Below are 115,343 nucleotides of genomic sequence, written 5' to 3'. Positions count from 1 at the left end.
AGTCTATATTCTTTTGGTCTTTTATTTTTAGAGTATGGCTTATTTTACCATCAGATTTGATTTGATATAATTCATTCTTATTGCCACTGTCCTGTAGTGCCCAGAATGACTTAGAAGTAGCATCATAGTATAGTCCTGATACCTCTTTAAGGTTATTCGGAAGTATAATATGATCTTTTGTGATATCACTCTTTTGTCCGCAACTTACTAAGGTCGCTAGAGAGAATAAGGATATTGTAAGTAATGATTTCATAGTGTATTCTTTTATGAATATAAAGTTACTAAATGTGTTTTTATAAAACATAGAATAGACTACTAAATCTAATGCAATAGATATTATAACCAATTTCTTTTAAATAAAGGGAGATTGTAAGACAGAAAAATAACTAAAAATTGAAACTTTAAAGTATATTTGCAAAATATAGGCTAGGTAGATTCTTTAATTAAAAGAATGTAAGAGCCTTAGAATCTAGATTATATGATTATTGAAAGTGGTTTCAATACTTCTAATGGGCATATAATCCAATAAACTTTGATATTACGAAGATGAAGAACATTAGAAACTTTTGTATTATTGCTCATATTGACCATGGTAAAAGTACGTTAGCAGATAGATTACTAGACGCTACACAGACTGTAACTGCTCGTGAGCAACAAGCTCAGCTTTTAGACAGTATGGACTTAGAGCGTGAAAGAGGTATTACTATTAAATCTCACGCTATCCAAATGGAATATACTCATAAAGGAGAGAAATATATACTTAACTTAATTGATACCCCAGGACACGTAGACTTTTCTTATGAAGTTTCTAGGTCTATTGCAGCGTGTGAAGGTGCGTTATTGATTGTTGATGCTGCTCAGAGTATCCAGGCTCAGACTATTTCTAACTTATATTTAGCATTAGAGAATGATCTAACAATTATTCCTGTATTAAATAAGATTGACTTACCAAGTGCTAATCCAGAAGAAGTAAGCGATGATATTGTTGATTTATTAGGTTGTGACTATGAAGAGATTATTCCTGCATCAGGTAAGACTGGTTTAGGAGTAGAGGATATCTTAGAAGCTATTATCGAGAGAGTTCCTGCACCTAAAGGAAATCCTGAGGAGCCATTACAAGCTTTAATATTTGACTCTGTATATAACCCATTCCGTGGAATTGAGGTAATCTTCCGTGTGGTTAACGGTACGATTAAGAAAGGTCAGAAGATTAAGTTCATGGCTACTAATAAAGAGTATTTCGCAGATGAGATTGGAACACTTAAATTAAACCAAGTAGCTAAACAAGAGATTAAAACAGGTGACGTAGGTTACTTAATCTCTGGTATTAAAGAAGCAAGAGAAGTAAAAGTAGGGGATACCATCACTGATGCAAAAGAACCTACTCAAAATATGATCGAAGGGTTTGAGAACGTAAAACCAATGGTATTTGCGGGTATCTATCCTGTAGACACAGAAGATTATGAAGAGTTGCGTAACTCTATGGAGAAGTTACAACTTAACGACGCTTCATTAGTATTCGCAGCAGAGAGTTCTGCCGCTTTAGGTTTTGGTTTCCGTTGTGGATTCTTAGGAATGTTACACATGGAGATCATACAAGAGCGCTTAGAGCGTGAGTTTAACATGACTGTTATTACTACTGTACCTAACGTTTCTTACTTAGCATATACTAAGAAAGAACCTGATACACCTATTATAGTAAATAACCCATCAGACTTACCAGAACCTTCTAAGTTAGAAAGAGTAGAAGAACCATATATTAAAGCGACTATTATTACTAAAGCTGACTTCGTTGGACAAGTAATGAGTCTTTGTATTGATAAGCGTGGTATTATCACTAACCAAACTTACCTTACAGAAGATAGAGTTGAGTTAATGTTTGATATGCCATTGGCAGAGATTGTATTTGACTTCTATGATAGATTGAAGACTGTATCTAAAGGATATGCTTCGTTCGATTATTCTCCTATCGGAATGCGTACTTCTAACTTAGTGAAAGTAGACGTAATGCTCAATGCTAACGTAGTGGATGCATTATCAGCATTAATGCACGCTGATAACGCTTATCATATCGGTAAGAAGATGTGTGAGAAATTAAAAGAACTTATCCCACGTCAGCAGTTCGATATTCCTATTCAGGCAGCTATCGGAGTAAAAGTAATTGCTCGTGAAACAGTAAAAGCTCTTCGTAAAGACGTAACAGCTAAGTGTTATGGAGGGGATATCTCTCGTAAACGTAAATTACTTGAAAAACAAAAAGCAGGTAAAAAGCGTATGCGTCAAGTAGGAAACGTAGAAATCCCACAAGAAGCATTTATGGCTGTATTAAAGTTAAATGACTAAATACAGCTTTTAAAATATTTAATGAAAAGACTATCAACATTGGTAGTCTTTTTTTTTGATTTAAAATGTAAAAATAACAGACCAATATACGATATGAAAAAAAACTTGTTCATATTCACACTACTTGCATTGGTAGGGTGTAAAGAAACAAAAGAGAAAGAAGTGATTCCTGAGGTTAAACCTTCTACAGAAGAAGTAGTAACTGCGACAGAAGAAGAAAAACCTGCTCTAACAATATATGGTAAGGAAGAAAACATCATTCTAGACATTCTTATTCCTAGATATTACGACAAGGATTTCCACCAAGAAGAATTCAATAAGGTCAATGATAAATGGTTAGCTTTTGAAGAAAAGAAAGGACTTTTTCAAGTTATTAAAGCAGATTATGCCATCAGTGAAGAGATGAATGAGTGTACAGAAAGTGAGCAACTAGGAATCTTCTCTACAGGCCCTGTGGAACCTATTTTTTTCTTAGGGCCAAATGCAATGATCAAGAAAGGCACTAAGACTGCTCTAAACATTAAAGAGCAACCTTTATGGCCTGATGCTCCACAAGAGTATCTATTTAATGGCAAACAGTATATTTTGAGAGCAGAAGGTAAGCAAGTAGATTCTTATGACTATACAGATGATAGTGGTAAGACTAAGAAATATAAGAAGTTTAAAGATTATAAGTTATACCTTACAGTCAATGGAGAGGCAGAACAATTAATCCTTGATGTCCCAAGCTTTAATGACACCTTTGTACAGCTGTTGTTTGTTGGGGATTTAGACGGAGATGGCAACTTAGATTTTGTGTTCGATGCTTCACCTGAATATGAAATACAGTCTGTAGAAGTATATTTATCTAAAGGAGCTCAACATTTTATCTACTTAGCAGGAGCTATATCTGTAGACTTTAGTTGTTAATAAATGGACTAGTGTATATAAATGTAAAAGCCGATTGAATACTCAATCGGCTTTTTATTTAAAGGCTATTTGCTTTATTTTTTAGTGAAATCACCAGCGTAAATTGTTGTGAATTTAGCAGGCTGTAAGTACTTTTTAGCAGCGTCATTTACTTGTTTAACAGTTAACTTTTCTATCTCAGCATTTAATTTGTCATGCTCTGTAAATGGAGTGTCGTATAACAAGAATAAAGAAGATAAATATATTAAGTATCCATCGCTACCTAGATTTGCTTGTTTTGCATTCTTCCATGAAGATTTGTTAGCAGTTAATTCCTCTTCAGTAATACCTGAAGCGATTAATTTATTAAACTCTTCATTCAAAGCTTTTTCTACATCAACGCGTTTAGTAGGGTTCATAAAAGCGTATATAGACCAAGAAGCATTCACGTTTTTAGGATCACTAGGTACACTTAATGAGGTACCTGCACCATAGCTAATTCCTTCTTTTTCGCGTAAGCGTTGAGGGATACGCGCAGTCATAAATCCACCTCCCATTACTTCGTTTGCAAATACTAATGCAGCATAGTCAGGATTTGATTGATTCATCTCAAAGTTTAGTTTACCTATAGCTACAGCATTTTCTTTGTCTGGAGTTTCGAATATTTCTTTTACTTGTTTACTGTCTATAAACTTAGGATATGCTTTTTCATATTTAGCTTTACTATTAAAGTTACCGAACGTGTTTTCTAATAGCTTATCCACAGCTTCTTTGTCTTTCATACCTATTACTGTAGCAATACCGTTATTGGCACCAAAGAAATTCTTGTGGAAGTCCTTAATTTCCTCTAGTTTAACTTTTTTAATACCATCAATGTTCTCTTGAGTTGATGGAGTATAGAAGATACTTCCTTTTTCTTCTTTCTCTGTTAATTGAGAGATTTTGTTGGAAGCGATAGCTTGAGGATCACTTAGTTGAGACTCTAAATTAGTAATATAGTCTATTTTTAATTTCTCTAATTCTGTTTCAGGGTAGATAGGGTTAGTCAATAAATCTTTAAGAATAACCATCGTTTCTTCTATACTACTTCTGTATGATGATACTCCTATGCTAATATTTTGACCATTAAATCTAACAGATATAGTTGACTTTAATTGATCTAACCTATCTTTTATCTGTTGTTTAGTCATAGTCTTAGTCCCAGCATTCAATAGGTTTGCTGCAAAAGAACCTATGTATTGTTTGTTTAATAAGTCTTTTTGATTACCTACTGGTAGTGTCATACTTATTTGTACTTTCTCTCCTTTGATATCTTTATCTATAATACCATATTTAAGCCCATTTCCAAGTTTAGCAGTAGAATATTTCTTCTGTAAATTAGCAATAGATGCTTCGAATGGTCTTAACTCTTCTGATGCTTCTTTTCCTTTATAGTTCTCTACTAGCGCCTTAATGTCTTTATCTAAGAACTCAGTTGGTTTCACTCTTATTTCATCCTTAGAAGGGATAAACATACCTACTGTACGGTTATTATCTTTAAAGTACTTTTTAGCTACCCTATTGATATCTTCTAGTTTTAAGTTCTCTACATTATCTCTGTACAAATTAGCCAGGCGATAGTCTCCAGCTCCGATAATCTCTGTTAAGTTAATAGCAGTTCGGATAGTATTGTTCTTTAAATCTTCTAGACCTTTTGAGATTCTTGTTTTAGCTCTATCTAAGTCTTCTTGTGTGTACTTGATAGTTTCTATTTTAGCTAAAGCAGTCTTGATATCTTTCAGTGTCTCATTTTGATCTTTATCAAGAGGAATATCAAAGTTAAATAAGATAAAGCTTGCATCTCTCACCGTAGGGCTAAAAGAGTATAATGATGACACCTTCTTAGTCTCTACTAAATCTTTATATAAATATCCAGAGGGGTCATTAGTCAGTATAGATTGTAGTGCTACAAGCGCCGCAAAGTCTTTATCTGCGTATGAAGCAGTGTGGTATAAGGTCTGTATATGCTTAGAATCACCTGCACGTCTTACTTCTACAAATTTCTCACCATCTTGAGCAGGTTCTACAGTTAATATTTCATCTAATACACGTTTAGGTTTAGGAATCACAGAGAAGTAATCCTCTACGTATTTTAATGCTTTAGCCTCATCAAACTTACCAGCTATAAGTAGAGTAGCATTGTCAGGTTGATAGTATTTTTCGTAGAATCGTTTTAGTTGTGGTGCTTTGACACGTTCGATATCCTCTTTTGATCCGATAGTACTAAGTCCATAATTATGCCATAAGTAAGCTGTATTAATAGTTCTTTCCATTAATACTCTACTTGGATTATTCTCTCCTATCTCAAACTCGTTTCGCACTACAGAGAACTCTTTGTCTAAATCGGATTGAAGTATAGTAGCATTGATCATACGATCTGCTTCCATCTCTAATGCCCATGCTAGATTCTCATCAGATGCTGCAAATATTTCATAGTAATTTGTACGGTCATACCAGGTAGTCCCTTGAGCTTGTCCTCCTTTGTCAGAGAGCATTTTTTTGATATCACCTAGTTTAGTAGTGCTTTTAAAAAGCATGTGCTCTAATAGGTGAGCCATACCTTTCTCACCGTATCCCTCATGTTTAGACCCTACATTGTACACGATATTAACTATCACATTATTCTGAGTAGCATCAGGAAGTAATAGAACTTTCAGTCCATTAGATAGCTTGTATTCTTTAATGTCTTCAACAGAAGTTACGAAGGCTGGTTTCTCCTTCTGTTGAGCATAAGCGTAATCTGCAGCACTTATTGTTAATGCAAACATAAGTGTATACACTATTTTTTTCATAAATCAGTAATTAAGGTTAATGGATATAAATATATAATATTAATTCTAATAAATTGAAAATCTGATAGGTAGTGAAGCTTTAATCTTTGAATAGTATTAGAAAAAATAAGGCTACTCTATCAAGAGTAGCCTTGTTTTAATAATTATGTTTATACTGATCGATATGACCTAGTAATGTCTGTTTATCCATATATCCAGACTGTTTCCACAGCAGTTTACCTTTTCTAAAAAGCATTAGTGTAGGTACACCTCTCATCTGGTATTGTGTGCTATACTGTGTGGTAAGAGCTGTATTCTTATCTACGTCTATTTTGATAATAGAGATATCATCTTGTAGCTCTTTTTTTACTTCTTCTAGCACAGGGGCTAGCATCTGACATGGACCACACCACGTAGCGAAGAAATCAACTAAAGTTAACTGATCTCTATCGATTAACTCTTGAAAATTACTCATTGTATTATTGTTTAGTTGTTGGACATGTCGCTGTACAGCTACCTCCTTCTTGTAATGGGATAGAGGTGTTCTTGATAGCACCAAAACCTCCGATTACATCGATCATATTGTGGTATCCTCTAGCTTTTAGGATAGAAGCAGCGATTAATGAACGGTACCCTCCTGCACAGTGGATAAAGAATTTACCTTCTGTTGGGAAGTCAGCGATATTATCATTGATATAATCTAATGGAGAATGAGTCAAGTTTTTATAGTTGATATGAGCAGAGTTGTATTCTCCTGGCTTACGTACATCTACTACCTTGATATCTTCATTCGCTATTTTATCAGCTAGTTCTTCTGCTGTTACTTGTTGTACTGTATCGTATTCAAATCCTTCTGTTTTCCAAGTAGAGAACCCTCCTTTTAAGTACCCTAGTGTATTGTCATACCCTACACGAGATAGGCGGATCACAGCTTCTTCTTCACGCCCTTCTGGAGTGATTAATAAGATAGGTTGTTTAATATCTGTGATTAATGCACCTACCCAAGGAGCGAATTGACCATCTAATCCGATAAAGATAGCTCCTGGTATATGTCCGCTAGCGAAGTCTGAAGCAGAGCGTACATCTAATAATAAGGCACCAGACTCTTCTGCTAAAGCTTGGAACTCTTTTGGAGTAAGGGCTTTGTTGTTACTGATGATCGTCTCTACATTCTCATATCCTTCTTTATTTAACTTCACATTTAGTGGGAAGTATGCAGGAGGAGGTAGTAGACCATCTGTTACTTCTTTTACGAACTCTGCTTCTGTCATATCAGCACGTAGTGCATAGTTCGTTTGTTTTTGATCCCCTAGGGTACCAACTGTTTCCTTGCTTAAGTTCTTTCCACAAGCAGACCCCGCACCATGCGCAGGATATACGATAACATCATCTGCTAACGTCATAATCTTCGTGCGTAAACTATTGTATAATGTAGCTGCTAATTGCTCTTGAGTCAAGTCAGCCGCTTTCTGAGCTAAGTCAGGACGACCTACATCACCTAAGAATAACGTATCTCCACTGAAGATAGCGTGATCTTTTCCATTCTCATCTTTTAGTAAGTACGTAGTACTCTCCATCGTATGCCCAGGAGTGTGTAATGCTGTGATCGTGATATTTCCTATTTTAAATACCTCTCCATCTGTAGCAATATGTGCCTTAAACGTTGGGTTAGCATTTGGTCCATATACGATAGGAGCATTTGTTTTCTCAGCTAATGTAACATGTCCACTCACGAAGTCTGCGTGGAAGTGTGTTTCGAAGATATATTTAATCGTCGCATTATCTTTAGCCGCTCTGTCTAAGTAAGGCTGTACCTCTCTTAGTGGATCGATGATAGCAACCTCTCCGTTGCTCTCTATATAGTAAGCTCCTTGAGCTAAACATCCTGTATAAATTTGTTCTATTTTCATATTGTAGTTTATTTCTTTGTTTGTAGTAAAAGTAAGAAGATGTTTTTAAAATGACAGTAACTTAGGTTACAAACTATAAAAACACTTCCTTAATTAGGATATAAATAGCCATGATTAGTACGAAATAACCAAAGCTCTTTTTTAAATTTTTGTCAGGAACGTACTTTGTTAAATAGATCCCGATGAAGATCCCTACCATAGATATTCCGCTAAAAGTAAGTAGCATCGCCCAGTCCATAGCGGTATGACCTAGATCACCTAAGAACCCTATTAAGGACTGTATAGCGATAATGCATAATGAGGTACCGACAGCTTGTCTCATAGGCATCTTGGCAAATAAGACTAAAGCAGGAATGATTAAGAATCCTCCTCCAGCACCTACTGTACCTGCTAGCAGTCCGATCAAGATACCTTGTAATACTAGCCCTGATAAGGCTGGCTTAGTATCTATTGCCTCTATTTCTTTTTTTGGTCTGATCATTTTAGTTGCCGAAGTGAACATCACTAAGGCAAATAAGACCATCAGCACAATATTCTTATCTATACTCCAGCTACCGATGGATATTACATCTGGTACAAGTGGGAGTAAGTAGGCTCTCGTGATATATACTGTGATGACAGAGGGTATCCCGAAGAGCAATACTGTTTTTAGATCTACTTTTTTGTCTATATAGTTTTTTATACCACCTACTAGAGAAGTAGATCCTACTATGAATAGTGAGTATGCTGTAGCTACGAAGGGCTCTACCTTCATGATATACACGAGGATAGGCACGGTGAGTATAGATCCACCACTACCGATAAGACCTAGTGATATCCCGATAAGTAAGGCTAGTGCATACCCTATTAATGCTGTATAATCCATATCTGTACTTAAGGCTTAAGTAGCTCGATATATTTTCTATTGAGCTGTATAATACCTTCGTTTTCTAAAGTTTTTAGTATTCTAGAGATCACTACTCTAGAGGTATTTAGTTCGTCAGCTAATTCTTGATGTGTATTGTTGATAAAGCGGCTGTTGTATATCTTCGCTTTACTTCTCAGTAAGTTACATAGACGCTCTTCCATATTCATAAAGGCAAGACTGTCTATAGCAGTTAGCATTTCGTTCATACGGTTGTTATAACTGTTGAGTACGAAGTTGCGCCAACTCTTATATTTTACCAGCCATTCATCCATTTTTCCTACAGGAACTAAGACTACACTACCATCTCGTTCTGCTATAGAGCGCACCTGACTCTTCGTCTCTCCTAAGCAGCAGGTCAGAGTCATCGCACAGGTATCACCTTCTTCTATATAGTATAGGACTATCTCTCCCTCTCGCTGATCTTCTCTGATGATTTTGATAGCACCTTCTAGGAGTAGAGGAATCTTCTTAATGTATTCTCCTATCTCCATCAACTTTTCTCCTTCTTTAAAGTCTTTTATAGTAGATACTTCTATGATTTCTTCTAATAACTTCTCCTCGAAGGTAGAGCGGTACTTGTTTCGTATGATATGTTCCATAAAAGAATAAACAAATGAATTAATGGTTCTAAGTTACTTTATCGTGACAATATATCAAAAGTATTAGTTCCTTTAATCCATATTGTTTATTAATGAGGAAGCCATCTTCTGATCAATCCATAGAACCAAGTTCCTAATAATGCTCCGATGATCGCAATCAGAATAGGTAAAAAACCTGCTCCAAATAAAGCAAACATTGGTCCAGGGCAAGCTCCTCCTAATGCCCATCCTAACCCGAAAAAGATTCCTCCTATCAGATAACGTGGTATGCTCTTCTCTTTTGGGGTGAACTCTATTGGGTTACCAGAGAAGTCTTTGATATTCTTTTTCTTGATAATATAGGTTGCGATAACAGCGATTGTTAACGCAGTTCCCATAATACCATACATGTGGAAGCTGTCGAATTGAAACATTTCATATATTCTGAACCACGATGCCGCGCCAGACTTAAACATCCCTATCCCGAAAAGCATTCCGACTAATAAATAGGCTAATTTTTTCATTGTATCTTATTGATATAAATATTGTTAATCACTTGTGTTAGAAAATAAAAGGGAACAGTAGGTGTACCATAATTAACCCTCCTATAAAGAAACCAATTACAGCTATCAAGGAAGGCAATTGTAGATTACTCAACCCACTGATTGCATGTCCTGAAGTACATCCTCCTGCATATCTAGAACCAAACCCTACGAAGAACCCTGCTAATAATAGTAGTCCGATAGATTTAATAGAACCGAATACTTCATTAGAGAATAGCTCTGTCGGTATATATGCCTTGCCAGCACTTTCTATACCTAGTGTATGTAGCTTCTCTATCGTCTGATCGGCTAGTGGTATCGCTGCTGGCTCTACACTCAAGAAGTGGTATGCGATGAACCCTCCTAGGATAGTACCTACTAAGAAAAGTAAGTTCCACGTCTGAGCTTTCCAGTTAAAGCAGAAGAAATCACAACTCTTACCTGCTCCCATCATCGAGCACATGGTGCGTAGATTAGAGGAAAACCCAAAAGATTTGCCCATTAATAAAAGTAATATAAGTGTAGTAGCGATGAATAAACCTCCTACATACCAAGGCCATGGGCCATATATCCATTCCATAACATTTAATTTAATAAGACAAAGTTCTCGATTAAAATCGAGAAGAAATGTAACCTAGGATACACAGCACTTCTTTTTTGTTAGTACACCATTTATATTGAAAGATGATTGGATATAGGAATGTAAGTGAAAATTAATACTACGTAATACTGTGATAAGAGGAGAATACTGGGTGTATAAAAGGTGTATTGTTGGAGAAAAGTGCTTCTATGTCCATCATTCTCGGGGTATTGTCCATGTATTGTCGAAGGAAATGCCTCTAAAGCCTTATTTTACTAAGTATAAGGGGAGTATTGTGATTGAGGTGGTATAGGGGTGTTTTAGGGTTATTGTATTGATAATTAGTGTATTGTTGTTTTTTTGGTGGTAAAAAAAGTAAATTGTTTTTTTAGAAAAATTGTTCTTATAGATGGTTTTTGAGGTAATTTTTTTAAAAAAGAAGGTGTTGAAAGAGAATTTTGGGTATAAATAGGAACTTATTTATGCTGAAAACAAAAAAAAGAAATTCCTTTTTTTGAAAGGATAGATTTAGATCTGAATAGAATTTTAAACAGAATAGTAGCAAAAGTTTGTGAGAGTTTATTAGTCGATATGAGTGGTTTTTAGTAGTTTTATAGAACTTAAAAAATAGAACCCAAAACTTAAAAATAGATATACTTATGAAAAATACAAAGCACAACGTTGTATTTCAATTAAACACAGACAACATTAACGAACAGAATGCACTAATGACTTATGTATCTAATGTTAGAAATCACTGGAAAGAGGATGTAACGATACAAGTAGTCGTGCATGGGCCTGGTATCGGAATGCTTAGAAAAAGCAAGACGATGGTAGGAGAACCTCTTAAGGCAGTGATGCAAAAAGGTATACAATTCTTTGCGTGTGAGAATACAATCAATGCTCGCAAAATAGATAAATCAGATATTATCGAGAATGTAGGATTCGTACCTTCAGGATTAGTTTATATTATCGAAAAACAAGAAGAAGGGTGGTCTTATATAAAATGTAATTTTTAAGATTTTATATAGATAGAGAGTGGTATGACTCTCTTTACCTTTGTGTATCAAATAAGGCAAAATAATGAAATTTAATACGGATGCGTTCTGTTCATTCATTGGAGCAGACATTATAGGAAACAGTAAGAGTGAATATGTAGATATTTCGAATATATCCGTAGACAGTAGGTCATTGCAGAATGATCAACACACTTTATTTTTTGCATTAAAAGGAGGTAATCATGATGGTCATGATTATATCGAAGAATTGGTAAATAAAGGAGTCAGATATATCGTCATCTCTGACCAGACTAAGGTACGTCCTATAGAAGGAGTACTTTTCTTTAAAGTAAATAATACATTAGCTGCACTTCAGGGTGCGGCTATTTTTCATAGAGATCGTTTTGATTTTCCAGTTATCGGAATTACAGGTAGTAAAGGAAAGACGGTAGTAAAAGAATGGCTTAACTATCTACTGAGCGAAGAGTATAAGATCATCAAGAGCCCTAAGAGTTATAATTCTCAGACGGGTGTGCCACTATCTGTATTTGGGATAGAGGAGAAGCACAACTTAGGTATCTTCGAAGTTGGAATATCTACTGTGGGTGAAATGGAGAGACTTGCTAAGGTGGTCAAGCCTACTATAGGTGTTTTTACAGCACTTACAGAAGAGCATGGAGAAGGTTTTCGCTCATTAGAAGAAAAAGTGAGTGAGAAAGCTAAACTATTCCAGGATGCTGAGGTAGTTATTTGTGAGCAGAATGAGTTGTTATTACAATATTTTAGTTCTGTTGCTTCTGTATATACTTGGAGTCTGACAGATACGTCAGCGAATGTCTATGGACAGCTTTATTCCTCTAGTCTTACTGTATCTATTGATCAAGGTGATTCGTACTCAGTAGAACTTCCATTCACAGATGATAGTTCTGTGCGTAATATAATGACTTGTATTAGTACGATGTCTTACTTAGGGTATGACTTAGAGAAGATAGCACAGCGTATCCAAGGACTCTATCCAGTAGAACTGCGTATGCAGGTAAAGAATGGTGTGAATAACTGTACGATAATAGATGATGCGTATAATGCAGATTATCAGTCACTATCTATCGCTCTTGACTTTCTAGAGAAGCATAAGGTGAGTGCGTCTAAGACTGTGATACTATCAGATATGTTTAAGAGTGGGTATGAGGAGGAGGAGATATATGGTCAGCTAAAAGAGCTGTTGTCTACACATCAGATAACTCGTGTGATCGGTATAGGAGAGCATATAAGTAAGTATCTAATCGGGACGACGAACACTTATCTATATAGAGACACTGAAGAGTTCTTACAGAAAGTATCTGTAGAGGATTTTAGTGATGAGAATATCTTAGTCAAAGGGGCTAGAGGATTCCGCTTTGACAGAATCGTCACGATGCTAGAGAAGAAAACGCATGAGACTGTACTAGAAGTTAATCTTACTGCGATGTGTCACAACCTTAATTTCTACCGTTCAAAGCTAAAGCCAGAGACTAAAGTGATGGTCATGGTGAAGGCATTCGGATATGGTAATGGTAGCTATGAAGTAGCGAAATTATTAGCTCATGAGAAGGTAGATTATCTAGGAGTAGCTTTTGCAGATGAGGGAATAGAATTGCGCAAGGCTGGTGTGAATACTAAGATTATCGTGATGAATCCTGAGATTAATGCATTCTCAGCGATGATAGCGTATGATCTAGAGCCAGAGGTGTACTCTGTACGTGAGCTTAATGCATTCTTAAAAGTAGCTAGAGAACGCAACTGCTATGAATATCCTATCCATATCAAGCTGGATACGGGTATGCATAGACATGGTTTTTTGACTGAAGATCTAGACGAGTTAATAGAAGTGCTTAGACATACTAATGTGGTCGAAGTCAAATCTATATTCTCACATCTATCATCAAGTGATATGCCTGAATATACAGACTTTACACTTGGACAGATAGAGATGTTTACAGATAACTCAGATAAACTAATACAAGAATTAGGGATTAACCCAATACGTCATATTCTGAATACATCCGGTATTTTTAACTTTTCGGAGCATCAGTTTGATATGGTTCGATTGGGAATAGGATTGTATGGAGTTGGTAATGATAGAGAAGAAATGCAACAATTGGCTAATGTTAGTACGCTTAAAACTCGCATTATGCAAATCAAAGAAATCAAAGATAAAGACAGTGTAGGATACGGTCGGAGATTTCGCGCAGAAGGTAAAACACGTATCGCCACTGTGCCCATAGGATATGCTGATGGAGTACATCGCTCATGGGGACCTGTGGGCTATGTCTTAGTAAATGGGCAAAAAGCAGAGATCACAGGATCTATCTGTATGGATATGTTAATGATCAATGTAACAGAAATAAAATGCCAAGAAAATGATGAGGTTGTTATTTTTGGTAAAGACCTGCCAGTCACTATTATAGCAGATAAAATAAAAACAATACCATATGAGATTTTAACGAGTATTGCACTTCGCGTTAAAAGAATTTTTTTTATAGAGTAAAAAAGTTATATTTTTAACTATTCAAAACTTAAACAATAAAGACTATGGGATTTGTAAAAGAATTTAAAGAATTCGCTGTCAAAGGCAATGTAATGGACCTAGCGGTAGGGGTAATCATCGGGGGAGCATTCGGTAAAATTGTAACGAGTGTTGTAAACGATGTTATTATGCCATTAGTATCTGCTATCATCGGAACACCTGATTTCACTAATATGTATGTAGTGTTAAAAGGAGATGCACCTGATGGGGCACCTCTAGCAGCAGCAAGAGGAATAGATGGTAATGTTGTATTTGCTTATGGTAGCTTTATTACAGAGGTAATCAACTTTACATTGTTAGCTCTATGTGTATTCCTTTTAGTAAAAGGAGTTAACTCATTAAGAAAGAAAGAGGAGGCTGCACCAGAAGCACCTGCAGGACCACCAGCACCAACTCAAGAGGATCTTTTAGCAGAAATCAGAGATTTGTTAAAGAAACAATAATATTATGACTGTGGTTTCTTAAAATCGCTTTGTGATAATAAAAAAGGGTATACTTTATGTATACCCTTTTTTATTGACCTTATCTGACATATTAGTTAATATAAATAAATTATAGTGTGTAATTTTTATTAAATATATTTAAAAGTTTATATTATTTAATAAATAGTGTATTATGATGATAATTTGATAAAAATCACATTACCTCTAGTTTTTGATAATATTATGTTATTTATTTGTTAATGATAAATTAATTAATAGTTAACAAGTATGAAGAAAGGTTTACTTAAATTCTTTTTCTTCTCATTAGCACTTACAGTTACTGGAAGTGTGTATGCGCAAGAAAAGGTAATTAAAGGAAGAGTTGTGGCTTCTGATGATGGTTCATCATTGCCTGGCGCTACTATATTTGTCAAAGGTACTAAAGAGGGAGTACAGACAGATATAGATGGAAATTACTCTATTAAGGTAAATGGTAAGGACGCCGTTCTTGTGTTTGAATTCATGGGATTCAATTCAGCAGAGAAGAAAGTCGGAGAGCTAGCAGTTATCAATGTTTCTTTAGGAGAAGCAACGGAGATGATTGACGAAGTAGTGATTAATACAGGGTATCAGACTATTACTAAACGTAAGGAGGCTGGAGCTGTAAGTCGTATCGAAGCGAAAGATCTTAAGGTAGATGGGGTAGCGGATGTGAGTAGAATGATCGAAGGTAAGGTAGCAGGGGTGACTATACAGAACCCTTCAGGTACTTTCGGAGCTGCTCCTAAAATTACTATTCGTGGAGCTTCTTCTATTATGGGAGATACTAAACCACTATGGGTTATTGACGGGGTGGTTCAAGAGGATATTATCAATGTATCTTTTGAACAATTGGCATCAGGTAACTCTGAATCTGTATTGAGTTCTGCTTTGTCTGGAATTAATGCAGATGATGTATTGAGTATAGATGTACTTAAAGACGCGTCTGCAACGGCTATCTACGGTTCTCGTGCTATGAATGGGGTAGTGGTGATCACTACTAAATCTGGTAGAAGAGAAACACCTATGAGTATCAGTTATAGTATGGAGAATACATTGCGTCCTATACCTCAGTATAGCCAATATGATGTGATGAACTCTCAAGATAATATGATGGTTTATCGAGAGCTTCAAAGCAAAGGGTATTTAGATTACTCTTCTATGTTATATGGGCGTAACAGTGGGGCTTATGGTATCATGTATCGCGCTATGAACCAATATGATCCTGTACATAATCAGTACGGAGTGTATAATAGTCAGGCTGCACAGAATAGCTTTCTACAAACACATGAAAAAGCAAATACAAATTGGTTTAAAGAATTGTTTAGACCATCTATTGTGCAACAGCATTCATTAAGTTTTAACGGAGGAGGAAAGAATAGTGCATATTTTGCTTCTGTTGGTTATTTAGCAGATTCGGGATGGTCTATTGCTGATAAAGTACATCGTTTAACAATGAACTTAAAAAATACATTCTTTGTTAATGACAAATTAAAAATTTCATTATCATCAATTGCTTCTGTACGTGATCAAAAAGCACCTGGAGCTTATGATGCTGAGAAAGATGTAGTAAATGGCTCTGTAAAACGTGATTTTGACATTAATCCATTTAGTTATGCTTTAAATACAACTAGAACATTGCGTCCTTATGATAATAAAGGTAATTATGAGTATTACAGAAGTAATTGGGCTCCATTCAATATCATGAATGAGTTAGACAATAACTATATGGATATTGATGTAAAAGATATTCGTTTCCAAGCAGATATTGATTATAAAATACTACCTAACTTAACGTATAATCTAAGTGGGTCAGCTCGTTATGCTACAACTAAACGTGTACATAACGTAACTCAAGATTCAAATGTAATAGCAGCGTATAATGCTGATGAGTCTACTGTAGAACGTGATCAAAATATATTCTTATATAAAGATCCTAATAATGCTGCATTACCTCCAACACCTATCATGACAAATTCAGGATTAAAGAGAACATATACGAATGATATGACTTCTTTCTTATTGAGAAATAGTTTTACTTACGATAACGTGTTTAACGATGTACATGAATTAGATGTATTCGGAGGAACAGAGATGAGAGTTGTAAATCGTAATAAGGATTATTTCTTAGCGCAAGGAGTTCAATTTGACAAAGGGATGACTACTTATCCAGAGTTATTGGCAATGCGTAAATTGTTAGAACAAGGAGGAGAGTATTTTAACTATGGAGAAGAGAGAGAGCGAACAGTTGCTTTTTTTGCTAGAGCGGCATATACTTATGATAGACGTTATACTGTGGCTCTAACAGGACGCTATGATGGATCAAATAGACAGGGGGATACAGGTTCTTCTAGATGGTTACCAACATGGACTGCTTCAGGAAAGTGGAATATCTCTAGTGAAAAGTTTATGGAGAACTCACATACGGTGAGTAATTTAGCTTTACGCGCTTCTTATGGTTTAACTGCAACATCAGGACCAGCTACGAATTCTTTAGCTATTTATAAACCTTATGTTACTCCTAGACCTAATTTAGGTAATATAGAGAATGGTATTAGTATTAAAGATCTTCAAAATACTGATTTAACTTGGGAGAAACAGCACGAATTAAACGTAGGTGTTGATTTAGGATTATGGAATAATAGAGTGCAATTAGTGGCAGATGTTTACGAGAGAAAAGCATTTGATTTAATTGATTATATCAGAACTTCAGGTATTGGAGGTCAGGAAATTAAACTCGGTAATAATGCAGATATGCGTACTAGAGGAGTTGAGTTTGGAATTACTACAACTAATATCAAAACTCCTGAGTTTAGTTGGTCAACTACAGTTAATGGTTCTTATTATGATCAAGAAGTTACTAGTTTACAAAATACTCCACGTGTACTTGATTTAGTTCAAGGATTTGGAGGTAACGTTGTAGGAAAACCTCGTAACTCTTTATATTCATACCAATTCACGGGACTGAATCACTTAGGATTACCAACATTTGCACAAGCACCTGGTGAAACAAACGTTATTGGGGGAGCAAATTTCCAAGATACAACTAATCCAACAGGATACTTAAAGTATGAAGGATCTATTGAGCCAAATAAAACTTTAGGGTTAACGAATACATTCACTTACAAAAACTGGAGCTTAAATTTCTTAATTGTTGCTTCAGGAGGAAATAAGATCAGATTATATCCATCTTATGCAAGTAGATACAATGATACGGATGTATTTGGTAAAACATTTGAAGACCGTTGGATTAACCCAGGAGATGAGAACTTTACAAATGTTCCTACAATTCCTGATTTAACAACAGCTAATACAGTAGGGGCTACATCAATTTTAAGAGGATATAATACGTATAATTATTCTTCAGAGCGTGTAGCTGATGGAGGTTTTGTGAGATTAAAGAATGTTTCTTTGACTTATGAATTCCCTGATCACTTTAAGCGATCTATGAAAATGTCTAATTTCTCATTGCGTTTTAATGCGACTAATCCATGGTTAATCTATGCTGATAAGAAGTTAAATGGAGAGGATCCAGAGTTCTACAGAACAGGAGGGGTAGCAATGCCACAAACAAGTCAATATACATTGACACTTAATGTTGGTTTTTAAATTATAGATTATTATGAAGAGAGTAAAGATATTAGTTGGTTTATTGTTCTTGGCTACAGCTACAGTAGGGTGTAGTGACTTTCTTTCGGAAGTACCAGACAATAGAACCCAAATAGATACACCTAAAAAAGTTAGTGAATTATTAGTAGGTGCTTACCCTTCTGCTACACATGTTGAGTTTGCAGAAGAGATGAGTGATAACGTTATTGACAACGGAAAACTAAATCAATCAACATTACAAAGCGAGCAGAACTTTACTTGGGTAGTGAATACGGAAGAAAGTTATGAAACACCAAAAGCGTTTTGGATGGCTTGTTATGAGGCAATTGCAAATGCAAATGCAGCATTAGATGCTTTATCTAGTATGGAAAAGGAATATGCAAATAAACCTTCTTTTAAATATGGATTAACTCATTTAAGAGCGGAGGCATTATTAGCTCGTGCTTATAATCACTTTATGTTAGTAAACTTATGGGCTAAGCACTATAATCCTGCTACAGCTGAAAGTGATCTAGGGATACCTTATGTTACTGAAGTAGAAAATGTACTTTTAAAAGAATATAAACGTCTTAGTGTTGCAGAGGTATATAAGTTAATTGAACAAGACTTACTTGAAGGACTTATTGGAATTAAAGGAGCTCAATATGAATCAGCAAATATAGCTAAGTATCATTTTACAGAAGCTTCTGCTAAGGCTTTTGCAGCTCGTTTTTATCTATATAAAGGAGAGTTTGCTAAGTCAATTGAATATTCTAATACGTTAGGAGATTTACCTATTGGTAAGCTAAGAGATGTTGCTGGTACTGCTGATTTTTCAACTGCTCAAAATGAAATTCACTTCTCGAGAACAGAGTTAGACACAAACCTGTTAGTAGTAACATCTCCTTCTAGAAAGAAGAGAACTACTTATGCATCTAGATTTGTACTTACTCAAGGAGAAGCAACTAAGGGAGATAAAGGATTGTTTAGTTCAAGTACTAATCCAGTTTCAGAAGTTATTAAGTCGCCAATGAATTGGAATTATCCTAATGCGAACTATAGTAATAATGACGCTTTTTATGTTCCTAAGTTTAATGAATATTTTAAGATTAATGACTTCACTAATATGACAGGTATTCCTCATGTTACTTTTGTACTATTTTCAAATGATATGTTGTATTTAGATCGTATGGAGGCTTTTGTGATGGAGAATAGAATTGATGAAGCAATTAAAATGTATACTTATTTAGTGTTATTAAGAACAGAGCTTCCTCCACAGTTTAAACCTGAAAGTTTAATAGGAATTTTACAGTATGAGGATATTGAAAAGTTGATTGGTTATGAGGAAGGAAAGTACTCGCCCATAACAAAAATTAATAGAGAACAGGCCGTTATGCTTGAGGCAATATCGGAAATGAGAAGAAGAGAAGGATTCCAAGAAGGATATCGTTGGTTTGATATTAGAAGATTTAATTTAGAGGTTAAACACAAACTAACGGGTGGTTCAGAACATATACTTCAAAAAGGTGATTTGAGGTATCAATTACAGTTACCACAGGTTGCTTTAGATAGAGGAATACCAGCTAATCCAAGATAAATACAATAAAATCAAGTAATTATGATAATTAAAAATATAGTTAAAGGAGCAAGTATTGTGTTTACTACGACGCTATTAATGACTGCTTGTTCTAAAGATGACTCATTGCGCAGTGAATCTATTTTTGATACAACAGAAAAGCCAAAAACAGAATTAGATCTGTGGATTGAAGCTAAATATACTAAACCTTATAATATTGCTGCTACCTATTTATGGGACGAAGCAATGGGTAAAGCTGATAAAACGCTATATCCTCCAAAGGTGTCTAGTGTTAAACCAGCTCTTCAAGTTATTAAGAAGATTTGGATTGATAGTTACTCTGAAATAGGAGGTGAAGATTTTGTAAAAAAGATAGCTCCTAGACAATTGCACTTAATAGGTAGTTATAACCTAAATCACAATGGTACAATTGTATTAGGTGATGCTGGGGGTGGTGCCAAAATCACATTGTATAATACTGATTTTTTAAACTTAAAAAACATAGATAATGTAAAACAGTTTGTACATACTATACAACACGAGTATATCCATATTTTAAACCAAACTAAGCCTTATGACTTAACAGCTTGGACTGATGTCGCAAAAGGTGGAGGGTATACTTCTTCTTGGTATAATCAAACTGCAAAAGCAAGTAACGCTCTTGGTTTTGTTACTCCTTATGCTCGTAACAACTATGATGAAGATTTTGCTGAGACTGCATCTTTTGTACTTGAAAAAAGTAAAACAGAATTGGCTGCATTTATGTTAACTGTACCAGAACCAGGTAGAGCTGTTATTCAACGTAAGATTGACATTGTAGAAAAGTACTTTAAAGAGCAATTCGATATGGACTTTTATGCTTTACGTGATGCTGCAGAGAGAAATACTAATGCTGTAGTATCGGGTGAGGTAGAAGAATAATATTATAAAGACTTTTAATTATGAAAAAATATATAGCAAAGGCTTTTTTAGCGACAATAATTCTTGCTGGAGTAGTTTCTTGTCAAAAAGAGGAAGATAGAGTTTTTGATAAATCTGTAGCAGAAAGACTTTCTGAACAAGAGAAAAAGCTAAAAGATCTATTACTTTCTTCTGAATATGGGTGGAGAGTAGTATATTTTACTGATACAGATGGACTAGGAGGATTTACATATTTAATGAGGTTTAAAGATGCTCGTAATGTCGAAATGGTATCTGATTTTGATCTTTCTGGACAAACAATTGAAAATAGTGAATACACTATTCAACAAAGAGCTACAACAAGTTTAATATTTACTACCCGTACAAAAATCCATGAATTGTCTGATCCAATAAATTCCCCTTATGAATCTGGTCAAGGTTACTATGGTGAATATCAATTTGGTTACTTTGGTAATACAGAGAATGAAATTCATTTTAGAACAGCGAAGAAGGATAGAGAAGTTGTTTTTGTAAAAGCGACTAAAGAAGATTGGGAGAATTTTAAATCGATTCCATCAATGATTGGAAAAATGTCTTCTTTAGATAAACCCTATTTTAGAACTTTACAAATTAAGACAACTGGCGAAGTGAAAGCATACGATTTAGCATATTCTCCTTCTGTTAGATTTATTGAGATCGAAGGGGGAGATAATGTAGTTGATGGCTCTGCTTTTGGTATTAGTTTTAACCCTCAAGGTATAAAAGTAGCACCTGCACTTAAAGTTGGAAGCGATTTGGTTACACAGTTTGATTATAATGCGAAAACAGGTGATTTTGAATATAATGCAAACGGAAATTTTGCATCTATTCAATATAGTTTTGCACCAATTAATACTTACTCAGACTATAAGAAAGTTTTGAATACGCCTGAGGTTAAGCAAGATAGGTTATTCCAGTTTCAAAGTAATACTTCATTAATTAACTCTAAAAGTAATTCTCCTCTATTTTTAAAGATGTTGAATGATTTAGGGAAAACTGCATTAGGAGGATATAATTTAGATTTGATTATATTTAACTTTAATGATAAAGAAGATAATGGAGAATCTAGTTACATCAGATATAGATATAAAGGAGTAAATTATTATTATGAGTTTAAGAATCTTGATGGAGATATAGCTGTTAAGGTTGCAGAAGGTAAATGGTATGGAGGAGCAGCAAGAGTTCCTCAAGAACTTCAGAAGTTTAATCATGGTTTAATGCAAGAGAATATTTTTGTTAAACAAGAGAACTTTAAAATCCAGTATTCTAATCCAGTCGTTACTTTTATTGGAAGTAAAGAAGGTATAGCATTCTCTACATGGGATGTAGGAGTGCCTAAGACTTTCTAAAAAAATATAAATTATTGATTAGTTAAAGCCGCTCATTCGAGCGGCTTTTTTTGTAGCTTATAAAAGCTGTATATACCATTGAGTAAAATGTTTCTTTAAGATTTTTTATTATTCAAGTATATTTGTCTGCGTAATTAAATAGATAAGATGCCTTTAGTAAAAGAAATCAAAGGAATAACCTACAAGGTGTTAGTTTGGAAAGTAGAAGAGAATCTCGAGGAACTGATGAACGGTGTTATGCTACAAGAGCGCTCTGCTGAGCGATTAAAAGGAATGAAATCTGAAGTGCACCAAAAGGGATTTATGGCAGTCAGACAGTTGCTGCACAATGGAGGATATAGTGATAACGACTTGTGTTATGATATAAACGGTAGACCTAGTCTTAGTGATGGTTCATTTATCTCTATTTCGCATTCATTTGAGTATGCTAGTATTATCATTGGTAAGGAGAATGTAGGTATAGATGTAGAGATGAAGCGCGATAAGATAAAGCGTATTGCAAATAAGTTTTGCAATGAAGAAGAACTAAACACAGCTTTCAATGCTTTGGATGAGATTGATACATTGACAGAGATATGGTGTGCGAAAGAAGCTATGTTTAAGATGTGTGAGTCACGTAGCCTAAGTTTTAAAAGTGATATGCAGGTAGAACTTAAAACGAAAGAATGTTTTGTTAATAATGAAGTTTTTAATCAAAAATTCGAATATAAAACAATAGAATTAGATAACTTTGTGTTGGTTTATGCATTAGAGTCTTAATGCTATTGTAATTTTAAAAAGATAATTAGTACTTTTGAGAAAAATATAGATGATGAAAAACAATTTTGAAAATGTTGATTACACGCTTCCTGTAGCTATGGAATCTGAAGTAGTAAGAGCACAGTTTTATAAAAAGACGTATGCTACTTTAGCAGCAGGAGTATTAGCTTTTATTGTATTAGAGGCTATTATGTTGAACACTCCTTTCATTGTAGAAGGGATGTTTACTATTATTGGGATGGGTAAGTTCTCATGGTTGATCGTGCTAGGTGCCTTTATGGGGATCACTTGGTATGCACAGAGACTTGCTGATAACTCAGTAGATAGAAAGGTGCAGTATGCAGGACTGTTTCTATATGTATTAGCAGAGGCATTTATCTTTGTGCCTATTTTATATATCGCTATGTCTATGACTAATGACCTTACTCTGATTTCTCAGGCAGGTATTATGACATTGGCTTTATTTGGAGGATTGACTGGAGTAGTATTTAGCTCTAATGCTAATTTCTCTTTTATGAGGTCTATCCTTAGCATTGGATTCTTTTTAGCTTTAGGTACTATTATTTGTGGTATGATCTTCGGATTTAACCTTGGGTTATGGTTCTCTTTAGCGATGGTAGCTTTAGCTTCTGGATCGATCTTATACTCTACATGGCAGATTAAAAATGAATACGCAGCTAACCAACACGTACCAGCTGCTCTATCATTATTTGCTTCGTTAATGTTACTTTTCTGGTATATTCTGAGAATTGTAATGAGTAGAAACAACTAATTAGAAAGATATATTATACTTTTGAACCGCATTCCATGAAGAGTGCGGTTTTTTATTTTAAGTGTATTTGTTATGATTGACTTTTTTTTTGGAGCATATAGAGAGGCTAGTACGCTTCAGATAGTGTTAGAATCTATCGTATTTATCTTTGGGATTATGAGTGTATGGTATGCAGGTAAGGAGAACATCCTTGTCTACCCTACAGGCATTATTGCTACGATTATCACTGTTTACTTACTCTATGTGATAGGATATTATGGAGATATGATTTTGAATGGGTATTATTCTATCATGAGTGTTTATGGGTGGTATAACTGGTCTAGACAGAAAGACGGAGATACTCTTCTGAAGATTAGTCGTACGAACACTAGTGAGAAGATAAAAGGACTTATCATATTCGCAGTTACTCTTGTGATCATCTATGGCGTATATCACTTCTCTGGCAAAGAGATCCTACCTGAGAACTATATAGATATTATCACATCAGGTATCTTCTTCACAGGAATGTACTATATGGCACTAAAGAAGATAGAGAACTGGACACTGTGGATTATAGGAGATATTATCTCTGTTCCGTTATATGCTTATAGAGGATATGGGATATTAGCAGTACAATTTGCTATCTTTACAGTATTAGCTACGATGGCTTATATATCGTGGTATAAAACAATAAATAGAGAAAAATGCTTAGAGAAATAATCGAAAGAGAACTGACATTTAAGGCTGTGCGCAGTAGTGGAGCTGGTGGTCAGAATGTAAATAAAGTATCGTCTAAAGTGGTTCTGTCTTGGGACTGTCTAAACTCTCAAGGAGTAACAGAAGAAGAGAGAACACTGCTATTAGAACGTCTGAAGAATAGATTTAATAAAGAAGGTGTACTTATTCTAGACGCGGATAATACACGTAGTCAGGTTAAGAATAAAGAGATTGTCATTGATCGTTTCTTTCAGTTATTAGCGATAGGACTACACATCGAGAAAGAACGTAGAGAGACGAAAACTCCTCGTAGAGTATTGCAAAAAAGAAAAGACAATAAACAACAGAATTCTTTAAAGAAAGCCTTGAGAAAGAGAGTGTTTTAATCAAAAAGGTGTTAAACATCTCTTCTTCTTAGATATAGTTGTTTTTCTCTAGAAAAACAGCCTATATTTGTACCATAAATCTCAAAGGGGTGCCGTACGGCTGAGATCATACCCATAGAACCTGGGCGGGTAATGCTGCCAAGGGAGTATATACAGTTCATTCTAGAACTGTTGTGGACTAGTGTAATTATTAATTAATAAGAATAATTGCCCCTTTTATTTGTAGATATTTTTTTTACGAATGAAAAAAACATTACTTCAATCTTTATTGTTAACTGCTGTTTGTGTAAGTTCGACCTATGCACAAGAGAAACAAGTTAAAGATTCTGTTCAACAATCAACACTTAACGAGATCGTATTATCAGCTGTGCGTGCAGATGAGAAGACACCTATCGCTTATGCTAACTTGTCTAAGAATGAGATCGGAAAGCGCAATCTCGGACAAGATATCCCTACCATCATGTCTTATATGACCTCAGTAGTGACTACTACAGATGCCGGTAATGGGATAGGGTACTCTAGCTTCAGGGTACGAGGATCAGACGCTACACGTGTCAACGTGACCTTAAATGGGATTCCATATAACGATGGAGAGTCACAAGGTTCGTTTTGGGTAAATATGCCAGACTTCACATCATCTGTTCAGAATCTACAGTTACAGCGTGGTGTAGGTACTTCTACTAACGGATCAGCAGCATTTGGTGCAAGTCTTAATCTAAAGACAGATGACTTCTCACATGAGGCGAATGGAGAAATATCTAATTCTTTCGGAAGTTATAATACGCGTAAGTCTACTGTGAAGTTTAGCACAGGATTGATCAATGATAAGTTCGAGATTGCGGGTCGTCTATCAGATATGAAGTCTGATGGGTATATAGACCGAGCTTCTTCTAGAATGAAGTCATATTACTTACAGGGATTGTATGTAGGTGAGACATCATTAGTGAAGGCTGTCGTATTCGGTGGTAAACAGAAGACCTATCAAGCGTGGAATGGTGTATCTCAGGCAGACATAGATAAGTATGGTCGTCGTTATAACCCTGCAGGGAAGTATAAGGATGATCAAGGCAATACACAGTTCTATGACAATGAGACTGATAATTATATCCAGACGCACTATCAGTTACATTGGAGTGAGAAGTGGTCACCAGCATGGTCATCTAACGTATCACTTCATTATACTAAGGGCGATGGATACTATGAGAACTATAAGACGAACCAGAAGTTTAAGACTTATGGATTCCAACCTATTATCGTAGACGGTAAGGAGGTAAATAAGACAGACCTTATCAGACAGAAGAGTTTAGCGAATCATTTCTACGGTATGGTGTTTAATACGAACTACACTACAGATAAGCTTAATGTAATCTTAGGTGGAGGAGCTAATAAATACGAAGGAGACCACTTCGGTAATGTGTTGTGGACTAGAGAACCTGTGAAGATAGCACCTAACTATGAGTACTACAGAGACGATGCTGTAAAGACAGATCTTAACTTCTACGCGAAAGCTACTTGGCAGTTCGCTGATCATTGGAGCTTATATGGAGATATGCAGTATAGACGTGTTACTTATGAAGCTAACGGTATCGAGACAGGGTTAGTAGATGATAAATTTAACTTCTTTAACCCAAAAGGAGGTATTACTTATCAACTGAATGATTCGAACCAACTATATTTCTCTTATGCTAAAGGGAATAGAGAGCCGAATAGAAAGGACTACGAAGGCGAAGGAAAACCTAAGTCTGAGAGCATGGATGACTATGAGCTAGGATGGAGATTTAAAGGAGACCGTGCTACTGTGAATGTGAATGCGTACTATATGAAGTATAGAAACCAACTTATCTTAACAGGAGAAATAAACGATGTAGGAGCCATGTTAAGAGCAAATAGTGGTGATAGTTATAGAGCAGGTATCGAGATCGATGCGAATGTGAGAATATTAGATAAGTTATTTTGGGCACCTAGTATGACTATTAGTGCTAATAAGAATAAGAACTTTATGACTACAGTAGATGGACTACCTGTAAATCTAGGCACTACGAATATCGCGTTCTCTCCTGATTTTATTGCTTCTAATGCCATTACGTATTTACCTGTAGAGGGGATGAGTGTATCTCTTCTAACGAAGTTCGTAGGAGAACAATATATGGCCAACTTAGATGCTAAGGAATCAAAGCTTGATTCATACTTTATCAACGATCTAAGTGCTACTTATGAGTTCCCGATTAAAGGATGGGTACGATCAGTAGGTGTATCTGTATTAGCAAATAATATATTTAATGTGAAGTATATGTCTAATGGATATTATGACCCAGAATGGGGACCTGCTTATTATCCACAGGCAGAGTTTAATATCTTAGCAGGACTGACTATTAAGTTCTAATCCATATTAATAAACAATCTAATAGGCTAGATTATTTATAGAGACCACCATAGCGATATGGTGGTTTTTTTAGTTTTGTTTTATCGTAATGTTGCTATCAGTAAGATGCTGTAGGTCTTATGAGGTATAATGAACTGATATGGAGATAATGACTCTATTTGCTCTTTTTGACTTATAATGGAGAATTGTTTTTGTTTTAAGTGATTGAAATGTAAGTGTTTATTCTTTTTTGTTTTTATGTCGTTCGGAAGCTATTCGGTAATAACTAGTATTTACTTGGGTTGAGAAGGGGTTTACCGAACCGTACTAAATCTCTACCCGAACCATCTCCACAAGAGAGTAATCTATAAAAAAATACTCCAATGAAGGAGTATTGATATAGTATGATTAGATTTACTTATTAGTAAGTCACGAAGATATTGTCACCACTTTTTCTTACTGGATAAGGCTTCAGTTGGTTGTATTTTAACCCTGGTTTTATAGACTGCCCATTGCCTAGATAGAAGGCAGGTTCTTCACCATTATGTTGAAGTTTATTGGTACAGTAGACATACGCATCGTTAGGCGTTTTCTGTACTAATCTAGACGTTACAGGGTCAAACGCATGGTCAGGACAGGTTAGATCATAAGCGAAATATTGTGAGCCAGCGTTGAATATTGCTACACCTATAATGCCTTGACTATAATTCACATAAGTACCGTTCTGATATCTTAGAAAGTCTGCATCTGCTTGATATAAATTCACCATAAGATTGACTTTTACATTAGGTAGATAAGGGTTGTGATACCCACTACCACTTTTACTACATGCTGTAGATATTAGTAAAGTAAATAGGATTAGAAATAATTTCTTCATTTTAATAAACTATTTGAAAAACAAATTTAATTATTTAACTTTGACAAATATAGTAGAACAGTTAATTATTGATTTAACGATAAAAATAAAAATATCTTTATAGCGAAGAATCCCGTTTTTATGGGATTTTTTCTATTTATATAAACGTGTTAATTATGAGTAAGATTTCGTATTATACTGCGGAGGGTCTTAAAAAACTAAAAGACGAGTTAGAGCAGTTGAAGAGTGTGGAGCGTCCAAAGGCATCTCAAGCTATTGCAGATGCGAGAGATAAGGGAGACTTATCTGAGAATGCAGAGTATGATGCCGCTAAGGAAGCACAAGGTTTATTAGAACTAAAAATAGCAAAAGTAGAAGAAGTAGTAGCTAATGCTAGGTTGATAGACGAATCTCAGTTAGATATGTCTAAGGCTTTAGTATTATCTAAAGTGAAAATAAAGAATCAAGCTAATGGAATGGAGATTACCTATACATTAGTAGCTGAAAGTGAAGCAGACCTAAAAGCTGCAAAAATTTCAGTAACTTCACCTATCGGAAGAGGACTTCTTGGCAAATCTGTTGGAGATGTAGCTGAGATCCAGGTTCCTAATGGAATCATGAAGTTCGAGATTCTTGAAATCAGTAGAGACTAATTTTAAAAAGTATATTATGAGTTCTATTTTCACTAAAATCATTACTGGAGAGATCCCTGCCTATAAGGTAGCAGAGGATGATAATTTCCTTGCATTCTTAGATATTAATCCGAATGCAAAGGGACATACGCTATGTATTCCAAAAAAGGAAATCAATAAGATTTTTGATATGGAAGAGGATCATTATATGGAATTGATGAGGTTCTCTCGTAAGGTGGCTAAGGCGTTAGAGCTAGCTGTACCGTGTAAGAGAGTAGGGATGGCTGTAGTAGGGTTAGAAGTACCTCATGTACATGTGCATTTAATCCCTCTTCAAGAAATGGATGATATGCGTTTCATTAAGAAAGAAAAGCTAACTCCAGAAGAGTTCGAGAGTGTAGCTAAAGCTATTAATAGTCATTTATAAGACTGTATGGATAATGTAACAAAGGCTGTCTAGATTATAGGTCAGCCTTTTTTTTGTGATATGTGATACAGAATGTAGTTCCTTTACCTATTTCTGATTGCGTTACTTTAATCTTTCCGTTTTGGAATTCTTCTACTATTCTCTTTGTTAGAGATAGCCCTAGCCCCCATCCACGTTTTTTAGTGGTATAACCAGGCTCGAATATTTTATTAAACATCTTCTTTGGTATCCCGCTTCCTGTATCTGTTACATAGATATTGACAGTCTTCTCACTATCCTGTATCAGGATAGCTAGTTTTCCTTTTCCTTTCATGGCATCGATAGCATTCTTGATGAGGTTCTCTATAGTCCAGCTGTGTAATTCCTTGTTTAGAGGAATATTAATTTCGTAGTCAGGACAGTCTAGCGTGAAGATAATCTGTTTAGAGTTTCTCAACGAGAAATAATCAAATGACTTTCTCGTCTCTGATACGATATCTACATTAGTTAGCTTCGGTATAGACCCAATCTTAGAAAAACGATCTGCTATTATCTGAAGTTTTTTAACATCTTTTTCTATTTCATCTGTAATTTCAGGGCTCACATTATCTAGCTTCATAATCTCTACCCAACCTAATAGTGAGGATAGAGGTGTACCTATCTGATGAGCTGTTTCTTTGGCCATTCCTGTCCATAGCTTGTTCTGAGTAGCGATCTTATTACTTCTATAGAAGTAGAATAGCAGTACTGTGAAGAATAAGAATATAAGTACTAATGTGACAGGGTAGTACTTTAGCTTGGTCAGTAAGGATGAGTTACCATAATAGACATACTGAGTTTGCTTACCTACTTTTAGGATAATAGGAGGGTTCTGAAACTTCAGTTTGCGCAGTAGAGCTTCTTTTTTCTCAGGAGTATTGACTATTTGTTCGTCTATATTGTTTAGAGAGATGATCTTATCATGCTCATCTGTCTGGATAATAGGGATAGTCTTATTCTCCATGATAATCAGAAAGGGTAGAGAAACGTCAGCTTCTATAGAAGTAGCTATATCAAGTGTATTCAGCGCTTCTGCCCATATTTTCATCTTGGTTCTCTCTTCTGTCTTATAGGTTTGAAAAAAGGAATAGGTGTTCCATAGGATGACTAATAAGGTGATTAAGGCTGCAGTAATGACTGACCAACGAAATATTTCTTTTTTACTTCTCAAGTTCTGATATGGGTTTTATGAACATTTAAAAGTAATTAAAATAAATGAATTGAATTTAGTTTAATGAAGTATTAAAAATTTTATGGTTCCTAAAAGCTTTTGTAACTTTACTTTTCTTCAATTAAATATACATATGAAATCTATAGAACCTAAAGATATATCTGTAGTAGAATTACAGAGATTAATGCAGACGTCTATCGGACCTCGTCCTATAGCACTAGCAAGTACCGTAGATGCTGATGGTAGACCTAACCTGTCGCCGTTTAGCTTCTTTAATATGGTGAGTACTAACCCGCCTATATTGGTCTTCTCTCCGTCTAGACGTGTAAGAGATAATACGAATAAACATACCTTATTTAACGTACAAGCTAATCTACAAGTAGTGATTAATGTGGTGACTTATGATATGGTACAGCAGACTTCTCTATCTAGTACAGAATATAAGGATGGGGTGAATGAGTTTGTCAAATCAGGATTGACGATGGTGCCATCTGATATCGTGAAGCCATTCAGAGTCAAAGAAAGTCCAGTGCAGTATGAATGTGTGGTACAGGAGGTAATCGGACTGGGTAATGATGGAGGTGCTGGTAATCTAGTAATCTGTGAGGTGGTAAAAATACATGTCAATGAGGAAATATTAGATGAGAACGGACAGATAGATCAGCATAAGATAGATCTAGTAGCACGTATGGGAGCGAACTGGTATACTCGTGCGAATGATGGTATATTTGAAGTAGAAAAACCATTGACTACACTAGGCCTAGGAGTAGATGCTCTACCAGAAGGAGTAGTGGAGAGTGGAGTGTTCTCTGGTAATGACCTTGGAATATTAGGTAATGTAGAACAGCTGCCTACTGAAGAGGAGATTGCTTCTTTTGTGAATGCAAATGAAGAGTTAAAAGAAATTTTGGTTGCTAAGAATCAAATCAATAAATTTAAATTAGCAAAAAAATATTTAGAAGAAAATAATGTACCTTTGGCTTGGAAAACAATTTTAGCCAAATAGATTGTAATTAAAAAAAGAGATTAAAATGGAAGTTACAGGAAGAATCAAATTAATTGGACATACACAAGATATCAGTTCATCATTCAGAAAGAGAGAAGTAGTAGTAACTACGGAAGAGCAATATCCTCAGCATATTATGATTGAGTTTACACAAGATAAAGTAAGTTTATTAGACTCTTATCAAGTAGGTGAGCAAGTACGTGTATCTATTAATTTGAGAGGTAGAGAGTGGCAAAGTCCACAAGGAGAAATCAGATACTTTAATACAATTCAAGGGTGGAGAATAGAGCACATGATGCCAGCTCAACAAGGTGGTAACATGGGACAAAACCAACAACCTTATATGGGACAACAAGATAATATGCAGTCTCAATACGGAAATACTGGTATGCAACAACAATCTAACCAACAACAAGGTTTCGCTCAAAACAATCAAGCTCAACAAATGGGTGGGTTTAATCAAGGGCAACAAGGTGGTTTCGCTCAAAATAACCAAGCTCAACAAGGAGGATTTAACCAAAACCAACAACAAGGTTTTGCTCAGAATACTCAATCTCAACAAATGGGAGGGTTCAATCAAAACCAAAACCAACAAGGTTTTAACCAAGGACAAAGTAATATGGGACAACAGTTTCCTCCTGCTTCAAGCTATATGGAGGAAGATCACGATGATTTACCATTCTAAAAAATATTCATTTAAGATGTCCCTAAGAATATTCTTAGGGACTTTTTTATGCTTATGATAACAGTCTTAGACAGTGATTACTTATACTTTCCAGCAGTAGATAATACGCATGAGTCTGGGATTTTAGCCATAGGAGGTGATTTATCTGCTAATAGATTGATATTAGCGTATAAGTCAGGTATATTCCCTTGGTTTGAAGATGGAGAGCCTATTACATGGTGGTCTCCTAGTATGCGTATGGTGCTAGAGCCTGATGAGGTATATATCTCTAAGAGTATGCGTAGTATCTTAAAGAAAAATATATTTACAGTTACTTTTAATACTTGTTTTGCAGATGTAATTAATAATTGCCAGAACGTTAAGCGCGATGGGCAGTTAGGTACTTGGATTACAGATGATATGATCAAGGCATACTGCAATCTACATGACTTAGGCATCGCTAAATCTGTTGAGGTTTGGCAAGATGGAGAACTGGTAGGTGGTCTGTATGGCGTAGACATGAAACCTGTGTTCTGCGGAGAGAGTATGTTCTCCCTCATACCAAATGCTAGTAAAGTAGCCTTTATCTCCCTCTGTGAATATCTAAGAGATAAAAAGTATAAGCTACTAGACTGTCAAGTATATAATGATCATCTAAGCTCTTTAGGTGCTTATGAGATACCTAGAGAGGTATTTCTAGAGTATCTACCTAAGAGGTAGTATTACCATACTTTAGTTTGTTTATTTCCCAGGTCAATGTGTTGAGGATAAGAAGTTGACCAGAAAGGGAGGGAAGGTCTAAGATGACTTTCAGTGTCTCATGAGCCATAATAGTTCCTATTATACCAGGGAATGTACCAAGTACCCCATTAAGACTACAGTTAGGGACATCTTCTGGAGCAGGAGGCTCTGGGAAGAGATCACGGAGGTTGGCATTGTTATGATGATTAAAGACACTCACCTGACCTTCAAAACCTAATATAGTACCATAGACTAGTGTCTTATCTAATGCTACACATGTGTCATTCACTAGATAACGTGTGCTAAAATTATCACTACCATCTACGATAATATCGAATGAACTCAGAATAGCTATTGCATTATCAGAGGTTAACTGTTCATCGTATATTGTAAAGTGGATATGTGGATTTATTTGTTCGATGCGTTGTTTGGCTATACTAGTCTTGTTTTTGTTGATGTCAGCTTCTGTAAATAGTATTTGTCTGTGAAGGTTGTGATGTTCTATAGTATCAAAGTCTATTACCGCTAGTGTACCTACACCACAACTAGCAAGGTAAGTTAGCACTGGAGAACCTAATCCTCCAGCACCTATTACTAATACCTTAGCTTGTTTTATCTTCATCTGACCTTCTATACCTACTTCAGGTAGATTCATCTGTCTGTTATATCGTAAGAAATCTGTTGTATCCATACTACAATTGTTTTGTTATTGATAGGCTTTATCCCAGTCTTTCCATATAGGATCATATCCTGCTTCTTTTATCAGGTGGTATATCTCTGATGTACTTCTAGTATCACAGATCTCAAATTGTTCTAATGAGTCTTCTGCCACACTATATCCTCCTGGATTAGTTTTTGAACCAGCACTCATGGTAGTAGCTCCTAGTTTAAATACATTGTTTCTCAGTATTTCACTCTCACGGGTAGAGATAGATATCTCAAGGTCTTCATTCCATATTCTGTATGCACATAAGAGCTGTATGAGGTCTCTATCTTCCATGATGAAGTTAGGTTCTATAACGCCTTCTGCAGGTCTTAGTCTAGGGAAGGATACAGAGTACTTCGTTTGCCAATAAGTCTTTTGTAAATAGTCTATATGTAGTGCATTAAAGAAGCTATCTACTCGCCAGTCTTCTAGTCCTAGGAGAACGCCTAGCCCTATCTTATGTATGCCTGCTCTCCCTATTCTATCAGGAGTATCTAATCTATATTCAAAGTTAGATTTCTTCCCTTTTGGGTGGTATTGTTTATATACCTCTTTATGGTAGGTCTCTTGATATACTAGTACAGCATATACACCTAGATCAGCTAGCTGTTCATACTCATCTTGTTTTAGGGGTTGTACCTCTATAGAAATGGTAGAAAAAGACTGCTGTATCTGTTCTATACTCTGTTTGAAGTAATTGATATTGACTATGTGATTAGCCTCTCCTGTTACGAGTAATATATGATCATACCCCTGTGCTTTGATTACTTTGACTTCTTGTTCTATTTCTTTTGGAGAGAGAGTCTTTCTACGAATGTTGTTATCTAAGCTGAAGCCACAGTAGGTACAGATATTATTGCACTCATTACTAAGATACATCGGAGCATATAGTGATATCGTCTTGCCAAATCTCTTTTGAGTAAGCTGTTGACTCTGCTGAGCCATCTCTTCTAGATAGGGTGTAGCAGCAGGAGAGATAAGATGGATAAAGTCTGTGAGGGTCTTCTTATTCTTAGCTAAGCTCTGTTCTACTTGTACAGAGGTTGTCTCATAGATTGTTCTTTTAATCTCTTCCCAGTCGTATTGTTCATAAGTTTGTATAAAAGACATAGTTTATTCTGTTAGAAAAGCAGTTAGTGGACTAGAAGCTTGAGCGTGATTTACTACAGTAGCTAGCTTAGCCTCGTACGCTAGGCGACCAGCTCTGACAGCGAGTTTAAAGGCAGTAGCCATTTGTTCAGGGTTACCAGCTACAGCTATGGCAGTATTAACAAGTACTGCATCAGCGCCTATCTCCATAGCCTTAACTGCGTCCGAAGGCGCTCCGATACCAGCATCTACAATAACTGGGACTTTACTATTCTCAATGATAATTTCTAAGAAGTCCATTGTCTTCAGCCCTTTATTGGTACCTATAGGGGCTCCTAAAGGCATGACAGCTGCTGTGCCTACTTCTTCTAGTCGTTTGCACAATACAGGGTCTGCGTGTATGTATGGCAAGACAACAAACCCTAGTTTGGCTAGTTCTTCTGTCGCTTTTAGGGTTTCGATAGGATCGGGAAGTAGGTATTTAGGGTCTGGGTGTATTTCTAGTTTAAGCCAGTTTGTCTCTAGTGCTTCTCTAGCTAGTTGTGCTGCGAAGACTGCTTCTTTAGCATTTCTTGCTCCTGATGTATTAGGTAGAAGGTGGATATGTGGGTACTGTAGATGAGTGAGTATAGCATTGGTGTCAGTGGTCGTGTCTATTCGCTTCAGAGCGACTGTAACTAGTTCGCTTTCGGATGCTAATGTAGCGATTTCCATATCTGCGTTAGAACCGTATTTACCCGTTCCTAAGAATAAGCGTGACTGAAAGGTCTTATCCGCTATTGTAAGTGGTTGTGTATTCATTTGAGTATATAGTTTAGTTGTTGTAGTAATGTTTTTTTATCAGTGCTGTTTTGAAGTAAACCAGATATCGCTATGCCATGTAATCCTGCTTGTTTTAAGTCTTCTACATCTTCTAGTTGTATTCCTCCTATAGCTACTACGGGGATGTTGATATCTAGTTCTTGCATCTGTTTTAGGAGCTGTTGATAACCTGCTAGACCAAGTATAGGACTCAGCTTCTGTTTAGTAGTAGTAAATCGATAAGGGCCTAGACCGATATAATCACAACCTTCTGCATGTCTAAGTTGGATATCTTCTATTGTATTAGCTGTACCTCCTATGATTTTGTTAGGCAAATAAGTTTTGGCTTGTGTGATGTTTAGATCAGTAAGTCCTAAGTGAACTCCATCAGCCTCTATGGCTTTAGCTAAGTCCACATGATCATTAATGATCAGAGTAGCCTGATATTGTTCGCATAGTTTTTTGACTTGTTCTGCTGTTTGCCACAGGGTAGTATTCGTCGTATTTTTGAAGCGATACTGTATCCACTGTTGTCCTGCTCCTAATACAGTTTCTATATGATATAGCTGTTCTTGTGGAGTATCTCCATGACTGATGTATTGTATTTTATTTAGCATGATATCCGAGTAAGGTATGATTAGAGTTGAAGAATGTTTCTATGTAGGTTTTAGCCTTCTGAATAGCTGTCAATGTGTGATCTCCTTTTGCAATATTAGCTGTTGTCGCAGAGGATAATACGCAGCCAGAACCATGTTTGGGATAGTCAGATAGCTGAGTTGGAGGTATAGTTTGTATCACCTCTTTACTCACATAGTAGTCAAAGCCCAATGCATTAGGATTATGTCCTCCTTTTAGCAGTACATCACAGTATTGACTTAATCGCTTCGCTTTTTGAAGAGCATCGTCATTCGTAGTGACTAATTGATGTATCTCTAGGTAGTTTGGTGTGATCAGATCTATCTGTTGTAATACAATAGTTAAAGAATCTATTAGTTCAATAGTCTGAAAGTCAAAACCACTAGATGAACGCAATACAGGGTCCCAAATAACTTTGGTCGTTGGAGATAAACCTTTGATAGTATCCACATATAGCTTCAATGTGTCTAGGTCTTTGACAATACCTATTTTTATTGCTGCTATAGTATAGTTCTCAAGTATAACAGATAATTGACGGATAGTATATTCTTCTTCCCATCTTACATGGATAAAGTTATCTTCTGTCTGTATCGTATTAGCAGATAGCACTGCCATAGGATATACTTGATGATGTTCAAATGTTTTGATATCTGCCATAACCCCAGCACCACTAGTAGGGTCAAAGCCAGCTATTGCCAATGCAATTGGTCGTAATATTGACATAATTCAAATTGTTTTAAGGGTTGCTCAGCTTCCCATATTGTTCCTAATAAGGCATAATCATCAAATCCCATTGTATGAATAGATTCGATGTGAAAAGGAGTAATTCCTCCAAGGGCAACTAAGGTTACTCTGTTATTAGTTCTTTGCTTTAATTCCTCTGTCCAATCAATAGTTGGAATATACCCTCTCTTAGATATACTAGGATAGATAGGACTGATGAATGCTCTGTCTATGTTTGTTGATAACTTATTAACCTCACTTATACAGTGAACAGATGTTGATAACTTAGGCAGTTCTACACTATAGTTATTAACATATAAACAATCAGCTGTTGATAAGTGTGTATAAGTACTGTTTATCTTGTTGATAAGTGCTTTATATTGTTTAAAAACGTGTTCATTGTTGTTAATAACTATTGAAGGTATGTGTATAACTAAGTACTGATGGTAGTAATTGTCGATATTATTCACCCATTTTACTAACTCTTCATAGGACATATTCGGTTTGCGAACATGAAGTAGAGGCAAGCCTTTCTCAAACATTTTGTTGATAAGGCTTGTCTCATTTTCTATAGGAGTAGGGTAGGTTATGACCACCATCTCTTTTCTCTTTTATAGATATATTTCTTTTCCTAATTCTATAAACTCTTCTGACTTCTCGCGCATTCCTTGTTCTGCCGTATCTCTAATCTCTTGTGATATTTTCATAGAACAGAATTTAGGTCCACACATAGAACAGAAGTGAGCTACTTTAGCGCCATCAGCAGGTAATGTTTCATCGTGAAACTCTCTTGCTGTATCAGGATCTAGTGAAAGGTTGAACTGATCTTCCCATCTAAATTCAAAGCGGGCTTTACTCAGTGCATTATCTCTGTATTGTGCTCCAGGATGTCCTTTCGCTAAGTCTGCTGCATGAGCAGCTAGTTTATAAGTAATCACACCATCCTTCACGTCTTTTTTGTTAGGTAGACCTAAGTGTTCTTTTGGTGTTACATAACATAGCATAGCCGTTCCGTACCATCCTATCATAGCTGCTCCGATAGCTGAAGTGATATGATCATAACCAGGAGCTATATCTGTAGTCAAAGGACCTAATGTATAGAATGGGGCTTCTCCACAGTCGCGAAGTTGCTTTTCCATATTCTCCTTAATCATGTGCATAGGTACATGTCCCGGTCCTTCTATCATGACCTGTACATCGTGTTTCCACGCGATTTTAGTTAGTTCACCTAGTGTTTCTAACTCTGCAAATTGAGCTGCATCATTTGCATCTGCAATAGAGCCAGGTCTTAGTCCATCACCTAAAGAGAACGCTATATCGTATTGCTTCATTATTTCACATATTTCTTCAAAGTGAGTATATAAGAAGTTTTCTTTGTGATGGAATAGACACCACTTCGCCATAATAGACCCTCCACGAGATACAATACCTGTCACTCGATTAGCAGTCAAGTGAATATAACGTAGTAGTACTCCCGCGTGTATGGTAAAATAAGAAACTCCCTGTTCTGCTTGTTCAATTAGGGTATCTCTAAATATCTCCCATGTCAAATCTTCGGCTATTCCTTTTACTTTTTCTAATGCTTGGTAGATAGGTACTGTTCCTATAGGTACTGGAGAGTTGCGTATAATCCACTCTCTTGTCTCGTGAATATTTTTACCTGTTGATAAGTCCATAATCGTATCTGCTCCCCAGCGACATGCCCATACTGCTTTCTCCACTTCTTCTTCTATTGATGAGGTCACAGCACTATTTCCAATATTAGCATTGATCTTCACTAAGAAGTTACGCCCGATAATCATAGGTTCGCTTTCAGGGTGGTTGATATTATTAGGAATGATAGCACGTCCGCTAGCAATCTCTTCTCTGACAAACTCTGGTGTAATGAAGTTTTTAGGAGTATTGGCACCGAAGCTATTGCCTTGATGCTGTTGCTTCATGGCTGAGGTTGCGTTATTCAGCTGTTCTATTCTTTGGTTTTCTCTGATGGCTACATATTCCATTTCAGGAGTTATTATACCTTTTTTAGCATAATGTAGTTGAGTAACATTAGCTCCTTCTTTAGCAACCTTTGGGTTATGTCTAAATTCAAAGCGCAAGTGATCTAGTTTTTCATCTGCTAATCTAGCTTTACCATATTCTGATGTGATAGAAGATAATGTATTTACATCTTCTCTATTTAGTATCCATTCTTCGCGTAGACGTGGAATACCTTTGCGTATGTCTATGGTAATATTTGGATCAGTATAAGGGCCTGATGTGTCATATACGGTTACAGGTGGATTCTCTTCTGTACCGCCATTAGATAGTTTAGTGTTGCTAAGAGATATCTCTCTCATTGCTACTTCTATTGGGAAGAGCTCTCCCTTGATGTATACTTTTTTTGAGTTAGGGAAAGGGGTTTGTGAGATACTGTGTTGTTCCATTGTTTTTTAGTTTTATGAGTTATTTAGTTTTTTTAACGAATGGAATCAACCACCTTGTGTAGCAGTTATAATTAAGATATCATCACTAGTAGATAAGTGATGAGTAGACCATAGGGATTTAGCAATAACAGTTTGGTTCACAGCTACTGCTATCCCTTTTTGTTTCAGTGGATAATAAATATCCAACATAGCCTGAATACTCAAGGTATCCGTGTCAAATAGTACTTGTTGATTGTTGATTTTTAGTTCCATTCCTTTTCGTTTTGATATATAACTTTAGGAATGGCTACAATAGGGTACGAACGTACCTATCTAATGAAGTCATCTTACTTTTCCCTACGCTAGTATTAACTAGATCAGGTTCCAAGGGTGAAGTCTCAGCCTACAAAGTCTTGTAGACACCCCTAAAGCTTGAGGCAAATATAGGTCTTTTTTTGAACTGTGCAAATTAGGTGTAGGGATAACATGATATAATAAAAAAACGCTGAGGGAATTCCTCAGCGTTTGTATACTTATATTTTTTCAGCGTAAACGATATAGTATCTAGGGGTAAACCATCTAAAGATCGGACGTATCCCTAGTTTTTTGATAGGGTGTGTCCACATATCTCTATCTATGATTTTATACCCTGCTTTCTCTACTAGCCAGTCTAATTGCCAAGCTTCGAATTCGTGATAATGCCTGTCTAGCATATCTGTTTTACTTCTATATGCAGTACTAAACCACAAACGCAAAGGAACAGAAATCATTATTTTAGAAGCTTTACACGACTTTAATACCGTATAAGGATTTAGTAAATGCTCTACAATTTCAAAAGCTGTTAGCACATCATAATCAGTATTTAAAAGTACACTCTGATCTTCGTCTAAGTCCTCGCCAGAAGTATTGATTACTTTATAGCCATCTTCTTTCATTATTTTGGCTAGTGGGTTAATTACTCCTAGATCTAGTATTTGTGAGTCTTTTGAAATGTGCTTATTGACAAACTCCATTGTCTTTTTAAATCTCTTACTCGGATATGTTTTCTCGTACATAATTGTGAATTCGCTAGAACATTATGCTTCTGTTATAGCTGTGTTTTTAGATATTCTGTTTACTATAATAGCGATAGCTCCATCACCCATAACGTTACAAGCTGTACCGAAGCTGTCCATAGCGATATATAGTGCAATCATTAAACTTTGTTGTTCTGTATCAAATCCTAAGATAGAACTTAGTACTCCTAAAGAAGCCATAATAGCCCCTCCAGGTACACCAGGTGCTGCTACCATCGCAACTCCTAACATACAGATAAAACCAACCATTAACGTAAAGTCTACAGCTTGTCCTTGTACTAACATTAATGCAACAGCACACGCTACAATTTTTAATGTACTACCTGCTAAGTGTATTGTCGCACACAAAGGTATAGCAAATCCAGCTATTTTAGGATCTACATTATTCTTTAATGTTTGTTCTAATGTTACAGGTATTGTTGCTGCTGATGACTGTGTCCCTAGAGCTGTAAAGTACGCAGGTAACATATTTTTCATTAGCTTAATAGGGTTCTGCTTACTTATCGTACCTGCTATTATGTATTGGAACAGTAGAACGAAGATGTGTAGTAAGAAGATTACTCCTATGATTTTTATAAAGGTGTCTAGTACAATGAATACTTGTCCGTTATAAGTCATATTCAAGAATATACCGAAAATAAAGAGCGGTAAGAAAGGAATAATGGCTTTGTTGATTAATGACATGATAATACTCTGAAAGTCGTTAAAAACACCCTCTAAGTATTTGAAATTACCTTTAGAGATTCCTATTCCTAATATAAATGATATGATTAATGCACTCATGACATCAAACATCGGAGGCATCTCGATATTAAAGTAAGGAGCTAGGTTCTTAGTTGATTCTGTAATATCTCCCATTTGTTCTGTCGCTAGTATACTTGGGAATGTTGATATACTCACTCCATAAGATATAAAACCTGCGAATAGGGTAGAACCATAAGCAATAGCTGTGGTAATGATAAGTAATTTACCTGCATTTTTGCCAATGTTACCAATCGCAGGAACGATTAGCCCTAAAATGATAAGTGGGATAGAGAAGCCTAGAAAGCCACCGAATATACTGTTAAAAGTACTAAATATTCTACCTATTGATTCTGGTAGATAGTTTCCTAACACACTACCTAATGCGATAGCGATAATGATCTGCACTAGCAGATTGTTCTTTAATAATTTCATAATAAAATTAGTTGTGTCAGGTAAAAGTAATAAAAAAAAGCCTCAGAATTAACTGAGGCTTTTCTAAATATTGCTAAAAGGTTATTGATTAACCTAAAGAAGCTCTTTTGAATCCAGTGATTTCTACGTTGAAACCTTTTACATAGTCAGCAACTTTTTTAGACTCATCTTTAATGAAGTTTTGGTCTAATAATGCTTTCTCTTGGTCTAAAGTAGTGTTGTCACTGATGAAACGTTGGATTTTACCTGGTAAGATTCTATCCCAAATGTTTTCTGGTTTACCTTCAGCTTTTAATTCAGCTTTAGCATCTTCTTCCGCTTGTTTTAATACTTCTTCAGTAAGTTGAGCGTAAGAAATATATTGAGGTACATTTTTAAGAGTTTTCCCTAAACGTACTAATTCTTCGTTTTCTTTTACGATAACAGCGATACGAGCCTCAGTTTCTTTAGCAACGAATTCTGCGTCAAAATCTTTGTAAGATAATGTTTCAGCACCCATTGAAGCAACTTGCATAGATACGTCTTTAGCAATCTCGTCAGCTTTAGCAACAGCTTCAGATAAAGCAGTGATAGCAGCGATTTTGTTTCCGTGAACGTAAGAACCGATGAAAGCACCTTCTAATACTTCGAAAGAACCAATCTCGATTTTCTCACCGATAACTCCTGTTTGCTCAACACATTTTTCAGCAACAGTCATTGTAGCGTCGAATGGAGATGCTAAGAATTCTTCTTTAGTGTTAAAGTTGATAGCTTTCTCAGCTAATTCTTTTGCTAAAGCTTGGAATCCTTCGTTTTTACCTACGAAGTCAGTCTCACAGTTTAATGTGATAACTACACCTCTAGTTTTGTCTGCATTAACTAAAGCTACAGCAGCACCCTCGCTTGACTCACGGTCAGAACGGTTAGCAGCAACTTTTTGTCCTTTTTTACGTAAAACTTCGATAGCTTTATCGAAATCTCCTTCAGCTTCAACTAAAGCTTTTTTACAGTCCATCATTCCGGCACCTGTTTGTTGTCTTAGTTTATTTACTTCTGCAGCAGTAATATTTGCCATTTTAAAAGAGTATTAATGAGTTAATAAAAAAAAGTCGTTATCGACAGTGTATACAAAGGTAGACAACTATCAGCATAACGACTTTATGATATTGTTAAAAAATTATGCCTTAGCAGCAGGAGCTTCTACTTTAGTAGCTTCTTCTTTTTCAGACTTTCTTTCTGCATTACCTTCGATAATAGCAGAAGTCACTAATGATAAAATTTTATCGATTGATTTAGAAGCATCATCGTTTGCTGGAATAACAAAATCTACTTGACGTGGGTCAGAGTTTGTATCAACCATAGCGAAGATCGGAATGTTTAATTTTTGAGCTTCTTTTATCGCAATGTGTTCAGCTTTAATATCTACAACAAATAGAGCTGCTGGTAGACGAGTCATGTCAGCAATAGAACCTAAGTTTTTCTCTAATTTTGCACGAAGACGTTCAACTTGTAAACGCTCTTTCTTAGAAAGAGTCATAAATGTACCGTCTTTTTTCATTCTATCGATCATAGCCATTTTTTTAACAGCTTTACGAATAGTAACGAAGTTTGTTAACATACCACCTGGCCATCTTTCAGTGATGTAAGGCATGTTAGCAGCAGCTGCTTTTTCAGCTACGATGTCTTTCGCTTGCTTTTTAGTTGCAACGAAAAGGATTTTTCTTCCTGATGCAGCGATTTTTTTCAAAGCTTCATTAGCTTCTTCTATTTTAGCTGCAGTTTTATATAGATTGATAATGTGAATACCATTACGCTCCATATAGATATAAGGAGCCATGTTTGGATCCCATTTTCTAGTCATGTGTCCAAAATGAACACCTGCTTCTAGTAAATCTTTTACTTCTACTTTGTTTGCCATTTTCTAATAGTTTACGTTCTGTTACTTTAGCAATAATCGAGTAGCAATAAATTGGTCTCAATTATTTAGATGCTAAACTACCTCTTACAGCATGTTGTAAGTGGGGCAACAAAAACCCAGATTTTTAATAATAAATAAATATTAACGTTTAGAGAATTGGAATCTCTTACGAGCTTTCTTCTGACCGAATTTCTTACGCTCTACCATACGAGGGTCACGAGTCAATAATCCTTCTGGTTTAAGAACTGCTCTGTTCTCAACATCAAGTTCACACATTGCTCTAGCGATAGCCATACGCACTGCTTCAGCTTGACCTGTTGTTCCTCCACCGTATACATTTACTTTTATGTCAAAGTTCTCAGCGTTCTCAGTCATTGTAAGAGGCTGTAATACTTTGTACTGTAATGTACCAGTTGGGAAATAAGTTTTAAAATCTTTTTTGTTAACTGTGATGTTACCTGATCCTTCAGAAACATAAACACGAGCAACAGCGGTTTTTCTTCTACCGATTTTGTGAATAACTCCCATTACTTAATTTCGTTTAAATTAACGGCCTTAGGTTGTTGAGCTTCATGTTTGTGCTCAGAACCTACATTAACATTTAAATTACGGAATAATTGTGCTCCTAATTTGTTTTTAGGCAACATTCCTTTTACTGCTTTCTCGATCAATAATGCAGGGTTTTTTTGTTGCATTACTTTAGCAGTTAATGATCTTTGTCCTCCTGGGTAACCTGTGTGACGGATGTAAGTCTTGTCATCTAATTTGTTACCTGTTAGGTTGATTTTCTCTGCGTTGATAACGATTACGTTGTCTCCACAGTCTACGTGCGGTGTATAATTTGTTTTGTGCTTACCTCTTAAAAGTACTGCAACTTTTGAAGCAAGACGTCCCAAATTTTGACCTTCAGCGTCAACAATTAACCACTCTTTTTGAGCAGTTGCTTTGTTAGCCGATACTGTCTTGTAGCTTAAACTTTCCACAATAAATTTGTATTTAATTAAACATTCCATTCCCAATTAAGGGAGTGCAAAAGTACAATTATTTCTGTACTTTACAAATTTCTACTCCCTTTTTTAGAAAATATTGGCGCTCAATTGTTTGACTAACAATTGTATCGCTACTCTCATTACAAAATCCAATACCTGATTTAAGACAGTAATTTTTGCAACTTGTTTCGAATCCTAAAATCATTGATTTGTTTAATTATAAATCGTTTGTTTTGAGTAATTTAGTAAATAAAAATAAAAGATATGAAGAAAAAGATCACATTACCTGTAATAGCAGTATTAGCTTTGATGATGGCTGGATGCCCTCAAAAGAAAGAACCTGAAGTACAAGAAGAAATAATTGAAGAAGTTATTACTAAAACGCTTAATGAGAAAGAGTCTCTAGATAGTATCAGTAATGAAGTAGCATTAACATTAGAGCAAGTGGCTTATGATAATGTGCCTAAAGCAGTTCATCTGACCATAACGAATCAATCTTCAGTAGAAGTAAGTACTGGCTCAGACTACTCTATCAACGTTCTAAAAGGAAAGTCTTGGGAGGTGATGGATATGGAAGGTATTGGTTTTGATAGAATGATTCATCCTATTGGGCCAGGTGAAGGAGTTGGTTTTGATATCAACTTGTTTAGCAAGGAACTAAAATATGAGAAAGGTACTTATAAGATTATAAAACAACTAGCAACTGATAATGGTAGTTTTATTAAAGAGGTAGAGTTTGTAATTAAATGATGATACTAGGAAAGTAAATCACAGTCAAACGGGAGTGTTCTTTATCAAGAGATAAAATTCTTTAAGAGGGATGTTGTAGTTGAAACGTGTTTTGTGGCTTACAAAAGAGTTTATTATAACATGTATATAGTATGGTAGTAAAACTAGGAGATCAGTTTGAGTGATTTGAACTCTGATTTTACTCTATTCATCATGAACCTTTATTTGAGAAAACATGTACTTTCGTTTTGCTTGAGTCCGATATGAGTCCGTTATGAGTCCGTAGTGACTCCGGTAAATCTTATAAAATAACGGAGTCATTATAGACTTAATATTGAAGTAATAAGGTTATGTACTGAATCTATCTCGTTTAGAACTGATAGATGTCTAATGTAAGAGTGGTAACATAAAGAGATTTTGGTTACCTAGTGTAGTTATTCTCTTCTACTTCTATGAGCCTTTAATATAATTTTGAATTGTAGTTCTCTGGATACTTTGCCATCTCTGCATTATAGTGAGGGCCGATTTCGTCTAATACTTGTTCGAATGTTTTATCTTCCACATGGACAAGTTTAATGATACCACATTCTTTCTTTTTATAATCTGCATATCCTAATACGATAGGCACATTAGCAGATTTAGCGATATGGTAAAACCCTTGTTTCCATTGATCAGAATACCCACGGGTACCCTCAGGAGTATTAATGATAGCTATATCATCAGTAGTATTAATGACATTGACTGCGTATTCTACTAGATTTTGTCTTTTGGTTCTATCTACACCGATACATCCAAGTGCTTTAAAGAAAAAACCAAACCATGCTTTAGTATAATAATCTTTTATAAACATGCGTATAGGTACCCCCATAATCCAGAAGCAGGCTAATGCGTAGTAGAAGTCCCAGTTAGAAGTATGAGGAACACAGATTAGTACAGTCTTCCTTTCTTTTTTTGGGTCAAAGTTATTAGGAGCGTACTTCCATCCCGTGATTCCTAACATTATTTTGCCTAGTAACTTTTTCATCTTGTTTATCTTAATAATTATTTGAGGCAAATATAGAATAATTTAGTTAGGTCTAGATTACATGATTATTGTAATAAAATGCTAATGTTATTATCAGTAATAGAGTAGGTAGTTAAAAATAGAAGTGATGCTCATCATTATGCAATAAGTTGATTCTAAATATGAACAAAAGAAATCCCCTTGAAGACATCTAAACTTCAAGGGGATACTATATATGTTTTGATTAATGTGCTTCTAGCCAATTTTCTCCAGTACCTAGGTCTACTATTAATGGCACATCTAGTTTATAAGCGTTTTCCATTTCAGATTTGACCATTGTCTTTAATGCTTCAAGTTCTTCTTTATGAGCATCAAAGACAAGCTCATCGTGTACTTGTAGTAGCATCTTAGATTTCCAATTCTCAGCAGTCAACTTTTTATTGATATTGATCATCGCTATCTTTATAATGTCTGCGGCACTACCTTGTATAGGAGCATTGACAGCATTACGCTCAGCTGCACCTTTCACGACAGCATTATGAGAGTGAATATCTTTTAGATATCTTCTACGACCTAAGATAGTCTGTACGTATCCATGCTCGCGAGCGAAATCTATCTGAGTAGCGATATAGCTCTTCAGTTTAGGATAAGTAGCATAGTAAGCATCGATTAGCTCCTTGCTCTCTGCGCGAGATAAATTAGTCTGATTACTTAGTCCGAAGGCAGATACTCCATAGATAATACCGAAGTTAACAGTCTTGGCATGACTACGTTGTTCTTTAGTTACTTCTTCTAATGGAACATTGAATACCTTAGCAGCAGTAGAACGGTGAATATCCTCTCCACGTTGGAACGATTCTAGCATATTAGGCTCTTGACTTAGTGCTGCTATGATGCGCAGTTCTATCTGAGAGTAATCGGCTGCTAGTAGTACGTAGTTCTCATCACGTGCTACAAAGGCTTTTCTTACCTGACGACCTCTCTCTGTACGAATAGGAATATTCTGTAAGTTAGGGTTGTTAGAACTAAGACGACCTGTAGCAGCTACAGCCTGCATATATTCTGTGTGTACTCTATTCGTTTTTATATTTACTTGGTCAGGTAGTGCATCTACATAAGTATTCTGTAGTTTTACTAACTGTCTCCATTCTAATATGTCTCGTACTATTTCGTGCTTAGGTGCTAAGTCACTTAATATTTCTTCACCAGTAGCGTATTGACCTGTTTTTGTTTTCTTAGGTTTAGAGCCTCCTATCTGAAGTTTTTCGAATAGGATATCACCTAATTGTTTTGGAGAGGCTAGGTTAAACTCTTCTCCTGCTTCTAAGAATATACGTTGTTCTAGTAGCTTAATGTCAGTAGATAGGGTGTCAGATAACGACTTTAGATATTCAGTATCTAAGCGTATACCTTCTGTCTCCATATCTGCTAATACATTTACTAGCGGTATTTCGATATTGTCAAATAACTCCTGTGTATGCGTAGCAATTAACTGAGGAGCGAAAGTCTCTTTTAGTTGATAAGTGATATCAGCATCTTCTCCTGCATATTCTTTGACTATCTCGGCTTCTATGTCACGCATAGTCTTTTGGTTCTTTCCTTTTTTACCGATTAGTTCTTCGATAGGTTGCGGTGTATATTTAAGGTAAGTCTCTGCTAATACGTCCATATTATGGCGCATATCAGGATTGATTAAATAATGAGCAATCATCGTGTCAAACAGAGGACCTTTTACTACAATGTCATATTGTTTTAGAATCTTGATATCATATTTAAGGTTTTGTCCTACTTTCTCAATATTTTCTGCTTCAAAGAAAGGAGCGAATTGCTGTGCAAGCGCCTTTGCCTCGTCTTGGTTCTCTGGGAAAGGTACGTAGAATGCTGTCCCTTTCTCAAAAGAGAAAGCTATACCTACTAATTCTGCAGTAAAAGGGTCTAAGCCTGTCGTCTCTGTGTCAAAGCACACTGACTTCTGGTTTAGTAAGTTTTGGATTAATAAACGAATAGCCATACCGCTATTACACAGTTGGTATACGTGATTAGTTGTATTTAGATTACCAAAATAAGCTTCAGTAGAAGAAGAGGTATTACTCGAATCATCTCCAAAAAGAGAGAATTGCTCATCAGCTCCACTTGTAGTCGTAGCAGTAGCTGTTGGAGTAGGGATAGCTTCTTTTCCTTTATTGAATAGTTTATCGAATTGTTCTTTCATTCTTCTGAACTCAAGTTCAATAAACAAAGCTTCTGATTTCTCGATATCAGGACATTCTAGTATATAGTCTTTTTCATTGAATTGTACAGGACAGTCTAGGATGATAGTAGCCAGTTTTTTAGAAAGTAATCCTTTCTCTTTATTTGCTTCTATATTCTCTTTCATTTTACCTTTTAGCTCATGTGTATTGGCTAATAGGTTTTCCATAGAACCGTATTGCTTGATGAATTTCTTAGCTGTTTTTTCTCCTACACCAGGTAGTCCAGGGATATTATCTACAGCATCTCCCATCATTCCTAAGAAGTCTATCACTTGTTCTGGATAGTCTACTTCGAATTTCTCTTTTACTTGGTCTACTCCCCATATTTCAATACCATTCCCCATACGAGCTGGTCTATACATAAAGATGTTCTCAGATACTAACTGAGCATAATCTTTATCTGGAGTCACCATATATACTTCGAAGCCTTCTTTCTCTGCCTGTTTAGACAATGTTCCGATAAGGTCATCAGCTTCATACCCGCTAACTTCTACGATAGGGATATGCATGGCTTCTAAGATTTGTTTGATATACGGAATAGCTATTTTGATGGCTTCTGGAGTTTCATCTCTATTAGCCTTGTATTCTGGAAATAATTCTAGTCTTAAATCACTACCACCTCTGTCAAAAGCAACAGCTAGGTGATCAGGAGATTCTCTTTTTATAACGTCTATTAGTGAGTTCATAAACCCTAGAATAGCAGAGGTATCAAGACCTTTAGAGTTAATTCTAGGATTTTTTATAAATGCGTAGTATCCTCTAAATATTAAAGCATAGGCATCTAGTAAGAAAAGACGATTTTTATTAGCCATCTATAATGTGGTTTTTTATTAAGGGTAATTATTTATATGTTCAAAGATAATGAATTTGTAGTAGGACTTAAGAGAGAACAAAAGTTTTGTGATTTAGATGTTTGATAAATATCATTAAATATTGTTAAAGATACTTTGAAAGCATTTGGAAAAAATTAAATTTGTTATTTATAGATTATTGAAATGGGGAGATTTATAGTATTACTGTTAGTATTTATTATAATAGAGTTTTATTGTTTTCAGGCTGTTCGTCAGGTGACTAAAAATAAGCTAATGAGATGGGGCTATGTGGTGGTCTCTTTATTGGGTATTATATATATCATATATGGTTTTTCACAGTTTGATCGCAATCACGCTAGGAATCATCAGTCGCTAGTAGCAGGAGCTTTAGTTATCTTATTCTATTTGCCTAAAGCGATTATTACTATATTACTAATTACTGAGGATGTAGTAAGAATAGGTAGAGGTATCTGGAATTATAGTAAAGGCGTTAAAGTAAAGAAAGAGGATAAAGAATCTTTCGTGCCAGGGCGAAGAAAGTTTGTATCTCATCTTGCCTTTGGGATAGCGTCTATACCTTTTATCTCTGTGCTACACGGTATCACGATAGGGAGATATAAATTTGAGGTTAGGAAGAGTATCATAGAGTTTGAGGATTTGCCAGAGGCGTTTGATGGATTTAAGTTTACCCATATTTCTGATATACACAGTGGGAGTTTTGACAATGAAGAGAAGATTCGATACGCAGTAGAGTTGATTAATAGTCAAGAATCAGAGGCATTGTTATTTACGGGAGACTTAGTGAATAGTTTAGCAGATGAGATGATTCCGTGGTATGATGTGTTCAATAAAATACGCCATTATAAATATGGTAAATACTCTATATTAGGAAATCATGATTATGGGGATTATGCACATTGGGATACAGAGGAAGATAGACAAAAGAACTTTAAGGAAATCTGTGATATCAGTCCAAAGTTAGGTTTCAGATTATTGAGAAATGAGCATGTGTGGTTTGAGAAAGATGGTCAACGTATAGCGGTAGTAGGGGTAGAGAACTGGGGAGTACGTGGACACTTTCAGAAACTTGGTGATTTAGATAAGTCTACAGAAGGAGTGAGCTCTAAAGACTTTAAGATCTTAATGAGCCATGATCCATCACACTGGGAAGCTAAAGTATTAGAGCATGAAAAGAACTTTCAATTGACTCTAGCTGGTCATACGCATGGTAGTCAGTTCGGTATAGAGATACCAGGATTTATAAAATGGAGTCCTATACAGTACGTGTATAAGCAGTGGGCAGGGCTTTATGAGAAGATGGGTAAGTATATTTATGTAAATAGAGGATTTGGATATCACGCTTATCAAGGACGTACAGGTATCTGGCCAGAAATCACAGTGATAGAATTAAGGCGAAAAAAGTAAAGAATATTGCTAAAAAGTGATATTTTTGTATATTAAAAGAAGTTTATAGTAAAGTTAATTTATATTATATGTCAAAATTCGGAGAGTTAGTAACAGCAGATGTTCCTGTTTTAATCCACTTTTATGCACAGTGGAACGAAGCATGTACTACTATGAATCCTGTCTTAATCGATGTAGCAGCTGCTATGGGGGATAGGTTGCGTATAGTAAAAATAGATGTTGAGAAAAATGGTGAACTAGTAGAGGCTTTAAGAATAAAGCAAGTGCCTACTATGATGCTGTATAAAAGAGGTAGTATGATCTGGCGCCAAAGTGGTGTTATGGATGCAAACTCTCTTATCAATGTCACTAAGACACTATAACGTAGAGAAGGTATACCCTTTAGATAATAAGTAGTCGATAGTCTTAGGTAAGGCATAGTATAAATTATGACTAGCCTTGATACTATCATGAAATACAATAATACTTCCAGGAGCCATATTCGTTATGGCTCTTTTATAACATTCTTCAGGAGTGGTGTTCTTATCATAATCTTTGGTAAGATGTGACCACATGATGATGTCATATCCTTCTGATATTACTTGTTTAGCTTGTTGCTTTTTTATTTTACCATAAGGAGGTCTGAATAGACGTGTTCTGTTCTCAAAGCTAGTGTGTTTGGCCATTTCTTCCGTTGATAAGCAGAAGTTGTTTATATATACTTCATTTGCGTTTTTCCAGCCATTTAAGTGATTAAAAGTATGATTGCCTATCTGATGTCCTTCTTGTAAGATTCTATTGAATAGAGCAGGGTGTTTTCTCACATTATCACCTATGCAGAAGAATGTGGCTTTTACTTGATACTGCTTCAGTATATCTAATACCCATTCTGTGACTTCGGGTATAGGGCCATCGTCAAAAGTTAAGTAAATGTGCTTTTGAGTATTTGGCCTTTTCCAAGTGTATTTTGGAAAAAGAAGAGGAAGAAGTAATCTAGAGATATTCATAAGTCAAATGTATAAAAAAAGAGTAGTTAACTAAATAACTACTCTCTTTTAATGAATAACAATTAACTATAAAATTATTTTATACCACCTCCGACAGCTCTATAAAGCTGTACGATAGAGGTAAGTTGTGCTAATTCTGTATTAATGTAACTTAATTCTGCAGCAAGTGCACTCTCTCTAGCTGTCAATACATCTAGGTAGTTAGCCATACCTTGTACTAATAACTCTTCTGAGTATTCAGTAGCTAGGTTATATGCTTCGTATTCTTGCTTTTTAAGTTTTAACTTATCTGAAGAACTGTGGTAAGTGTATAATGCATCAGAAACTTCTTTTGACGCATTAAGAATAGATAGTTTATAACTTAGGTAAGCAGATTCTTGTTTTGCTTTAGCTACCTCATGTGCAGTTCTAACTTTTCTACCATTTAATAAAGGTTGAGTTAAACCACCGATGAAGTTTGCAAATAAAGAACTTGTATTGAATAAGTTATCAAAATCTAAACTCTGTAAACCACCATTCGCTGTAAGTCTGAAAGATGGATAGAAGTTCGCTCTAGAAACATTAGTCATTTCAAAAGCGTTAATTAATCCATACTCAGCAGCTCTTACATCAGGTCTATTGCTTAATAATTGAAGTGGTACACCAACAGAAAGGTCAGCATTAAGTTTTTGACTCTTAAGTTCTCCTCTAGTGATTGTACCAGGATTATTACCTAATAGAATACTGAATGCGTTCTCTGTTAGTTTGATATTGTTTTCAAGATCAACTAAAAGAGCTTTTGCATTGAACAATTGTGCTTGAGTTTGCTTAACAGCTACTTCATTCACTTGTCCAGATTCTTTTAAAGCTTCAATCGTTTCTAAACTGTTAGTTCTGTTTACGATAGTTTGTTCTGTTACACGTTTTTGTTCATCTAAAGCTACTAATTGAAAATACGTTGTAGCGATAGTAGAGATTAACTGAGTTTTTACAGCTTGGTGAGCAGAAAGAGTTTGTAGGTAGCTAGCACCTGCAGCTCTTTTATCACTTCTGATTTTACCCCATACATCTAGTTCCCAAGAGAACTGTCCTGTAACATCATACAAATCATTTTTAACTCTAGTATCTCCAAAAGCGATACCTTGAGGTCCGTTTTTAGATAATACAGAGTGAGTATAGTTAGCACCTAGGTTTAATGTAGGAGCGTATCCCCATTTACCTTGTTGCATATAAGCGTGAGCAGCATTGATATTCTCTAATGCGATTCTGATATCTAAGTTATTTTCTAATCCGTGTTCAATGTATTGAATAAGCGTTTGATCAGAGAATAGCTCTTTCCATGACATATTTGCCATAGAAAGAGTATCTTGAGATATGTTATCAGTACGGAATTGCGCTTCGTTAGTTACTTCAGGTCTCTCGTAATTTTTAGATACGATACAAGACTGCATAGTAACAGCTAAAACAGCAATAGGTAAAGCTCTATATAAAGTTTGTTTTTTCATATTATTCTGACTTGTGCTCTACGAATTTAATCGGTTTAATTTTTTCTTGTATGTATTGGAAGATAGCGTAAAGTACTGGAATTACGAATACCCCAAGTATAGTACCAATCAATAGACCAAATGCTGCACCAGTACCGATAGATCTGTTACCCACATCTCCAACACCTTTAGCGAATACTAATGGCATCATACCTAAGATGAAGGCAAAAGAGGTCATTAAGATCGGTCTTAGACGAGCTTTAGCACCGTTGATTGCAGACTCTGCTATAGACTCTCCATGCTGACGTCTCTGTAAAGCGAACTCCACAATAAGAATAGCATTCTTAGCAAGAAGCCCGACCAGCATCACCAGTGCAATCTGGAAGTAAATATTGTTTTCTAATCCTGCATATTTCTGTGCGATGAACGCTCCCATGATACCAGTAGGTAATGATAAGATTACAGCTAGTGGTAATAAGTAACTTTCATACTGAGCAGATAATAAGAAGTAAACGAAAATAATACATAAAGCAAAGATCATCACAGTTTGGTTACCAGAGCTAATCTCCTCTCGAGATAGACCTGTAAAGTCAATACCGTAATCAGTGCTCAAGGTTTGAGCAGCTACTTCTTGTACCGCTTTAATTGCGTCTCCAGAACTGTATCCTGGTTTAGGAGCTCCTGTGATATTCGAAGATGTAAATAAGTTATAGCGGTTCACTGACTGTGGACCATATACTTTTTTCAAATCAACGAACTGAGTTACTGGTGTCATTTCTCCTGAAGCAGTTCTTACATAAATCTCGTTTAAGCTATTTTTGTCTGATCTGTACTCAGGTAAAGACTGTACCATTACACGGTATTGTTTACCAAAACGAGTAAAGTCAGCTGCATAGATACCTCCGATATACCCTTGAAGAGCAGAGAAAATATCACTTACTAATACTCCTGATTCTTTTGCACGAGGAATATTAAGATCTAATTCATACTGAGCATAGTTTGTATTAAATGATGACTGAGCATACAAGATTTCAGGACGATCCATTAATGCAGCTAAGTACTCTTTTGATTTTTGGTCGAAGTCAGTAAGTGCACCTCCAGTTTTATCTAATAATTTCATCTCAAAACCTGAAGACATACCGAAACCTGGTATACTTGGCGGTTGGAAGAAAATCATTCTAGCATCTTGGAACTGTGTAGCAGCGATACCAAACAGTTTACCAATGATCGCATCAGTTGCTAACTCAGGTGTAGTTCTATCTTTAAAGTCGTCTAGCTTAATCATCGCCATACCGTAGTTAGAACCTTGTCCGTTGATGAATGAGAATCCTGATACGATAGTTACCCCTTCTACTCCTGGGATTTGCTGTACTACTTTAGAGAACTGTTGTTGTAAACTCGTTACACGGTCTTGAGAAGCACCAGCAGGTAACTCGATATTACCCATGATGAATCCACGGTCTTCGTTTGGTACGAATCCACTAGGCATTGTTTTAGCAGCATAATATGTAATACCTAAACACGCAAGTAAGATGGCAAACGTAGTCCATTTATGTTTTAATAAGAACTTAAATGAGTTACCGTATTTGTGAGTTAATTTGTTGAATGCAACGTTGAATGCATCAAAGAAGCGTTGAACAAAGTTTCTTTTCTTTCCTTCTCCATGAGCTCCATGTTGAGTTAAGAACAGTGCACATAATGCAGGACTCAAGGTCAAGGCGTTAACAGCCGAAATTAAAATCGCAACAATAAGTGTAATACCGAACTGCTTATAGAATACTCCTGTAGGACCTGGAATAAAGGTTACAGGTATAAATACAGCAGACATTACTAATGTAATCGAGATAATAGCACCTGAAATCTCACTCATGGTGTTTAAACTCGCTTCTTTAGCATCTTGGCCTGTCTCTTCCATCTTCGCATGCACAGCCTCTACTACCACGATGGCATCATCCACCACAATACCGATGGCCAGTACAAGTGCAAACAGTGTTAACAAGTTAATTGAGAACCCGAATACACTTAAGAAAAAGAACGTACCTATAATTGCAACTGGTACAGCAATTAAAGGAATTAACGTAGAACGGAAATCCTGTAAGAAGATATATACCACTACGAATACTAGTAAGAATGCCTCTATAAGTGTGCTGATTACTTTACTAATAGATGCATCTAAGAATTCGTTCGTATCCATCAGTACTGTATAATTAATACCATCAGGGAACGAAGTCTTCATATTCTCAAGTTCAGTATGTAAGTTCTGAATAATCTCTTGAGCGTTAGAACCTGGTGTTTGGTAGATAGCCATAGCTACAGCAGGGTGTCCATTTTGTTCAGAACTACCTACATAAGACATTGCACCTAATTCTATCTTAGCGACATCTTTCAAGTATAGTACTTGTCCATTACCCAATGATTTTACTACGATATTTTCGTATTGGTCTTGCGTTTTATATTTACCACTATACTTAATTACATATTGGAATGCCTCAGCATTATTTTCACCTAACTGACCAGCAGCAGCCTCTAAACTCTGTTCGTTTAGGACTCTTACAACATCAGAAGGAACTAATCCATAAGCTTTCATCTTAGCAGGGTCAATCCAAATACGCATAGAGTAGTTACGAGAACCAAAAGCCTGTGCATCCCCAACACCACTTACACGTTTTAGTACAGGAATAACGTTAATATTCATGTAGTTTTGGATGTAAATAGCATCGTAGTTAGGGCTTGTCGAATAGAAAGACAAGAACATTAATGCACTTGTTTGTTGTTTCTGAGTAGTTACCCCTGAACGCGTTACCTCTGCTGGTAAAAGTGGTGTAGCACGTGCCACACGGTTTTGTACGTTTACTGCAGCGATATCTGGGTCAACTCCTTGCTTAAACACAACTTGAATACTAGCACTACCATCATTTGATGCAGTAGAAGTAATATAGTCCATGTTTTCAACCCCATTCACCTGTTCTTCAATTGGAATAACAACAGATTGCATTACTGTCTCAGCATTGGCTCCAGGATATGAAGCAGCAATCTGTACAGTAGGCGGCGCAATATCTGGATATTGCGTAACTGGAAGTACTGTTAATCCCAGTACCCCTAGTATTACTATAAGTATAGAAATAACTGTAGATAATACAGGTCTTTCAATAAATGTTTTTAACATACTTTAGAATGTTGATTTGATGTCTTCGTTAATTTTTTCAAATTTCTCTGGTACTGGAGTTATAGGAGATCCACTGCGCAGTGTTCCTAATCCTGTTCCAATGATTTTTTCTCCTTTTTTGACACCATCTTTTACGATTGCCAACTTGTTGATTCTATCGATTACTTCGATCTTAGTAGCCTTAGCTGTATCGTTTGCCACAGTATATACATATACCTGACCTTGCTGTTCGAATGTAGCTGACTCAGGAACTACTAATACATTAGTATATTCGTTAGGAAGTAATAATGTACCACTATTACCATTAGCCAACAATCTGTTAGGGTTGTTAAAAGCAGCTCTTAACTGTACTGTACCCGTAGTTGGATTAATTTGACCTGAGATAGTTTCGATTTTACCAGGTTCTTCATACACTTGTCCATTAGCTAACTGTAATTTTACTGTAGGTAAGTGACTTAATTTCTCTTTTAAAGATTTACCTTCTATTTTTTCTAAGAAATCGAAGTATTCTTTTTCATTAAGTGTGAAATAAGCAAATACACTACTGTCATCTGACACTACAGTTAACGGTTGAGGGTCACTAGGGCTTACTAATGCCCCTTCACGGAAGTTAATTTGTCCTACAATACCATCGATAGGGCTTTTAACCACAGCGTAGTCAATATTAGCAACTATACTTTTGTGTTGTGCTTTAGCATTAGCTACTTGACTCTTTGCACTAGCTAAGTTAGCTTCAGCAGTTTCTAACTGGATTTTACTGATAATCCCTTTGTTTACCAGAGGTACTAATTTGTCAACGTTTACTTGAGCAACATTAACTTGAGCTTCAGCTGTTCTGATTGCTGCTTTAGCTGCATCAGCACTTTCGTTTAAAGTGTTCGTCTCAAGTCTAAATAGAGGTTGTCCTTTTCTAACGATTGCACCTTCGTCTACATAAACTTCTTGAATGTATCCAGCTATTTTAGCACGAACGCTACTAGCAACTTTCCCTTGGATATTAGTAGGGTAGTTTTTATAACCTGTTACATTTTGAGTAGGTACTTCGATTACTTTGTAAGGTAATGCCTGAGGTCCCCCTTGCTGTTGATCTTTATTTCCGCATGACGCTACAGTGATAGCGATTGCAGCGAAAGTGATCGATTGTAAATAACGTTTCATATAATTACTTAATTTGTACTTTTTAATTTTTCTATTGTATCTGCTAAATGACTTTTACTTTTTGCTAAATGATCTATATAAAGTTCTACTTTATTGTTGCAATTGTCTGTTTTTAAAACACCTTCATCAACGAATTTAAGCATTTTAAGACACAATGCATGCTCACGTTCTAATACATCTCTAATGATTTGTAATCTTAGAGTCATATAGTTAGGGTTCAATCTGAAGTATCTTTTTCTTTCATCAATCTTATTGAAATGCTCAATTTGGTTATTCGAAATCAATAGATTTAAACTTGTAGAGACAGAACTCTTACTTGCATTTAATCTTTCAACTAATTCATCAAAAGTCACGCCATCTCTGTTATTATTAAACATAATGTATGTATAAATCTGTGCAGTTAATGGTGAGAAGTGGTGCACCAGTTCATGGTGAGCGCAATAATCTTGGAATAAGTCTACTAAATTTTGGTCGTATTGCATTTTACTTTAATGTTTTGAGAGATGCAAATATACGGTTAGTTTTGTAATTACCGAACCAACCAAACTTAAAAGTTTCTTAATTATTTAGATGGCGTCTATATAAGATGTATTTTATAGTAGGAACATTTTTGCATCTATTTGATATTATGATAGAAAACATTTAATTGAAGAATTATTTAAAAAAATCAACAAAAATGCTTGCATCAAAATTAAAAATAGCATTATATTTGCATCCACAAAAGCGGAAGTAGCTCAGTTGGTAGAGCTCCAGCCTTCCAAGCTGGTTGTCGCGAGTTCGAGCCTCGTCTTCCGCTCTGCAAACCTGATGTAGGTTTTAAAATAACATCATCTGCGGAAGTAGCTCAGTTGGTAGAGCTCCAGCCTTCCAAGCTGGTTGTCGCGAGTTCGAGCCTCGTCTTCCGCTCTACAAACCTGATGTAGGTTTTAAAATAACATCATCTGCGGAAGTAGCTCAGTTGGTAGAGCTCCAGCCTTCCAAGCTGGTTGTCGCGAGTTCGAGCCTCGTCTTCCGCTCTACAAACCTGATGTAGGTTTTAAAATAACATCGTCTGCGGAAGTAGCTCAGTTGGTAGAGCTCCAGCCTTCCAAGCTGGTTGTCGCGAGTTCGAGCCTCGTCTTCCGCTCTATAAACCTGATGTAGGTTTTAAAATAGCATCATCTGCGGAAGTAGCTCAGTTGGTAGAGCTCCAGCCTTCCAAGCTGGTTGTCGCGAGTTCGAGCCTCGTCTTCCGCTCTACAAACCTGATGTAGGTTTTAAAATAACATCATCTGCGGAAGTAGCTCAGTTGGTAGAGCTCCAGCCTTCCAAGCTGGTTGTCGCGAGTTCGAGCCTCGTCTTCCGCTCTATAAAAAAAGCCCTAACATTTGTTAGGGCTTTTTTTGTTTAGTTAAGATGGCTTAAGTCTGTATTAGTTTTTACTTCATAAGCTTCTTTATTTTGCTCAAATATTCTAGCGTCTAATTCACCTTTTAGAGTGATTCGGTCACCTTTTACTTCTAACCAACTACCTTCTCTAAGCCCTACTACAGGTTGTGTATTAAAAGCGTGGAACTCATTGATACGTGTTTCTCTAGTTTCTCCCATATGAGTCGAACCTTCGATAGGGTCTAGGTAATGAGGATTTAGATTAAAGGGTACGAAACCAAATGTCTTGAATGAAGGAGGATATACGATAGGCATATCATTAGTCGTTTCCATTGTTAGTCCACAGATATTACTTCCCGCACTACATCCTAGATAAGGAGTTCCGTTGTTTACAACATCTATTACCGCATTCAGTACATTGTTTTTATAGAGTTGTTGTACCAATAAGAAGGTGTTTCCTCCTCCTGTGAAGATTCCCTCTGCTTGTTGTACAGCTTCTACTGGGTTAGTGTACTCATGTATTCCTTTGACATCAATATTGATAGTAGCAAAAGCGGTTCTTACTTTTTCTGTATATTGATCATGCGTGATGCCTCCTGGTCTTGCATAAGGAATAAACAATAGTGTTGATATGTTCTTAAAATGTTCTTTTAATGTCGGTAATAAGTACTCTAGATAAGTTCCATTATATATGGTAGAAGTACTCGCAATAATTAGATTTTTCATGTGGATAAATAATTTTTGTAAAAATAAGTCGTTTAAATAGAACATTTGCCTTTTCACCTGCAAATGTTCACCTAACTATAAAACACTATCATGAACCTAACTCAAAAACTCTTGAGTATAATACTGCTTTTTGTGAGTAGTATTCACCTTGCTCAGGACTCCCCATCCGTTCTTAATGGAAAAATAGTGACTAGAGACGGAAACTTTGAAGGAATAGTGATTCTAAATTCTTCAAAGGACATTTCTGTATTATCTGATGATAAGGGGTACTTCTCTATTCGCAGTCATATTAATGATACGATAAGATTTATCAGTCCTAATCATACAGAGTATCAGTATGTAGTTAACGAATTTGATATCAAGCGCAGTCCTGTACTATTTCCATTAGAACCGTTATACAGCATCAATAGACTTGACGAGATTGTCATCACGAAGATAGATAGTGATGCACTAGGCTTTACAGATAAATATACGAAGAGGTACACACCTGCAGAACGCAAACTCAGAACTGCTAAAACAGGTGGAGGAATGATACCAATAGATCCCTTTGTAAATATGCTGTCAGGGAGAATGAGTATGCTTAAGAAGAACCTTGCTTATGAGAAGACAGACCACAGAGTACATAAGCTGATAGAAGTGGTTACTAACGAGCGATTAGTTGATTACTATCATATACCTTTAGATTATGTGGAGGGTTTTGCGTATTATGCAGTAGAAAAAACAGAAATAAAAGAGTTACTCAATGTAGGAATGGTTAATGTCAATGAATTAGAAAGAGAGCTTACACCAGTGGTATTTGAATTTCTAGAAATGATTAAGAATAAGAAGGAAGAAGAAATATGATATGTGTACAAGGTCATATTTAGTATAATATAAAGAAGGCTGTCAAGGCAGAGCATTGTCTTCCAATAAATAGAAGTATTGTAATGAATATAATTCAGAAGTTATCGACTTTATTACTCTTATTAACTGGGATAGGTCACTGTTTCGGTCAAGATCAGGGAGGGATGATAAGTGGTAAGCTAGTCACTCGTGGAGGTGATTTAGATGGGACGGTGGTCACTAATATCAATAGAAACAAAACGGCATTAGCGGATAAGAAAGGTTATTTTGATATATATGGAGAACCACAAGATACTATACGATTTAGTAGTGTATACCATATGGAATATACTTATATCATAGCAGAAGCAGATATGAAGGGAGGTGTGCTCTTATTTCCCTTAGAACCCTTGCCTGATTTAAGTACGAGATTAAACGAGATTCTAATCACTAAAGTAGATGCAGGAGGACAAGGATTTACAAATAAATATACGAAGAGATATACTCCTGCAGAACGAAAGCTCAGAACAGCTACTACAGGAATATTAGATCCGCTGGTGAATTTATTATCTGGTAGGACTGCCATGCTTAAGAAGAATCTCGCATATGAGAGGGAGGACTTCAGAGTAAGTAAGTTGTTAAACACGATAGACGAAGAAAGGTTAGTAGAGTATTATAAGATACCTCCTGATTATGTAGAGAGCTTTGCATACTATGCTGTGTCTAGAGAAGAGATAAGAGATATCGTGAATGCTACGATAATTGATACTAAATTCTTAGAAAGAATGATAGCTCCAGTTGTATTAGATTTTCTAGAAATGGTCAAAACGAAGACAAAATAATCTATTATAGCTTACTTATACTTCTTCCTATTCTTGTAGTATTTGCTTGTTCTAGAAGAATAGAGGAGGTGTAACTTCTCTTCTTTTGATCACCTTTGAGTTATTAGAGACTTAAGTAGCGTGGGGTGGCATTGAGGTAATAGAGATAGATGGGGGCTGGTTAGATGAAAGTTTTATTGAGTACTTATTTTGAGTTTTAGGAATGTGAGTAGAGCAGATCAATGCTTTGCTTGCTTAGAAGTGAACACTTTATAAACTAGTATATGAAGAATATAAAATACATTGCCATTATAGTAACTCTTCTTTTGGGAGAATTTGTATTAGCTCAAGAAGGATTAAAGACATTAAATGGAAAAATTCTTTTTAGAGATGGCGATAGAGATGAAGTGTTAGTTCTTAATGCTTCTAAAGGAACTTCTGTATTTTCAGATGATAAGGGATACTTCAGTCTGCAGGGGGAAGCGAATGATACTTTGAGATTCGTTAGTTTATCATACCTATTACATGTGTATATGATTACTGAAGTAGATTTAAACAGAGACCTTGTTCTGTTTTCTTTAGAAAGAAATACTACAGGAGAGGTATTGGACGAAATAGTTGTTACGAAAAAGAGTAAGTCTCCATATCCTAAATATACATATAAGTCTAAAGGACCTAGTCCTATGGAGCGACAGCTAGCTTATGCTACTTCTGGTCTTATCGCACCTTTAATCAATATGCTCAACGGTAGAACGAAGATGCTTAAGAAAGCGCTGGTCTATGAGCGTGCCGGGTTTAGAGCAGATAAATTTTTAGACTACGTAAGTGATGAGCTATTGGTTGATAAATATAAGATACCTTATGACTACGTAGAGAGTTTTGCTCTTTATGCAGTGAACGATGAGAAGGTAAAAGAAGCACTAGAGGTAACACCTGTAGATATGACTTACCTAGAGACAGTGATTGCTCCTGTAGCAGTCGACTTCTTAGAAGTGATTAAGGACAGACCTTTTAAAGAATTAGAACAACAAGTACCGGGGCAGAGCGATTAAATAAGTGATTTATCTAGTTATAGGTCGTTATTTAAACAGGATCAGTTATAGTGTTTATAAGCACATTGTTTTATTTAACATAAGTTTGCGAGGGTAAAATTTGTGTATCCTATAGAATGGAATATTTTTACAATTATAATTAAGGAATGATGAGAATATTTGTAGCCTTTCTATTAATATTGAACTTTTCTGTTGTTTTCGCGCAAGAAAGAAAGATGATAGATGGTAAGATTGTATCTAGAACGAAGAGATTAGATGGGGTATATGTAGCGAATATTAATACTGGAGAGTCTACGATGACTGCTCCTGGAGGATATTTTAAACTGAAGGCACAGGAGAATGATACGATTATGTTTTCAGGACCTGTTTTTCTAGGATATAGACATCAGTTAGATGATATAGATTTAAAGAGAGATATTATTTTAATACCACTAGAGCCTAACTCACTCTATTATGAATTAGACGAAATAGTGATCACGAAGATCACTTCAGAATCTCTAGGGCTAATCCCTAAAGGGACTAAGATACGTACACCAGCTGAGCGTAAGTTATATACCGCTACTACAGGAAGTGGACTGATCTCTGTAGATGCGATAGTGAATATGATCTCAGGACGTACTAAGATGCTGAAGAAAGCATTAGCTTATGAAAGACAAGAAGGACGAAAAGATAAGTTCTTAATGTATATTAGCCCAGAGAAGCTGACTAAAGATTACAGCATTCCTAAAGATTATGTTTACGGGTTTGCTTATTATGTGGCTACAGATGAACTAATGGCTTCTATTCTGAACACGAATATAGTAGATGAAAAGAAAGTCGCTAGTAGGGCTGGAGAACTTGCCTTAGAGTTTATCGAACTGATCCATGAGAAGTTAGATCTAGAAGTGAAGCAGACTAAGATAGAATAGTTTAACAAATGGTTTTAGATAAAATCTATGTGAGAATTTAATAAACTTCGTAGATTTGTAACCTTATAAATAGAAAAACGAATATTTATGTTTGGAATCGGAGGGGGTGAAATATTTTTCATCATTATTATAATTTTAATGTTGTTTGGTTCTGATAAGGTTCCAGAGATGGCACGTACCTTTGGTAAGTTTATGGCTCAGTTAAAGAATGCAACAAACGATATCAAACACGAAATCAATAAAAGCGCAGAAGAATCTGGTATTAAAAAAGATATAACAGAGACCTTCGATATAGATATTAATCCTATGAAGGATATTCAGAATGAAGTAGAGAAGCAGAAAGAGGACATTGAGAATATTACAGGGCCAATAAAAAGACAACTTTAATGTTAGAAACAATTGTGCAATGGGATAAGGAACTAATGTTGTTCTTAAACAACTTAGGTACTCCTACATTTGACCCATTTTGGTTATTTATCACGAAGCAGTTTAACTGGCTTCCGTTTTACCTCTTATTACTGTATCTAGTATATAAGAAAGTATCACTAAAGACACTGGGTATTATCCTACTGTTCATAGCAGGGCTTATCGCCTTTACAGATCAATCTACTAATCTAGTCAAAAGTACAGTAGGTCGCCCTAGACCGTGTAGTACAGAAGATATTAAAGCGATGCTTAGAGTAGTGAAGTGCAGTAGCTCACTGAGTTTCTTCTCAGGTCATGCTTCTAACTCTACTGCGACGATGCTGTTCTTATTCTTAATATTGAGAAGGTATTATAAGTACGCGTTTTTAGTATTTATATTCCCACTCGTATTTGCATATAGTAGAATCTACTTGTCATTGCATTTCCCTACAGACATTTTCGTAGGAATGTGTGCAGGAATTATCTCAGGAACATTATTCTACCAAGGATTTAAATGGGTAGAGAAGAAATATAAGTTAGTCTAACTAACATTAAAAAAAGGCTTAGAATCTAGATTCTAAGCCTTTTTTGTTATCGTACTCTTGATACTGTTAGTCCATCTCTTATTGGTAATAGTATCGTCTCTACACGAGGATCTTCTTTTAGTAATTTATTATACTGATCGATCTCTATAGTAGCTCTATCATTCCATTTGATATCTTCTACTACCTTACCAGACCATAGGACATTATCAGATAGGATGATTCCTCCCTTATTCATCTTCTCGATGATGAGGTGAAAGTAGTTTGTGTAATTCTTTTTATCTGCATCTAGAAATACTAGGTCAAACTTCTTATCTAAAGTAGGGATAATGTCTAATGCACTACCTAAGTGCTGAGTGATCTGATGCCCATAGTCAGACATATCGAAGTATTTTCGTTGAAAGTCTACTAACTCTTCGTTTACATCTATTGTATCGATAGTACCATCAGCTCTCAGCCCTTCTGCTAGTGATAGTGTAGCATATCCGGTGAATGTACCTACCTCTAATATGTGCTGAGGGTTAACTAGCTTAGAGATCATACTCAAAAAACGACCTTGGAAGTGACCACTCAGCATTCTAGGCTGTAGTACTTTTTGGTACGTTTCTTTATCTAGTTTGGCTAATAACTCAGGCTCATTTTCTGAGTGTCTTGCCGCATAATCCTCTAACTCTGGTGATATAAAATGCATAATCGAAATTCAAGTAATAATTAAAGGCACAAATATAATCCTAGATTGAACGTTGACCAAATACTCCTGTAGTTTTATGATTATTAGCCTATTTAGAGTTTGCTTAGACCGTAAATAGCGATATATACTGTAGATCTACTGTATAGATGGTTCGGATAGAGAATTAGTACAGTTCGCAAAAACACCTCTTAACCCTAGTATTTACTTGGTATTTCCGAACACTATCCGAACAGAAATTGCATTAATAAATAAGAAGTGTTGATATAGAGGAGATTATCCTCTATGTAGAACTTTATAATAGGTCAAAAAGGTAATTAATAGCCAAATACTCCAAATAGAGTCATCGTGATGTAATCATATTAAAAGGTGTTATTAAAAATAACCGTTAAAGAAGTGATTTATTTTTCTAAATTTATAGGAACCAATTATTTAAACTATTATGAAGGTATTAAAGAAAGTTCTGAAGTGGCTAGTGATTTTGATAGCACTGGTAGTAGCACTGATGTATATATTTAAAGTGGATTATCTCTTTACGGCGGTGCGTACCATATACTTTAATGGATATAAGACAGCGTTCTTAGATGATTATAAATATTTTCCGACTAGGGAGATTAAGAATGATGTAGGACAGCCATGGGCATTCACGAAGGATTATAATACTATAAAAGCGAGTGACAACTTAGAGAATACCCATAAAGAACTAGAGTCTATAGCTTATTTAGTCATCAAGAATGATAGTATCTTCTACGAGGCTTATTATGACGGGTATGGAAAGGACTCTTATACCAACTCCTTCTCGATGGCTAAGAGTATCGTATCTGCTGCCTTAGGTAAGGCATTACAGAGAGGTGAGATCAAGAGCTTAGATCAGAAGGTAATAGAATTTTTACCAGAGCTAAAAGGGAAGTATAAAGATGAAGTAACGGTAGGAGATCTATCTTCTATGGCATCAGGATTAGATTGGGATGAGGCATATTACAGTCCGTTCTCAGTGGTGACGAGAGCTTATTTTGATAAAGATCTGAGAAATGTAATGCTAGGCTTAGAGATAAAGGATAAGCCTGGACAAGAGTTTATTTATAAAAGTGGAGATACAGAGCTATTGACGATGGTACTAGAGAAAGCTACTGGTAAATATATGACTGATTATATATCAGAATATTTCTGGAAGCCTATGGGAGCAGAGAATCCAGCGTTATGGCAGCTAGACCATGAAGGGGATGGGGTAGAGAAGTCATACTGTTGTTTTACGAGTAATGCGCGTGATTTTGCTAGGTTTGGTAAGTTGTATAAAGACGAGGGGCTGTGGAACGGTGATAAGATATTAGATAGCGCATTTATTAGAAAGTCAATTACCCCACGTTTTAAAGATGCGCCTGAGTATGGCTATGGTTGGTGGTTAGTGAATCACAAGGGACAAGATTTCTTCTATATGCGAGGTCACTTAGGACAGTTCGTGATTGTGTCTCCTAAGGATAATGTGATCATTGTGCGTCTAGGACACTTAAAGGGATTACAGACAGAGGAAGATCCTCATAGTAACGATCTGTACACTTATATCGATGAGGCTTATAATATGTTGAACCAAAGGAAATAAGATATGCTTAGAAATGTGATGCTAGATAGCCTACTCTTTTTTGATATTGAGACAGTGCCTGAAGTGCCTGCTTTTAATGATCTAGATGAGGAGATGCAAGATCTGTTTGATATCAAGACGGCTTATCAGAGAAGAGATGGGCAGACTGCAGCGGAGTTTTATGAACGTGCAGGGATTTGGGCAGAGTTTGGTAAGGTGGTATGTATCTCAGTGGGATATTTTACTTATAAGAATGGAGATAGACAGTTTAGAGTCAAATCCTTTGCAGGAGAGGAACGCCGTCTGTTACAAGAATTTTCTAATTTAATAGACGAATATTTTAATGATCCTACTCGCGTTCTATGTGGGCATAATATTAAGGAATTTGACATTCCCTTTGTTGTGAGGCGGATGTTGATAAATGAGGTAAAAATCCCCAACAAACTGTGTATTATTGGGAAAAAACCGTGGGAAGTAAATCATCTAGATACCATGGAAATGTGGAAGATAGGAGATTATAAACATTTTACATCTTTAAGGCTTTTGACTAGAATATTAGGTATACCCTCGCCTAAAGACGATATAGACGGGAGTGAGGTGGCTAAGGTGTATTATGAAGATAAAGATATTGACAGAATTATCGTGTATTGTGAGAAAGATGTGGTAGCAGTGGCACAGGTTTTGCTGAGATTTAAGCGTGAGGAACTATTAAGTCAGAGCGAGATATTTTCTGTTTAAGTTAAAGAAATATTAAAAAACATTGGTTAGTGCTTGTTGTTAAAATAATTTTTTTCTAATTTTGACTTCAAATAAGGAAATAGTAATGCAGAAAATTTATTCAAATATGGTTTATTCAACAAAATGTGTATTCTCTAAGAAGAATGCATCGTTTATGGTATAGAGCTGTCTTTGGATAAGTATAAAGATATTTAATAAGCCTCTGTACCTCACAGGGGCTTATTTTTTTTTAAGAAAGAAACATATAAAAATAAAGTAATGAATTTAGTCTATAATCTATTAACGTCAACATCGTATAAGGGAATTTGTTTTCCTAAGCGTTTGATGTATACATACGTAGCCAAGAGAGATAGCTTGTTTTGATCATACTATTTTTATAGTTAAGAATAAATAAGAAGGTCCTTTTGGCAGATAGCTGAAGGGACCTTTTTGTATAGTGTCAATTTTATAAATAATTAAAAGAATGGAAAGTAAAGTTTTAAAAGTGTTGGGCTTCTCAGTAAGAGAACAACAATTCGCTGTAAAAACAGCCAACTACTCTTTCACAGTGAAAGATGGAAGAGAATTAGTAAGAGACGTGAATGCGAACTCTGCAGAGTTATTATTAGCTAAGCTAGCAGGTAGTATCCACGCAGTGGGAAAATTAGTCGGTAATACATTGGGGTTAGATCTAAAATCTATTCAGATAGAAGTGTCTGGTGTGATAAAAGGGGAAGGCTTCGAAAAGGATAGCTTAGACCACTTCAACAGAGTAGATGTAATCGTAAAACCTACTTCTGAGGCATCTATAGTGTTGCTAAAAGAATGGCTAGATGCTGTAAAATCAGCTTGCCCAATGTTTGCAAATTTTAAAGAAAAAACTCCTACTATCGTTACGTTAGTCAAGGAATATGACCAAGTAAAAGTAGCGTAGTATGTCCGTATATTCTGTAAAAATTGTGGTATAGTATAGATGTTTAATTAGTTTATTAGATAGCTTATACTATATCACAATTATTATATATTTTTGTTATTCTAGTGATCGTACTGAATATAAAAAATGAAAGAAGATATACCTATATTATCTGTAAAGGATTTACAAATCGATTTTCTGAAAGAGAAATCTTGGAATACTATTATCAAAAGTAGCTCTTTTGATATCTATGCTAACGAGATTCTTGGTGTAGTAGGAGAGTCGGGTTCTGGTAAGTCAGTTACATCACTTGCGTTAATGGGGCTATTGCCTCGAGAAATATCTCGTATTAGCTCGGGTAATATCGTGTTTGAAGGAAAAGATATTACGCATAATACAGATAGTGAGTTCCGACTGTTGCGTGGAGCTCAGATATCAATGATATTTCAGGAGCCGATGAGTGCTCTAAACCCTTCTATTACTTGTGGCGAACAGGTGGCTGAGATACTTCGAGAGCATACTTCGCTCAGGGGGAAGGCTTTAAGAGAAGAGGTGTTACGCCTTTTCGATAGAGTTAAATTGCCTAATCCTAATCAAGTTTATACTAAATACCCTCACCAAATCTCTGGTGGACAAAAGCAAAGAGTCATGATCGCTATGGCTGTAGCGTGCAAGCCTAAGCTACTGATAGCGGATGAGCCTACGACAGCATTAGATGTGACTGTGCAAAACGAAATCATTAATCTACTGAAAGACCTACAACGCGATAATAAGATGAGTATCTTATTTATCTCTCATGACTTGAATCTAGTGTCGTCTATCAGCGACCGTATTCTAGTGATGTATAAAGGGGATATCGTAGAACAAGGAAAGTCAACAGAAGTGTTTAACAATCCACAAGATATGTATACTAAAGCCTTAGTAGCGTCTAGACCTTCTCTTACAGAGCGATTAAAAAGACTGTCAACGATAGGAGACTTTCTGAATAATAAGGTGGTGAGAGATGTGGTGACTACTGAGGATAGAAAAGATAGATTAGAAAAGTTATATAGTAATGCTCCGTTGCTAGAGATTAGGAATGTGTTCAAGGATTATGTCATTAACGGAGGACTGTTTAAAAAAGGTGTATTCCACGCGCTACAAGATATTAGTTTTAATGTATATGAAGGTGAGACACTTGGACTAGTAGGTGAGAGTGGGTGTGGTAAGTCTACATTAGGCAATGTTATCCTACAACTCGATAGAGCCACTAAAGGGCAGATATTCTATAAAGGGCAAGACATCACGAAGCTTTCTTCTAAGACGTTTAGGGTGTTTAGAAAAGATATACAGATTATATTCCAAGATCCGTATTCGTCTTTAAACCCTCGTCTGACTGTAGGAGAAGCTATTCTAGAACCTATGAAAGTACACAAGATAGGAAGTAGTGATGCGGATAGAAAGGAGAGAGTGATAGAAATACTATACCGAGTGGGGCTAGACGAATCTGTATTTAACCGTTATCCACATGAGTTCTCTGGAGGACAGAGACAGCGTATCGGTATCGCTAGGACGATAGCAGTACAACCTAAACTGATCATATGTGATGAGTCTGTGTCTGCACTAGACATATCTGTACAAGCTCAGGTATTGAATCTACTAAACGATTTGAAGGATAAGTATAATTTTACTTATATATTTATCTCCCATGATTTGTCTGTAGTGAAGTATATGTCTGATCAGGTGATGGTGATGAATAAAGGTAAGATAGAGGAAATAGGCGAGGCAGATGAGTTGTATGCTCACCCTAAGACTGTGTACACAAAAGGATTGATTAGTTCTATCCCGAAATAAGATAGTGAAAAAAAGCTCCGATACTGGAGCTTTTTTTAGTTAGTTATATCCTGAATAAGGAACTTCTTCTTCTATAAAGTGAATGCCATTCTCTTCTAATTCTTTTAGGATAGGAGTATATACTTCCTCTTCTATAGGCATCTGTACACCTGGTGTAGTGATGATTCCTTTTAAGATTTTTAGAGTAGCGATCGCTACAGGAAGACCTACTGTCTTAGCCATAGCAGTGTAGATCTGATTATCTCCTATACAGACCATACGTGAGTCTATCTGGTGATTCTGTCCATGTAGTTCGTATCCTATCTTGTGATACATCACGATCATGTCTTTATCTTCAGGACTCAGTGACCAAGAATCACTTAAGATCTTTTCTAAGATTTGTGCAGGAGTCGCTTTCTTTAATCCTATTTTTTTAGTTGGGTTGAACAAGTCTAGCTCTAGTAGCTTGTCCCATATAATGTCATCTTGGTCAATACCTAGTGCTAATCTTAGTTTGGTCTCTACAGTATCTGTAGGGTGGTAGGGCAAGTAGGAGTTGATAAACTCTCTATAGGTCATCTCTTCAGAATTATCTATAGTATAGCTATCATCTGTTATTCCTAATTCTACAAAAAGATTCCAGGCTCTAGAGTATCCTACTCTTCTGATCGTACCTCTAAAGATGGTTTTAGCATCACGAAGTCCATAGACATCTTTGTATTTTAGAGAATCTCTATTGGCGTAAGCTTCGAACTTTCCATATCCTTCTACATCTAAAAACTCAGTACGTCTAAATACTTTGTTGTAAGGGATGTATTTATATTGGCCTTCTTGTAAGAATTTAGCTGCACCACCTTGTCCAGCTAATACTACATTGCGAGGGTTCCAAGTGAATTTGTAATTCCATAGATTGTTGTCAGATTCTGGAGCGATTAGTCCACCACAGAAAGATTCAAAAGAGATGACTTTCCCTCCTTTTCTTTCGATATCATGTATAATTTTCATCGCACTCATGTGGTCTATCCCTGGATCTAAGCCTATTTCGTTCATGAAGATGAGGTTGTTTTTAGTTACTTCCTCATTGAGTTCTTGCATAGCAGGGCTGATGTAAGATGCCGTAACCATGTGTTTTTTATACTTCACACAGTCTTTAGCTAGTTCTAAGTGATGTATGGCAGGTAACATAGAAACTACAATGTCTGCTTTCTGTACTAAGGTTTGTCTTTCTGTTTCGTTGAATAGGTCAAATGCGATCGCCGTAGCATTAGGATGATTCATCGCTTTTTGCTTCGCGGATTCTAGAGATAAATCCCCTATAGTAAGGTGTAAGTTCTCTGAGTCTGATTTGTCCAAGAGATACTTGATTAATGAAGAGCTGGATCTACCTGCTCCTACTATTAAAATTTCTTTTGTCATAATATTCTAGTTGGTTTTTCAAGATACAAAAATTAGTAGTTCAATAAATAGATTAAATTCTACAAAATTTTTAATGTGCTATTTGTCTGATAAGTTGTATATTTGAAAGAAAAATAAATGGGACGAAAAGTTATATTTATAGCTGCTATAATCGGCGCAATTGGTATTATGCTAGGAGCTTTTGGAGCTCATGGTCTAAAGAAAGTTGTAACAGAGGCTCAAGTAGCTACTTTTGAAATAGGCGTTCGTTATCAAATGTACCACGCACTTTTTTTACTTTTTATAGGTATATGCGGAATATTTTCAGACAAGGCTAAAAAAATAGTTATGTATCTGGTTTTGTTTGGAATATTGTTTTTCTGCGGTTCTATATACCTTCTTACCTTTAAAGATATGATAACCATAGACTTAAGAGTTATTGGTCCAATTACTCCTGTAGGAGGAGTATTGTTCATTGTTGCATGGCTATACGCTGGAATTCAGGCGTATAAAAGTAAAAACATGATTAAATAATTCTTTTGTATATTTATATTTTAAATTTATTTCTAAGTTTGCAAACAAATTAATACACAACCTAAATAATGAAAATGGATATTTCTGAATCAATTTCACTGGAAAAATATGGTATTAAAGATGTTGTAGAGGTAATTTATAATCCTTCGTACGACGTTTTATATAATGAAGAAACTAACCCTAACTTAACAGGGTATGATAAAGGAGTTGTAACTGAGCTAGGTGCAGTTAACGTAATGACTGGAGAGTTTACAGGACGTTCTCCTAAAGATAAGTACATCGTTAAAGATTCAGTTACAGAAAACACAGTATGGTGGAATTCACCAGAATCTCCAAATGACAACAAACCAATCGATAACAGAACTTGGAATGCTTTAAAAGAGAATACTGTTAATCAGTTATCTGGAAAAAGATTATTCGTTGTTGATGCGTTTTGTGGAGCTAACGAGAATACTCGTTTAAAAGTTAGATTTATTATGGAAGTAGCGTGGCAAGCGCACTTCGTAACTAATATGTTTATCCGTCCTACTGCAGAAGAGTTAGCTAACTTCGGTGAGCCAGACTTCGTAGTAATGAACGGTTCTAAAACTACTTTCAAAGACTATAAAGATTACGGATTAAACTCTGAGGTTTATATCGCGTTCAACTTGACTGAGAAGATTCAAGTTATCGGTGGTACTTGGTATGGTGGTGAGATGAAAAAAGGTATGTTCGCAATGATGAACTACTACTTACCTCTTCAAGGAATGGCTGCTATGCACTGTTCTGCTAACAAAGGTAAAGATGGTGATGTAGCTGTTTTCTTCGGATTATCAGGTACAGGTAAAACAACTTTATCAACTGACCCAAAACGTGAGTTAATCGGAGACGATGAGCACGGATGGGATGATGAAGGTGTATTTAACTTCGAAGGAGGTTGCTACGCTAAGACAATCAGCTTGAGCAAAGAGAATGAGCCAGATATCTATGGTGCTATCCGTCGTGATGCTTTATTAGAGAACGTTACTGTTGATGCTAATGGTATTATTGACTTTAACGATGGTTCTGTAACACAAAATACACGTGTATCTTACCCAATCGAACATATCGAGAATATTGTTAAGCCTGTGTCTAAAGCTGGACATGCTACTAAAGTTATCTTCTTAACTGCAGATGCTTTTGGTGTAATGCCTCCAGTTTCTAAGTTAACTCCAGAGCAAACTAAATACTACTTCTTATCAGGATTTACTGCTAAGTTAGCAGGTACTGAGCGTGGAGTAACTAAACCAGAACCTACATTCTCTGCTTGTTTCGGTAAGGCTTTCTTATCTCTACACCCAACTCAATACGGTGAAGAGTTAGTGAAGAAAATGGAAGAGCACAATGCTACTGCTTATATGGTAAATACAGGATGGAATGGTACTGGTAAGCGTATCTCTATTAAAGATACTAGAGCTATCATTGATCGTATCTTAGACGGTTCTATCGAGAATGCTGAGACTACTATCGTGCCTATCTATAACTTCGCTGTACCAACAGCTTTAGAAGGTGTAGATACTACTATTCTAGATCCTCGTAATACGTATGCTAATGCTTCTGAATGGGAAGAGAAAGCAAAAGAATTAGCTGGATTATTCATAGAAAACTTTAAGTTATATTCTAATAATGACGAAGGTAAAGCGCTAGTAGCTGCTGGACCTCAATTATAATATAATTATAGCTATAGAAAAAAGGAGATGATGTAATCATCTCCTTTTTTTTGCTCTTAATTAAGCAGTGAACTCTTATTTAATAAGTATAAAAAAACCACCTCTTCATAGAGGTGGTTTTTTATGATATAAATAGATATTATTTATTTACTTGTTGAATGTACTTTTCTAATGCCATAGTCATAGACGGTGTTCCTGGTGCAGGAGCCATGATGTCTACTCTTAAGTTATTGTCTAAAGCTTCTTTTTGCGTTGTAGTTCCAAATACAGCTATTCTCGTATTGTCTTGACTAAAGTCAGGGAAATTTTTGAATAGAGATTTAATACCTGTAGGACTAAAGAAAGCTAAAACATCATATTTCACATCTGCTAAATCTGATAAGTCACTCATAACAGTACGATAGAATGTACCTGGAGTCCAATTTACTTTTAAATCATTTAAAGTAGTTGGTACATCGTGATTTAATTGATCTGATGCAGGAAGTAAGAAGGTCTCATCTTTATACTTCTTAATCAAAGGAGCTAATTCTGCAAAGTCTTTCTGACCTACATAAATCTTTCTTTTACGGTATACTACATATTTTTGTAAATAATATGCTACCGCCTCTGACTGACAGAAATACTTAAGCGTTTCAGGAACTTTATATCTCATTTCTTCTGCTACGCGGAAAAAGTGGTCTACAGAGTTCTTACTTGTTAAAATAATAGCAGTGTAATTGTTTAAATCAATCTTTTGGTGTCTTACCTCTTTGGCTGGTACACCTTCTACGTGGATGAAGGGTCTAAAGTCAATTTTTACTTTGAATTTCTGCTCTAATTCGAAGTAAGGTGAGTTTTCTACTTTAGGCTCTGGTTGAGAAACCAAAATTGTTTTCACTTTCATAATTGTACTTTTTCTTATAATGCTCCGTAATCTTTTAACCAGAAATATAATAATAGATAAGGAGCTATTTCAAGGGTGCAAAGATACAAAATAAAATAGAACACCTTATTCATTATTGATTTTTGGTTGTTTTTTATAAAAAGAACGTATAAAAGGATATTTGTTGCGATTAATGCAATCAACATGAATCCGATTATAAGTTTGTTGGTTATATTGTTGTAGAATAAAAGAACGTCTACTGCTAACAGTAACATTCCGATATAATTTCGATAGGTAGCTTTTTGTAGATTTAACGCATCCGAAAATTCGTCTATACCAAATGTTGTTGATATAATCTTATCTATTAAATACTTTCCGATGATAAAGGTGGTTACAAAATTTAAAAGCATTAAGAATGAACCAAAACTGTAATCTGGTATGAGTTCGAAAGCTTTTAATGTTATTTGTATAAAGAAAGTAATCGATATAAGCTGTACAAGTAAAAAAGATAAAGTGAAACTATTTCTTAAGTTTGTATTATCCTTATAAATCTTTAAGTACTTATTCGATGCTGCTAGTTTTGTAAACTCAGAAAAACGTACGCCGAAGATGGTACGGTTAACTGCAATAATAGAGAATCCGATAAAGAATAGGACTGTTGCCCAATCTTTACTAGGGAGTACACGCTCGATAAGTATTAGATTCTCCATAATATCTGCAAAATTAGCAAAAAAACCTTTTAGATTGACTTTGTATTTTATTTAAGTGATAACTTTCTAGAAAAAGGTTATTTTTGTGGCAAACGTTTTAAAAAATGGAGTCAGGACTTGTCATTATACCAACGTATAATGAAATTGAAAATATAGAATTGATTATCGATGCTGTTATGGCATTGCCTCAGCATTTTCATGTTCTGATTGTTGATGATAATTCCCCTGATGGTACTGCAGCTGTAGTTGAAGAGTTGCAAAGTAAGTATCCCGAATCTTTGTTTTTAGAGAAGAGAGAAGGTAAGAATGGGCTAGGTACTGCTTATGTCCATGGTTTTAGATGGGCCTTGGCACGTGACTATGACTATGTATTTGAAATGGACGCGGATTTCTCTCATAATCCGAATGACCTTCCTAAACTTTTAGAAGCTTGTAAAGCGAATCAAGGCTTAGCGATTGGCTCTAGATATGTTACAGGTGTTAATGTGGTGAATTGGCCGTTAAACCGTGTTTTGTTGTCTTATGGAGCTTCTATTTATGTTAGAATGATAACTGGGATGAAAATTAAAGATACGACAGCAGGCTTTGTTTGTTTTTCACGCAAAGTATTAGAGAGTTTTGATTTTGATAAGGTGCGCTTTGTTGGGTATGCTTTTCAGATCGAGATGAAGTATCGTACTTATGTAAAGAACTTTTCGATTACGGAAGTGCCTATTATTTTTACAGATAGGACGAGAGGCGAATCTAAAATGTCTGGAGGAATTATTAAAGAAGCTGTTTTTGGCGTTATTAATCTACGTATACGTAAACTACTAAACACACTATAATGACACACTATTTAATTAAAAACGGAAAAGTCGTAAATGAAGGGACTATTGTAGAAGCGGATGTTCTAATCGAGAATGGCTTTATTGCGAAAGTAGCTCCTAATATCGAAGTTTCTGATGATGTAACTGTTGTTGATGCAAAAGGGAATTATGTTATTCCTGGAATGATTGATGATCAAGTGCATTTTAGAGAACCAGGATTGACTCATAAAGGTGATATAGAATCTGAATCTAGAGCAGCTATTGCTGGAGGGATTACTTCTTTTATAGAGCAACCGAATACAGTACCTAATGCTGTGACTCAAGAATTATTAGAACAGAAGTACGAAATAGCGTCTACTAAGTCATTTGCTAACTATTCATTTATGATGGGAGGTACAAATGATAACTTAGAAGAACTGCTAAAAACAAACCCACGTAATGTAGCTGGTATTAAACTTTTCTTAGGTTCGTCTACAGGTAATATGTTAGTAGATAGACAGGATGTATTAGAAAAGATCTTTTCGAGTACTTCTATGCTTATCGCTGTACATGCTGAGGATGAAGGAACCATTAAGGCTAACTTAGCGAAGTATAAAGAAGAGTTCGGAGAAGATATCCCTGTGAAGTATCACCCGATTATCCGAAGTGAAGAGGCTTGTTATTTATCTTCTTCTAAAGCGATAGAGTTAGCGAAGAAAACAGGAGCTAGACTACACGTATTCCACCTTTCTACAGCGAAGGAAACAGAATTGTTTAGAAACGATATCCCTTTAAAAGATAAAAAGATTACTGCAGAGGTATGTGTTCACCATTTATGGTTCACGGATAAAGATTACGATAAAAAAGGTAACTTTATCAAGTGGAATCCTGCTGTAAAAACAGAAGTTGATAGAGATGGTCTTTGGAAGGCGTTGTTAGATGATAGAATAGATGTTATCGCTACTGACCATGCACCTCATACCTTAGAAGAGAAGAGTAAAGCGTATTCTTCTGCTCCTTCTGGAGGACCACTTGTGCAGCATGCTTTAGTTTCGCTATTTGAAGCTTCTAAACAAGGGAAAATCAGTATAGAGAAAATCGTAGAGAAAACAGCACATAATCCTGCTATTTTATTCCAAGTAGAGAAACGCGGTTATGTAAAAGAAGGATACCATGCTGATATAGCTATCGTAGATGTGAATCATGACTGGGAAGTAAATAAAGACAATATTTTATATAAATGTGGGTGGTCTCCATTCGAAGGAGAGAAATTTAGTTCTAAAATTACTCATACTTTTGTAAATGGTTTCTTAGCGTATGAGAACGATAAGGTAAAAGAAGAACACAAAGGACAACGATTATTATTCGTACGATAAAATCAAAGAATAGATGAATAAATACTTAGTAATATTAGCTGTGTTTATACTTATGTCATGTAAGAATGATGTGGTAAAACCGTCTCCATTTATCGAGCAACAAAAAATGGAAGATATCTTATATGATATGGCATTGTTATACTCTATCGAGAGTGTAAGTGCATATAGTAGAGAAGATACTCTAAAGAGACTTGACGTTAATTCTATCTTTAAGAAGTACGATATAGACAGTCTTGCTTTTGTATCGAATAATAGATACTATGTAGAGCTAGGGGATGGTGTGTACCACAGTATGCAGAACAATATTCTAAGTCGTCTAGAAGCGGCTAAGGTTGTGGCAGACTCTTTATTGTCTAAATCTCAAGATGAGCCTAAAGACGAATTAAGTAAAGAAGATATTAAAGTTGATGATACTGTGAAATTGGATCGAGAAAAGATTGATAGTCTTCGAAATCAAATTCAATAGTGTTTTTAATTTTTGAACAATCATAAATATAAGAAGAATGAGAAGCTTGCGCGATTGATCGTGTAAAGCTTCTTTTTTTTCTCGTTATCAGAGAGACGAAGTTGTCTAACTTCCATGCGAATAGACTTGATGTGCGCGATACATGGATACTAGGATGTTTCTTACCCATTAAGTCTGCGATATGATTGATAAGCTCTTGGTAAGTAATATTATTTGAGACTAATGCGAATCTCTCATTTTTAATATCACTGATCATGAGGAGATGCATTGCTCTTACCACATCATTTACTCCTACGATTCCCGCAATACCTGTGGTGTAGAATGGGAAGTCTTTCTTTACTTTTTGGAAGAAAGCTCCACTACCTTCATAACCGAAGCCACGTCCGAATACAATACCAGGATTGACGATGACTACATCTAGTCCTTCTTGAGTCCCTCTCCATACCTCCATTTCGGCTCCATACTTAGTGATAGCATAGTCTCCATGGTATAGCTCAGGGTTCCAATCTGTCTTTTCTGTAATGATTTTATCTTTGGCTATCGTCTCACCTAGAGCGGCGATAGAACTAACATAGCACAGTTTTTTTACGTTAAAGGCGATAGATAGGTTCACGATATTTGCAGTGCCTTCTATATTTGTCTTGCGAAGTTTTTTTTCATCTTTAGGCTCGAAAGAGACTAAAGCTGCACAATGATATACATAATCAATTCCAACAAAGGCTTTTTCTAAGGCAGGTACATCTATTAGATCTGCTTTGACCCATTCTATTTTTAAGAATAGGGCTTCTTGATTGTTTAAGACGAAGAGGTTTTTCGTTTTTTTAATACTATCCTCATTTCTATAAATAGCACGAACTGCACCTTCTGACTGAAGAAGATGTAATAATAAATGTGCTCCTACTAAGCCTGTACCTCCTGTTACTAGTATCATATTTAGACAAAAGTAAGTTATATGTTTTACATAGTGAAAAATTATGAAATAAAGTTGAATTCTAACGCCCCTATTATTAGTTCTTAAAGGATAAATGTAGAAAACGTATAAAAATGCAGTGTTTGAGAATTTTTATTCCATAAGCTAAGGTTTTGAGCTATCTTTGTGTAAAATTTATTTAAATGAAGAATTTTATTGAAGAAGTGACTTGGAGAGGAATGCTCCACGACGTAATGCCAGGCACTGAAGAACATTTGTTGGAGCAAATGCGTGCTGCGTATGTGGGAATTGACCCAACAGCGGATTCATTGCATATTGGACATTTAGTAGGAGTAATGCTATTGAAACACTTTCAATTAGCTGGACATAAACCTTATGCTCTTGTGGGAGGTGCTACTGGTATGGTAGGTGACCCTTCAGGAAAGTCTAATGAAAGAAACTTGTTAGACGAAGAAGCTTTACGTCATAATCAAAATGCGATTAAAGAACAATTAAGTCGTTTCTTAGATTTTAATTCAGGTGCTGAGAATGCTGCTGTGTTAGTAAATAACTATGACTGGATGAAAGATTTCTCTTTCTTAGAGTTTATCCGTACAGTAGGTAAGCATATCACAGTGAACTATATGATGGCTAAAGATTCTGTAAAGAAACGTCTAAACGGTGAGTTCCAAGATGGAATGTCTTTTACAGAGTTCTGTTATCAGTTAATGCAAGGATATGACTTTTTGCATTTATACAAAGAGAATAATATTACATTACAAATGGGAGGATCTGACCAATGGGGAAATATCACTACTGGTACAGAGTTAATCCGTAGAACAATTAGCGAGAAAGCATATGCGCTTACTTGCCCATTGATTACTAAAGCTGACGGAACTAAATTTGGTAAGTCAGAAGGGGGTAATATTTGGTTGTCTGCTGAGTACACTTCTCCATATAAATTCTACCAATACTGGTTAAACGTGGCTGATGCTGATGCTGAGCGTTATATTAAGATCTTTACATTCATCTCTAGAGAAGATATTGAAGCATTAGTAAAAGAGCATTCAGAGGCTCCACATTTACGTGTGTTACAACGTCGTCTAGCAGAAGAAGTAACGATCATGGTACACGGTCAAGAGCAATTAGATAATGCTATCAAAGCGTCTAATATCTTATTCGGTAACTCTTCTACAGAAGATTTAAAACAATTAGATGAGAAGACTTTCTTAGAGGTATTCGATGGAGTAGGACAGTCAGAAGTAGCAAAAGCAGATATCGAAGCTGGGTTAACTATCGTAGATGCCTTAGCAGCTAATTCTAATTTAGCTTCATCTAATGGAGATGCTCGTCGTTCGTTACAAGCTAACTCTATCTCTGTAAACAAAGAGAAAGTAGCTGAAGACTACGTAGTGACTACAAATGATTTGATTAATGATCAATTCGTATTACTACAAAAAGGAAAGAAAAATTACTTCGTTTTGCATGTAAAGTAAGATTATAAGTATACTTATATAAGGGCTCTCAGTAATGGGAGCCCTTTTTTTTGGCCTATAATTTATCTGGTCATAAGGTAATGGGGTATTGATGGCATAGTGATCGCATAAAAAATGGGTAAAACTATGCGAGCAGTATGCCATCACTATGCGATAACTATGCGACCAGTCGCGTTTTTGTTGAGAAACAAGGATTACTCCCTCGTTGTATTTACTAGTTTTTGGCTCTAATTAAAAGGTTGACTATTCTGTCGTTTTGGGTGGTTATGGAGTCTTTCTTCTCTGAATATTATGAGAGAGAATTAAAATATACCATATACATGGTATTTCATAGAATGAGGTGTTGAAATACCTTTGTATTACAAAAGTAGGGAGTGCTATATCCTTAATCTGTTGTGTATAATTATTGTTTGTTTTGTAAGAAAATAATTACATATAAGGGTTTCCCTACTTTGCTTTTTTCACTGATAAGAAAAAATTATATAACCTAAATATTATGCAATCAATTCAACAAAAGCGAGAACTTGACACTCGTATTTTTAGATTTACTGATTTCTTTTCTTCTAGCACATCTTCTATGATGTGCATGTGTTGCTGCCTATAGTTTATTCTTTTTAGGTCAGCTCATAGTGGCTGTACCGATACTACATTTCAATATTTCTAGACATAATGAATCAGTCTTTCAAAGATAGTTCATTTTAAACTAATTGTTTTATGCAAAAAATTTACGCAATCTTATTTGTGTTTGTTAGTGTTTTAAACTTACAGGCGCAAGAAAAACTTGTGACAGGATCTGTTACAGATATAAGTGGGGCCTTACCGGGTGTGAGTGTTCTGATTCAGGGAAGTGATGAAGGAACAATGACAGATTTAGATGGTAATTACTCTATAAAAGTTAATAATGGACAGGTATTAGTCTTTTCATTTATAGGATATACCACAAAGAATATTACATATAAAGGACAGGAAGTTCTGAATGTAAAACTTGCAGACGAAGCGAGTGAATTAGGAGAAGTATTAATTACAGTGCCTTATGGTACTGCTAATAAGAAGACATATACTGGGTCAGTAGGTTTAGTGCAAGCTAAAGATATAGAAAAGGCACAAGTAAGTGATGTGTCTAAAGCATTAGAAGGTACTGTAGCAGGGCTTCAGTCTTTCTCGGCTAGTGGACAGCCAGGGTCTAATGCGACAATTAGAATCCGTGGTATTGGGTCTATGAATGCAGATAGTGATCCGTTATTCGTAGTTGATGGTGTGCCTTTTGAAGGAGGGTTAAACTCTATTTCTCCTACAGATATCGAATCTATATCAGTGTTAAAAGATGCTACTGCAGCGACCTTATATGGATCTCGTGCAGCTAATGGGGTAATAATGATTACAACTAAGCAAGGTGGTAAAGAAACAAAACCTCAGATAGAAATCAGTGCAAAGCATGGTTTTTCTGATAGAGCACGTAGTGATTATAAACAATTAAGTACTAATCAGTATATGGAATTGCAGTGGGAAGCATTAAGAAATGGGCAGATGGATGCTGCAAAAATGAATGCTACCGAAGCAGCTGCTTATGCTACAAATAACTTGATTGGTTCGGTGGGGATTAATCCTTACGGAACAGGTAACCCATTTCCTGTAGGTACAGACGGTAAGTTATTGCCAGGGTTAAAGCCTTTGTGGAATGACGATTGGAATGATGCATTAAGTCAGAATGCGAGATTTACAGATATTAATTTACGTGTAAGTGGAGGAGGTAAGAATACTCGATACTACGTTTCTGGAGGGTATTTAAACGATCAAGGATACGTGTTAGAATCAGGTTTTAAACGTTTTAATATGCGTTCTAATATCGTGATAGATGCTAAGGATTGGTTAGAAATAGGGATGAATGTTTCTGCGTCTCATTCTATACAAGACTATCCGAAACAGGATGATAGTGCGATTAATAATGTAATTGGTTTTGCGAGAGGGTTACCTTCTTTTTATCCTATTTATCAACGTGATTTAGCTACAGGAGAATATCTAAGAGATGCAAATACTGGAGGACTGATATATGACTATGGGAACTACAGAACTACATCTTATAGAAATTACAACTTAGTAGAAACTCTTCCATTGGATAAGAGTGAAATAAAAAGAGATGTAGCGAGTATTAGAACATACGGACAGGTTAAGTTTTTGGATAACTTAAAATTAAAGACATCTTTAAGTGTTGATTACAATAGTATGTATGACCATAGTGTGTCAAACCCTGATAAAGGAGCTTCTGCTAATTATGGAGGAAGTATTAGCCGTAGAAATACAAGAACAATTAATATGACGTTTAATAATGTTTTAAACTACAATATTGATTTAGATGATAAGAACGCTTTAGCTGTAATGGCAGGACAAGAGTATTATCAGTATGATTCTAACTATTTTGGAGGTGCAAGAGAACAGATTGCGATGATGGGATTCGAGGAGCCTGATGCTGCTTCTAGATTGATAGATTTTTATGGAAAGGCTGATAAATATAGTATGTTGAGTTTCTTCGGGAGTGTAAACTATTCTTATGATAAGAAATATTATTTATCTGGATCTTATAGAGCAGACGGATCGTCTCGTTTTAAATCATCTAATAAATGGGGAGGTTTCTGGTCATTCGGTGCTTCATGGAGAATTATAGATGAAGACTTTATGAGTGAGTATAGAGATACTTGGTTAAACAACTTATTATTAAAAGCAAGTTATGGTGCACAAGGAAATGATAAGGTAGGGTATTATGCTTATCAAGGGTTGTATGCTATACGTAATAACTTAGGAGAATCTGGATTAGTTAGCTCTAGAATGGATACACCTAACTTATCGTGGGAAACGAACTTAAATTTAAATATTGGATTAGATTTTGGATTGTTTGATAATCGTCTGACTGGTACAGTAGAGTACTTCGAAAGAAGATCAAAAGATTTATTATTTAATCAACAGTTAGCTCCATCTATTGGATTTGCTAACAAAGATGTAAATATTGGAGGAATTAAAAACTATGGATGGGAATTTACTTTAGATGGTATTCCTATTCAAACAGAAGATTGGAGATGGCGTGTAGGATTAAACTTGACTACATATAAAAATAAAATTACTTCATTACCTAGTTCTGAAATCAATAAAGGGAACCAGATATGGAAAGTAGGAGGATCTATTTATGATTTCTATTTGCCTGAGTGGGCTGGTGTAAATCCAGAGAATGGTAATGCACAATGGTATATTCAGAATGAGGATGGTAGTCGTACAGTGACTGAGAACTACAGCAGTGTAAGTGGAAATAAAAATAAAGTATACAAAGGAACTTCGTTACCTGATGTATCTGGAGGTTTCTCAACAGAGTTGTCTTATAAGTCATGGCAATTATCTGCTAACTTTACTTATAATATAGGAGGTAAGATTTATAATGGGGATAAGGTAGGAATGTATAGACATGCAGGTAATGGTAGTACATGGAGTGCGGATATGATGGGAAGATGGACGCCAGAGAATCCTAATACTGATATCGCTAGATTAACAACTAATCCTGCTAATAGCTGGACGAATACTTCAGATCGTTTCTTGGTAGATCGTTCATACTTAAAATTAAAGAATCTTACGTTAGCTTATAACGTTCCACAAGAGTGGTTAAGAAAAATTAATTTATCATCTGCTTCTATTTATTTCCAAGCAGAGAATTTATTTACATGGACAAAAGAACAAGGTTTTGATCCAGAGCAAACATTCAACGGGACTACTTATTATAGATACCCAGCGATGAAGACATTGTCTTTAGGATTAAATATTAAATTATAAAGAATTAAGAAATCATGAGAAAAACAATTTTTAAATATATAGCGTTTAGTGTTCTATTTTCTATTGGAATGACTTCTTGTTCTTTAGATACTGAACCTACAGATGCAGTGGTGAATGAGAATGTTTTTACTACAGTAGAAGGTAATGACAAGGTATTGATCGGTACATGGGCTAACTTAATGGATTCATATAGTACTTATGCTAATCCAGGATATGGAGCGTTTTTAAGAACAAACGACGCTATGGGGAATGATGTAGTGGTGAATAATATGTATGGATTTAGTAGTCATTATGCTTTCACAGCTCTTTATAATCGTGGAGGGACAAATTCGTTTAGTTGGAATCTTACGTATAAAACGATTGATAATGCTAATAACGTAATTGATAAAGTATTTGCTTCAGAAGGTACTGTAAATGAAAAACAGCGTGTACGTGGTCAAGCATTAGCGTTGAGAGGATTTATGTACTTACACTTAGCTTCTAGTTATGCATTAGCTATAGACGTAAATCCTAATGCTGTAGTAGGGCCTATTTATTTGACTGCAACTACACCTAGTACAGTACCTGCATCAGCAGCTACTGTGACAGAAGTGTATAAACAAGCCATTTCGGATTTAGAAGAAGCGTTGTCTTTGATACCTGATACTTATAAGAGAAATCTTAAGTATAAATTTGATAAGACTGTAGTACAAGGATTATTGGCACGTGCTTATTTGTATACTCAGAATTGGGAGAAAGCTAATTTTTATGCAGAGGCAGTGTTGAGCAAGTATGGTCAATTGATGTCAGAAGATGACTATAAGAGTGGTTTTAATGACTCTAGTAATGTAGAGTGGATATGGGGACATCAACAGACATCTGAACAAAGTGGGGCTTCTTATCAGTTTAACTATTTAGATGTAACATCAAAAGAGAGTTATTACTTCAGTTTTAATGCAGACCCTTACTTTAAAGAGTTATTTGATGAAGGAGATTATAGAAAAAGTATGATTTACTGGGCTCCAGATCCTTCTAATACTTCTCCGAAAACGAGAGATGTAGCTTATATGAGATATGCTAAATTTAAGTTTAAAGCTGGTCGTATAGCAGATATTGTATTAATGCGTTCTTCAGAGATGTATCTAATAAGTGCAGAAGCAAAAGCTAGATTAGGGCGTGCTGATGCTATTAATGCGTTGAATGTTTTAAAAGCAGCAAGAGGTGCTAAGGAAGTGAGTGGATTAAGTGGACAAGCTCTTCTTGATGAAATCTGGATAGAGAGAAGAAAAGAATTGTTTGGTGAAGGATTTTCACGAGTGGATATTGTGCGTAACAAGTTGGCTGTAGAAAGAAAGTTATATCCTCAAGATAAGTTGGTTCCTTATACTTATGAAGTAATGGATAGCCAAGGTAAGATAAGCCAGATAACGGTAGATTTATTACCACAAGGACATAGAATCATTAGTTTTTCTGACAAGTCTTCTTTTGTTCCTAATAGTGTGAATTACTTATTTAGAATTCCAGAGGTAGAGGAGATCGAAAATGGAAACCTTTATAAATAAGGGAAAAAATAAAAAGAATTAGTTAGCGTTTATTCATATAAAAGGTTGCTCTTAATATTATAATTAAGAGTAACCTTTTTTTGTTATAAGACTATTTAGCGTTGTGTTAATACTAGAAAAAGTTATGTATTTTTGTAGTAGAATATTAATAAGATACTTTATTCTAGCAATAGAGGAGTGGAAGAGTTAACTTAAGGAGATAAGGATGTTAAATATAGGGATAGTAGAGAGTCAAGAAATCACGCGTTACGCTTTACAAGGGCTTATTAGAGAGGTTTGCTCAGGAGAGGTAAGTATTGTTGAGATTGATGATTTGACGGGCTTAAAGAGTTATCTTCTAAAGAACCCTAGTGCAGTCATTATTGTAGATCCTTTTAGTAGATGTCTAGAGAAGCAAACGGAGTTATTGCTACTGCTGCGAGAGCAAAGTGAGAAGTCACAATGGTTGTTGTTTTTTAGTGAGTTAAATGAGCAATGGTTAAAACAGTTTTTGTCTAATCGCATTTCTGCTTTTAATATTGTCTTCCAAAATGATAAGCTAGAACATATCAAGGAGGGTATCTATAAGACTATTTCTAAGGAGACCTATCTCGCACCTTGGATAATGAAGAAGCTGGAAGAACATCAGGATAGTATTCTGAAAGTGGAACAGGTGCTTACTAATGCTGAGCGTGAGATACTAAAAGAAATAGCATCTGGAAAAATGACTAAGGAGATAGCTGCAGACCGCAATATTAGTGCTCATACAGTGATAACACATCGCAAGAATATATTTAAGAAACTAGGTGTTAGCAATGTGTATGATGCAACACGATATGCTATTAGGGCAGGTATTATTACAGTAAATGAGTATTATATCTAATGATAGAAATAAAAAAAAACTGCTATTAAGCAGTTTTTTTGTTTTATATAAAGTTTTGATTTTTAAACATCTCAACGTTTATTTCTTCGATATAGTTTAAGACTTCGTCTCTACCAGTTTTGTCTTCTGATGAGGTAACAAAGCACGGAGGCATTTCTTCCCAGTTATCAGCTAACATTTTCTTTCTGTAGTCGGCTATTAGTCCAGCTACTTTTTGTTTACCTACTTTATCAGCTTTAGTAAAGATGATAGAGAAAGGAACTTCTGTCTCTCCTAGATACTGCATGAATTCTAAGTCAATCTTCTGAGCCTCATGTCTGATATCTACTAATACAAAGGCACTTACTAATTGTTGTCTATTCTCGAAGTAATCTGTGATGAACTTCTGGAATACAGCTTTAGTCTTTTTAGATACTTTTGCATACCCATAACCTGGTAAGTCTACTAAATACCAATTAGAATTAATTTTAAAGTGGTTGATTAGTTGTGTCTTTCCTGGTCTAGAAGAGGTTTTGGCTAAGTATTTTTGATTAGTAAGCATATTGATCAGAGAAGACTTACCTACATTAGATCTACCGATGAATGCGTATTCAGGGATAGGTTCATTAGGACACTTCTTAGCGTCAGAGTTACTAACAACAAATTCAGCTGTATTTATTTTCATTTTACTTGATATTTCTTTTGATAAACCACGCGTTTAGTAATTCGTTGAATTGATCTGGGTGTTCCATCATAGCAGCATGTCCACACTCATCGATCCAATACAGGTCAGAGTCAGGTAGTAGTTCATTGAACTCTACAGCTACTTCAGGAGGAGTTACTTTATCATTCTTTCCCCAGATTAAACACGTAGGTACTTTTATTTTAGGTAAATCTTTAGACATATTGTGTCGTATCGCACTTTTGGCGATAGTAATAGTCTTGATTACTTTCATTCGATCATTAACTGTAGCAAAGACTTCATCTACGATTTCTTTAGTAGCTATTTCTGGGTGATAAAATACATCTTCAGCTTTCTTCTTGATATATTCATAGTCCCCACGTTTAGGGTAACTGTCTCCCATAGCACTTTCGTATAAGCCAGAGCTTCCTGTTAATATCATCGCTTGAAGATATTCAGGATACATTTTTGAAAAGTACAAAGCGATATGTCCTCCTAGAGAATTTCCTAGCAAGATCACTTTTTTATAACCTCTTCTATCTATAAAATCTTTTACAAATTTTGCGAAAGCCTTTACATTCGTTTTTAAAATGCTGTTCGTGTAAAGTGGAAGTTCTGGAAGAACTACTTTGTAACCTTCATTTGGGAAAAAATTTGTAACACCATCAAAATTGCTCAGACCTCCCATTAATCCGTGTAAGATAACAATTGGTGTACCTTCGCCAATTTCTATAAAACGGAATTTACCATCTTCTTTTAAAGTTCGCTCCATGTAGTTTCTAAATGCGATTTTTAAATTCCCACAAATATACGTTTTTAAATATGAGAAAAATTCTAAAAGGAGTAATAATTTATTGTAAAAGTGTGAATTTGTCCATTTCAGCGCTTCTGGCCTTGTTGTAAATGCTAATTTATGGATGTTGATAAAAGCATTTTTATAGTCAAAAGCGAGGGTTCGAATTGTGATTTGTATTTTAAAATTAAGGGCTATTAGTCAGCTGATTACCCTATTTACTTGAATTATTTAGTTTAACACTCAAAACTTATCAACAAAGTGGGAAAAAGTGGTAAATTGTGGTAAAAAATTGACTACATTTGCTAAGATTATATTTATAGGTGTACATAGATGGCAATAATCGGAACATATGAATGCAAAATAGATGCCAAAGGAAGGGTGCTAGTACCTGCTTCTCTAAAGAAGCAGTTGCCTGGTATTGGTGATGGTTTTGTATTAAAACGTTCTGTTTTTGAGAGCTGTTTAGAGTTATGGCCGATGGCGGAATGGGATAAAATGATGAGCAAAATAGGAAAGTTGAATCCTTTTGATAAGAAGAATGATGCTTTTATTCGTCGTTTTATGGCCGGTGTAAAGAATGTTGAAATAGATGATGCAGGGCGTCTTTTGATAGCGAAAGACTTAATCGATTTTGCACAAATAAGCAAGGATCTTGTTTTTTCGTCTAAAGTGAATATAATGGAAATTTGGGATAAGAAATTGTATGAGGCAACGCTAGAGGTAGATGATTTTGATTTCGGAGAGTTGGCTCAGGATGTAATGAGTAATATAAGTTTTGATGAGTAAAGAAGAATACGGTTATCACAGACCTGTTTTGTTGACAGAGAGTATTGATGGATTAATTACTGATCCGAATGGTGTCTATGTAGATGTGACATTCGGAGGAGGAGGGCACTCTAGAGAGATACTTAACCGTCTAGGAAATGAAGGAAAGTTGTTTGCATTTGATCAAGATGAAGATGCATTAGCTAATGCGATAGATGACCCAAGGTTTACTTTGATTAATCAAAACTTTAGATACCTGAAACGTTATTTGCGTTTTCATGGAGTGAAGGAGGTAGATGGAGTGTTAGGAGATTTAGGAGTGTCATCACATCAGTTCGACGTGCCAGAGAGAGGATTCTCGACTAGATTCGATGGTGAGCTAGATATGAGAATGAATCAGTCTGGAGATATCTCTGCTTTTAACGTGGTGAATGAGTATGAGGAAGCAGATCTTAGAAATATGTTTTATATGTATGGGGAATTAAAAAATGCTGGAGCAATTGCAAATACAATTGTCAAAGCTAGAACAGATGCCCCAATCAAGAATACAGATGAATTAAAAGAGGTGTTGGCTAGATTCTTACCTGCACATAAGAGTGCTAGGATTTTGGCTCAGATATATCAAGCGATTCGAATAGAAGTGAATCAGGAAATGGATGTATTGAAAGAAATGTTGACACAAAGTCAAGAGGTCTTGAAGCCGAAAGGAAGATTGAGTATTATCTCTTACCATTCATTAGAAGATCGTTTAGTGAAACGATTTATGAAAAACGGAATGTTCGAAGGAGAACCTGAAAAAGACTTCTTTGGAAGATTTGAAGTTCCGATGAAACAGCTAGGGAAGTTAATCTTGCCTACTGATGAAGAAATTGCAGTAAATAATAGAGCTCGCTCTGCGAAATTGAGAATTGCCGAGAAAAAATGAAAAATAAAATAAGTAGCCCAGGAGATATTATCAAAGCGAAGATTCTTGTTAATGAGAATTCAGCTAAGACTTGGGCATTTATTATTTATGTAATCATTTTAAGTTTATTGTTAATTGGTAATACTCAGTCGTATGAGGCGAAAGTATTTAAAATAGCAAAACTAACTCATGAAGTGAAGATGTTGCGTGCAGAGTTTGTTGATACACGATCAGAGTTAATGGAACTGAAGATGGAATCTACCATCACTAAGAACTTAGAAGAAGATGGGATATTTCCTTCTGAGACACCAGCGACGAAGATTAAAGTAACTAGAGAAGTAGAAAAAGAAAGTTTTTGGGATAAGTTATGGCGCTAAATAATAAGAATATTTATGTGAATATATACCTTATCTCTGCTTTGGTTTTGCTCTTTGCAGGAGGGATTGTCTATCGATTAGTACAGATCCAAGGGATAGAAGGAAAGGAGCTAAGAGCTAAGGCTCAAGATAAAACTAGAGTAAAGATAGAAGAGATTCCTGCGAATAGAGGGAATGTGTATTCGTCAGATGGAAGTCTATTAGCGACTTCTGTACCGGTCTTTGAAATTCGTTTTGATGGTTTAGCACCTAGTGAGAAAGATTTTTATGAGAATGTAAAACCATTGTCTGATTCTTTAGGAGTGATGTTTAAGAAGCCTTCTAGCTATTATGAGAATTTGCTTAGAAAGGCTAGAAAGAATGGAAACAGATATGTATTCATAGCTAAAGATCTTAGTTATACACAATATGTAAGAGTTAAAAGCTTTCCTCTTTTAAAAAGAGGCCCTTATAAAGGAGGGCTTATATCTCTGCAAAAAACAATTAGGCAACATCCTATAGGTAAGATTGCACAACGAACAATCGGGTATGAAAGAAAGAATGAGGATAATTCTTTCACTCGAGTGGGAATAGAAGGAGCATTTACATCCTATTTAAGTGGAGTAGATGGTCGTAGAAAGATGCAAAGTCTTGGAAAGGATCAATGGAAGCCTATTAATGATGAGAATGAGATAGAACCTATTGATGGGCAAGATATCGTATCTACCATCGATGTCTATATACAAGATATCGCTCACCATGCATTACTAAAACAATTAGAGTATTATAGTGCAGATCATGGGTGTGTGGTAGTAATGGAAGTTGGAACTGGTGCTATTAAGGCTATTTCTAATTTAGGACGATCTGAAAGTGGTAATTATTATGAAACGATTAATTATGCTGTAGGAGAGAAACACGAGCCTGGTTCTACGTTTAAGCTAGCATCATTACTAGCTCTTTTAGAAAAAGGTAAAAGTGATACTGCTAGGATATACGATACGAATGATGGTGTTGTGAAATTCTATAATGCTAGAGTTCGTGATTCTAAATGGGGAGGATATGGTAAGATATCGTTAGCTAGAGGAATAGAGGTGTCTTCAAACACTGTAATAACACAAGCAGTGAATGAAGGATTTAAAGATAAGCCTAGTGAGTTTACTAATTATCTATCTACTCTAGGTATGGATAAGGCATTAGATATACCTATTAAAGGAGCTAGTGTACCTTATATACCGAAACCTGGTAAAAAAGGCTGGAGTGGATTAGCGCTGCCTTGGATGGCTTTTGGGTATGGTATTTCAATAACACCTTTACATACATTGACATTGTATAATGCAGTAGCAAATAATGGAGTAATGGTGAAACCAATGTTTGTCTCAGAAGTAAAAGAGTTTAATAAAACAGTGGTGAAGTTCGAACCAGAGGTTTTAAACCCTCAGATTGCTTCTCCAGAGGTTATTAAACAGGTACAAGGAGTACTGACTAATGTAGTTGTAAAAGGTACAGGTAGAAAAGTAGGTTCTCCTAATTTCTCAATGGCGGGTAAAACGGGAACTGCTCAGGTAAATTATGGAAAAGGAAAAGGAAAGGATATGTATTATTCTTCTTCTTTTGCTGGTTATTTCCCGACAGAGAATCCGAAATATTCATGTATAGTAATTATACATAAACCAGATAGAACGAAGAGTTATTATGGTGCGGATGTGTCTGGACCAGTATTTAAACGTATAGCACAGAAGATATACACGGATGTGCCTACAACAACAAGTTTGAGCAATATAGATGAAGTACCATCTAATGTGAGAACGAGTTATCAAGATTATCATGAAATAGTAATGGACAATCTTGAAGTTATGCCTGATGTGAGAGGAATGTACGCAATGGATGCAGTACCTCTTTTAGAAAATTTAGGCTTAAAAGTAGAAATAAAAGGAATAGGAAAAATAAAGAAACAGTCTGTAATAGCTGGACAAAAAATAAGTAGAAATCAAAAAGTAGTATTAGAACTATCGTGAAAAAGTTAAACGAATTATTATACAAAGCAAAAATGATATCTGTTACAGGAGGTGATTTAGAACTTTCTATAGCAAAGATTGCATTTGATTCACGTGAAGTTTCAAAAGAGACTCTATTTGTAGCTATACCTGGTACTGTAGTAGATGGTCATGATTATATCACACAAGCAATCAAAGATGGTGCTAGTGCTGTTATTTGTGAGAAACTACCAGTTGATATTGCACAAGGAGTAACTTATATTTTAGTAGAAGATAGTAATAAGGCATTAGCCATCGTTGCTAGTAATTTTTATGACAATCCTTCTTCTAAATTAAAATTAGTAGGAGTAACAGGTACCAATGGTAAAACGACTATTGCTACTCTACTCTATACATTGTTTAAGAATTTAGGATACGAGGCAGGTCTATTGTCTACTGTAGTTATAAAAGTAGGAGATATAGATTATAATGCTACTCATACTACGCCAGATTCTCTTACGATCAATCATTATTTAAATGAGATGGTAGAGGCTGGATGTGAATACTGTTTTATGGAAGTTAGCTCGCATGGTATTGTTCAGATGCGTACACATAGTCTAGAGTTTGATGGAGGAATATTTACTAACCTAACACACGATCATCTAGATTATCACAAAACATTTGCTGAATATAGAAATGCGAAGAAAGCCTTTTTTGATCAGTTGCCTAAAGGTTCTTTTGCAATAACGAATGTAGATGATAAAAATGGGTTGATTATGACCCAAAATACAGATGCAACTATCAAGACTTATGGTCTTAAGAATGTAGCTGATTATAAAGCAGAAGTATTAGAAAGTCAGTTCTCAGGAATGCTGATGAAGATTAATCAGCGAGAGATTTGGGTTCAACTAATAGGACTCTTCAATGCTTCTAATCTATTGGCTGTTTATGCAGCAGCTATTCAATTAGGAGTGAATGAAGATGAGGCTTTGTTAGAAGTAAGTAAGTTAACTAGTGTAGCAGGAAGATTCCAATACGTAGTATCTTCTAAGAAGGTTACTGCTATAGTAGATTACGCTCACACACCTGACGCCTTAAAGAATGTAATAGAAACAATTAACTCTATTCGTACTTATAATGAGAAACTGATTACTGTAGTAGGATGTGGAGGTAATAGAGATAAAACAAAAAGACCAGAGATGGCACAGATAGCCTCAGAACTGAGTAATAAAGTAATATTCACTTCAGATAACCCACGATTCGAAGACCCTGTTGTAATCTTAGAAGAAATGGAAAAAGGAGTGGAGCCTCAGAATACGATGAAGACGATAATAGTGGTAGATCGTAAGCAAGCTATCAAATTAGCTTGTCAGCAGGCAGAAGCCGGGGATATTGTTTTAATCGCTGGTAAGGGACATGAGACTTATCAGGAGATTAAAGGGGTAAGAAATCATTTTAATGATTTAGAGATTGTAACTGAATTTTTAGAACAATAGAATAAGGGAGATTTAAGGTATGTTATATTATTTATTTGAGTACTTAGATGATTATTTCAAAATTCCTGGAGCGGGGATGTTTCAATACATCACTTTCCGATCAGGTATGGCTATGATATTCTCATTGCTGATTTCGATCATCTACGGTAAGAGAATTATCAAATATCTACGAAAAATGCAGATTGGTGAGACTGTGCGTGAGCTTGGATTAGAAGGGCAGAAGGAAAAAGCAGGTACACCAACTATGGGAGGGCTAATCATTATTGTAGCAACCCTTATACCAGTTCTATTATTTGCAAAACTTGACAATACATACGTTTTATTACTTTTATTAACGACAGTATGGATGGGGACTATCGGATTCTTAGATGACTATCTAAAGATGAAGAAAAAAGATAAGGAAGGACTAAAAGGACGATTTAAAGTAATAGGACAGGTAGGACTAGGATTAATCGTAGGAGCAGTGCTTTATTTTAGCCCTACCGTAACGGTTAGAGAAATGCCTGCGAATAGAGCGTTAGTAGAAGATGTAGCTAGTAGATATGATGTGAAATCAACAGCAACGACTATTCCTTTTCTAAAAGATAATGAATTTGATTATTCGATTTTAATCAGTTGGTTAGGAGAAGGTGCAGAGAAATATACTTGGTTGATCTTTATTCCTATTGTGATATTTATTGTGACAGCTGTCTCTAATGGAGCTAACCTAACAGATGGTATCGATGGATTGGCTGCCGGTACATCAGCAATCTCAACATTTGTGTTGGGAATTTTTGCGTTTATTTCGGGGAACGTTGTGTTATCAGCCTATTTGAATGTAATGTACATACCCCATTCAGGTGAGATGACTATTTATATAGCCTCCTTTATGGGTGCATTGATAGGGTTCTTATGGTATAATACTTATCCTGCTCAGGTATTTATGGGGGATACGGGTAGTTTAACTATCGGAGGTATTATAGCAGTATTAGCTATAGCTGTACGAAAAGAATTAATCATTCCAGTATTATGTGGAATATTTTTAGCAGAGAACTTATCAGTAGTATTACAGGTAGGTTACTTTAAATATACAAAAAAGAAATATGGAGAAGGAAGAAGGATATTTTTAATGTCACCACTTCATCACCATTTCCAAAAGAAAGGATATCACGAGAGTAAGATTGTAACTCGTTTTTGGATTATCGGAATATTGTTAGGAATATTCTGTATTGTTTCTTTAAAAATTAGATAGTATGAAGGTAGTTGTATTAGGAGCAGGAGAAAGTGGAGTAGGTACAGCTGTACTAGCTATGACCAAAGGGTATGATGTATTCGTTTCAGATTTTGGACAGATTGAAGATAAGTACAAGGCTGTTCTTAATGAGTTCAATGTACGCTGGGAAGAAGGAAGACATACAGAAACAGAAATATTGAGTGGTGATATAATAGTTAAAAGTCCTGGGATACCAGATAAAGTAGCTATTATTCAAAAAGCATTAGCAGCGGATATTGATGTTATTTCGGAGATAGAGTTTGCTTATACTTTTAATACAGAGCCATCTGTCGCTATAACAGGTAGTAATGGAAAAACAACAACGACGATGCTTACTTACCATCTATTGAGTAAGGGAGGATTGAACGTTGGTATAGGAGGAAATATAGGTGATAGCTACGCTAAGCAGGTAGCTGTGAATCCTGAAAAGTGTTATGTGTTAGAATTGAGCAGTTTTCAATTAGATGGCATACGCAAGTTTAGACCTCATATCGCTGTTATTACTAATATTAGCCCAGATCACTTAGATCGATATGATTATAAATATGAAAATTATATCAATGCTAAGTTTAGAATTACATTGAATCAAACCAAAGAGGATTATTTAATCTATGATGATGATGATGTGGAGATTCAACGTTGGTTAACTAATAATAAAACTGCCGCTAAAAGAGTACCATTTTCTATTACTAAAAAGTTAGAATATGGAGCTTATTTAGAAGGGCAAAATATTGTAGTGGCTATGGACAAGGAAACAGTGGTATTACCAATTAGCGAATTGGGTGTTGAAGGAAAGCACAATGTTAAGAATGCTATGGCAGCTACGGCTGTGGCACAATTAAAAAGAATAAGAAAGCAGAGTATTAGAGAGAGCTTATCCGATTTTCAAGGAGCTGAACATCGTTTAGAAAAGGTAATGAAAGTAGAGAATGTTCAGTATATAAATGACTCTAAAGCAACTAATATCAACGCTACCTTTTTTGCATTAGAAAGTATGAAGACACCAACAGTATGGATTGTTGGAGGAGTAGATAAAGGAAATGATTATGATGAGTTAATGCCTTTAGTTCGCGAGAAAGTAAAGAGTATTATTTGTCTAGGTGTTGATAATAGTAAGATAAAAGCAGCTTATGAACAGGTAGTGGACACATTAATCGAGGTTCAGAGTATGGAGGATGCTGTGAAGATGGCACAACGCTTAGCTGAGAGTGGTGATACAGTATTACTGTCACCAGCCTGTGCAAGTTTTGATTTATTTAAAAATTACGAGGATAGAGGACATCAGTTTAAGGCTGAAGTAAATAATCTATAAGATAAAATGAAAAAGTTAGTTGCTAATTTATATGGAGATAAACATATATGGACAGTAATATTTTTACTGGCCTTATTTTCGTTTGTACCTGTATATAGTGCGAGTACTAACTTAGTTTATACGATAGGTACAGGGAAGTCTACATTCTCTTATTTGTTTAAGCATTTTGCTCACTTATCTATTGGTTTTGTGTTATTGTATTTAGCACATAAACTAGAGTATAGATATTTTAGACAATTGTCCATTCTTATGATGCCAGTAGCCATTGTGTTACTGTTCTTTACTTTGATTCAAGGTAAGACCATAGGGGGAGCAAATGCGAGTAGGTGGTTAGATTTAGGCGTTATTCAGATACAACCATCTGCGATAGCAGCTGTAGTTGTACTAGGGTATGTAGCGCAGTATCTGGTCAGTATTCAAGATAAGAAAGTTGAGTTTTGGCCTTCAGTATTAGAGTTATGGTTGCCTGTTATGGTTGTAGTTGGATTAATCTTTCCAGCTAACTTTTCTACAGCAGCTTTGATCTTCTTGATGGTTGGTATATTGGTATTTGTGGGGAAGTATCCTTTTAAATATCTAGCAGCTATTTTTGGAGCAGGAATGTTGTTTGTGACCTTGTTTGTATTGGCAGCAAAAGCTTTACCTGAAGGAACGATGCCTAACCGTGTAGATACATGGATAAGTCGTATAGATAGATTCGCTAATGCAGATGAAGGAGGAAAGGATCTTTATCAAGTTGACAACGCTAAGATAGCTATCGCATCTGGTGGATTAGTGGGAAAAGGCCCAGGGAAAAGTGTTCAGAAGAACTTTTTACCACAGTCTTCATCGGATTTTATTTATGCTATTATTGTTGAAGAATATGGTATGGTGGGTGGACTATCGATACTGTTTCTTTATCTGTATTTGTTCTTTAGGTTTTTGATTGCAGCACATAAGGCTCCGACTTTATTTGGGAAGTTGTTGGTTACTGGGTTAGGGTTTTATTTTATATTCCAAGCCTTGATCAATATGGGAGTAGCTGTGTCGTTACTGCCTACGACAGGACAAACGTTACCTCTGATTAGTAGTGGAGGAACATCGATCTGGATGACTTGTATTTCGTTAGGAGTGATTCTAAGTGTTACCAAAAAAGAACAGGAGATACAGAAACAAGAGATGGAAAGAATGATAGAGGAAGAGCGTATGCAAGAAGAGCTAGGTAAACAAGAAGAGCTTAGGCAAAATCAAGAATTAGTAAAATAGAATATAGGAAATAATATAATAAATGAAACGTGCACCGAGAGTCATATTAAGTGGAGGAGGAACAGGAGGACATATCTATCCTGCGATAGCTATTGCCAATGAGATTAAGGCAAGGTATGCAGATGCTGAAATCTTGTTCGTAGGAGCTGAGAATAAAATGGAGATGCAGAAGGTGCCGCAGGCAGGTTATAAGATAGAAGGATTATGGATATCAGGTATTCAACGAAAGTTGACTGTAGATAATCTTGCGTTTCCGTTTAAACTGATTAGTAGTTTATGGAAGTCTGGTAAAATAATTAAAAAGTTTAAACCAGATGTAGTAATTGGTACTGGAGGTTTTGCTAGTGGAGCTGTAGTGAAAGTTGCTGCTGGTAAGAATATACCGACATTAATCCAAGAGCAGAATTCCTTTCCAGGTATAACGAATAAGTTATTAGGAAAGAAGGTAAATAAGGTATGTGTGGCGTATGATCATCTAGAAAGATTCTTTCCTGCGTCAAAGATTATAAAGACAGGTAACCCTGTTAGAAATGATTTATTAGATGTTAGTTCTATGAAGGAGGAAGGTATTCGTTCTTTTGGATTAGATAGTTCTAAAGACATTCTTTTAGTTTTAGGAGGAAGTCTTGGAGCTAGGAGAATAAATCGATTGATTGAAGAGAATTTAGAAGAGATAAAGAAGAAGAATATACAAGTTATATGGCAGTGTGGTAAGCTGTATTATGAGGAGTATAAGAAATATCAGGCAGAGGGGGTATTAGTAACTGCTTTTGTGGAGAAGATGAACTTAGCCTATGCAGCAGCAGACTATGTGATTTCTAGAGCAGGAGCTTCTTCTATTTCTGAATTAGCATTGGTAGGTAAGCCTGTTATATTTATTCCTTCTCCTAATGTAGCTGAAGATCATCAGACTAAAAATGCGATGAGTATTGTAAGCGAAGAAGGAGCAATATTGCTAAAAGAAGCAGAGCTAGCAGAGCAGTTCTTGCCAACATTTACTGCGTTAGTAGAAGATAAAGTGTTGCAAAATAAGTTAGGAACTAACTTTAGAAGGTTAGCGTTACCTAATGCAACAAAAGATATAGTAGATCAAGTAGAAGCTATAATGAATATTTAAGTATGGAATTAAGTAAGATAAAGAGCGTATTTTTTATAGGAATAGGAGGCATAGGTATGAGTGCCTTAGCTCGTTATTTTAAATTTATAGGAAAGAATGTTGCAGGATATGATCGCACTGCAACACAATTAACTGATGAATTAAAAGAAGCAGGAATTGATATCCACTTTGAAGATAATTTAGAGTTAGTAAAGGATGTGTATAAGGATAAGGAAACAACTTTAGTTGTAGTCACTCCTGCGATACTTAGTACACATACAGAGTGGAACTATTTTATCGATAATGGATTTGATATTCGTAAGCGTTCTGAAGTATTAGGGTTGATAACTAAGGATACCTATTGTTTTGCAGTAGCAGGAACACATGGTAAGACTACAACAACAAGTATTTTAGGACATTTATTATTTCAAGCAGGTGTTGATGTAACAGCATTTGTTGGTGGAGTAGTAGAGAATTATCAGACTAACTTAATCGGAAGTGGTAAAACAGTAACAGTAGTAGAGGCAGATGAGTTTGATCGTTCTTTTTTAAGATTGTATCCTGATACAGCTTGTATTACTTCTACTGAGGCGGATCACTTAGATATATTTGGTACTGCAGAAGAAATGTTAGTAGCATTCCAAGACTTTGCAAATAAGGTTGAGGATAAGACTAAATTCTTTAAAACTGAACAAGTAGACTTAAATGGTATTAAAGTTGGTTTTGGAGAGGACTGTATTTATAGAATAGAGAACATATCTATTGATAATGGATGGTATGTTTTTGATATTATAACTCCTAATGAGAGCATTGAAGGTGTTCGCTTTGGATTACCAGGTAGACATAACCTATCTAATGCATTAGTAGCCTTCGCTATGGCTTATAATTACGGAATAGATGCAAATGTATTAGTAGATGGTTTAGGAAGCTTTAAAGGTGTTAGAAGAAGGTTTTCTTATAAGATCAGAAGAGATGATCTTATTTATATAGATGATTACGCTCATCACCCGACAGAAATACAAGCAGTAAGTCAGGCGGTACATGAGTTATATAGTGATAAGAAGATAGTAGCTGTGTTCCAACCTCATTTGTATAGTCGTACAAGAGACTTTATGAGTGAGTTTGCTATAGCATTATCTACCTTCGATCATGTAGTGTTATTAGATATTTATCCAGCAAGAGAGTTGCCTATAGAAGGAGTGACGTCAGCAGCATTGTTAGATCAAATGACATCAGTGGATAAAGTGGTCTTGCAAAAAGAGGAGTTATTACCTTATTTAAAGGCTTCTAAGGCTGAATTAGTTTTGACTATAGGAGCTGGTGATTTAGGAGAAATGGTAGAAGATATAAAGAAAGGATTAGAATAATATAGAAGTTTTAGTACGTGGAAAAGTTGTTTAAGAAAATAAAGTGGTCAGATGTTCGCATATTGCTATTGTGTGGACTGTTACTGTTTTTGTATTCTTTTACTAATAAACGTAGTAATGATCGTGAAGTTAAGGATATCGATGTGGTTTTTAAGGAAAGTGAAGAACACTTTGTAACAAGTAGTGAAATTCGCAATTTGCTTAAAAATAAATTTCCAAAAATTTCCGAGATTAATAGAAGTGTTTTAGATTTGAATAATCTAGAGAAAAACGTGCTAAAAAATGAATTAATCAGAAATGCGGATGTTTATTTGACGATAGATAATAAAATAATCGTTGATATTTGGCAAAAAAAAGCAATCGGAAGAGTGATAGATGGGGATAATAATTATTATCTTGATGAGTTAGGGAAAATGATGCCATTATCAAGTAATTTTTCTGATAGAGTTCCTATGGTGCAGGGAAAGGTGAACAAGAGTAATGAAAGAGATATTAAGGAAATACTTGAATTGATTAACAAGGACGAATTCTTAAGAGAGGATATCACGGGGATAGTTATAGAACCAAAGGGAACTTTAATGTTGATTAGTCGTACAAACCGTTTTGACATTTTGTTTGGAGGGTTTGATGAAATGGAAATAAAGTTGCAAAATTATAAAGCCTTTGTACAGTATTTGATAAGAGAGAATGTTGAACAAGAGAAATACAAGTATATAAACCTCAAGTTTACCCAACAAGTGGTATGCACAAAATAGAAAAAGAGTATGGAAAAAGAAAATATAGCTGTAGGTTTAGACATTGGGACAACTAAGATTGTCGCAATGATTGGAAAGAAAAACGAATACGGTAAACTAGAAATTTTAGGATTAGGTAAAGCTAAAAGTCTAGGTGTTAAACGAGGTGTTGTTAACAATATCACGCAGACCATTCAATCTATTCAAAACGCTGTGACTGATGCTGAGTCAGCAGCTGGGTATAAGATTAAGAATGTAGTAGTAGGTATAGCTGGACAGCATATACGTAGTATTCAACATAGTGATTATATAAGTAGAGATAATCCTGATGAAGTAATAGGAGACAAGGACATAGAGCAATTAATTACTCAAGTTCAGAAGTTGAGTATGCTTCCAGGAGAAGAAATTATACACGTACTTCCACAAGAGTTCAAAATAGATGGAGAGCCTGGTATTAAGGAACCTATCGGAATGTATGGAAGTCGTTTGGAAGCTGTATTCCATGTAGTAGTAGGTCAAGCCGCATTAATAAAGAATGCAGGGAGATGTATTAAAGATGCAGGATTAGAGCTTTCAGGTATTACTTTAGAGCCTTTAGCATCAGCTGAAGCAGTTCTAAGTCAAGAAGAAAAAGAAGCTGGGGTAGCACTTATCGATATCGGTGGTGGTACAACGGACTTAGCTATCTTTAAAGACGGTATTATTCGTCATACAGCTGTAGTGCCTTTCGGAGGAAATGTTATTACAGAAGATATTAAAGAAGGATGTTCTATTATAGAACGTCAAGCTGAGATACTAAAAGTAAAGTTTGGGTCTGCTTGGCCAGGAGAAAATAAAGATAATGAGATTGTGTCTATTCCAGGGTTAAGAGGAAAAGAACCAAAGGAAATATCTTTAAAGAACTTGTCTAAGATTATTCATGCTCGAGTAGAAGAGATCATACAATTGGTATTCTCTGAAATTAAGAGTTATGGATATGAAAGCCCACAGAAGAAATTGATTGCAGGAATTGTTTTAACTGGAGGAGGTTCTGAATTAAAACATATTAAGCAATTAGTAGAATATATCACTGGTATAGATACTCGTATAGGATATCCTAATGAGCACTTAGCTGGAGACTCTAGTTTAGAGATTTCTAGTCCATTATACGCTACTGCGGTAGGATTAGTGATGGAAAGTGAAAGACATCATATAAAAGGAGCTGTTTCATTAGCAGATATTGCTGTTGAGAATAGAGTTCCAGAAGTGGAGGCGCCTGTTGTTAATCGCGCAGAGCCTGTGGTGCAACAACCAGTTGTATCACAAGATCCAATAGAAACAGTAAGTCAAGAAAGACCTAAAGTTTCTGAAGAACCAAAAGAGACTGAATTTAGATCGCCAACGGCAGAAAAATTTGAATCAAATTTCTTTGGTACTTTTTTTAGAAAAATAAAAGATTTTATTGAAAAGCAAGAATAAAAAGGCTACGTATATGGAGAATACAGATTTTGGAGGAATAAAGTTTGATTTACCGAAAAACCAATCAAACGTTATCAAAGTAATAGGTGTAGGAGGCGGTGGAAGTAATGCTATTAATCACATGTTCCAACAAGGAATTAAAGGTGTAGATTTTATAGTGTGTAATACTGACTCTCAAGCATTAGAAAATAGTCCAGTTCCAACTAAAATTCAGTTAGGAGTTAACCTTACGGAAGGGTTAGGAGCAGGAGCTAATCCAGAAGTGGGCCAACAGTCTGCTTTAGAAAGTATAGAAGAGATAGAGAAGATGTTAGATACCAACACTAAGATGGTATTTATCACTGCTGGTATGGGTGGTGGTACTGGTACAGGTGCTGCTCCAGTTATTGCTCAGTTATCTAAAGAACGTGATATCCTTACAGTAGGTATTGTTACTATTCCTTTCCAATTCGAAGGTAAGGTAAGACAAGACCAAGCTTTAAAAGGGGTTGAACGTCTACGTAAACAAGTTGACTCTTTAGTTGTTATCAATAATAATAAGTTACGAGAGGTATATGGTAATTTAGGTTTCAAAGCTGGTTTCTCCAAAGCCGACGAAGTCTTATCTACTGCAGCTCGTGGTATCGCAGAAGTTATTACGCATCACTATACTCAGAATATTGACTTAAAGGATGCTAAGACTGTATTATCTGATAGTGGTACTGCTATAATGGGATCTGCTACAGCTTCTGGTGAAACTAGAGCTAAAGATGCTATTGTAGATGCATTAGACTCTCCTCTATTAAATGATAATAAGATTAGCGGTGCTAAGAATGTATTGTTATTAATTGTGTCTGGTGCAAATGAGATTACAATTGATGAGATAGGTGAAATCAACGACCACATCCAGACAGAAGCTGGGCATAATGCTAACATCATTATGGGGGTTGGTGAAGATGAGTCTTTAGGAGATGCTATTTCTGTAACAATTATTGCTACAGGTTTCAATATCGAACAACAAAAAAGTATTGTTACAACAGGTGAGCCTAATAAGATTATTCACGTATTAGAAGGTGATCAGAAGTTAGAGCATAATTTAATGCAAGCTTCATCTGTAGAGTCTTTCGGCTACTCTTCTCCAGATGAGCCATTATCTAAGGTTACTACTATTATTTCTTCTTCAGAAGATGCAGTAGAAGAAACAGAAAAAATTACTGTACATCAGTTAGGTGATTTTGAAGATGAAGATCTTGATGAAGGTATCTCTGTAGAGGCAATGAATGAGGAAGACGTTCAAGTAAATCAAGTGACAGCAGAAGCTACTGAGAAAGCAAGTGATGCTAATGGATTAGATGTTTTTTTTGAAATCGTAACGCCTTCTGAGGAAGTAAAAAAAAATACTAGTATTTCAGAAGAGCAAAATTTAGCAAAAACAAAAGATATAAGAGATATAAATGTTGTTGATCCTGAGTTTGTTATTGTAAATGTAGCAAAAAGACCAGAAACACAAGTGTCTCAACAACCACAAGCAAATGCTCCTGTCGTGTATCATTTAGAGGATGATGTGGTAGAAGCAAAAAGCAATATTGCTTATGGTAATGAAGCTAAATCAGTTCAAAATATGGCTGCTCCTAAAGAAGAAATTATCATGTTCTCTTTAGAAGATTATACAGATAAAGAAAGTGAGTTAGCATCAGCAAAACCGATTAATAAACATCAAGATGCAATAGAAGATGAATTTAGATTTTCTATTAAATCAGAGGAACCAACTCCAGCTGTAGTAGAAGCATCTAATGCAGTAGTAGAAGAGGAACTAGATGAAGTAAACCCTATCGAGATGAGTATCGAGGAGTTTACACTTAAGAGTCGTGCTGCTGAACGCAGAAAAAAGATGAAAGAGTTTAACTACAAGTTTAATAATACGAACAGTCAGTTAACAGAGTTAGAGCGTGAGCCAGCTTATAAAAGAAGTGGAGTAGACTTACACGAGTCAGACGAGACTACTAATAAGTCACGTATTACTTTCGGGTTAGATAGTAATAACGATGGGCAGTTAAGATCTAACAACTCATATTTACACGATAATGTAGATTAATTACAAGTATATTATTTAAAAGGACTATCTTTCGATAGTCCTTTTATTTTTTGGCTTATTTTGATGCTAGAACTGGATAGAGTTAAACTTTTTAGTTTGTACTTCTTTATCCTTGATTCTAATAGTGAAATTATTTATCTGCGGTTGATTAATATGGGTACTTACTTTGATAGCATTTTTTAGAACATCTACATAAGCACTATTCTCTGGGTATAGCGTTAGTATATAGTCGCCTTTAGGAATGTATAGAATATAGTTGCCACTATCTGACGTATAGGTTGTGTAGCTTTCTCCAGTATGGCTTTGAGCTACGATACGTTGTCCAGAGAGATTTCTATTGATAAGATGCGAGTTCTCAGAGAATTCATAATTAATACTACCAGATAACGTAGTTGTCTGTCTTAAGTGAATGCTATGTGTGGTATCTGATTTTAATACGATCTTATCTGTATTAGCAAACCATTCCTGATCATTTTTGACTTGTATGGTATAGCTATCAAGAGGTAACTTTTTATATTCTATTGCTCCTTCTTTATTCGTGATAAATGATTTATTGTTGATATAGACTATTCTATTAGATGCAGGATAGTTATTATTCGCTTCATCTTGGTAGTAAACGATTATCTTTAGAGTATACGCTTTCTCATAAGGCTTGTAAGGCATTAATTGTTTGATTACACCTATTTGTACATAATTTGTTTTATTGTTCTTAGAAAAGCCTCCATAGTTGTTATAACTACTAACATAGATATCAAAGTCCTTTGTCAACTTATATTCTAAACGACTATTTAATTGCCATAAGTCATCTGTTGTTGATGTCTTCGTATAATAAGCGTTAAGTACCACTCCTACATGATTATTGAAAAAACGTTGTCTATAGTTTCCCATAATCATCAGATTAGTATAAGTACTTGTATCTATAAAGCCTAAGTAACTCGAGTTGATGACTTCACTTAGATTGCTATAATTGTACTGATAGCTCACTCCAAAATCAACACTTTTATAGTTGACTCCGGCATTTAAGCGGTAGTGTAATTTATCAGTTAAACTTACCTTAGAGAGATAGTTCCCTAAATCAAGTGATACATTATATCCTAAGCCACTAGTGAAACTATTGTGATTGAATGAAGTACTTAATCTCAATGCATCTAAGTCATCCATTAATTGAGTTTTGTAATTGAAGCGTTGTTCATTTACATAACGTGGGCTTAGTAGAAGCATATTGGTCTGCATTCTATAGGAATAGTTTAGCCCTATGGTATTAGATTGTTGTTTTGAGTTATTATAATCTGTATAACTGTATTTAGGAGCATAGTGGACGAAACTTTGTGTCAAGCCAAAACTATGCTTATCAAAGTTTCTTCTGATGCTACTAGACACTTGAGAAGCACCTTGTCTAATACCTGCATAATAAGGGCTACTGTAGAAGCTATTTGTTTGGAATTGATACTTATCCCACCTTGCATAAGCATTTATCCCTATAAAGGCTCCTAATTGATTGTTTTCTTTACTATCTATAGTAGAGATACCTTCCATCACTTCTAAATTAAATGTAGGCGTATTCCATAGGCTAAATGTATTATACCACAGCGTCTTTTTCTCATCATAGCGATGGTTTAGATCATAGTACAGCTGTGATTGTCTCCACTTATGCTTAAGCGAGGTAAACCCAATCCATGTATTGTAGCCAATAGAGCGATCACTTGCATCTGTGATTAAATAGGTTTTATCTAAGTATCCACCTTGTATAGAAATGGAGTCTTTTATATTAATATTGGTTTGTATCCCTCGTCCTTGTAATGAGAATTCCCCTGTTTGGTAAATATTACCAGCTAGTACTTGTACTTTTTCGGTCTTGATATCTGCTAGGAAGTGACGTAGATTATATTTGTTCTCCTTGTCCCAATAGATTAGATCTCCAGTTAATCCTACTTTAGTCTTTTCGCTTAAGTGAACTTCTGTAGAACCTATCAACTGAAATGAGTTCATTACATTATTACCACTAACACGGTTAAGTTCTATTGTGTTTCTCTGGTAATAAGGATCTGTATTCGAATTATCTATTTTATATCGTCGTTTAGATTTTAAAGAGCTGACACTATAGTTAGTACGTGATATAAAATCTCCATTTTCATATAATAGCGTAGCAGTGATATCAAAATCCTCTAGTTTAACAGCTTCTTTCGAGATGATTTGGTTGATAGTAATGAGAGTATCTCGCTGTGGAGCTAATGTGATATGAGAAGTATGAGTACGGTGTTTATTGACCTGATTCGGAAAGGTTATGATATAATGAAGCTTTTCTGATGTATTACCTCTATTTTGAATCGAAGCTTTTAAATGTATCGTATCTCCTATTTTTTGGAACTGTAAATGATTGTTCTGATTTTGAAGTAAGATACGTCTGTTTCTTTGTATTAAAATCTTTTGTTCAGCTACTTGTATGATTTGATTTAGATTGTTGCTTAGACTAGCTCTTATGAACAAATCTATCTCACTACTAGCAGACTGGTCTATATTCGCTATGATAGGGACATAGACTCTCTGTCCAGGGTGTATCTGAATGAATTTATTAGCGTTACTAGATATGCGTAAGTTAGTAGAATTACCTTCTATCTTTATATTCCCAGACCATTGTGTATTACTGACATTAGATACTTCTATGGCTGATGAGATATTACCATATTCATCCGCAGGAGTTTCTATATCCGTAAACTTTAAATGTATAGGTGTTTGTTGTGTGTATGAAAGTGAAAACAAACAGATAAACAGTAATGTATAAAGCTGTTTAAGCATTAATTAGGGACAATTACAAAGTATAAATAAGTTTCGTATCTACCACTAGCTTGTTGTAATTCCTTCTGATTAGGAGGAATGCTCAGTTCAAGGTTATATGACATCGATTGACTCCATCTCGAGAAGGAGGCAAGAGGCTGTTCATTAGCAGACAGTGATAATGGACCGAATATCTTTACATCTCTAGCATCTGAAGGACTACCTCCTTCAAGGTTATTTAAAGTCGCCTTTAGTTTTAGTATAGAAACAGGTAAGCTATTCGACATCGTGTTATTATACATCATATTATCTGCTGTCTTTACGAGTACTTGATGACCTTGATAACTCTTGATGTAAAGAGCATTGCTTATCGTGATCGTTTTCCCTTTTACAATATCATCTGGTGAATCAAAGTTAAAGACAAATTCACTAGCACCATTTCGCAACTCCGCTATTTGATCTCCGTGATTTCCTACATAGTTAATTTGGAATCTTGCATTACCAGTACCAGATGTTTTACGCAGAAGTAATTGATCTCTACCTGATGAAGTATCATATAAGGAGAACTCGTATGTACTCATATAAGTATTGTTAGGGATAGTCAGTAAATGTACACCTCCTCGAATAGTCAAGTCAAAGTTTAAGGTATAGTAGTTACCTTCTGGTAGAGGTGTTGTACTCTCTATGATCGTATTTTCTTGATATTTGCTTAGAGGTAAATCTCTTCCTACGACACTGAAGGCAAGTTGATTAAAATTACCCCCTTGTTTATTCGTACTTAATGTTGACATCTCAGCAGGTACCATATAGTTGCCTGCATAGTAATCATCGAGTAGTCTTACCGTTAACTTCCATTTGGTAGGAGAAGGTGTTCCGTAGAATCTGCGAAACTGTACAGAAATCTGTTTATCCTCTGTCTTCCCTACTTTTAGATCATTATATGAATTTAATACAGACTGTCCGCCTCCATAAATATTTAAGTCATACTGTGCAAATACCGTATTGCTCAGTAGTAATAAAAATAGGCTGATGTATATATTTAACTTTAGGTTCATAGCGTGAAGTCTAGTTCTGCCACTTTTACGATATTATCCTTGCCATAAGTTAGTTGGATAATAAAGGTATAAGTGCCTGATTTTAGTTGATTCGGTAGTGGTATAATATGTTTTCTTACGTCAGTAGGTAGACTGTAAAAATCTAGTGTATTTAATGCTGTTTTCTCTCCTGTTTGTTGATTGAAAATACTGGCTGTCATCTTTCCGTCACTCCATAGTTTTCCATCGTTCTGAAAGTTAACTTCTATCGCTTTTTCCCCCTCAACAGTCTTGGCAGGTTTGATATCTACTATTTCTACAGACTCTGTATTATTTTGATTTGCATGATATACTTTTAGTCCCATACGCACTGTCACTTTGATAGCAGCACCATTTTCATCCACTGCATTCCCTGGGTTTAACTGAGTGAAGAACACCATCGCTGTATGTACAGGTATATTAGCAGGCAGGTCTTGAGGAACATTAAGTATAATCTCTACTTCTTTGACTTCGTTTGGTTCAATTAAAAAATAAGAGTTAGGTAATACTTGAATCCATTGCGAAGCCGAAGTTTCTAATATATTTGCTTCTACTACGTTATTACTACCTTTCTCGTCATAATTCCAATCTCCGATAGAGACACCTACTTCGACAGCTTTGTCATTTGGATTGGCTATACGAACTTTTTGAGTAGCTATAGTTCCAGCAGCATTTCTAAAGTACATTTTACCAGGAGAGATAGACAGTCCTGCTTGTGCGAATATTGGAAGAGCGCTTAGTAAAAGGAATAGTAGTATTAGTTTTTTCATTATGATGTGGTGCTTTAATTTTAGTGAGGCAGTAGCGTGTATATAATCTCTGTTTTATATGTTCCTGCTTTTTTATTTAATATACTTACAATGTTTTGTTTCGGAATCGCGTAATTGACATCTATTTGTTGACTGTTACTTCTGTTCTCAGATTGTAAGATTATCTGAGGCTTATCAGATAAGTTGATTGTACTTAATCTCAATGGGAAGCTTAATAGGGTAGATGTGGCTACACTTGGCTTGATATGAATGATAGACACAGGCAGTGATGACAATGTTGACTCATATTGAAAATATGGATTTATGGTGCGTACTGACAATTCGTATGGAGTAGAACACTTTATAATTACATGATTTTTCAGAATACCTGTTTCTGCCCCTTGTGTATATACTTCTCCTCTATTTAAGTTTAAATCTACAGTAGAATGTGAGATAACCAAGGATTGTTGCTCCTTAAAGTTTAGTACTATCCTAGCCCTTGTAGATCCTATCTGAGCCATAGCGATGCTGGTGACACAGAAGAGGAGTGTGATGAATAATGATTTTTTAAACACGTGTAATATTACAATGATAAGATAGTGTAAGTAATTACAGTACTATAAGTACCTACTGGTTTATTTAATAATTCTTCGGATGCATCCATTTTATAAGACACATTGAAAGTTCTTTTCACATCACCTAGATTAGAACTAATCATATTGTGTTCTTTCATAGATAGTGATACAGGTATCATAGTTATATTTTCTCTAAAGTCACCGATAGTTCCTAATGTAGGGTTTAGACTAATGTTTTCTAAACTTATTTGTTCATTATTACTAGTCAGCGGAGAGCTAGCAGCCACCCTTACTTCATAAGTACCACTGCTCATTACTTCTATATGATCTGCTTGGTCGCTGATCTTTCCTTTAGTATAATCTTCTACTGTTTCGAAAGACAGATTGATATTAGATTGTTGATCATTAATCTTTATAGACTGTATTGGTTTTAGAGTCACGATAAGGTTAGTTTGCGCAGTATTCTGAGCATGCATTACCACACTGACTAAGATCAAAAAGAAGGTAAAGAATAATTGTCTCATATCATCTGTTTTAGATATTCTAAATTTAGTAAAAAAAAGCGTACAAAGTCAATAATCGTCAATGTTTTTAGCTGTTTTGGGTAACAAATAATTGGAATAGAAGCAGAGGGTATTAATTCGCTTTTTAGTCCAAAAAAAAATCTACTGAAGTGAATGATATCACTACAGTAGATTTATATTGTATAAGGCTATATCTTATTATAGAGCATATAAGTTATAAGTAACTGTAGTGCTGTATGTACCTGCTTTTTTGTCTGTATAAGCAGAAGTTTGGCTTGCTGGTATAGCGTATTCGATAGCATATCCCATCTTAGCACTTCCTGCAGATGTAGTGATTAAAGAGCTGCTCTCTGTAGTAGCTAATGGAGTGATGTTATGAGTAGCATTAAAGTTAGCTGGTGCAGCACCTTCTGCTAAGTTATTGTTACCTTTTACTCTTACTTCTACTGTGTTTACAGGGATGCTAACTCCATCATTTGTTAAATCACTGCTAGCGATCACCTTTACTTCATATTTTTGAGTAGCTGTTACTTCTAAGTGGTTTTGTAATTCACCTGAAGTACTACCTTTTTGAAACTGTTCTACAGTGTTCATTTGGATATTTACATTAGGATTCTTAACAGTCAATTCATAAACGTCTGATAAGTTAACGTTTAAGTTTGTGCTTCCTGTACTTTTTTTGTCTTGTGCGAAAGTTGAAGTACTTGCGAAAGCTAAAACTGCTACTAATACTAATTTAAATGTTGTTTTCATTTGCTTATTTCTTTTTAATTGTGGGAATACTTGATTTGTTATTTTGTTTGGCAAAAGTATAGCAGCTTTGATTCTCAAATAGTGTCATTTATCTTCAAAGAATTGTCATTTATCACATAATGTGATAAAATATTCTTAATAAAAGCCTTGATTTTAAAGATTTGTGAATTTGTTTTATGTTGCCTAAGAGGTCTTTTTATTCGTTATTGATATTTTAATTCCTAGTAGATTGTTGTTATTTAGGTTTTTAAGTTTAAACGGTATTTAAACCTCTTTTTGTTAGGACTATTTAGTCGGAGAGAGAATTGACTGTGAAGGATATAAAAAATCCCCTTGCAAATAGTCATTACAAGGGGAGAAGGGATAAACGATATTATAATAGTTCTCTATATTCTTTAGGGCTCAGTCCTGTTGCTTTTATAAAGAAACGGATGAAGTTACTCACGTCTTCAAAGTTTAGCTCAAAAGCAACTTCCTTAATGGTCATTGGAGTATGTTTTAATAATAACTTTATTTCGTTGACCACTGCACTCGCTATTATTTTTTTAGGCGTAGTCCCAAATACTTCTTTGCACACTTCAGTTAACTTAGCGATAGAGATATTCATCTGTTCTGCATAGAAATGAACGTTTCTTTCTTTCCTGATGTTATTTTTGATTAACTCATTAAATTTTACAGTATGTTGTATTTGTAGTGGAGTAAGTTTCTCTTTATTAAAGCTGACAAACTTTTCTATATGTCCTGCCATAATATATAGAAGAACTCTCTCTATAATATTATGAGCTAACATATAATGTACATCACTATATTCTTTTGACTTCAGTTTTAATAAAGTGGTAAAATAACATTGTACAAAAACTTCATGCTCTGGCTTAAGCGTGATCGAATTAATAGCATTCGTATTATCAAAGAAGAAGCACTTACTAAGAAAGTGACTGTCAAGTTCTGTTCTACAGTAAAAATTATCTGTAAACTGAACATAGTATAAGGTGTAACTCTCAGAAGCCGTTAAGCGAAATAGCTCATTCTTTCCTAAGAATAGACAGTCTCCTTCTTTAATTTCTTTTTTGTTCGTAGTCAGGGTGACAGTTACTTTTCCTTTTTGTAACCAGAGAAGCTGGTAGACATCTTTGTGTTGTTCGAACGGCACAGTGTCTTCTGTAAGGTAAGTAGCTCTACCTACCTCTATACCATAGGTAGATTTTAGTTCGATAGAAGTTAGCATATTTTGTAAGGTAGTAATAGGTGTTTATAATGTTTTATTGCTTGTTTACGTTATATCGCTTCTTATGTTTGTTAGTTTTGGTTTGATGCTTTAGTTGACCGTCTCTATATTGAGTTCAGACGAGTTTTGACAAATATCAAATTTTATTATGATTATGAATATTTTTAAAAGTTAATTTTTAAAACTTTTAATTCTGATTCCCAACAGAAAAGAGGTACATTATTCGGATAAATAAGTTGATTATTGTATAATATAAAGAATTTAGTGAACTTATAACTATATGATTTTGTTAGTTACAAGGGCTTTTTTATATATTTGCAAAAAATAAAAATAATTGATATGAGTTTACAATCAAAGATCATGGACGCTATAAAAAGTGCAATGAAAGCGAAAGACACAGTAGCTTTAGAAGCATTAAGAGCAGTAAAGTCTGAGTTATTATTAGCTCAAACTCAATCAGGAGCACAAGCTGATTTAACAGAAGAAGAGGAGATTAAGATTCTTCAGAAGTTAGTAAAACAAAGAAAAGACAGTGCTAATATTTTTTCAGAGCAAGGGAGAAATGATTTAGCTGAGCCAGAAATAGCACAAGCTGCAATCATAGAACAATTCTTGCCAGAGCAATTATCAGAAGAAGAAGTTCAAAAAATAATAGGTGAGATAATTACGAATGGTGGTTTCAGTGGCATGTCTTCAATGGGACAAGTAATGGGAATCGCTACTAAAGAATTAGCTGGTAAAGCTGATGGTAAGACCATCTCATCTGCAGTAAAATCTCTATTGTCTAAATAGTAGATTTAATGTCCGTGTAGTTCAACTGGATAGAATATCAGATTTCGGCTCTGAGGGTTGGGGGTTCGAACCCTCCCGCGGACGCAAAATATATACGCTATTATCTAATCATAGATAATAGCGTTTTTTGTTTTATAGACTTTACTGTTTGCTATAATGATGACTTATGTAGCAAGCTATCTCCTAGTTAAAGAATAGATTTTTCAAAAGCCTGTTTTATACTCTTATTATCTCTTTATTATACTCCTACTTTTATATTATCGGATATTGATGGGGATGTGATCGGGTAGTGATGGGCTTATTTATAGTACTTTTTAGCCGAGCACATGCCTATCATATGCCGACCACAAGCCGACCACCCCTATTTTAGTAATAAAAAAGACTGCTGAAGAGAGAGGTAATATTCTTTTTTTGTAGTGGGTAGAGATTATTCTGTAGGGGTAGATTTCTTTTGTGTGAAGTGATAAGTAGTGATAAACGCTAAGGGAGGACGCAATTGGTGTTGTGTTAGACTGAAAATAAAATTGCCTTTTTTTAAAAAATAAATGAAAAAAGATGGAATCTGATAAATATCATATTTTTAGATATAGTGTTAGGTTACATTTGTCCTAACAAAATAAGTTATGATATGAGACAGAATGTACCAATTTCTAGTATTATGGCTTCAAAACTTGTCAAATTAAATCTAACAGATTCATTGACAAATGCTGAAAAGTTATTTAAAGAGAACAAGATTAGACATCTTCCTGTGTTATCTGGAGGAGAGTTAGTAGGGATTCTCAGTTATACTGACTTAGTAAGAATTAGTTTAGCAGAGACGGTAGGAGATAATGATGATATTATTGATACCACTATATATAATATGTTCTCTATAGAACAAGTAATGGTTAAGGACGTTGTGACTATACAAGCAGATTGTAGTATTAAGGATGCAGCCGAAATAATTATCGAAAGAGGATTTAGATCATTACCTGTTATGGATGGAGATATATTAGTAGGAATGCTTACTAGTACTGATTTGATTAAGTATTTGATAAAGCAATACGAATAAGGAATAAAAAGAATTGCTATAAAAAAGATTATTATATTTTGTAGTTTGTGAGTTTGGCTACGAAATTACATATTGTTGTTTGAAAAAAGCATTAGAGGTGAGTTCTAATGCTTTTTTGCTTTTATACCTATGTGTACGTTTTTTTGAAATACTTCTATTGATAGAATGAAGTGATTGTTATATTTGTTTTTCTATAAAACCATATTTAAGATGAATAATTTATATCAAGAGCTTTTAGTGGCAACTAAGGCAATATTAGAATCTAATGTATTAGATAGAACAGAGAAATTAAAGCAAGTATGTGTTCTTTTAAACGAGAAAATAGCTCACTATGATTGGGTTGGGTTCTACTTTGCCGTGCCAGAAGAGAGAGTACTTCACTTAGGGCCTTACAGCGGTCCTGAGACAGACCATACAGTGATTCCCTTTGGTAAGGGGATTTGTGGACAGGTGGCTGTTAGTAATGAGACTTTTTTAGTAGAAGATGTGACTGCTCAAGATAATTATATTGCTTGTAGTATTACTGTTAAGTCTGAGATCGTAGTTCCGTTATTTGTTGATGGAGTTAATATCGGACAGATAGATATTGATTCTAATACGATTAATGCATTTACAGCTGAGGATCAATCGTTTTTAGAATTACTAAATGTAGAAATAGCTAAATTGTTTATTTAGTTCCTATTATAAAGAAGACTTGCGTTATGTTTAGATTATGCTGTTATTAATTGAAGTATTGGTAATCAATGTACTAGCGGGTAGATAATAACCTAAAAAAAAGTGTATTATTTATAGTTGTATTTTGAAAAATAAAATTACCTTTGCAAACGTAAATACGGATACACCGTATTTCATGCATAAAAATCATTAAAAATAATATTGGCATGTATTTATCAAAAGAGAAAAAAGCTGAGATCTTCGCACAACACGGTGGAGCTGCAGCTAACACTGGATCTGCTGAAGGACAAATCGCTTTGTTCACATACAGAATCACGCATTTAACTGAGCACTTGAAAAAAAATCGTAAAGATTATAATACAGAGCGTTCATTAGTTCTTTTAGTAGGTAAAAGAAGAAGACTTCTTGACTACTTAAAGAATACAGAAATTAACAGATATCGTGAGATTATCAAAGTATTGGGTATTAGAAAATAATCAATATAGAGAAGAGGTGCCTTTGTGCGCCTCTTTTTCTTTTTAGCCTTTTTGCAGAAAAAGACTGGTTTTTCATTGGGTTTCATACAACTACACAACAACACACACAACACAACACACAATTATTAATGTCTCTCTTCGGAGAGACAGAAACCCTAAAGTATTAATTTATTATGATTCCTAAGGTAACTAAAGAGATTATCGATTTAGGAGATGGCCGTAGCATCTCGATCGAAACTGGGAAATTAGCGAAACAAGCAGATGGTTCTGTAGTTGTTCGTATGGGAGACTGTATGCTTTTGGCTACAGCTGTATCAGCGAGAACTGCTAACCCTGGTGTAGACTTCCTTCCTTTAACTGTAGATTACAGAGAAAAATTTTCTGCTGCTGGACGTTTTCCAGGAGGCTTTTTTAAACGTGAAGCTCGTCCGAGTGATCAAGAGGTGTTAACAATGCGTTTAGTAGACCGTTGTTTACGTCCATTGTTCCCAGATGACTATCACGCAGAAACACAAGTTATGATTCAATTAATGTCTCATGACGAAAATGTAATGCCTGATGCATTAGCTGGATTAGCTGCTTCTGCAGCATTAGCAGTATCAGATATTCCATTCTATAATTCTATTTCTGAGGTAAGAGTTGCTCGCGTTGATGGGCAGTTCATCATCAATCCATCTAGAGAACAACTAGACGCATCTGATCTTGATATGATGATCGGTGCATCTAAAGACTCTGTATGTATGGTGGAGGGTGAAATGAAAGAAATCTCAGAACAAGAAATGATTGATGCAATAAAGTTTGCTCATGAGGCGATTAAAATTCAGATCGAAGCTCAAGAGAAGATGCGTGCTGCATTAGGACTTACTTACCGTGAGTACGAACCAGAAGCAACTGATGAAGAGGTGGAGAAAATCGTACATGATGCAGCGTATGCTAAATTGTATGAAATAGCTTCTCATGCTAGTGCTAAATCTGAGCGTGGAGAGAAATTCGCTGAGGTGTATGAAGAAGTTAAAGCTTTATTCTCTGAAGAAGATTTAGAAGAGAAAGCAGAACTAATCAGTACATACTTTAAGAAAACTCAAAAAGAGGCTGTACGTAACCTTATTTTAGATCAAAACATTCGTCTTGATGGTCGTAAGACTACTGAGATTCGTCCTATCTGGAGTGAAGTAGATTACTTACCTTCAGTGCATGGGTCTTCTATCTTTACACGTGGTGAAACGCAAGCGTTAGCTACTGTAACACTTGGTACATCAAGAGATGCGAATATTATCGACTTACCAAGTGAGCAAGGTGAAGAGAAGTTCTACTTACATTATAACTTCCCTCCATTCTCTACAGGTGAGGCAAAACCATTAAGAGGTACTTCTCG

105 protein-coding genes, 7 tRNA genes and 2 riboswitches (2 of these 114 cut by a window edge) are annotated in these 115,343 nt (G+C 35.4%); of the genes, 66 read left to right on the top strand and 46 right to left on the bottom strand.

Going from position 1 to position 115,343, the window contains the following annotated elements:
* Positions 1-253 carry the 5' end (the start) of a hypothetical protein gene (locus BK054_RS03930; protein ID WP_006264579.1) on the bottom strand. It extends 629 nt beyond the left edge of the window, so the window shows 253 of its 882 coding nt (coding positions 1-253); it begins with the start codon at positions 251-253; its stop codon lies off the left edge, out of view.
* Positions 254-546: 293 nt separating this feature from the next.
* Here BK054_RS03930 and lepA point away from each other — a divergent pair, with 293 nt between their 5' ends.
* On the top strand, positions 547-2,343 hold the full coding sequence (gene lepA, locus BK054_RS03925; protein WP_006262303.1) for a translation elongation factor 4: 1,797 nt from the start codon (positions 547-549) through the stop codon (positions 2,341-2,343).
* A gap of 93 nt (positions 2,344-2,436) precedes the next feature.
* On the top strand, positions 2,437-3,252 hold the full coding sequence (locus tag BK054_RS03920) for a hypothetical protein (protein WP_232234338.1): 816 nt from the start codon (positions 2,437-2,439) through the stop codon (positions 3,250-3,252).
* Positions 3,253-3,326: 74 nt separating this feature from the next.
* On the opposite strand, the gene BK054_RS03915 is transcribed toward BK054_RS03920, so the two are convergent.
* The 7 genes from BK054_RS03915 to BK054_RS03885 all read right to left on the bottom strand — a co-directional run bounded on the left by BK054_RS03915 (position 3,327) and on the right by BK054_RS03885 (position 10,558).
* Positions 3,327-6,062 (bottom strand): M16 family metallopeptidase, encoded by a 2,736-nt coding sequence (locus tag BK054_RS03915; RefSeq protein ID WP_071306934.1) that lies wholly within the window; start codon positions 6,060-6,062, stop codon positions 3,327-3,329.
* 136 nt (positions 6,063-6,198) lie between these two features.
* Positions 6,199-6,516: a thioredoxin gene (gene trxA, locus BK054_RS03910; RefSeq protein ID WP_006259770.1), complete on the bottom strand. Its 318-nt coding sequence runs from the start codon at positions 6,514-6,516 to the stop codon at positions 6,199-6,201.
* A 4-nt stretch (positions 6,517-6,520) separates the two neighbouring features.
* Entirely contained in the window at positions 6,521-7,951 is a 1,431-nt protein-coding gene (locus BK054_RS03905) for an MBL fold metallo-hydrolase (protein ID WP_071306933.1), read from the bottom strand.
* A 73-nt stretch (positions 7,952-8,024) separates the two neighbouring features.
* Entirely contained in the window at positions 8,025-8,816 is a 792-nt protein-coding gene (locus tag BK054_RS03900; RefSeq protein WP_071306932.1) for a sulfite exporter TauE/SafE family protein, read from the bottom strand.
* Between the two features lie 8 nt (positions 8,817-8,824).
* Positions 8,825-9,457: a Crp/Fnr family transcriptional regulator gene (locus tag BK054_RS03895; RefSeq protein ID WP_006259767.1), complete on the bottom strand. Its 633-nt coding sequence runs from the start codon at positions 9,455-9,457 to the stop codon at positions 8,825-8,827.
* 89 nt (positions 9,458-9,546) lie between these two features.
* Positions 9,547-9,960, bottom strand: a complete 414-nt coding sequence (locus tag BK054_RS03890) for a DUF6691 family protein (RefSeq protein ID WP_071306931.1) — start codon at positions 9,958-9,960, stop codon at positions 9,547-9,549.
* 37 nt (positions 9,961-9,997) lie between these two features.
* Positions 9,998-10,558, bottom strand: a complete 561-nt coding sequence (locus tag BK054_RS03885; RefSeq protein WP_006259765.1) for a YeeE/YedE family protein — start codon at positions 10,556-10,558, stop codon at positions 9,998-10,000.
* A 659-nt stretch (positions 10,559-11,217) separates the two neighbouring features.
* Between BK054_RS03885 and BK054_RS03880 the strand changes: the two genes are divergently transcribed.
* From BK054_RS03880 to BK054_RS03825, 12 genes are all read left to right on the top strand, one after another.
* Positions 11,218-11,577: a DsrE family protein gene (locus BK054_RS03880; protein WP_006259764.1), complete on the top strand. Its 360-nt coding sequence runs from the start codon at positions 11,218-11,220 to the stop codon at positions 11,575-11,577.
* Positions 11,578-11,641: 64 nt separating this feature from the next.
* Positions 11,642-14,083: a bifunctional UDP-N-acetylmuramoyl-tripeptide:D-alanyl-D-alanine ligase/alanine racemase gene (locus tag BK054_RS03875; RefSeq protein WP_006259763.1), complete on the top strand. Its 2,442-nt coding sequence runs from the start codon at positions 11,642-11,644 to the stop codon at positions 14,081-14,083.
* A gap of 44 nt (positions 14,084-14,127) precedes the next feature.
* Positions 14,128-14,565: a large conductance mechanosensitive channel protein MscL gene (gene mscL, locus BK054_RS03870; RefSeq protein ID WP_006259762.1), complete on the top strand. Its 438-nt coding sequence runs from the start codon at positions 14,128-14,130 to the stop codon at positions 14,563-14,565.
* A 267-nt stretch (positions 14,566-14,832) separates the two neighbouring features.
* Positions 14,833-18,192, top strand: a complete 3,360-nt coding sequence (locus tag BK054_RS03865) for a SusC/RagA family TonB-linked outer membrane protein (RefSeq protein WP_006262296.1) — start codon at positions 14,833-14,835, stop codon at positions 18,190-18,192.
* 13 nt (positions 18,193-18,205) lie between these two features.
* On the top strand, positions 18,206-19,768 hold the full coding sequence (locus tag BK054_RS03860) for a RagB/SusD family nutrient uptake outer membrane protein (protein WP_006262295.1): 1,563 nt from the start codon (positions 18,206-18,208) through the stop codon (positions 19,766-19,768).
* Between the two features lie 21 nt (positions 19,769-19,789).
* Entirely contained in the window at positions 19,790-20,668 is an 879-nt protein-coding gene (locus BK054_RS03855) for a putative zinc-binding metallopeptidase (protein ID WP_006266768.1), read from the top strand.
* Between the two features lie 20 nt (positions 20,669-20,688).
* Positions 20,689-22,035 (top strand): DUF4302 domain-containing protein, encoded by a 1,347-nt coding sequence (locus tag BK054_RS03850; RefSeq protein WP_006262293.1) that lies wholly within the window; start codon positions 20,689-20,691, stop codon positions 22,033-22,035.
* A 147-nt stretch (positions 22,036-22,182) separates the two neighbouring features.
* Positions 22,183-22,794 (top strand): 4'-phosphopantetheinyl transferase family protein, encoded by a 612-nt coding sequence (locus BK054_RS03845; protein ID WP_006264585.1) that lies wholly within the window; start codon positions 22,183-22,185, stop codon positions 22,792-22,794.
* 49 nt (positions 22,795-22,843) lie between these two features.
* Positions 22,844-23,566: a Bax inhibitor-1 family protein gene (locus tag BK054_RS03840; protein ID WP_006264586.1), complete on the top strand. Its 723-nt coding sequence runs from the start codon at positions 22,844-22,846 to the stop codon at positions 23,564-23,566.
* A gap of 72 nt (positions 23,567-23,638) precedes the next feature.
* The gene (gene pnuC / locus BK054_RS03835) at positions 23,639-24,265 is read left to right on the top strand and encodes a nicotinamide riboside transporter PnuC (RefSeq protein ID WP_006264587.1); all 627 of its coding nucleotides are present in this window, start codon (positions 23,639-23,641) and stop codon (positions 24,263-24,265) included.
* Positions 24,250-24,648, top strand: coding sequence for an alternative ribosome rescue aminoacyl-tRNA hydrolase ArfB (gene arfB / locus BK054_RS03830; RefSeq protein WP_006259754.1), 399 nt, complete (start codon positions 24,250-24,252; stop codon positions 24,646-24,648). The genes pnuC and arfB overlap by 16 nt, the downstream gene beginning before the upstream one ends.
* Before the next feature lie 75 nt (positions 24,649-24,723).
* A riboswitch (TPP riboswitch) is annotated at positions 24,724-24,812 on the top strand.
* Between the two features lie 77 nt (positions 24,813-24,889).
* Positions 24,890-27,031: a TonB-dependent receptor gene (locus tag BK054_RS03825; RefSeq protein WP_071306930.1), complete on the top strand. Its 2,142-nt coding sequence runs from the start codon at positions 24,890-24,892 to the stop codon at positions 27,029-27,031.
* Between the two features lie 400 nt (positions 27,032-27,431).
* On the opposite strand, the gene BK054_RS03820 is transcribed toward BK054_RS03825, so the two are convergent.
* Positions 27,432-27,887 (bottom strand): Rieske (2Fe-2S) protein, encoded by a 456-nt coding sequence (locus tag BK054_RS03820; protein ID WP_071306929.1) that lies wholly within the window; start codon positions 27,885-27,887, stop codon positions 27,432-27,434.
* Between the two features lie 155 nt (positions 27,888-28,042).
* On the opposite strand from BK054_RS03820, the gene greA reads away from it, so the two are divergent.
* Positions 28,043-28,519 (top strand): transcription elongation factor GreA, encoded by a 477-nt coding sequence (gene greA / locus BK054_RS03815; protein WP_006262289.1) that lies wholly within the window; start codon positions 28,043-28,045, stop codon positions 28,517-28,519.
* A gap of 16 nt (positions 28,520-28,535) precedes the next feature.
* Positions 28,536-28,925, top strand: coding sequence for an HIT family protein (locus BK054_RS03810; protein WP_006259750.1), 390 nt, complete (start codon positions 28,536-28,538; stop codon positions 28,923-28,925).
* Positions 28,926-28,959: 34 nt separating this feature from the next.
* Here the strand turns inward: BK054_RS03810 and BK054_RS03805 are convergent, their stop codons facing one another.
* Entirely contained in the window at positions 28,960-30,114 is a 1,155-nt protein-coding gene (locus tag BK054_RS03805) for a sensor histidine kinase (protein ID WP_006259749.1), read from the bottom strand.
* Between the two features lie 133 nt (positions 30,115-30,247).
* On the opposite strand from BK054_RS03805, the gene BK054_RS03800 reads away from it, so the two are divergent.
* From BK054_RS03800 to aat, 3 genes are read left to right on the top strand one after another with little or no spacing between them, the layout of a single operon-like run.
* A complete protein-coding gene (locus tag BK054_RS03800) occupies positions 30,248-31,120 on the top strand; it encodes a flavin reductase family protein (protein WP_071306928.1) in 873 nt (290 codons plus the stop codon).
* Between the two features lie 25 nt (positions 31,121-31,145).
* A complete protein-coding gene (locus tag BK054_RS18830) occupies positions 31,146-31,805 on the top strand; it encodes a DUF3127 domain-containing protein (RefSeq protein WP_071306927.1) in 660 nt (219 codons plus the stop codon).
* A 48-nt stretch (positions 31,806-31,853) separates the two neighbouring features.
* Positions 31,854-32,504 (top strand): leucyl/phenylalanyl-tRNA--protein transferase, encoded by a 651-nt coding sequence (aat, locus tag BK054_RS03790; RefSeq protein WP_071306926.1) that lies wholly within the window; start codon positions 31,854-31,856, stop codon positions 32,502-32,504.
* Here the strand turns inward: aat and BK054_RS03785 are convergent.
* From BK054_RS03785 to rplM, 14 genes are all read right to left on the bottom strand, one after another.
* Positions 32,494-33,216 (bottom strand): HesA/MoeB/ThiF family protein, encoded by a 723-nt coding sequence (locus BK054_RS03785; RefSeq protein ID WP_071306925.1) that lies wholly within the window; start codon positions 33,214-33,216, stop codon positions 32,494-32,496. The two genes, aat and BK054_RS03785, sit on opposite strands and share 11 nt — an antisense overlap.
* A gap of 15 nt (positions 33,217-33,231) precedes the next feature.
* Complete coding sequence (thiH, locus tag BK054_RS03780; RefSeq protein WP_071306924.1) at positions 33,232-34,341, bottom strand: 2-iminoacetate synthase ThiH; 1,110 nt, start codon at positions 34,339-34,341, stop codon at positions 33,232-33,234.
* 3 nt (positions 34,342-34,344) lie between these two features.
* A complete protein-coding gene (locus BK054_RS03775; RefSeq protein ID WP_071306923.1) occupies positions 34,345-35,121 on the bottom strand; it encodes a thiazole synthase in 777 nt (258 codons plus the stop codon).
* The gene (locus BK054_RS03770; protein ID WP_071306922.1) at positions 35,118-35,738 is read right to left on the bottom strand and encodes a thiamine phosphate synthase; all 621 of its coding nucleotides are present in this window, start codon (positions 35,736-35,738) and stop codon (positions 35,118-35,120) included. Before BK054_RS03770 ends, BK054_RS03775 begins: the two co-directional genes overlap by 4 nt.
* Complete coding sequence (locus BK054_RS03765) at positions 35,728-36,480, bottom strand: hydroxymethylpyrimidine/phosphomethylpyrimidine kinase (protein WP_071306921.1); 753 nt, start codon at positions 36,478-36,480, stop codon at positions 35,728-35,730. The genes BK054_RS03770 and BK054_RS03765 overlap by 11 nt, the downstream gene beginning before the upstream one ends.
* Positions 36,447-37,079: a thiamine phosphate synthase gene (locus BK054_RS03760; RefSeq protein ID WP_071306920.1), complete on the bottom strand. Its 633-nt coding sequence runs from the start codon at positions 37,077-37,079 to the stop codon at positions 36,447-36,449. The genes BK054_RS03765 and BK054_RS03760 overlap by 34 nt, the downstream gene beginning before the upstream one ends.
* Before the next feature lie 12 nt (positions 37,080-37,091).
* On the bottom strand, positions 37,092-38,906 hold the full coding sequence (thiC, locus tag BK054_RS03755; protein ID WP_006266783.1) for a phosphomethylpyrimidine synthase ThiC: 1,815 nt from the start codon (positions 38,904-38,906) through the stop codon (positions 37,092-37,094).
* Between the two features lie 45 nt (positions 38,907-38,951).
* Entirely contained in the window at positions 38,952-39,158 is a 207-nt protein-coding gene (gene thiS / locus BK054_RS03750) for a sulfur carrier protein ThiS (RefSeq protein WP_071306919.1), read from the bottom strand.
* 64 nt (positions 39,159-39,222) lie between these two features.
* Positions 39,223-39,322, bottom strand: a riboswitch (TPP riboswitch).
* Positions 39,323-39,418: 96 nt separating this feature from the next.
* Positions 39,419-39,898 carry a methyltransferase gene (locus tag BK054_RS03745; RefSeq protein WP_071307624.1) on the bottom strand — a complete coding sequence of 160 codons (480 nt, stop codon included), beginning with the start codon at positions 39,896-39,898 and terminating at the stop codon, positions 39,419-39,421.
* A gap of 63 nt (positions 39,899-39,961) precedes the next feature.
* Positions 39,962-41,137: a dicarboxylate/amino acid:cation symporter gene (locus tag BK054_RS03740; RefSeq protein WP_006259735.1), complete on the bottom strand. Its 1,176-nt coding sequence runs from the start codon at positions 41,135-41,137 to the stop codon at positions 39,962-39,964.
* A gap of 88 nt (positions 41,138-41,225) precedes the next feature.
* Positions 41,226-42,191: a translation elongation factor Ts gene (tsf, locus tag BK054_RS03735; RefSeq protein WP_006259734.1), complete on the bottom strand. Its 966-nt coding sequence runs from the start codon at positions 42,189-42,191 to the stop codon at positions 41,226-41,228.
* Between the two features lie 102 nt (positions 42,192-42,293).
* Positions 42,294-43,034: a 30S ribosomal protein S2 gene (rpsB, locus tag BK054_RS03730; RefSeq protein WP_038984935.1), complete on the bottom strand. Its 741-nt coding sequence runs from the start codon at positions 43,032-43,034 to the stop codon at positions 42,294-42,296.
* Positions 43,035-43,175: 141 nt separating this feature from the next.
* Positions 43,176-43,562, bottom strand: coding sequence for a 30S ribosomal protein S9 (rpsI, locus tag BK054_RS03725; RefSeq protein ID WP_006259732.1), 387 nt, complete (start codon positions 43,560-43,562; stop codon positions 43,176-43,178).
* Complete coding sequence (rplM, locus tag BK054_RS03720) at positions 43,562-44,017, bottom strand: 50S ribosomal protein L13 (protein WP_025124595.1); 456 nt, start codon at positions 44,015-44,017, stop codon at positions 43,562-43,564. The genes rpsI and rplM overlap by 1 nt, the downstream gene beginning before the upstream one ends.
* A gap of 270 nt (positions 44,018-44,287) precedes the next feature.
* Here rplM and BK054_RS03715 point away from each other — a divergent pair, with 270 nt between their 5' ends.
* Entirely contained in the window at positions 44,288-44,773 is a 486-nt protein-coding gene (locus BK054_RS03715) for an immunoglobulin-like domain-containing protein (protein WP_071306918.1), read from the top strand.
* A 439-nt stretch (positions 44,774-45,212) separates the two neighbouring features.
* Here the strand turns inward: BK054_RS03715 and BK054_RS03710 are convergent, their stop codons facing one another.
* The gene (locus BK054_RS03710) at positions 45,213-45,776 is read right to left on the bottom strand and encodes a 1-acyl-sn-glycerol-3-phosphate acyltransferase (RefSeq protein WP_039328624.1); all 564 of its coding nucleotides are present in this window, start codon (positions 45,774-45,776) and stop codon (positions 45,213-45,215) included.
* 223 nt (positions 45,777-45,999) lie between these two features.
* On the bottom strand, positions 46,000-48,819 hold the full coding sequence (gene polA / locus BK054_RS03705; protein ID WP_071306917.1) for a DNA polymerase I: 2,820 nt from the start codon (positions 48,817-48,819) through the stop codon (positions 46,000-46,002).
* Positions 48,820-49,002: 183 nt separating this feature from the next.
* Here polA and BK054_RS03700 point away from each other — a divergent pair, with 183 nt between their 5' ends.
* The gene (locus BK054_RS03700) at positions 49,003-50,244 is read left to right on the top strand and encodes a metallophosphoesterase (RefSeq protein ID WP_071306916.1); all 1,242 of its coding nucleotides are present in this window, start codon (positions 49,003-49,005) and stop codon (positions 50,242-50,244) included.
* 68 nt (positions 50,245-50,312) lie between these two features.
* Entirely contained in the window at positions 50,313-50,606 is a 294-nt protein-coding gene (locus tag BK054_RS03695; protein WP_006259726.1) for a thioredoxin family protein, read from the top strand.
* On the opposite strand, the gene BK054_RS03690 is transcribed toward BK054_RS03695, so the two are convergent.
* From BK054_RS03690 to BK054_RS03670, 5 genes are all read right to left on the bottom strand, one after another.
* A complete protein-coding gene (locus tag BK054_RS03690) occupies positions 50,601-51,230 on the bottom strand; it encodes a polysaccharide deacetylase family protein (RefSeq protein ID WP_006259725.1) in 630 nt (209 codons plus the stop codon). The two genes, BK054_RS03695 and BK054_RS03690, sit on opposite strands and share 6 nt — an antisense overlap.
* Positions 51,231-51,304: 74 nt before the next feature.
* Positions 51,305-52,714, bottom strand: a complete 1,410-nt coding sequence (locus BK054_RS03685; RefSeq protein WP_006259724.1) for an efflux transporter outer membrane subunit — start codon at positions 52,712-52,714, stop codon at positions 51,305-51,307.
* Position 52,715: 1 nt separating this feature from the next.
* Positions 52,716-55,859 (bottom strand): efflux RND transporter permease subunit, encoded by a 3,144-nt coding sequence (locus BK054_RS03680; RefSeq protein ID WP_016650315.1) that lies wholly within the window; start codon positions 55,857-55,859, stop codon positions 52,716-52,718.
* A 3-nt stretch (positions 55,860-55,862) separates the two neighbouring features.
* Positions 55,863-57,017: an efflux RND transporter periplasmic adaptor subunit gene (locus tag BK054_RS03675; RefSeq protein ID WP_006259722.1), complete on the bottom strand. Its 1,155-nt coding sequence runs from the start codon at positions 57,015-57,017 to the stop codon at positions 55,863-55,865.
* Positions 57,018-57,025: 8 nt separating this feature from the next.
* The gene (locus BK054_RS03670; protein WP_006262267.1) at positions 57,026-57,499 is read right to left on the bottom strand and encodes a GbsR/MarR family transcriptional regulator; all 474 of its coding nucleotides are present in this window, start codon (positions 57,497-57,499) and stop codon (positions 57,026-57,028) included.
* A 241-nt stretch (positions 57,500-57,740) separates the two neighbouring features.
* On the opposite strand from BK054_RS03670, the gene BK054_RS03665 reads away from it, so the two are divergent.
* From BK054_RS03665 to BK054_RS03640, 6 genes are all read left to right on the top strand, one after another.
* Positions 57,741-57,813 (top strand) — tRNA-Gly (locus BK054_RS03665).
* 37 nt (positions 57,814-57,850) lie between these two features.
* Positions 57,851-57,923 (top strand) — tRNA-Gly (locus tag BK054_RS03660).
* A gap of 37 nt (positions 57,924-57,960) precedes the next feature.
* Positions 57,961-58,033, top strand: a tRNA-Gly gene (locus BK054_RS03655).
* Positions 58,034-58,070: 37 nt separating this feature from the next.
* Positions 58,071-58,143: transfer RNA gene (locus BK054_RS03650), tRNA-Gly, on the top strand.
* Positions 58,144-58,180: 37 nt separating this feature from the next.
* Positions 58,181-58,253: transfer RNA gene (locus BK054_RS03645), tRNA-Gly, on the top strand.
* Positions 58,254-58,290: 37 nt separating this feature from the next.
* Positions 58,291-58,363 (top strand) — tRNA-Gly (locus BK054_RS03640).
* Positions 58,364-58,403: 40 nt separating this feature from the next.
* Here the strand turns inward: BK054_RS03640 and pepE are convergent.
* Positions 58,404-59,156 carry a dipeptidase PepE gene (pepE, locus tag BK054_RS03635; RefSeq protein ID WP_058699149.1) on the bottom strand — a complete coding sequence of 251 codons (753 nt, stop codon included), beginning with the start codon at positions 59,154-59,156 and terminating at the stop codon, positions 58,404-58,406.
* Positions 59,157-59,243: 87 nt separating this feature from the next.
* On the opposite strand from pepE, the gene BK054_RS03630 reads away from it, so the two are divergent.
* The 6 genes from BK054_RS03630 to BK054_RS03605 all read left to right on the top strand — a co-directional run bounded on the left by BK054_RS03630 (position 59,244) and on the right by BK054_RS03605 (position 63,664).
* Complete coding sequence (locus tag BK054_RS03630; RefSeq protein WP_232234337.1) at positions 59,244-59,954, top strand: hypothetical protein; 711 nt, start codon at positions 59,244-59,246, stop codon at positions 59,952-59,954.
* An 83-nt stretch (positions 59,955-60,037) separates the two neighbouring features.
* Positions 60,038-60,775, top strand: a complete 738-nt coding sequence (locus BK054_RS03625; RefSeq protein ID WP_006262264.1) for a hypothetical protein — start codon at positions 60,038-60,040, stop codon at positions 60,773-60,775.
* Between the two features lie 263 nt (positions 60,776-61,038).
* Positions 61,039-61,806 carry a hypothetical protein gene (locus BK054_RS03620; RefSeq protein WP_071306914.1) on the top strand — a complete coding sequence of 256 codons (768 nt, stop codon included), beginning with the start codon at positions 61,039-61,041 and terminating at the stop codon, positions 61,804-61,806.
* Positions 61,807-61,952: 146 nt separating this feature from the next.
* A complete protein-coding gene (locus BK054_RS03615; RefSeq protein ID WP_225581470.1) occupies positions 61,953-62,714 on the top strand; it encodes a hypothetical protein in 762 nt (253 codons plus the stop codon).
* Between the two features lie 87 nt (positions 62,715-62,801).
* The gene (locus BK054_RS03610; RefSeq protein ID WP_006259714.1) at positions 62,802-63,101 is read left to right on the top strand and encodes a twin-arginine translocase TatA/TatE family subunit; all 300 of its coding nucleotides are present in this window, start codon (positions 62,802-62,804) and stop codon (positions 63,099-63,101) included.
* Positions 63,101-63,664 (top strand): phosphatase PAP2 family protein, encoded by a 564-nt coding sequence (locus tag BK054_RS03605; protein WP_006259713.1) that lies wholly within the window; start codon positions 63,101-63,103, stop codon positions 63,662-63,664. The genes BK054_RS03610 and BK054_RS03605 overlap by 1 nt, the downstream gene beginning before the upstream one ends.
* A 46-nt stretch (positions 63,665-63,710) precedes the next feature.
* On the opposite strand, the gene BK054_RS03600 is transcribed toward BK054_RS03605, so the two are convergent.
* Positions 63,711-64,352 carry an O-methyltransferase gene (locus tag BK054_RS03600; protein ID WP_006259712.1) on the bottom strand — a complete coding sequence of 214 codons (642 nt, stop codon included), beginning with the start codon at positions 64,350-64,352 and terminating at the stop codon, positions 63,711-63,713.
* 439 nt (positions 64,353-64,791) lie between these two features.
* Between BK054_RS03600 and BK054_RS03595 the strand changes: the two genes are divergently transcribed.
* From BK054_RS03595 to BK054_RS03580, 4 genes are all read left to right on the top strand, one after another.
* Positions 64,792-65,949, top strand: a complete 1,158-nt coding sequence (locus BK054_RS03595) for a serine hydrolase domain-containing protein (RefSeq protein WP_058699146.1) — start codon at positions 64,792-64,794, stop codon at positions 65,947-65,949.
* A 3-nt stretch (positions 65,950-65,952) separates the two neighbouring features.
* Positions 65,953-66,666 (top strand): 3'-5' exonuclease, encoded by a 714-nt coding sequence (locus BK054_RS03590; protein WP_006259710.1) that lies wholly within the window; start codon positions 65,953-65,955, stop codon positions 66,664-66,666.
* A gap of 463 nt (positions 66,667-67,129) precedes the next feature.
* Complete coding sequence (locus tag BK054_RS03585; RefSeq protein WP_058699145.1) at positions 67,130-67,579, top strand: OsmC family protein; 450 nt, start codon at positions 67,130-67,132, stop codon at positions 67,577-67,579.
* A 126-nt stretch (positions 67,580-67,705) separates the two neighbouring features.
* Entirely contained in the window at positions 67,706-69,391 is a 1,686-nt protein-coding gene (locus BK054_RS03580; protein ID WP_058699144.1) for an ABC transporter ATP-binding protein, read from the top strand.
* 39 nt (positions 69,392-69,430) lie between these two features.
* On the opposite strand, the gene BK054_RS03575 is transcribed toward BK054_RS03580, so the two are convergent.
* Positions 69,431-70,786 (bottom strand): saccharopine dehydrogenase family protein, encoded by a 1,356-nt coding sequence (locus BK054_RS03575; RefSeq protein ID WP_006259707.1) that lies wholly within the window; start codon positions 70,784-70,786, stop codon positions 69,431-69,433.
* Between the two features lie 117 nt (positions 70,787-70,903).
* On the opposite strand from BK054_RS03575, the gene BK054_RS03570 reads away from it, so the two are divergent.
* Together BK054_RS03570 and pckA are read left to right on the top strand one after the other, a co-directional pair.
* Entirely contained in the window at positions 70,904-71,299 is a 396-nt protein-coding gene (locus tag BK054_RS03570) for a DUF423 domain-containing protein (protein ID WP_041894461.1), read from the top strand.
* A 74-nt stretch (positions 71,300-71,373) separates the two neighbouring features.
* Positions 71,374-72,987, top strand: a complete 1,614-nt coding sequence (pckA, locus tag BK054_RS03565) for a phosphoenolpyruvate carboxykinase (ATP) (protein WP_058700013.1) — start codon at positions 71,374-71,376, stop codon at positions 72,985-72,987.
* A 139-nt stretch (positions 72,988-73,126) separates the two neighbouring features.
* Here pckA and BK054_RS03560 read toward each other — a convergent pair whose 3' ends face one another.
* Complete coding sequence (locus BK054_RS03560) at positions 73,127-73,870, bottom strand: uroporphyrinogen-III synthase (protein ID WP_006259704.1); 744 nt, start codon at positions 73,868-73,870, stop codon at positions 73,127-73,129.
* A 14-nt stretch (positions 73,871-73,884) separates the two neighbouring features.
* Entirely contained in the window at positions 73,885-74,559 is a 675-nt protein-coding gene (locus BK054_RS03555) for a DUF4271 domain-containing protein (RefSeq protein ID WP_006262256.1), read from the bottom strand.
* Between the two features lie 104 nt (positions 74,560-74,663).
* On the opposite strand from BK054_RS03555, the gene BK054_RS03550 reads away from it, so the two are divergent.
* The 3 genes from BK054_RS03550 to BK054_RS03540 are packed head-to-tail and all read left to right on the top strand — an operon-like array spanning position 74,664 to position 77,189.
* Positions 74,664-75,386, top strand: a complete 723-nt coding sequence (locus BK054_RS03550; protein ID WP_006259702.1) for a polyprenol monophosphomannose synthase — start codon at positions 74,664-74,666, stop codon at positions 75,384-75,386.
* Complete coding sequence (locus BK054_RS03545) at positions 75,386-76,723, top strand: dihydroorotase (protein WP_058699143.1); 1,338 nt, start codon at positions 75,386-75,388, stop codon at positions 76,721-76,723. Before BK054_RS03550 ends, BK054_RS03545 begins: the two co-directional genes overlap by 1 nt.
* A gap of 13 nt (positions 76,724-76,736) precedes the next feature.
* On the top strand, positions 76,737-77,189 hold the full coding sequence (locus BK054_RS03540; protein ID WP_058699142.1) for a DUF4296 domain-containing protein: 453 nt from the start codon (positions 76,737-76,739) through the stop codon (positions 77,187-77,189).
* On the opposite strand, the gene BK054_RS03535 is transcribed toward BK054_RS03540, so the two are convergent.
* A complete protein-coding gene (locus tag BK054_RS03535) occupies positions 77,122-78,120 on the bottom strand; it encodes an NAD-dependent epimerase/dehydratase family protein (RefSeq protein WP_058699141.1) in 999 nt (332 codons plus the stop codon). The genes BK054_RS03540 and BK054_RS03535 overlap by 68 nt on opposite strands.
* Positions 78,121-78,302: 182 nt before the next feature.
* On the opposite strand from BK054_RS03535, the gene tyrS reads away from it, so the two are divergent.
* The 4 genes from tyrS (at position 78,303) to BK054_RS03515 (ending at position 85,811) form a co-directional block, all read left to right on the top strand.
* Positions 78,303-79,595, top strand: coding sequence for a tyrosine--tRNA ligase (gene tyrS / locus BK054_RS03530; RefSeq protein ID WP_006259698.1), 1,293 nt, complete (start codon positions 78,303-78,305; stop codon positions 79,593-79,595).
* Between the two features lie 714 nt (positions 79,596-80,309).
* Positions 80,310-83,408: a SusC/RagA family TonB-linked outer membrane protein gene (locus BK054_RS03525; protein ID WP_058699140.1), complete on the top strand. Its 3,099-nt coding sequence runs from the start codon at positions 80,310-80,312 to the stop codon at positions 83,406-83,408.
* A gap of 14 nt (positions 83,409-83,422) precedes the next feature.
* A complete protein-coding gene (locus tag BK054_RS03520) occupies positions 83,423-84,949 on the top strand; it encodes a RagB/SusD family nutrient uptake outer membrane protein (RefSeq protein WP_071306913.1) in 1,527 nt (508 codons plus the stop codon).
* 205 nt (positions 84,950-85,154) lie between these two features.
* Positions 85,155-85,811, top strand: coding sequence for a response regulator transcription factor (locus tag BK054_RS03515; protein WP_006259695.1), 657 nt, complete (start codon positions 85,155-85,157; stop codon positions 85,809-85,811).
* Between the two features lie 43 nt (positions 85,812-85,854).
* Here the strand turns inward: BK054_RS03515 and yihA are convergent, their stop codons facing one another.
* Positions 85,855-86,475: a ribosome biogenesis GTP-binding protein YihA/YsxC gene (yihA, locus tag BK054_RS03510; RefSeq protein ID WP_006259694.1), complete on the bottom strand. Its 621-nt coding sequence runs from the start codon at positions 86,473-86,475 to the stop codon at positions 85,855-85,857.
* Between the two features lies 1 nt (position 86,476).
* On the bottom strand, positions 86,477-87,244 hold the full coding sequence (locus BK054_RS03505) for an alpha/beta fold hydrolase (protein ID WP_006262250.1): 768 nt from the start codon (positions 87,242-87,244) through the stop codon (positions 86,477-86,479).
* A 354-nt stretch (positions 87,245-87,598) separates the two neighbouring features.
* Between BK054_RS03505 and mraZ the strand changes: the two genes are divergently transcribed.
* The 13 genes from mraZ to ftsZ are packed head-to-tail and all read left to right on the top strand — an operon-like array spanning position 87,599 to position 103,300.
* Positions 87,599-88,054, top strand: a complete 456-nt coding sequence (mraZ, locus tag BK054_RS03500) for a division/cell wall cluster transcriptional repressor MraZ (protein WP_006259692.1) — start codon at positions 87,599-87,601, stop codon at positions 88,052-88,054.
* Positions 88,047-88,958, top strand: coding sequence for a 16S rRNA (cytosine(1402)-N(4))-methyltransferase RsmH (gene rsmH, locus BK054_RS03495; protein ID WP_071306912.1), 912 nt, complete (start codon positions 88,047-88,049; stop codon positions 88,956-88,958). The genes mraZ and rsmH overlap by 8 nt, the downstream gene beginning before the upstream one ends.
* Positions 88,955-89,314, top strand: a complete 360-nt coding sequence (locus BK054_RS03490) for an FtsL-like putative cell division protein (RefSeq protein ID WP_006259690.1) — start codon at positions 88,955-88,957, stop codon at positions 89,312-89,314. Before rsmH ends, BK054_RS03490 begins: the two co-directional genes overlap by 4 nt.
* A complete protein-coding gene (locus BK054_RS03485) occupies positions 89,305-91,308 on the top strand; it encodes a penicillin-binding protein (protein ID WP_006259689.1) in 2,004 nt (667 codons plus the stop codon). Before BK054_RS03490 ends, BK054_RS03485 begins: the two co-directional genes overlap by 10 nt.
* A complete protein-coding gene (locus BK054_RS03480; RefSeq protein WP_071306911.1) occupies positions 91,305-92,762 on the top strand; it encodes a UDP-N-acetylmuramoyl-L-alanyl-D-glutamate--2,6-diaminopimelate ligase in 1,458 nt (485 codons plus the stop codon). The genes BK054_RS03485 and BK054_RS03480 overlap by 4 nt, the downstream gene beginning before the upstream one ends.
* A 19-nt stretch (positions 92,763-92,781) precedes the next feature.
* Entirely contained in the window at positions 92,782-93,993 is a 1,212-nt protein-coding gene (gene mraY / locus BK054_RS03475; protein WP_006259687.1) for a phospho-N-acetylmuramoyl-pentapeptide-transferase, read from the top strand.
* A gap of 1 nt (position 93,994) precedes the next feature.
* A complete protein-coding gene (murD, locus tag BK054_RS03470; RefSeq protein WP_006259686.1) occupies positions 93,995-95,326 on the top strand; it encodes a UDP-N-acetylmuramoyl-L-alanine--D-glutamate ligase in 1,332 nt (443 codons plus the stop codon).
* Between the two features lie 6 nt (positions 95,327-95,332).
* Positions 95,333-96,571: an FtsW/RodA/SpoVE family cell cycle protein gene (locus BK054_RS03465; protein ID WP_006259685.1), complete on the top strand. Its 1,239-nt coding sequence runs from the start codon at positions 95,333-95,335 to the stop codon at positions 96,569-96,571.
* A 22-nt stretch (positions 96,572-96,593) separates the two neighbouring features.
* Positions 96,594-97,688 carry an undecaprenyldiphospho-muramoylpentapeptide beta-N-acetylglucosaminyltransferase gene (murG, locus tag BK054_RS03460; protein ID WP_006262248.1) on the top strand — a complete coding sequence of 365 codons (1,095 nt, stop codon included), beginning with the start codon at positions 96,594-96,596 and terminating at the stop codon, positions 97,686-97,688.
* A 2-nt stretch (positions 97,689-97,690) separates the two neighbouring features.
* A complete protein-coding gene (gene murC / locus BK054_RS03455) occupies positions 97,691-99,034 on the top strand; it encodes a UDP-N-acetylmuramate--L-alanine ligase (RefSeq protein WP_071306910.1) in 1,344 nt (447 codons plus the stop codon).
* A gap of 17 nt (positions 99,035-99,051) precedes the next feature.
* On the top strand, positions 99,052-99,789 hold the full coding sequence (locus BK054_RS03450; protein ID WP_006259682.1) for a cell division protein FtsQ/DivIB: 738 nt from the start codon (positions 99,052-99,054) through the stop codon (positions 99,787-99,789).
* A 9-nt stretch (positions 99,790-99,798) separates the two neighbouring features.
* The gene (gene ftsA, locus BK054_RS03445) at positions 99,799-101,226 is read left to right on the top strand and encodes a cell division protein FtsA (protein WP_071306909.1); all 1,428 of its coding nucleotides are present in this window, start codon (positions 99,799-99,801) and stop codon (positions 101,224-101,226) included.
* Positions 101,227-101,239: 13 nt separating this feature from the next.
* Positions 101,240-103,300 (top strand): cell division protein FtsZ, encoded by a 2,061-nt coding sequence (gene ftsZ / locus BK054_RS03440; protein WP_016650328.1) that lies wholly within the window; start codon positions 101,240-101,242, stop codon positions 103,298-103,300.
* 66 nt (positions 103,301-103,366) lie between these two features.
* On the opposite strand, the gene BK054_RS03435 is transcribed toward ftsZ, so the two are convergent.
* The 7 genes from BK054_RS03435 to BK054_RS03405 form a co-directional block, all read right to left on the bottom strand.
* Positions 103,367-106,096: a hypothetical protein gene (locus BK054_RS03435; RefSeq protein ID WP_071306908.1), complete on the bottom strand. Its 2,730-nt coding sequence runs from the start codon at positions 106,094-106,096 to the stop codon at positions 103,367-103,369.
* Positions 106,096-107,130: a hypothetical protein gene (locus BK054_RS03430; RefSeq protein ID WP_071306907.1), complete on the bottom strand. Its 1,035-nt coding sequence runs from the start codon at positions 107,128-107,130 to the stop codon at positions 106,096-106,098. Before BK054_RS03430 ends, BK054_RS03435 begins: the two co-directional genes overlap by 1 nt.
* The gene (locus tag BK054_RS03425) at positions 107,127-107,918 is read right to left on the bottom strand and encodes a hypothetical protein (protein WP_071306906.1); all 792 of its coding nucleotides are present in this window, start codon (positions 107,916-107,918) and stop codon (positions 107,127-107,129) included. Before BK054_RS03425 ends, BK054_RS03430 begins: the two co-directional genes overlap by 4 nt.
* A gap of 20 nt (positions 107,919-107,938) precedes the next feature.
* Positions 107,939-108,418 carry a hypothetical protein gene (locus BK054_RS03420; protein WP_006262242.1) on the bottom strand — a complete coding sequence of 160 codons (480 nt, stop codon included), beginning with the start codon at positions 108,416-108,418 and terminating at the stop codon, positions 107,939-107,941.
* A 62-nt stretch (positions 108,419-108,480) separates the two neighbouring features.
* Entirely contained in the window at positions 108,481-108,996 is a 516-nt protein-coding gene (locus tag BK054_RS03415; protein ID WP_006259675.1) for a hypothetical protein, read from the bottom strand.
* 198 nt (positions 108,997-109,194) lie between these two features.
* On the bottom strand, positions 109,195-109,749 hold the full coding sequence (locus tag BK054_RS03410; RefSeq protein WP_006259674.1) for a hypothetical protein: 555 nt from the start codon (positions 109,747-109,749) through the stop codon (positions 109,195-109,197).
* A 373-nt stretch (positions 109,750-110,122) separates the two neighbouring features.
* Positions 110,123-110,974, bottom strand: a complete 852-nt coding sequence (locus tag BK054_RS03405) for a helix-turn-helix domain-containing protein (protein WP_006259673.1) — start codon at positions 110,972-110,974, stop codon at positions 110,123-110,125.
* A 339-nt stretch (positions 110,975-111,313) separates the two neighbouring features.
* Between BK054_RS03405 and BK054_RS03400 the strand changes: the two genes are divergently transcribed.
* The 6 genes from BK054_RS03400 to BK054_RS03375 form a co-directional block, all read left to right on the top strand.
* Entirely contained in the window at positions 111,314-111,766 is a 453-nt protein-coding gene (locus tag BK054_RS03400; protein WP_006259672.1) for a GatB/YqeY domain-containing protein, read from the top strand.
* Positions 111,767-111,776: 10 nt separating this feature from the next.
* Positions 111,777-111,850 (top strand) — tRNA-Arg (locus tag BK054_RS03395).
* Positions 111,851-112,394: 544 nt separating this feature from the next.
* Positions 112,395-112,817: a CBS domain-containing protein gene (locus tag BK054_RS03390; protein WP_006259671.1), complete on the top strand. Its 423-nt coding sequence runs from the start codon at positions 112,395-112,397 to the stop codon at positions 112,815-112,817.
* 210 nt (positions 112,818-113,027) lie between these two features.
* Positions 113,028-113,492 (top strand): GAF domain-containing protein, encoded by a 465-nt coding sequence (locus BK054_RS03385; protein WP_071306905.1) that lies wholly within the window; start codon positions 113,028-113,030, stop codon positions 113,490-113,492.
* A 206-nt stretch (positions 113,493-113,698) separates the two neighbouring features.
* Positions 113,699-113,968 (top strand): 30S ribosomal protein S15, encoded by a 270-nt coding sequence (rpsO, locus tag BK054_RS03380; RefSeq protein ID WP_006259669.1) that lies wholly within the window; start codon positions 113,699-113,701, stop codon positions 113,966-113,968.
* A 173-nt stretch (positions 113,969-114,141) separates the two neighbouring features.
* On the top strand, positions 114,142-115,343 hold the 5' portion of the coding sequence (locus BK054_RS03375; RefSeq protein WP_006259668.1) for a polyribonucleotide nucleotidyltransferase. The gene runs 955 nt beyond the window's last position; only the first 1,202 of its 2,157 coding nucleotides appear in the window; it begins with the start codon at positions 114,142-114,144; its stop codon lies off the right edge, out of view.

This window comes from Myroides sp. ZB35 (assembly GCF_001865835.1).
Classification (GTDB): Bacteria; Bacteroidota; Bacteroidia; order Flavobacteriales; family Flavobacteriaceae; genus Flavobacterium; species Flavobacterium odoratimimum.
The sequence above is the reverse complement of the archived record's forward strand: the minus strand, read 5'-3'. Positions and strand labels throughout refer to the sequence as shown.

Bases quoted from the DNA above. Each gene is read 5' to 3' on its own strand.
- aat (WP_071306926.1), top strand. From the start codon at position 31,854: ATGCTTATGATAACAGTCTTAGACAGTGATTACTTATACTTTCCAGCA.
- BK054_RS03430 (WP_071306907.1), bottom strand. From the start codon at position 107,130: ATGAACCTAAAGTTAAATATATACATCAGCCTATTTTTATTACTACTG.
- pckA (WP_058700013.1), top strand. From the start codon at position 71,374: ATGGATATTTCTGAATCAATTTCACTGGAAAAATATGGTATTAAAGAT.
- BK054_RS18830 (WP_071306927.1), top strand. From the start codon at position 31,146: ATGGAAGTTACAGGAAGAATCAAATTAATTGGACATACACAAGATATC.
- BK054_RS03620 (WP_071306914.1), top strand. From the start codon at position 61,039: ATGAAGAATATAAAATACATTGCCATTATAGTAACTCTTCTTTTGGGA.
- BK054_RS03810 (WP_006259750.1), top strand. From the start codon at position 28,536: ATGAGTTCTATTTTCACTAAAATCATTACTGGAGAGATCCCTGCCTAT.
- BK054_RS03605 (WP_006259713.1), top strand. From the start codon at position 63,101: ATGTTAGAAACAATTGTGCAATGGGATAAGGAACTAATGTTGTTCTTA.
- BK054_RS03385 (WP_071306905.1), top strand. From the start codon at position 113,028: ATGAATAATTTATATCAAGAGCTTTTAGTGGCAACTAAGGCAATATTA.
- BK054_RS03485 (WP_006259689.1), top strand. From the start codon at position 89,305: ATGGCGCTAAATAATAAGAATATTTATGTGAATATATACCTTATCTCT.
- BK054_RS03425 (WP_071306906.1), bottom strand. From the start codon at position 107,918: ATGAAAAAACTAATACTACTATTCCTTTTACTAAGCGCTCTTCCAATA.
- pnuC (WP_006264587.1), top strand. From the start codon at position 23,639: ATGATTGACTTTTTTTTTGGAGCATATAGAGAGGCTAGTACGCTTCAG.
- BK054_RS03900 (WP_071306932.1), bottom strand. From the start codon at position 8,816: ATGGATTATACAGCATTAATAGGGTATGCACTAGCCTTACTTATCGGG.
- BK054_RS03820 (WP_071306929.1), bottom strand. From the start codon at position 27,887: ATGAAGAAATTATTTCTAATCCTATTTACTTTACTAATATCTACAGCA.
- BK054_RS03545 (WP_058699143.1), top strand. From the start codon at position 75,386: ATGACACACTATTTAATTAAAAACGGAAAAGTCGTAAATGAAGGGACT.
- murD (WP_006259686.1), top strand. From the start codon at position 93,995: ATGAAGGTAGTTGTATTAGGAGCAGGAGAAAGTGGAGTAGGTACAGCT.
- BK054_RS03905 (WP_071306933.1), bottom strand. From the start codon at position 7,951: ATGAAAATAGAACAAATTTATACAGGATGTTTAGCTCAAGGAGCTTAC.
- rpsB (WP_038984935.1), bottom strand. From the start codon at position 43,034: ATGGCAAACAAAGTAGAAGTAAAAGATTTACTAGAAGCAGGTGTTCAT.
- BK054_RS03595 (WP_058699146.1), top strand. From the start codon at position 64,792: ATGAAGGTATTAAAGAAAGTTCTGAAGTGGCTAGTGATTTTGATAGCA.
- BK054_RS03840 (WP_006264586.1), top strand. From the start codon at position 22,844: ATGATGAAAAACAATTTTGAAAATGTTGATTACACGCTTCCTGTAGCT.
- BK054_RS03745 (WP_071307624.1), bottom strand. From the start codon at position 39,898: ATGGAGTTTGTCAATAAGCACATTTCAAAAGACTCACAAATACTAGAT.
- mraZ (WP_006259692.1), top strand. From the start codon at position 87,599: ATGGCAATAATCGGAACATATGAATGCAAAATAGATGCCAAAGGAAGG.
- BK054_RS03465 (WP_006259685.1), top strand. From the start codon at position 95,333: ATGAAAAAGTTAGTTGCTAATTTATATGGAGATAAACATATATGGACA.
- BK054_RS03615 (WP_225581470.1), top strand. From the start codon at position 61,953: ATGATGAGAATATTTGTAGCCTTTCTATTAATATTGAACTTTTCTGTT.
- BK054_RS03850 (WP_006262293.1), top strand. From the start codon at position 20,689: ATGAAAAAATATATAGCAAAGGCTTTTTTAGCGACAATAATTCTTGCT.
- BK054_RS03695 (WP_006259726.1), top strand. From the start codon at position 50,313: ATGTCAAAATTCGGAGAGTTAGTAACAGCAGATGTTCCTGTTTTAATC.
- BK054_RS03390 (WP_006259671.1), top strand. From the start codon at position 112,395: ATGAGACAGAATGTACCAATTTCTAGTATTATGGCTTCAAAACTTGTC.
- murC (WP_071306910.1), top strand. From the start codon at position 97,691: ATGGAATTAAGTAAGATAAAGAGCGTATTTTTTATAGGAATAGGAGGC.
- arfB (WP_006259754.1), top strand. From the start codon at position 24,250: ATGCTTAGAGAAATAATCGAAAGAGAACTGACATTTAAGGCTGTGCGC.
- BK054_RS03825 (WP_071306930.1), top strand. From the start codon at position 24,890: ATGAAAAAAACATTACTTCAATCTTTATTGTTAACTGCTGTTTGTGTA.
- BK054_RS03610 (WP_006259714.1), top strand. From the start codon at position 62,802: ATGTTTGGAATCGGAGGGGGTGAAATATTTTTCATCATTATTATAATT.
- tyrS (WP_006259698.1), top strand. From the start codon at position 78,303: ATGAAGAATTTTATTGAAGAAGTGACTTGGAGAGGAATGCTCCACGAC.
- pepE (WP_058699149.1), bottom strand. From the start codon at position 59,156: ATGTTCTATTTAAACGACTTATTTTTACAAAAATTATTTATCCACATG.
- BK054_RS03415 (WP_006259675.1), bottom strand. From the start codon at position 108,996: ATGAGACAATTATTCTTTACCTTCTTTTTGATCTTAGTCAGTGTGGTA.
- BK054_RS03540 (WP_058699142.1), top strand. From the start codon at position 76,737: ATGAATAAATACTTAGTAATATTAGCTGTGTTTATACTTATGTCATGT.
- murG (WP_006262248.1), top strand. From the start codon at position 96,594: ATGAAACGTGCACCGAGAGTCATATTAAGTGGAGGAGGAACAGGAGGA.
- ftsZ (WP_016650328.1), top strand. From the start codon at position 101,240: ATGGAGAATACAGATTTTGGAGGAATAAAGTTTGATTTACCGAAAAAC.
- BK054_RS03710 (WP_039328624.1), bottom strand. From the start codon at position 45,776: ATGAAAAAGTTACTAGGCAAAATAATGTTAGGAATCACGGGATGGAAG.
- rsmH (WP_071306912.1), top strand. From the start codon at position 88,047: ATGAGTAAAGAAGAATACGGTTATCACAGACCTGTTTTGTTGACAGAG.
- BK054_RS03585 (WP_058699145.1), top strand. From the start codon at position 67,130: ATGGAAAGTAAAGTTTTAAAAGTGTTGGGCTTCTCAGTAAGAGAACAA.
- BK054_RS03875 (WP_006259763.1), top strand. From the start codon at position 11,642: ATGAAATTTAATACGGATGCGTTCTGTTCATTCATTGGAGCAGACATT.
- BK054_RS03520 (WP_071306913.1), top strand. From the start codon at position 83,423: ATGAGAAAAACAATTTTTAAATATATAGCGTTTAGTGTTCTATTTTCT.
- BK054_RS03765 (WP_071306921.1), bottom strand. From the start codon at position 36,480: ATGTCAATATTACGACCAATTGCATTGGCAATAGCTGGCTTTGACCCT.
- BK054_RS03410 (WP_006259674.1), bottom strand. From the start codon at position 109,749: ATGAAAACAACATTTAAATTAGTATTAGTAGCAGTTTTAGCTTTCGCA.
- BK054_RS03845 (WP_006264585.1), top strand. From the start codon at position 22,183: ATGCCTTTAGTAAAAGAAATCAAAGGAATAACCTACAAGGTGTTAGTT.
- BK054_RS03865 (WP_006262296.1), top strand. From the start codon at position 14,833: ATGAAGAAAGGTTTACTTAAATTCTTTTTCTTCTCATTAGCACTTACA.
- BK054_RS03915 (WP_071306934.1), bottom strand. From the start codon at position 6,062: ATGAAAAAAATAGTGTATACACTTATGTTTGCATTAACAATAAGTGCT.
- BK054_RS03775 (WP_071306923.1), bottom strand. From the start codon at position 35,121: ATGAATACACAACCACTTACAATAGCGGATAAGACCTTTCAGTCACGC.
- BK054_RS03600 (WP_006259712.1), bottom strand. From the start codon at position 64,352: ATGCATTTTATATCACCAGAGTTAGAGGATTATGCGGCAAGACACTCA.
- BK054_RS03670 (WP_006262267.1), bottom strand. From the start codon at position 57,499: ATGCAATACGACCAAAATTTAGTAGACTTATTCCAAGATTATTGCGCT.
- polA (WP_071306917.1), bottom strand. From the start codon at position 48,819: ATGGCTAATAAAAATCGTCTTTTCTTACTAGATGCCTATGCTTTAATA.
- BK054_RS03555 (WP_006262256.1), bottom strand. From the start codon at position 74,559: ATGGAGAATCTAATACTTATCGAGCGTGTACTCCCTAGTAAAGATTGG.
- rpsO (WP_006259669.1), top strand. From the start codon at position 113,699: ATGTATTTATCAAAAGAGAAAAAAGCTGAGATCTTCGCACAACACGGT.
- BK054_RS03860 (WP_006262295.1), top strand. From the start codon at position 18,206: ATGAAGAGAGTAAAGATATTAGTTGGTTTATTGTTCTTGGCTACAGCT.
- BK054_RS03515 (WP_006259695.1), top strand. From the start codon at position 85,155: ATGTTAAATATAGGGATAGTAGAGAGTCAAGAAATCACGCGTTACGCT.
- BK054_RS03505 (WP_006262250.1), bottom strand. From the start codon at position 87,244: ATGGAGCGAACTTTAAAAGAAGATGGTAAATTCCGTTTTATAGAAATT.
- BK054_RS03855 (WP_006266768.1), top strand. From the start codon at position 19,790: ATGATAATTAAAAATATAGTTAAAGGAGCAAGTATTGTGTTTACTACG.
- BK054_RS03690 (WP_006259725.1), bottom strand. From the start codon at position 51,230: ATGAATATCTCTAGATTACTTCTTCCTCTTCTTTTTCCAAAATACACT.
- thiC (WP_006266783.1), bottom strand. From the start codon at position 38,906: ATGGAACAACACAGTATCTCACAAACCCCTTTCCCTAACTCAAAAAAA.
- trxA (WP_006259770.1), bottom strand. From the start codon at position 6,516: ATGAGTAATTTTCAAGAGTTAATCGATAGAGATCAGTTAACTTTAGTT.
- BK054_RS03920 (WP_232234338.1), top strand. From the start codon at position 2,437: ATGAAAAAAAACTTGTTCATATTCACACTACTTGCATTGGTAGGGTGT.
- yihA (WP_006259694.1), bottom strand. From the start codon at position 86,475: ATGAAAATAAATACAGCTGAATTTGTTGTTAGTAACTCTGACGCTAAG.
- BK054_RS03675 (WP_006259722.1), bottom strand. From the start codon at position 57,017: ATGAAACGTTATTTACAATCGATCACTTTCGCTGCAATCGCTATCACT.
- BK054_RS03550 (WP_006259702.1), top strand. From the start codon at position 74,664: ATGGAGTCAGGACTTGTCATTATACCAACGTATAATGAAATTGAAAAT.
- BK054_RS03560 (WP_006259704.1), bottom strand. From the start codon at position 73,870: ATGAAAGTGAAAACAATTTTGGTTTCTCAACCAGAGCCTAAAGTAGAA.
- BK054_RS03625 (WP_006262264.1), top strand. From the start codon at position 60,038: ATGAATATAATTCAGAAGTTATCGACTTTATTACTCTTATTAACTGGG.
- BK054_RS03760 (WP_071306920.1), bottom strand. From the start codon at position 37,079: ATGGTGGTCATAACCTACCCTACTCCTATAGAAAATGAGACAAGCCTT.
- BK054_RS03405 (WP_006259673.1), bottom strand. From the start codon at position 110,974: ATGCTAACTTCTATCGAACTAAAATCTACCTATGGTATAGAGGTAGGT.
- BK054_RS03575 (WP_006259707.1), bottom strand. From the start codon at position 70,786: ATGACAAAAGAAATTTTAATAGTAGGAGCAGGTAGATCCAGCTCTTCA.
- BK054_RS03400 (WP_006259672.1), top strand. From the start codon at position 111,314: ATGAGTTTACAATCAAAGATCATGGACGCTATAAAAAGTGCAATGAAA.
- lepA (WP_006262303.1), top strand. From the start codon at position 547: ATGAAGAACATTAGAAACTTTTGTATTATTGCTCATATTGACCATGGT.
- rpsI (WP_006259732.1), bottom strand. From the start codon at position 43,562: ATGGGAGTTATTCACAAAATCGGTAGAAGAAAAACCGCTGTTGCTCGT.
- BK054_RS03740 (WP_006259735.1), bottom strand. From the start codon at position 41,137: ATGAAATTATTAAAGAACAATCTGCTAGTGCAGATCATTATCGCTATC.
- BK054_RS03685 (WP_006259724.1), bottom strand. From the start codon at position 52,714: ATGAAAAAACAAACTTTATATAGAGCTTTACCTATTGCTGTTTTAGCT.
- BK054_RS03890 (WP_071306931.1), bottom strand. From the start codon at position 9,960: ATGAAAAAATTAGCCTATTTATTAGTCGGAATGCTTTTCGGGATAGGG.
- BK054_RS03525 (WP_058699140.1), top strand. From the start codon at position 80,310: ATGCAAAAAATTTACGCAATCTTATTTGTGTTTGTTAGTGTTTTAAAC.
- thiS (WP_071306919.1), bottom strand. From the start codon at position 39,158: ATGGAACTAAAAATCAACAATCAACAAGTACTATTTGACACGGATACC.
- BK054_RS03590 (WP_006259710.1), top strand. From the start codon at position 65,953: ATGCTTAGAAATGTGATGCTAGATAGCCTACTCTTTTTTGATATTGAG.
- BK054_RS03680 (WP_016650315.1), bottom strand. From the start codon at position 55,859: ATGTTAAAAACATTTATTGAAAGACCTGTATTATCTACAGTTATTTCT.
- mscL (WP_006259762.1), top strand. From the start codon at position 14,128: ATGGGATTTGTAAAAGAATTTAAAGAATTCGCTGTCAAAGGCAATGTA.
- tsf (WP_006259734.1), bottom strand. From the start codon at position 42,191: ATGGCAAATATTACTGCTGCAGAAGTAAATAAACTAAGACAACAAACA.
- BK054_RS03785 (WP_071306925.1), bottom strand. From the start codon at position 33,216: ATGGATACAACAGATTTCTTACGATATAACAGACAGATGAATCTACCT.
- BK054_RS03580 (WP_058699144.1), top strand. From the start codon at position 67,706: ATGAAAGAAGATATACCTATATTATCTGTAAAGGATTTACAAATCGAT.
- BK054_RS03420 (WP_006262242.1), bottom strand. From the start codon at position 108,418: ATGGCTCAGATAGGATCTACAAGGGCTAGGATAGTACTAAACTTTAAG.
- BK054_RS03885 (WP_006259765.1), bottom strand. From the start codon at position 10,558: ATGGAATGGATATATGGCCCATGGCCTTGGTATGTAGGAGGTTTATTC.
- BK054_RS03800 (WP_071306928.1), top strand. From the start codon at position 30,248: ATGAAATCTATAGAACCTAAAGATATATCTGTAGTAGAATTACAGAGA.
- BK054_RS03895 (WP_006259767.1), bottom strand. From the start codon at position 9,457: ATGGAACATATCATACGAAACAAGTACCGCTCTACCTTCGAGGAGAAG.
- mraY (WP_006259687.1), top strand. From the start codon at position 92,782: ATGTTATATTATTTATTTGAGTACTTAGATGATTATTTCAAAATTCCT.
- BK054_RS03490 (WP_006259690.1), top strand. From the start codon at position 88,955: ATGAAAAATAAAATAAGTAGCCCAGGAGATATTATCAAAGCGAAGATT.
- BK054_RS03770 (WP_071306922.1), bottom strand. From the start codon at position 35,738: ATGCTAAATAAAATACAATACATCAGTCATGGAGATACTCCACAAGAA.
- BK054_RS03880 (WP_006259764.1), top strand. From the start codon at position 11,218: ATGAAAAATACAAAGCACAACGTTGTATTTCAATTAAACACAGACAAC.
- BK054_RS03570 (WP_041894461.1), top strand. From the start codon at position 70,904: ATGGGACGAAAAGTTATATTTATAGCTGCTATAATCGGCGCAATTGGT.
- thiH (WP_071306924.1), bottom strand. From the start codon at position 34,341: ATGTCTTTTATACAAACTTATGAACAATACGACTGGGAAGAGATTAAA.
- BK054_RS03435 (WP_071306908.1), bottom strand. From the start codon at position 106,096: ATGCTTAAACAGCTTTATACATTACTGTTTATCTGTTTGTTTTCACTT.
- BK054_RS03715 (WP_071306918.1), top strand. From the start codon at position 44,288: ATGAAGAAAAAGATCACATTACCTGTAATAGCAGTATTAGCTTTGATG.
- ftsA (WP_071306909.1), top strand. From the start codon at position 99,799: ATGGAAAAAGAAAATATAGCTGTAGGTTTAGACATTGGGACAACTAAG.
- BK054_RS03700 (WP_071306916.1), top strand. From the start codon at position 49,003: ATGGGGAGATTTATAGTATTACTGTTAGTATTTATTATAATAGAGTTT.
- greA (WP_006262289.1), top strand. From the start codon at position 28,043: ATGAGTAAGATTTCGTATTATACTGCGGAGGGTCTTAAAAAACTAAAA.
- BK054_RS03535 (WP_058699141.1), bottom strand. From the start codon at position 78,120: ATGATACTAGTAACAGGAGGTACAGGCTTAGTAGGAGCACATTTATTA.